This is a genomic window from Roseitalea porphyridii (assembly GCF_004331955.1).
Taxonomy (GTDB): domain Bacteria; phylum Pseudomonadota; class Alphaproteobacteria; order Rhizobiales; family Rhizobiaceae; genus Roseitalea; species Roseitalea porphyridii.
On sequence record NZ_CP036532.1, the window covers coordinates 3,408,891 to 3,520,925 of the forward strand.

Below are 112,035 nucleotides of genomic sequence, written 5' to 3' on the forward strand. Positions count from 1 at the left end.
GCCGAGAAAGTCGACTTCTCGGACAAATACATGACCAGCGAGATGTTCATGCTGGTGCGCGGCGACGAGGATCGCTTCAACGACGCCGAGAGCTTTGCCGCCGACGAGAACCTCCTTGTCGGCGCCCAGCCCGGCACGACGCCGTTCTATGTCGCGGTTTACGACGTGCTCGACGGCGACGAGGGCAATGCGCGCATCAAGCTGTTCGAGACCTTCGGCGCTGGCGTGCAGGCGCTGCGCACCGGCGATGTCGACATGGTGCTGACCGACGGCACTGCCGGCCAGGGCTATGTCGATGCTTCCGACGGCGCACTGAAACTCGTCGGCGAACCGCTCGGCACCGAGGATTTCGGCTTCATCTTCCCCAAGGGCTCCGACCTGGTCGAGCCGGTCAATGCCGCCATCGCCTCGATGGAAGCGGACGGCACGCTCGATGCGCTCAACCGGAAGTGGTTCCTCGAATACAAGCTGGGACAGTAGCGCCAAGGGGCCCTGTCGACGCGCATTTCATGCGAGCAGGCGCGCATTTTGTCCCCGCGCGCCTGCTTGCGAACCGGCAATCGGGGTTACCCGAAGACGGTGCGAGCATAGGTCACCAGCACGAACGCGATCACGAGCGCCAGTGTGATCGTGACCAGGGACGAAAATGTCGGCTCGTTGCGCGCCATGCGTTTGACCTGATCCAGATGCCATCGTGGCGAAAAGACCTTCGCGCCGTAGAACAAATAGAAAATGCCGAACGCGATGATCACCCAAACGATCTTGGACACGTCTTTTCCCTCCGCACGCCAACGGGCTCTATGAAATCGCGAAGCCGCTGGCAAATCCCATGACCATGCTGCCGCCCGAGCCGTCGCGACCGTCACCCGAACGCGACTTTCCCTGGTGGCTGGTGGCGATCGTCGTCATCGGCGTCGTTCTGGCCGTCGTCATCGCCACCAACGACCTCTACACGCAGGTCTTCCGCACGGTTTCGCGCGGCGTTCAGATCACCGTCTTCGTCACGCTGGTCGGCTTCGCCATGGCAAGCCTGGTCGGCCTCGTCTTCGCGCTGATGGCGCTTTCGAACTCGCTGATCCTGCGCCAGGTCTCGCGCTTCTACGTCGAGGTCATCCGCGGCGTGCCGATCATCGTTCTGCTGTTCTACATCGCCTTCGTCGGCGCGCCGGCGCTGGTCGTCGCCATCAACTGGCTGACCTGGCCGCTGCAGCAGATGGGGCTTTCCGAGCCCTGGCAGGTGCGCGACATCTCGCTTCTGTGGCGTGCGGTCCTGGCGCTGATGATCGGCTATTCGGCCTTCATCGCCGAAGTCTTCCGCGCGGGTATCCTCGCCGTCGACAAGGGCCAGATCGAGGCGGCCGAGGCGCTCGGCCTGTCGCGCTTCCAGCGCTTCCGCTTCATCGTCTTCCCGCAGGCGATCAAGACGATCCTGCCGCCGCTCGGCAACGATTTCGTCGCCATGGTCAAGGATTCCTCGCTCGTCTCGGTGCTCGGCGTCGCCGACATCACGCAGATGGGCAAGGTCTACGCGTCCGGTTCCTTCCGCTTCTTCGAGACCTATTCGATCGTCGCCTACATCTACCTGATCCTGACGATCTCGCTGTCGATCGGCCTGCGGCAACTCGAAAAGCGGCTCAGACGCAGCCAGAAGGGATAGCCGCCACCACCCCCTCATCCTGAGGTGCGAGCGCAGCGAGCCTCGAAGGACGAGGGTGGTGGCTGCGCGCACCTCAGTATGAGAAAAGGCGGCCGTCCGCCAACGCGCGATGACGTTGACCTATGTCAAGTTCAATTGACAGCGAGGGCATAGCCTGTCCGGGAACGATCCCGGGAGGCCCGCCATGCATGTCGTACTCGTCCACCCCAACTATCACTCGGGCGGGGCGGAGATCGCCGGCAACTGGCCGCCGGCCTGGGTCGCCTATCTGGCCGGCTCGCTGCGAAAGGCCGGTTTCGACAAGGTCACCTTCATCGACGCGATGACCAACGACATCGACGATGTCGACCTGGGCAAGCGCCTGGCCGACCTGCAGCCCGACATCGTCGGCACCACGGCGATCACCCCGTCGATCTACGTCGCCGAGAACGTGTTGAGGATTGCGCAGCAGGTCTGCCCGAACGCGGTGCGCGTGCTCGGCGGCATCCACGCCACCTTCATGTACAAGCAGGTGCTGTCCGAGGCGCCCTGGGTCGACGTGATCGTGCGCGGCGAGGGCGAGGAGATCTTCGCCGAACTGGTCACCTGCATCGCCGAAGGGCGCTGGCCGGCCGATCGCGAGGCGATCAGGGGCCTGGCCTTCATCGACGGCGACGAGATCATCGCGACGCCCGCCGCGCCCACCGTCAAGGATCTCGAGGCGATCGATCCGGACTGGTCGCTGCTCGAATGGGACAAGTACATCTACGTCCCGCTCGGCGTGAAGGTCGCGATCCCGAACATGGCGCGCGGTTGCCCCTTCACCTGTTCGTTCTGCTCGCAGTGGAAGTTCTGGCGCGATTACCGCGTGCGCGATCCCAATGCGGTGGTCGACGAGATCGAGAAGCTGGTCAACGATCACGGTGTCGGCTTCTTCATCCTCGCCGACGAGGAGCCGACCATCAACCGCAAGAAGTTCATCCAGTTCTGCGAGGAACTGATCGCGCGCGGCCTGCCCGACAAGATCAAGTGGGGCATCAACACGCGCGTCACCGACATTCTGCGCGACGAGGAGCTGCTGCCGCTCTACCGCAAGGCCGGCCTGGTGCACGTCTCGCTCGGCACCGAGGCGGCCGCCCAGCTCAAGCTCGACCAGTTCAACAAGGAGACCAAGGTCGAGGACAACAAGCGCGCGATCAAGCTGCTGCGCGATGCCGACATCTTCGTCGAGGCGCAGTTCATCGTCGGCCTCGACAACGAGACCGCCGAGACGCTCGAGGAAACCTACCGCATGGCTTGGGACTGGCAGCCCGACCTTGCCAACTGGGCCATGTACACGCCCTGGCCGTTCACGCCGCTGTTCCAGGAGCTGGGCGACAAGGTCGAGGTGTTCGACTTCTCCAAGTACAATTTCGTCACCCCGATCATGAAGCCGCAGGCGATGGACCGCGATGAGCTTCTCGACCGGGTAATGAACAACTACCGGCGTTTCTATTCGAAGAAGGCGCTGTTCCACTATCCCTGGCGCGGCACCGGCTTCAGGCGACGCTATCTTCTGGGCTGCCTGAAGGCGTTCCTGAAAGCCGGCTTCCAGCGCAAGTTCTATGACCTGGGCAAGCACAATTATTGGGGCCCGCAATCGAAGGGGAAGGTCGACTTCCATTTCGACGACACGCGCACCATCGCCAAGGCGCAGATGGACGACTGGGCCGCGATCCACGACAAGAAGATCGCATTGGCCGAAGCCCGCAAGCGCATCGAGACAAACGAGGACGGCGTGCCGATGGCCTGCGGCGGCGGCACCGAGCAGATGGAGGACTATTCCGGCCTGCCGACCTCCACCCGTCGGCCCAAGCGCCCGCCGAAGGTCAAGCTGCCGACCGACGAGTACCAGGAGCCGGCCCAATAGCCGCGCCTTCGTCGCGGGCTGGCAGGAGGAGTAACCGATGAGCGCCATGCCCGACGCCGGAACCCTCGATGCACGCCCCTTCGCGGGCACCGCCGGCGACGGCATGAGCGCCGGCCGCCACACGGTCGGGCCGAACGCGATCATCCAGACGCGGGCCGCGCTCGACGAGATCGTCGGCATCGGTCGCCGCCGGGCGATCTTCGGGACGTCCGGCCATGGCGCCTTTGCCGACCACGATCCGGACGGCATGGTCGAGGCGCGCATCGTCAACGCCCTCAATTACGAGATCGCCGCCCGGCTCGACCCGGAGACCGCCCACGCCGTGATAAAACGGGCGGGCGAGATGACCGGCGATTACATCCTCGCCAATCGCATCCCGAAACCGGCGCAATGGCTGCTCAGGCGCTTGCCGCGCGCGTTGGCGCAACGCCTGCTGATGGCTGCGATCGCCAGGAACGCCTGGACGTTTGCCGGCCATGCCCGGATCGAGACTGGCCCTGACTTCATCGCCATTCACGAAAACCCGATCTGTCTGGGCAAGGTCGGCTTTTCGTCCTGCGTCTGGCACGCGGCGGTGTTCCGCCGGCTCTTCACCACGCTGGTGGACCCGGCCATCACCGTCCACGAGACCGAATGCGTCGGCTGGGGCGGCGAGGCCTGCCGGTTCGAGATCGTGCGGCCCTAGGCGCTCCGCCCGTCCTTGACCCTCCCGCCCGCCATGTGCATATCGGCGTGACCGCATTCACCACATTCGAACGGGACACGCCGCCATGGCCGCGCCGCGCACGCTCTATGACAAGATCTGGGACGACCATCTGGTCCACGACGCCGAGGACGGCACGTCGCTGATCTACATCGACCGGCATCTGGTGCACGAGGTGACCAGCCCGCAGGCCTTCGAGGGTCTGCGCATGGCGGGCCGCGCCGTCCGGCAGCCCGAAAAGACGCTCGCCGTCGTCGACCACAACGTGCCCACTTCGCCCGACCGGCACGAGGGCATCAAGAACGAGGAAAGCCGCATCCAGGTCGAGGCGCTGGCCAGGAACGCCGCCGATTTCGGCATCGAGTACTATTCGGAAAGCGACCGCCGACAGGGCATCGTCCATATCGTCGGCCCCGAACAGGGCTTCACCCTGCCCGGCATGACGATCGTCTGCGGCGACAGTCATACCTCCACGCACGGCGCCTTCGGCGCGCTGGCGCACGGCATCGGCACGTCCGAGGTCGAACATGTCCTGGCGACGCAGACGCTGATCCAGTCCAAGGCGAAGAACATGCTGGTGGAGGTCAACGGCACCGCGCCCGAGGGCGTGACCGCCAAGGACATCATCCTCGCCATCATCGGTCAGATCGGCACCGCCGGCGGCACCGGCCATGTCATCGAATATGCGGGCGAGGCGATCCGCGCCCTGTCCATGGAAGGGCGCATGACGGTCTGCAACATGTCGATCGAGGGCGGCGCCCGCGCCGGCATGATCGCGCCCGACGAGACCACATTCGCCTACATCAAGGACCGGCCGCGCGCGCCCAAGGGCGCCGCCTGGGACATGGCGATGGAGTACTGGAAGACGCTCCACACCGACGAGGGCGCACGCTTCGACAAAATCGTCACACTCGACGCGGCCGATCTGCCGCCGATCGTCTCCTGGGGTTCGTCGCCCGAGGACGTCATCGCCGTCGATGGCGTCGTGCCCAACCCCGACGACATCGAGGACGCCAACAAGCGCGCCTCGAAATGGCGGGCGCTCGACTATATGGATCTCAGGCCCGGAACGAAGATCACCGACATCGAGATCGACCGCGCCTTCATCGGCTCGTGCACCAACGGCCGCATCGAGGATCTGCGCGCCGTCGCAAAGGTCGTCGAGGGCAAGCGCGTGCATGAGCGCGTCGACGCGATGATCGTGCCCGGCTCCGGGCTGGTCAAGGCGCAGGCCGAGGCCGAGGGGCTGGACGTCATCTTCAAGGCGGCCGGTTTCGACTGGCGCGAGCCGGGCTGCTCGATGTGCCTTGCCATGAACGATGACCGGCTCAAGCCCGGCGAGCGGTGCGCGTCGACCTCGAACCGGAACTTCGAGGGCCGGCAGGGCTACAAGGGCCGCACCCATCTGGTCTCGCCCGCCATGGCGGCGGCGGCGGCCATCGCCGGCCGCTTCGTCGACGTGCGCAAGCTCTGAGCGCGGCCCTCGAAATCCGCATTTTGCCGCGGTTCCGGGTCCGGGCTTTCACGCTCCCTTAAGCGCGCGCGGGTTATGCCCGCCGTGAACGGGGAATGAGCGTGGAACTGACAACCGCCGGCATTGTCGCGTCACTGGGTGTGCTGTTCGGCCTGAACTTCATCGGGCTGTTCGTGGCCGCCTACGCGCTCGACCGCACGTCGGGCCACATCGTCTGGTATCTGGCGGCGACGGTCGCCTTCATCGTCAGCGGCGTGGCGTTCCTGCTGTCGAGCCTGACGCCGTTGACCGCGCCCTTCCTGATCATCGACGATCTGTTCACGGGGGCCGGCTTCGCCCTGCTCGGCGTCGGTTTCGCACGCGCCTTCGCGCTCGATATACCGTGGCGCGCGATGGCGGCCTGGATGTCCGTCGGGCTCGTGCTCGTTCCCGCCCTCGCCCTGATCGGCGAGCTGGCGCTGACGCGCCTTATCCCGGTCAGCGTGTGGCATGCCGTCGCGCCGACCGTGATCGGCCTTGTCCTTTGGCGGGCGCCCGAGGGACGCACGATCATGCGGGTGCTCGGCGCCTTCGTGCTGGTCGCGGCGCTTGCGGTGCTGGTGCGGCCCGCCTTTTCGGTGCTGATCACGGCCAACCCCGCGCTCGACCACGCCCGCCAGGTCGAGATCTACGGCGCGCTCGTCTCGATACCCTTCCTGGTCGCCATGTTCGGCATCGCCGCCGGCGTGTTCTTCCACGTGATGAGCGATCTCGCGCACGGCTACCGGAACGCCTCGATCACCGACGCGCTCACCGGTCTGCTCAATCGGCGCGGCTTCCTCGATGCGGCCGCCGAGCAGATCGCCACGCCCGCGCACCTGATCATGGTCGACATCGACCGGTTCAAGACGATCAATGACGGCCACGGCCATGACGCCGGCGACCGGGTGCTCGTCGCCGTCGCCGCGATCATCGCCCGCGCCGCGCCGCGGCCGCACCTGAGCGGCCGGCTCGGCGGCGAGGAGTTCGCGATCATCGCCCAGCGCACCGAAACGGCGACGGCAAGGGCACTGGCGCAGTCTCTGCGCAGCGCGATCGCGATCGAACTGGACGGGGTGGTTGCCGAAGGGGTCTCCGTCACCGCCAGCCTGGGCGTCGCGCCGATCGTCGACCGCGATGTCGCATCGGCCCTGATCGACGCCGACCGGGCGCTCTATGCGGCCAAGCGCGCCGGCCGCAACGCCGTGCGCACGGCACCCGATCAGGTCGCCTCCCCCGAGCGCCGGCGTGGCAGCCGGGCCGGATGACCGCCGCCGGTCAAAGCGGCAGCAGCGTGTCCACCACGTAGAGCCAGATCGAGATCGTTACCACCGATAGCGCCGTGGCGAGCAGCAGCGTCGAGGCGGCCAGGTTCACCGCCCGGTCATAGAGCGTGGCGAAGATGTAGATGTTCACCCCCGGCGGCATGGCGGCGAGCGCCACGGCCGCATGCACGGCGACGCTCGAAAGGCCGAAGACGTAGTGCGAGAGCACGAAGGCGATCGCCGGATGGACGATCAGCGAAAAGGCCGACGCGGTCAGCGTCTCGGGCAGCGCGGCGGTCAGCCTGTAGCGGGTCAGCGCCGCGCCGATCCCGACCAGCGCGACCGGAATCGCCGCCGCCGCCAGCATGTCGACGCTCGCCTGAAGCGGTTCCGGCAGCACAAGGCCCGATGCGTTGACGGCAAGGCCGGCCAGAATGCCGGCCATCAGCGGATTGGCGATGATCGACCGGCCGGCCCTGCGCAGCGTTTCGCCCAGCGTCCGGCCGTCGCGGCGCATCAGTTCCATGGTGATCATGCCGACCGTGTAGATCAGCGGCGCGTGCAGGGCGATGATGCCGAACGCCATCGTCATCGTCGCTTCGCCATAGGCGCGCTCGACGATCGGCAGCCCGAGCAGGACCGAGTTCGAGAAGGTGCCGGCGAAACCGACGGCGACGGCTTCGCCGGGCCGACGCTTGAAGACCCTGCGTGCGACGATGATGCCGGCGGCGAAGCAGAAGAACACGCCCGTATAGAAGCTGATCAGCAGCGGCGGAAGAAAGGCCTGACCGAGATCGATCCCGGCCATCGCGCGGAACAGCAGCACCGGCACGGCGATCCGCACCGCGAACGTGTTCAGCGCATCGGCAAAATCATCCTTGAGATAGCCCGTGCGGATCGCGCCATAGCCGACCCCGATCAGGATGAAGACGGGCAGAATGGTCTGCAGAATGGCGAGCATAGGAAATCACGCAAGGCCGCGGAACGGGCACAGCGCTGCCATAAGCCAATGCTTGCGGGAATGCGAGGGCCGGCGCGACCTCAGCCGCGCGTCGCCTCGCCGTCGATGATCGGCGAGTCGTCCTCGCCGCCATCGCCGGTCCTGATGTCCTCTTCGGCAAGCGCTTTGCGGGCGGCCGCCCGATGCGCCTCGGTGATGTTGCCGCGCACGGCCGCGAACGCCGCCGTCAGCACGGCGATGTCGTCGCCGAAGCCGAAGCCGATAAGGAAGTCGGGAATGGAGTCGAGGGGCAGAATGAAATAGGCGAGCGCCGCCAGAAGGATGCCGCGAACACGCGGCGGCGTCTCCGGATCCATCGCGCAATAGTAGCCCGCGACGACCTCGTCGATGAACGGGATCATGCGCGCATAGCGCTTGACCTTCGGCCAGAACCGGTTGCGCACGCGCTTTTCGCGCCTGCCCTGCTCTTCCTCGCTGCCCGGCTCGAGTATCTCGCCGATCTTCACATCGTCCATCGTCTGCCTCCTCGACAGCAGATGGGGCGAGGATCGGCGCCTTTCAAGCAAGGCCGGTCAGCCGGCCGCCTTGTTCATCGCCCTGGCCAGCTTGATGTCGAGTTCGGTGACGCCGCCCGAATCGTGCGTGGTCAGGCGCACGTCAACGCTGTTGTAGACGTTCGACCATTCCGGATGATGGTCCATCTTCTCGGCGGTCGGCGCGCACGTCGCCATGAAGCCGAACGCGGCCGGAAAATCGGCGAACTTGAAGCCGGCCGTGATCGCCTTGCCGCCCTCTTCAAGCGTCCAGCCATCCAGATCGGCCAGCGCGGTTGTCAGTTCCTCGTCGGTCAGGCAGGGTTTGGGCATCGTCCGGCCTCCTTTACTCGCGTTGTCGGTTGCCGCGAACATAGCGAGGCGATCGGAGAGGAAAAGACGCCCATGCGCATTCTGTTCGTCTGCCTCGGCAACATCTGCCGGTCGCCGCTTGCCGAAGGTCTCTTCCGGCATGCCGCCGCGCAGGCCGGCCTCGGCGACCGCGTCGCGGTGGATTCCGCCGGAACCGGCGACTGGCATTGCGGCGAAGCGCCCGACCCGCGCGCGATCACGGTGGCCGCACGGTACGGCATCGACATCTCGGGCCAGCGTGCCCGGCAGATCCGGCGGGAGGACTTCCACGCCTTCGACCTGATCCTCGGCATGGACCACGCCAACGTAAACCATCTCACCCGCATGGCCGCCCATGACGGCACCGCCGAGATCGATCTGTTTCTCGCCCGCGCGACCGGCGAACGGCGCGACGTGGCCGATCCCTATTTCGGCGAGGCAGCCGGTTTCCAGACCGCCTATGACGACATAAAGGCCGGCGCCGAGGCGCTTGCCGCCGGTCTCGCCATGCCCGTCTCGCGCGACAGCGGATAGCTTTCCTCGACGAGGTAGGGCCCGCCGCCGACCGAATCGCGCGAACTCATCAGCACGAACCGGTCGACCCTGAACGGCGGAACATAGAAGCCGCCGCGCACCGACAGATAGTTGGCGACCGCGCCCGGCGAGGCGTTGCGCAGCCGCGCCAGCGTCACGTGCGGAGTGAACTTGCGCGGATCGGGCGCAAGACCGAGCCGCCGGCAGATGCCGGCGATCTCGGCCTGCAGGTCATAGAGGTCCGGGCAGCCGGTCGGCACCGCGAACACGCTGTGCGGTTTCTTGCCTCCGAAGGCGCCAAGCCCGGAAAAGCCCATCATGAACGGCCGGCGATGCACGCGTTCGAGCGCATGCGCGACCTCGTCGGCCATGTGATGTTCGATGTCACCGATGAACCGCAATGTGAGGTGGTAGTTCTCCATGTCGATCCAGCGGGCGCCCGACAGGCCTCCGCGCAGCATCGACAGGTGGGTTGCGGCATGGTGAGGGATTTCGAGAGCGGCAAACAGGCGCGGCATGACAGGTCCCCTCATGTTGAGCGGTGGGCACGGCCATCGCGCGGACAGCAAATCACCCCCGCCTTGATGTCAGCGAATCACGCAAGCGCGCGATGCGCAAGACCATTGTCGCTTGACCAACGGTTAACATTCGATCATCGCTCCATCCCCTTTCGGGACAGATAGTCGCGCATCAGCGGCATGAAGCGCTCGACCATCGCGGCGACCCCTTCGGCCGTCGGGTGGATGCCGTCGGCCATCATCTTCTCGCGCACCGCCTCGCCGTCGGCGTTGATCGTGATCGCGCCATCGAGGAAGAACGGGTACAGCGGAACATCGTGCTTGTCGGCCAGATCGGGGAAGATCGTGTCGAAGCGCGCGCGATAGTCGGCGCCCATGTTCGGTGGCGCGCGGATCCCGGCGAGCAGCACGTCGATCCCGCGCGCCTTCAGCCGCGTGATCATCCGGTCGAGATTGTCGCGCGTCACCTCCGGCGGAAGGCCGCGCAGCGCGTCGTTGCCGCCAAGTTCCAGGATGACGAAATCGGTACCGTCGGGCACCGACCAGTCGAGCCGCGACAGCCCGCCCGCCGTCGTGTCGCCGGAAAAGCCGGCATCGGCGATGGTCACGTCATAGCCCTCGTCGCGCAGGGCCTGCTCGAGCTGATCGGGAAAACCGGCCCCGGGCGGCAACTGGTAGCCCGCCATCAGGCTGTCCCCGAAGCCGACGCCGCGCACAGTTTCGGCCGCTGTCGGGCTCGCAAACGCAGCGGCAAGCAAACCGACCGCCGCAAAAACACGTACCAAGCCTTTGAACATTCGCTTCATCCTGCCCATCTAGCCGCAACTGCCACTCGCATATAGGTGCCGATCGCCGTGACTGAACCCGTCATCGAACTTGACAACGTCAATCTGGCGCTCGGCGCCGCCGCAAGCCGGGTGCAGGTGCTCAAGGGCGTCAGCCTGTCCGTGCCCGGCGGCGAGGCGGTCGGCGTGGTCGGCCCGTCCGGCTCGGGCAAGACGACGCTGCTGATGGTGCTGGCCGGGCTCGAACGGCCCGACTCGGGCGCGGTGTCCGTCGCCGGCGCCCGCCTCGACACGATGAGCGAGGACGCGATCGCGAAATTTCGCGGCAGCAATATCGGGTTCGTCTTCCAGTCCTTCCACCTGATCGCCAACATGACCGCGCTCGAAAACGTCGCCGTTCCGCTCGAACTGGCCGGTGCCGACGATGCCTTCGGCCGCGCCCGGGCCGAACTCGAAGCGGTCGGCCTCAGCGACCGGCTGACCCATTATCCGGGGCAACTGTCCGGCGGCGAACAGCAGCGCGTCGCCATCGCCCGCGCGCTGGCGCCAGAGCCGGCGATCCTGATCGCCGACGAGCCGACCGGCAATCTCGACCAGGAGACCGGCCGCCAGATCGCCGACCTGATCTTCGAAACGCAGAAGCGGCGCGGCACCACCTTCGTGCTCGTCACCCACGATGCAGGCCTTGCCGCCCGCTGTGACCGGCAGGTGCGCGTGCGCTCCGGCGAAGTGTTCGAAGGCGACGCGGCGGCGATGGCGGCCGAGTGATGGCGACGCTGTCCGACCAGATCGCGCTGGCCTTCCGGTTCGCCCTGCGCGAGGTGCGCGGCGGCCTTTCGGGCTTTTACGTCTTTCTGGCCTGCATCGCGCTCGGCACGGCCGCGATCGGCGGCGTCAACGCCGTCGCCCAGGCGATCACCCAGGGCATCCAGTCCGAGGGCCGCTCCATTCTCGGCGGCGATGTCCGGTTCGAACTGATCCACCGCACCACGACGCCCGAGGAACTGGCAACGCTCGAAGGCTTCGGCACGGTCGCCCAAAGCGCCAACACGCGCTCGATGGCCCGCCTCGCCGACCAGTCCGACCAGACGCTCGTCGAGATCAAGGCGGTCGACGATCTCTATCCGCTCTATGGCGAGTTCGTCACCGAGCCGCCGCTCGCGCGGGCCGATTATTCCGAGCGCGACGGCGCCTGGGGGATTGCGGTCCAGCCGATCCTGCTCGAACGGCTCGGCCTTGCGGTCGGCGACACCCTGCTGATCGGCGACTCGCGCTTTGCGATCCGCGCGATGATCCGCTCCGAGCCCGACGCGCTGTCGGACGGTATCGGCCTTGCCCCGCGCGTGATCATGTCGCTTGAGGCGCTTGAGGCCTCGGGGCTGATCCAGCCCGGCTCGCTGGTCGAGCGCGTCTACAAGATCCGCATGGCTCAAGGCGCCACCAACACCGAGATCGACGCGGCGATCGAGACCGCCAACCAAGCGCATCCGACCGCCGGCTGGTCGGTGCGCACCCGGTCGAACGCCGCGCCCGCGCTGGCCGCCAATGTGGAGCGCTTTGCGCAGTTCCTGACGCTGGTCGGGCTGACCGCGCTGGTTACCGGAGGGGTCGGCGTCGCCAACGCCGTGCGCGCCTTCCTCGACGCCAAGCGCGACGTGATCGCCACCTTCAAGTGCCTTGGCGCGCCCGGCCGTCTCGTCACGCTGATCTATCTGTTCCAGATCGTCATGGTCGGCGCGGTCGGCATCGCCGCCGGGCTGGTTCTGGCCGCGCTCGCCCCGTTCGCGGCCACCTGGGCGCTCGCCGGCATCGTGCCGCTGCCGCCCGCCGGCCTTTATCCCACAGCGCTCGGGCTTGCGGTGCTGTTCGCGCTGCTGACGATCCTCGTCTTCGCGCTGATCCCGCTCGGCCGCGCCCGCGACATTCCCGCCTCCAACCTGTTCCGCAACCAGACGATGGCCCATCGCGGCCTGCCGCGCGCGCCCTATGTGATCGCCGCCGCCGCCGCCGCGCTGCTGCTCGCCGGGCTTGCCGTCTGGTTCTCCGAGGAGCGCGCGCTCGCGAGCGGATTCCTCGCCGGCGTCGCCATCGCCTTCGTCATCCTGCGGCTGGTCGCCGGTGGCGTGCAGGCGCTGGCCCGCCGCGTGCGTGGCGTGCGCGGCACGTCGCTGCGCATGGCGATCGGCAACATCCACCGGCCCGGCGCGCTGACGCCCTCGGTCGTGCTCGCGCTCGGCCTCGGCCTGACCCTGCTCGTCGCGCTCGCCCTGATCGACACCAATCTGCGCCAGCAGATCGCCGGCAACCTGCCCGAACGGGCGCCGAACTTCTTCTTCGTCGACATCCAGTCGGACGTGGTCGAGGACTTCGCCACGCTCGTCGAGGGCGAGGCCGGCGACGCCGGCAAGCTGGTGCGCGTGCCGATGCTGCGCGGCCGCATCGTCGAACTGAACGGCCAGAACGTCGCCGAGATGGAACTGCCGCCCGAGGGCGCCTGGGTGCTGCGCGGCGATCGCGGCATCACCTATGCCGAAAACGTGCCCGAGAATTCGACCCTGAGCGCGGGTCAGTGGTGGCCCGCCGACCATGCGGGCGAACCGCTGGTGTCGTTTTCGGCCGAGGAAGCGGCCGAGATCGGCCTTGAGATCGGCGACACGGTCACGGTCAACGTTCTGGGCCGCAACGTCACCGCGACGATCGCCAATCTGCGCCAGGTCGAGTGGGAATCGCTGGCCATCAACTTCGTCATGGTCTTTTCGCCCAACACCTTCGCCGGCGCGCCCCATTCCTGGCTTGCCACATTGACCATGCCCGAGGCGACGTTCGAACAGGAGGCGCAGATCCTGTCCGCCGTCACGCGCGCCTTTCCCTCGGTCACGTCGGTGCGCGTCAAGGACGCCATCGATCTGGTCAACCGCGTCGTCGGCCAACTCGCCACAGCCGTGCGGGTGGCGGCCGCCGTGGCGCTGATCGCGTCGGTGCTGGTGCTCGCCGGCGCGCTCGCCGCCGGCAATCGCGCCCGCACCCATGACGCGGTCGTCCTGAAGACGCTTGGAGCGACCCGCAAGACCCTGATCCGCACCTTCGTGACCGAATATGCGATCCTGGGCTTCGCCACGGCGGTCTTCGCTCTCGTCGCCGGCGGGGTCGCGGCCTGGTTCGTGGTCAGCCAGATCATGACCCTGCCCTGGACTTTCCGGCCCGAGATCGCCGCCTTCACGGTGCTCGCCGCGCTCGTGTGCACGGTCGGGTTCGGCCTTCTGGGCACGTGGCGGGTGCTCGGCCAGAAGGCGGCGCCCGTGCTGCGCAATCTTTGAGCGGTTAGGCATCGGTTAACCGGGGCAAAGCGTTTTTGCGCGGGGCGAGCAAAAGCGGTCGGCTTTGCCCCCGTTCGGGACCGGAATTCCTTGTAAAACCTGCCTTGCCGCCTCATATTACGCGCAGGCATGCTGGAGGTCCCGCCAGCGGCGCCTCGGATGGTGCGCGAACTGCGCCGCCGGACACCCGACGGGACGGCAAGGTTCTTACGAGGACGAAATGGCTGAACTCCGCAACGTTCAATCACAGGCGGGCTATGGCGCCCGCACCTATGACGCGAGCATCGATCAGGGCCTGCGCGCCTACATGGTCCGCGTCTACAACCTGATGGCGCTGGCGCTGGGCATCACCGCCCTGTTCGCGGCCGGCACGGTGCTGCTGGCGACCACCAACAACCCGGCCGCCGCCGCCGCATCGCTGCCCAACGGCACGATGCTGACCGGTCTTGGCACGGTTATCTACGGCTCGCCGCTGCGCTGGGTGTTCTTCCTGGCTCCGCTGGCGATCGTGTTCTTCATGAGCTTCCGGATCGACCGCATCCAGCCCGGCACGGCGCAGATGGCGTTCTGGGCCTTCGCGGCGCTGCTCGGCATCTCGCTGTCGTCGATCTTCCTGGTCTACACCTCGGCCTCGATCGTGCAGACCTTCTTCATCACCGCCACGGCATTCGGTGCGCTGTCGCTTTACGGCTACACCACCAAGCGTGACCTGACGGCGATGGGATCGTTCCTGTTCATCGGACTGGTCGGCCTGATCCTGGTGATGATCGTCAACCTGTTCCTGGCATCGCCCGCGCTGCAGTTCGCCATCTCGGCGATCGGCGTGCTGATCTTCGCCGGTCTGACCGCCTACGACACGCAGAAGATCAAGGAAATGTACTATGAGGGCGACGGCACCGCCGTTGCCGAGAAGAAGGCCATCATGGGCGCGCTGGCGCTTTATCTGGACTTCATCAACATGTTCCAGTTCCTGCTGTACTTCCTCGGCCAGCGCGAGTGACGGCAGGCAGAACCGAGACAGGGAACAGGCGGCCTTCGGGCCGCCCTTTTCTTTTCCGCCGCGTTCTGCTTTGAGGCATCGTCCACCGCATGTTCGATGCCATGATCGAAACCCCCATCCTGCGCGATGCCACCCGCAACGACGTTCCGGCGATCACCACGATCTATGCCGACGCGGTGCGCAACGGCACGGCAAGCTTCGAACTCGATGCGCCCGACGAGGCCGAGATGGCCGCGCGCATGGCCGCGCTCGTCGACAAGGGCTATCCCTACATCGCCGCAACAGACGGCGCCGGCACGCTGCTCGGCTATGCCTATGCCGGCAGCTATCGCGCCCGGCCGGCCTATCGCTGGACGGTCGAGGATTCGGTCTACATCGCCCCCGACGCGATGGGACGCGGCGTCGGACGCATTCTGCTCACCGAGATCATCGCCCGCTGCGAGGCGCTCGGCTTCCGGCAGATGGTCGCGGTGATCGGCGGCGCCGACCACGCGGCCTCGATCCGCCTGCACGAAAGGCTCGGCTTTGCCCATGCCGGGCTGCTTCCGGCCACCGGCTTCAAGCACGGGCGCTGGCTCGATTCGGTCCTGATGCAACGCCCGCTCGGCGCCGGCAGCGGGACCGCGCCCGATCCGGGGACCTATCCCGGCACGCTCTACCCGGCGCGCTGAGAGCGGTTCAGTTCGACTGGACGAGCCGGATCTGCCGGTCGAACATCCTGAGCACCTGCGCCAGTTCGTGACCGCGCTTGAGCACGACGCCCGAGGCGTTGATCACCGCGTAGGCGCCCTGCTTGCGGGCAAGCTTGGGGGTCTTCTCGATCCGGTAGAGGGGCATCTCGGATGTCCGGCGGAACACCGAGAACACGGCCCGGTCCTTCAGGTGCGAAATGCCGTAGTCGCGCCATTCGCCGCCGGCCACCATGAAGCTGTAGACCCTCAGGATCTGGTCGAGTTCGCGCCGGTCGAACCGGACTTCCACGGGCGGCGCCTGACGGCGTACCTGCCCCAGCGCGATCACATTGCCGGACGACGCGCCGCCCGGCCTGTGCTGCGCGTTCTCATCATCGGAACCGGTGATGGTTCGCCTCCTCTGGTGCTGGTGTCGACCCGGCATCGTGGCGTGAATCGGTCGGCCATGCAAGCCGCGCGCGGACCGTTAACAGATCGTAAACGGCGCGCTCACACTGTCGAAAACAGGCGGGTCAAGCGTGATCGCGTGCCGCTTTTTCGCCGCATCTCCTCCACACCGCGGCCCGCATTGGTCTGACACTATCGGGGTGCGCGGCGGATGGCATCAAGCCCGGCCAGCCTGACCGCGCAAGCGGCCGGCCTGCCTACGCAGCCGGCCGCGTGGCCGGACCGGGGTGGTGATTGGACAATCTGTTGCCCCCAGCCCCGATGCCGCCCGGGTCCGGCCAAAACCCTCATAGTCAAGACATCCGCGTTCCCGAAGAGACGTCAGGCGCGTTCGAGGCCGGTCAGGTTGGCCGCGCCGAGCACCGGGCCGGGCGCTCCGTCGATCGCCATCTGCAGCAGCACCGCGCAGCCGTCGGCGGCATGCTCGGCAACCTTGCTCTTGGGAAGATCGATGCTCATCGGCCCGCCGTCCCACATGCCGAGCGTCCGCTGCGCCGTGACGGCGTTGGCATAAACGAGCGTCCTGCCGGCGTTCTCGCCCCGCTCGATCTCGACCGCGCTGCGCTGGCGGAAATAGGCGATCGTCAGGAGCGTGTCGGCACCCGCCGGCTTGCGTCCGTCGCCGACCGACACCGAAAGCCTGTCGTTCGTCACGTCGACCGAGACCGGCACGGACAGCCCGTCCCCCGACGCCCGGTGCGTCCTCAGGGCGCTGCGGATCGCGCGCCGGTCGCCACCGTTCATGTGCGCCCTTCCGTTGATGACGGCCTGCGGCGTGTAGACCGTGCGGCTGCCGAGGGTCTTGGCATAGGCGCGCTGGCGTGCCGTGTTCTCCGGGCTCGCAAGCGTGTCCTTCCAGCCCAGATAGTCCCAGTAGTCGACATGGTAGCCGAGCGCGAGAACGTCCGGATCGGCGGCGAAATCGACGAGCGCCGCGTCGGCCGGCGGGCACGAACTGCAGCCCTGGCTGGTGAACAGTTCGATCACGCCGGTGGGCCTGCTGGCCGCCGCACCGGCCGGCCATGCCGCCGCGGCGAAGCCGGCCGCCGTGCCGGCAAGAAAGGTCCGGCGTGCGATTGCCGGTGCTGCGGGGCGAACGTCCATGGCTCCAAACGTACAAACAACCGCCGTCACCGCAAACTCACTTTCGCTTGACACGGGCGGCACGCTGCCACGCCTCCGCTGAAGGCTGGCCAAGCCGCTCGTCAGCCAGTATGACCCGCCCCGGGCACGGCCGGGACCGGTTTGTCGCAATTGTCACATTCGGTCCTTAGGGCTTTGCCGGTACACTGATTCGGGACCACGACCATGAAAATTGCAGTTCTCGGCGGCGACGGCTTCGTCGGCTGGCCCACCTCGCTCCACCTGTCCGCGCGCGGCCACGACGTGCACGTGATCGACAATCTGTCGCGCCGCTGGATCGACACCGAACTGGGCGTGCAGTCGCTGACGCCGATGGATTCGATCCAGGAGCGCACCCGCATCTGGCATGCCGAGACCGGCCGGCGCATCCATTTCCACCTGATCGACCTGGCGCGGGACTATGATGTCCTCAAGAACTGGCTGGCCGAGCACCGACCCGACGCGATCGTCCATTTCGCCGAACAGCGCGCCGCGCCCTATTCGATGAAGACCGACCGGCACAAGAACTACACGGTCAACAACAACGTCAACGCCACGCACAACCTGCTCAACGCGATGGTGGAGATCGATCTGGACGCGCATCTCGTCCATCTGGGCACGATGGGCGTCTACGGCTATTCGACGGTCGGCGCGGCGATCCCGGAGGGCTATCTGCCCGTCGGCATCGAGACGATGGACGGCGAGACGGTCAGCCAGGACATCCTCTATCCGGCCAATCCCGGCTCGATCTACCACATGACCAAGTGTCTCGATCAGCTCCTGTTCCAGTTCTACGCCAAGAATGACGGCCTCAGGATCACCGACCTGCATCAGGGCATCGTCTGGGGGACGCACACCGCCGAGACCAGGCTGCATCCGCAACTCATCAACCGGTTCGACTATGACGGCGACTACGGCACGGTGCTCAACCGCTTCCTGATCCAGGCGGCGATCGGCTACCCGCTGACCGTGCATGGCACCGGCGGGCAGACGCGCGCCTTCATCCACATCCAGGATTCGGTGCGCTGCATCGAACTGGCGCTTTCCGATGCGCCCGCGCGCGGCGACAAGGTCAAGATCTTCAACCAGATGACCGAGACGCACCGGGTGCGCGATCTGGCCGAACTGATCGCCAGGATGACCGGGGCCGAGGTCGCCTACCTGCCCAATCCGCGCAAGGAAGCCGCCGAGAACGATCTCGTCGTCCGCAACGAACAGTTCCTGGCGCTGGGGCTCGAGCCGACGACGCTCGCCGAGGGCCTGCTCGAGGAGGTGGTCGAGGTGGCCAGGAAGTTCGCCTACCGCGTCGACCGCTCGCGCGTGCCGGCGGTGTCTGCCTGGACCAAGAACATTGCCAAGACGGTCGAGACCGATCCCGAAGGCAAGCGCCTCAAGAGCGTGTCCTAGGCGCTGAGGGCCAACATTCCCCGCCCGGACCGGCTGTGCTATGGTCCGGGCGCAAAGGGGTGAACCGTTATGGCCGACGAGCCCGACAACATGGTCCTGGAACTGCTGCGCCAGATCCGTGACGACCAGCAGGCGATGCGCCGGGAACAGCAGATCATGCGCGAGGAGATGGACGACATGCGCCTCGATCTGACCACGCGCATCGACGGCAACACACTGATCCTGAACTTCCTGGCCGGTCTCGTCAGCGATCACGAGGACCGGATCACCGCGCTTGAAGGCTCCGACACCGAGCCGGCCGAGTAGCGGCCGCCGACAGACCCCGCCCCAACCGCCCGCGTCCCCGCCATGGCCAGCAACGCCTATGTCACGCTCGTCACCAACGCCGACTATGCCGGCGCGGCGGTCGCGCTCGTGCGCTCGCTGAAGCTGACGGGCACGGGGGCCGACATCGTCGTCATGCACACCGGCGGCGTGGCCGAGGCCGATCTCGCCCCGCTCGCCGACATGGGCGCGCGCCTCGCCCCGGTCGACCTGCTCGACACATCGCCCGAATTCAACGAACGCCACGCCCGGGCGAAGCTGCATGCCGACGCACCCTTCACCAAGGGCAACAAGCCGGCATTCCACACACCGCTCGACAATTTCGCCAAGCTTCGTCTGTGGCAAATGGAGGAGTACGGGTCGGTCGTGTTTCTGGATGCCGACACGCTCGTCGTGCGCAACATCGACAAGCTGTTCGCCTATCCCGAATTCTGCGCCGCGCCGAACGTCTATGAGAGCCTTGCCGATTTCCACCGGCTCAACTCGGGCGTGTTCACCGCGCGCCCGTCGCAGGCGACGTTCGATGCGATGATGGCGCGGCTCGACGTGCCGGACGCGTTCTGGCGGCGCACCGACCAGACCTTCCTGGAGACCTTCTTCCCCGACTGGCACGGCCTGCCGGTGACCTTCAACATGCTGCAATATGTCTGGTTCAACCTGCCGGATCTGTGGGACTGGAAGAGCGTGCACGTCATCCACTACCAGTACGAAAAACCCTGGCAGACCGACCATCCCAGGCGCGCGCAGCTTCAGCCGCTGATCGACCTTTGGCGGGCGTACCGGACGGACGAGGGCATTGCCGATACCGACACGCTCGCCGGTCCGGCGAAGTGAGCGGCGATCGCGCTCAAGCCCCCACCCCTTACCCCTCCCCCGCAAGCGCGGGAGGGGAGCCGTCACGCGGAGCATCCTTGGCTCCGCCACCTGCGCCCGGCGCCACCAATGCATCATTGGTGACGGCGCCGAAGTCGCCCCTCCCACATTTATGCGGGAGGGGTGAGGGGTGGGGGGAATGCTGCAAGTGTCAGCCCGCATGACCACCATCCTCATCTCCGGGGCAACCGGTTACGCCGGGCGCTTCATCGCCGAAGCCTTTCTTGCTGACCGCCACGACGTCATCGCCCTGTCGCGCACGCCGCCGCCGTCCGGTTTCTTCTCGAGACCCGTCCGGTGGATGGCCGGATCGCTCGATCCCGATGCCGATCATGACACGGTCTTCGCGGGGGCGGACATCTTCGTGCACTGCGCCTTCGCCCACCTGCCGGGCAGATATCGTGGCGGAGAGGGCGACGATCCGGCCGCCTTCGTGCGCGCCAATGTCGACGGCACGCTGGCGCTGATGGCGGCGGCCAGGCACGTGGGCGTATCGCGCGCGATCTTCCTGTCCTCACGCGCGGTGTACGGGCCGAAACCGCCGGGAACGGTGCTGGTCGAGGACACGCCCTGCGCGCCCGATACGCTCTATGGCGAAACCAAGCTGGCGGTCGAAACGGCGCTCGCCGCCATGGCCGATGTGCGCTTCCTTCCCGTCTCGATCCGCGCCACGGGCATCTACGGGCCGGCCGGGCCGGGCCGGGCGCACAAATGGGCCCGCTTGTTCGAGGCCTTTTCGGGTGGCGAAGAGATCGCACCGCGCATCGGCACCGAGGTGCATGGCGACGATCTGGCGAACGCGGTGCGCCTGCTGGCGACGATCCCGGCCGAGCGGCTCGTCGCCCTCGGCGCGGCGCCGGTCTTCAACGTTTCCGATCTCCTGCTCGACCGGCGCGATCTTCTTTCCGCATACGCCGAAAGGGCCGGCATCGACCGGCCCCTGCCGCCGCGCGCCGACGCGGCCGCCTTCAACGCGATGGATTGCGCGCGCCTGACGGCGCTCGGCTGGCGGCCGCGCGGCCGGCTCGATCTGACCGGGCTGTGATCGGCCTCAGAGGTTTTCCGCCAGAAACGCCTCGAACGCGTCCCATGCGCCCCGGTCGGCGGCAAGGTCATAATCGCCCGAGCCGAACACGGTGAACGAATGGCGCGCGCCGCCGAAGACCTGTGCGGCGTGCGGCACGCCGGCGCCCTGCAACTGGTCGAGCAGCGATGCCAGATCGCTCATCCCCGAGACCGGATCGGCCGAACCGTGCAGCAGCAGCACCGGCGCGCTGGCGGCGCTGTAATCCTGGCCTTCCGGCGTGCCGAGCCCGCCATGGAAGCTGACGAAGCCGTCGACGTCGGCGCCGGCGCGGGCCATCTCCAGCACCGCCGCGCCGCCGAAGCAGTAGCCGGCGACGACCACATCGTCGGTCCATCCCTCGATGTTTTCGGCCGCCGCGTCGAGCGAGCCCTGAAGCAGGGTGCGGAAGCGCTCGCGATCGCCATAGAGCGCGCCGGACAGCGCCCGGTATTCGTCGACCGATTGCGGGTCGGTGTCGGCGCCATAGACGTCGAGCGCGAACGCGGTGTAGCCGAGCGCGGCCAGCATGTCGGCGCGGCGCATCTCGTAATCGGTCATGCCGTCCCAGTCATGCACCAGCATCACCGAACCGCGCGGCTCGGCATTGGTGTTGCGGGCGACGTAACCCTCGAACGTCTCGCCGCCGACCTCGTAGGTGAAGCTCTCGCCGACGATTTCCGCCGAGGCGGTGGTGGCGCAAAGGCTCGCGGCGGCGGCGAGCGACAGGGTCAGGCGTTTCATCATGTGTCCTCCGGTGGTTGGGTTCCGAGCGGTCAGCTAGCGCCCCCGCCCGCCGGTTCAACGGCCGGTCCATCACGATTGCGGCGGGCAGGGTCACGTTGGCACCCGTTTCCGCTTCCTCCGCCAAAGCCCGCAAGGCCGACCGCTTTCCCCGAGTTGGCTCTCTTCTACTCCGGGCGCAGCCCGCAAGGCCGATCTCCTCTGCCCCGCCCTTAAGCGTCGCGCTGCCGCGCTCGCTGGCGGGGACCCCGTCGCCGCCGACTTTTCGGCGCGCACGCGCAGCCGTCCCGCGCCAGCGGGACTGGCGTGAGCGCAAGAGAGACCAGAACAACGGGCGGTCTGGAGAGCCGCGATCCGAAGTTTTTTTGCTGCGGTCGCCAGACCGCCCGTCCGGTGGGCTTGCGGTGATCGCCATGCAATGCGCCGGCCGAAGCCGCTGTCCCGGAGCGTTGTGGCACCTTCATCTGCCGCGCGGCATGACCGCCGCGCCGAATCTCGGCCGCTCCGGATCGGCTTGCGATCCCGTGGCAGCGGCAGGACATTGCCGGTACCGGATCGCGCGCACGCACTCCACCTTCATTCCGCACCGGCTTGGGGGCTCATCGCCCGGGCGCGACACCTCTGCCGCGCCCAACCGGTCCACCGCCGCGCCCGCCGAAGGTAGGTGGCCATCCGACGTTCCGAAGGGCGCGGTGGCAGGAGTATGGGGGAGCGGAGAGGTTGGGGGATAAGTTTTTTGGACTCGCTTCCACCTCCCCCCTGAGGGGAGGTCGGCGACTGGCGCGCGCAGCGCGTCGGAGCCGGGTGGGGGGCGTGGCTCACCTCGAGTTTACTTGCCACCCCCACCCGCTCTGGCCCAGCGTCGCTGGACCAATCGCGTGCCTCCCCTCAAGGGGGAGGAGGGGCGTTTTATCCACGTCATTCCGGACATGCGCAGCATGATCCGGAATCCAGTTGCGTGATGGCCGACGCCTCGGCTCTGGATTCCGGGTTCGGCCGCGCCGCCCCGGAATGACGGAAAAAGCGTATGCTCGACGGAACGGAATGGATCCTCGGGTCAAGCTCGACGATGACGGAGGAGAGGCCGAAGTGCTTGATCCTGCGATCTCGCGCCAAGGGTCAAACCCCGCGCCGTCATCCCTGTGCTTGCCTGCAACCGCACGCGTTGCGGTTGCAGGCAAGCACAGGGATCCATTCCTGAGACCGTTGCGGGCATGCGCAAGGGCTACGTTTACATGCTTGCATCGAAAAAGGGCGGCACGCTCTATGTGGGCGTGACATCAAACCTTGCTCGGTCTGCTGAGCGGGTCACGATTGTTCGTCTGCTTCGTAAAGTATTCGATATCGCCAATTGCCGTCTCTATGTCACTGGCGGTCGGTGCATTTGGTCTCTCTGCAACAATAAGCACAGGCCACTTTCCTGGATGAACCGCCTCACTCTTTTGTCTTTCATAGTAACTGCGACCAAGCCGAAACCCGCCCCAAGGAATAGTGAAAACCGGCAGCGCATTTGAAAAACCTGACGCAACCATCTGACCAATCAGAACCGCCAAACTCGCTACCAAGACACCACTCGAAATGGTGGCGTCAATCCCGCGGCCGCTCGACTGATCGAAAAACGGCCTGCGAAGGTCGCTGTAGGCCCGGACTTGCCATCCAATCTCTTCGAGGACATCGGAGTCGGCTCTCGAAAAACAGCGCCAAATAGATTCCCTAAATGGTTTCATCATTTCTTTTCGATCAAGCAGCGAATCAATACTATTGATTTTATTGCGCTCTGAAAGAAATTGAATAAGCTCAACCAAGACGTCTAATCCTTCATTCCCTTCCTGCCCTGAATGTAAAATAGATCCATCTATGCTTGAAACAAATTGAAATGAGTTTGCATGTGTTCCGTGACCTAAATGTATTTCACAATTGAAATTATCCTTAACATTCCTATGCTCAAATGAAAGTCGGATCATCTGATAAATAATACTTGATTCTTCGCGTCGATCGAAATCTCCTATGTTTTCATTTATATTAGTATAAAAACGACGAATTGAATCATCGCTAATATCATTCTTGTCCATTTGAAGAAAAAACCTTCTATGTCTATCAAGCACAATATCAGGAATCAATGAATTTCCCGACTTGTGTTGATTCAGCAGAAATCGAGCTTTGTTGTAATGCTGCGAATCTTCGGCCTTCAAAAATTCATCGAGAGCTATCTTTGCGTGGCTATCATGTTCATGAATCACCAGAGAACCGTCTGAAACAAGAGAGTCGAACCGACGTGAAATGTAACGATCGAGTTTACTGTCACCCAGCGTGTAAAATTTTCTGTCGTCACCAACAAAATTTCCGAGGCGTCCTCCTATCCGAAATACGCCGAGCTTAAAGAGCTCGATTACTTCCTCCTCGGAGAAAGGAAACCTCCTTTTTTCGTGTGCCTCACGGAGGTGATCACCCGACGGGAGCCAGGTATCGACCCTGTCGGCCAGCAAGAGAGCCGGCAGGAAGGCGCCCCACCCGTCACTGCCAAATTCGCGCATCTGAACATAGCAGTTTTTATTCATCTGAGATCAAGAGCGTTGAGCTTACTGATCAGACCGTGGAACGATAAAGAATCTGTCTTACTTGTAGCGATTCAATTGAAGGATCCAGACAGAATGGTACCGCATCTGATGTCGGCAAAACCAATCGCTGCGATGGCCTTGAACAAATATATATATGGGATCGGTGAACAAGTCGATTCATTTCAAGAAACTCTTGAATCAAGCGGATAAGAACGCCTTCTCCAAAAAACCCGGCGATGACGCCGGGTTTTTTGAGAATCTCGGTAAACGGTAAGTCTGCGACTATTGCTACGCCGCCAGATCCCGCAGCACGTAGTGCAAAATCCCGCCATTGTTGACGTAATCGAGCTCGTCCGCCGTATCGATGCGGCAGATCAGCGGCACGTCCCTGGTCGTCCCGTCGGCATAGGTGACCCTGGCGATCACCTTGTCGCGCGGCTTGACGTCGGCAAGGCCCTCGATCGTCACGGTCTCGTCGCCCTTCAGGCCGAGCGAGGCCCATGAGACGCCCTCGTCGAAGGTGAACGGCACCACGCCCATGCCAACAAGGTTCGACCGGTGGATGCGCTCGAAGCTTTGCGCGATCACCGCCTTGACGCCGAGAAGATTGGTGCCCTTGGCCGCCCAGTCGCGCGAGGACCCGTTGCCATATTCGCCGCCGGCGAAGACGACCAGCGGCACGCCTTCCTCACGGTAGCGCATCGCCGCGTCGTAGATCGGCAGCTCTTCCTTGGACGGATAGTGGATCGTGTAGCCGCCCTCGCGGCCGTTCTCGCCCAGCATGTGGTTGCGGATGCGGATGTTGGCGAAGGTGCCGCGCATCATCACCTCATGATTGCCGCGCCGCGTGCCGTACTGGTTGAAGTCGGCGACGCCCACGCCGTGATCCATCAGGTAGGAGCCGGCCGGGGACTGCGCCTTGATCGAGCCTGCCGGCGAGATGTGGTCGGTGGTGATCTTGTCGCCGAACAGGCCCAGGATGCGCGCGCCCCTGATGTCCTCGATCGCCTCCGGCGAGGCGTCCATGCCGGTGAAGTAGGGCGGGTTCTGCACGTAGGTGGAGTTGTCATCCCACGCATAGGTCTTGCCCTCGGGCACCTCGACGGCGCGCCAGCGCTCATCACCCTTGAAGACGTCGGCATATTTGGTCGCGAACAGGTCGCGCGTGACATACTTGCCGATGAACTCCTGGATCTCCTGCGGCGAGGGCCAGATGTCCTTGAGGTAGACGTCGTTGCCGTCCCTGTCCTGGCCGATCGGCTCGCTTTCCAGATCAATCTTGACCGTGCCGGCCAGCGCATAGGCGACCACCAGCGGGGGCGAGGCGAGATAGTTGGCCTGCACGTCCGGCGAGATGCGGCCCTCGAAATTGCGGTTGCCGGACAGCACGCCCGCCGCGATCAGCCCCTTGTCGTTGATGGTCTTCGAGATCGGCTCGGGCAGCGGGCCGGAATTGCCGATGCAGGTGGTGCAGCCGAAGCCGACGAGGTTGAAGCCGATCTGGTCGAGCTCTTTTTGCAGGCCGGAGTTATCGAGATATTCGGCCACCACCTGCGAACCCGGCGCCAGCGAGGTCTTCACCCAGGGCTTCTGCCTGATGCCGAGACGATTGGCGTTGCGGGCGAGCAGGCCCGCGCCGATCAGCACCGACGGGTTGGAGGTGTTTGTGCACGAGGTGATCGCCGCGATCGCCACATCGCCATGGCCGAGATCGTAGTCCTCGCCCTCGACCGGATAGCGGCTGTCGATCTGGCCGGCATCCTTCTTGTACTCGGCGGTAAACGCCTCGGCGAACTTCTCGCCGATCCGGTTGAGCGCGACGCGGCCCTCGGGGCGCTTCGGGCCGGCCATCGAGGGCACGACGTCGCCGAGGTCCAGTTCCAGCGTGTCGGTGAACACCGGATGCTCCATGCCGGTCTGGCGGAACATGCCCTGGTCCTTCGCATAGGCCTCGACCAGCGCGATCCGGTCGGCGTCCCGGCCGGTCATGGTCAGGTAGTTCAGCGTCTCGGAATCGATCGGGAAGAAGCCGCAGGTCGCGCCATATTCGGGGCTCATGTTGCCGATCGTGGCGGCGTCCGCCAGCGTCATCGAATCGAGCCCGTCGCCGAAGAACTCGACGAACTTGCCGACAACGCCCTTCTGGCGCAGCATCTGCGTGACGGTCAGCACCAGGTCCGTGGCGGTGACGCCTTCCTTCAGCGCGCCGGTCAGCTTGAAGCCGATCACCTCGGGCAGCAGCATCGAGATCGGCTGGCCGAGCATGGCGGCCTCGGCCTCGATGCCGCCCACGCCCCAGCCGAGCACGCCAAGGCCGTTGATCATGGTGGTGTGCGAATCGGTGCCGACGCACGTGTCGGGATAGGCGATCGTCTCGCCGTCGGCGTCCCTGGTCCACACGCACTGGCCGAGATATTCGAGGTTCACCTGGTGGCAGATGCCGGTGCCCGGCGGCACGACGCGGAAATTGTCGAACGCGTTCTGACCCCATTTGAGGAAGCGGTAGCGCTCGCCGTTGCGTTCATACTCGAGCTCCACGTTCCGCTCGAAGGCCAGCGGCGTGCCGAACTCGTCGACGATCACCGAATGGTCGATGACCAGATCCACCGGCACCAGCGGATTGATCTTCTCGGGATCGCCGCCCAGATGGACCATGGCATCGCGCATCGCGGCGAGGTCGACGACCGCCGGCACGCCGGTGAAGTCCTGCATCAGCACGCGCGCGGGACGATAGGCGATCTCGTAGCCGGCCGTGCCCTTGTCGTTCAGCCAGTTGGCCACGGCCTGGATGTCGGCCTTGGTTACCGAGCGGCCGTCCTCGTTCCTGAGCAGGTTCTCCAGCAGCACCTTCATCGAGAAGGGCAGGCGGGAGATGCCGTCGAGCCCGTTCTTCTCGGCCTCGGCGAGGCTGAAATAGGTGTAGGACTTGCCATTGACCTCAAGCGTCTTGCGGCAATTGTAGCTGTCGATGCTGGACACGATATCGGACCTCCGGTTGGCCCGGCGCTCTGGGCCGGGCGCCGCCCCTTCCCGATCGGGCGGACGGAATCATTGGCGATTGCGCATTGCAGCAATCGCGGCTTGCGCGCCTGCAATAGATTTAAATGGGCGCTGTTTCCAGACCAACCAAGGTCAAATCGTCACCGCGATTGCGCCCGCCGCCCCATTCGTGCCATGGGCCTGCCGACAAAGGGGATGACCATGCAGCTTGTCGCCGACGGTCTGGCCGCCCGGCGCGGCAGCGAACTGGTGTTCGAGAACATCGGCTTCCGGCTCGGCTCGGGCCAGGCGATGGCCGTGACCGGCCCGAACGGGGCCGGCAAGTCGACCCTGCTGCGGGTCCTGGCGGGCTTCCTCAGGCCGCATGCGGGCCACGCCCGGATCGAGGGGATCGGCGACGGGCCGGCCGAGATCGCCGCCCATTGCCATTTCCTGTCGCCGCTCAACGCGATGAAACCGGCGCTGACCGTGCGCGAGAACCTCGCCTTCTGGCGCGGCTTCGGCGACACGCCGTCGCTGACGCCCGAACAGGCGCTCGAAAAAGTCGGCCTCGACCATGTGATCGACGTGCCCTTCTCCGATCTTTCGACCGGCCAGCGCCGCCGCGTCGCCATCGCCCGGCTGTTCGTGACGAAAAAGCCGGTCTGGCTGCTCGACGAGCCGACATCGGGCCTGGACGCGCGCGCCGAGACGGCCTTCGCCGGCCTGATCGCAGAGCATATCGCCGAAGGCGGCATCGCCATCGCCGCCACCCATCTGCCCATCGACGTGCCCGGCATGAAGCGGCTGCGCTTCACCGACGGAGCCGACACATGATCGCGCTGATCGTCCGGGATGTGCGGCTCGGCGTCCGCGCAGGGGGCGGCGCGCTGATCGGCATCCTGTTCTATCTCGCCGTGGTCACGGTCGCCCCGTTCGCCATGGGGCCGGATCTGAACCTTCTGGCGCGCATCGGCCCGGCGATCCTGTGGACCGGCGCCCTGCTCGCCTCGCTTCTGGGTCTCGAACGCCTGTTCCGCATCGACCATGAGGACGGTTCGCTCGATCTTCTCGTCATCGCCCGGCACGAGACGCCGCTGGCGCTGACCGTCTTCGCCAAATGCGTCGCCCACTGGCTGGTGACCGGCCTGCCGCTGGTGCTGGTCACGCCGCTGCTCGGCCTGCTCCTGAACATGAGCGCCGCGGCGATCGGCGCCACCGCGCTGACGCTCGCCATCGGCACGCCGGCGATCACCTTCATCGGCGCGGCCGGCGCGGCGATCGCCGTGTCGCTGCCGCGCGGCGGACTGCTCGTCTCGGTGATCGTGCTGCCGTTCACGATTCCGGTGCTGATCTTCGGCGTGATGGCGACGCTCGGCGCGGTCGAACCGTTCGCGCCCTTCGTCCAGCCGCTCGCCTTCCTGTCCGCCCTGACCCTGTTCTTCGCCGTGCTCGGCCCGTTCGCGGCCGCCGTCGCGCTGAAGGGATTGCAGGATTGAGGCGGACCGGCAGTTCTACTAGGCGAGCGCCCGCTCGACGGCTTCCGGATCGTTTTCGATGACCTTCAGCAGCACGCGGGCCGGCTGGTCGGGTTGCCGGCGGTTCTGTTCCCAGTCACGGACGGTGGCAACGTTCAGGCCATAGCGGGCGGCAAAGCCGGCCTGCGTCAGCCCGAGGCGCCGCCGCAACGCGGCCACGTCGGTCTTGGCGGGTACGACCATGCGGGATGGGGCCTTTTCGGCCTTGGCGATGGCCAATGCTTCCTCGGCGCTCTCGACCAGTTCCCGGCCAAACTTGCTCATCCATGCCTCCTTGCAGATCATCTTCTTCTGGCGCCCGACCCTGTCCGGTATGCCTCCGCGATCCTGGGCAAGGTCGCGGCAAGCGCGTCACGCTCGGCCTGGCTGATATCGGCTCTGTCGCCCTTCTTGACGAGCGCCAGCAGGAAAATCGGCACGTCATCGGCCGCGAAATAGTGGATCGTGCGGTAACCACCGCGCTTGCCCTTGCCGGCGCCCGCAAAGCGCACTTTCCGCGCACCGCCTGTCCCAGGAATCACCGATCCCGCTTTCGGGTTGTCGGCAAGATATGCAATGATGCCGCTCAACTCCTCTTCGGAAAGGCCAGCCGCCTTTGCGTGCCGCTCGAAGACCGACGTCGTGACAACCGTGTGCATTCCTGAAGAAAATACGGCATTGCCGTACCAATTTCAACAGACAAGTGCTGCCGGCCCCGCTCCAGCGCGCATCGACCAGCGATGACCACGGTCGAACTATCCACCCACCTGCCCGCCGATCCGGCCATGGTGCGCGAACAGATCATGCGCCCGGCGGTGCTGGTCCACGTCTCGCGCCCGCTGATCCGCTTCACGCCGATCGATCCGCCGGCCCTGCCCGAGGTCTGGAAGCAGGACCGCTACAAGGTCGCCATGCACCTTTTCGGCGTCGTGCCGATCGGCTGGCAGGTGGTCGGCATCGAGATGCGGCCCGCCGAAGGCGAGACTTGGTCGATCCGCGACAACGGCCATGGCGCGCTGATCCGCACCTGGGACCACGTCATCGAGGTCGCGCCCGAGGGCGAGGGCACGCGCTATACCGATCGCGTGACGATCGAGGCCGGCTGGCTGACGCCGGCCGTCGTCCTGTTCGCCCGCATCTTCTACGGCCACCGCCAGCGCCGCTGGCGCAAACTGGTCGCCAGCGGCTTCGACCGCGGCGGATAACGGTTCCGTGCGCATCGGCTTGTCCGAGATCAATTGCCCCGCCACATTTGCCGGACTATATCCGCGCTCATGAACGATGCCGCCGCCCGCAAGCCGGGGTTCTTCTCGCGCCTGGCCAATCCGACCCGCTTCATGGGCCTGTCGGCCGCCATGCTGCCGTGGCTGTGGGCGATCGCCGCGATCGTCACGCTCGGCGGACTGGTCTGGGCGTGGAACGCGCCGCAGGACTATCAGCAGGGCATCACCGTCCGGATCATGTATATCCATGTGCCCGCGGCCTGGCTTTCCATGTTCGCCTATGCGGTGATGACGGTCTCGGCGCTCGGCGTTCTGATCTGGCGCCATCCGCTGGCCGACGTGTCGATCCGCGCCGCCGCGCCAATCGGCGCCGCCTTCACGCTGATCTGCCTGATCACCGGCTCGCTGTGGGGCCGGCCCATGTGGGGCACCTGGTGGGTGTGGGACGCGCGGCTGACGTCGGTGTTCGTGCTGATGTTGATGTATCTGGGCATCATGGCGCTGCAGCGCGCGATGGACGATCCGGCAAGGGCGGCCCGCCCTGTCGCCGTCCTGGTTCTGGTCGGCTCGGTCAACATTCCCATCATCAAGTTCTCCGTCGACATCTGGAACACGCTGCACCAGCCCGCCTCGGTGATCCGGCTCGACGGGCCGACGATCCACGCCTCGATGCTGTGGCCGCTGCTGGTCACGGCGATCGGCTTCATGGTGCTGTTCTTCGCCATGCACTTGACCGCGATGCGCAACGAGATCCGCCGTCGCCGCGCCGCCGCGCTTCGCAGGGCCGGCGCGCGCGGGCCGGCCTCGGCGCCGGCAACCGCCGTTCTGGAGGGCTGACGCCATGCTCAGCCACACGGCCTTCGTCCTGCTCAGCTACGGCGCTGCCCTCGCCGTTCTCGCGGCGGTGATCGGCTGGCTGCTGGTCGACCGCGCGGCGACCAGGCGCGAACTCGAACGGCTCGAACAGGCCGGCTTCAGGCGGCGCTCCGAAAGCGCCGACGAGACCCTGCGATGAGCGCGTCCGACACCCGGCCGGCGCGACCGCGCCGCATCTCCTGGCCGATCATGATCTCGGCGCTGGTCGTGCTCGCCCTGTTCGGCGTGTTCGCCTACATGCTCGTGCTGCCCGACCGGGTCGCCTCCACCATCCCCTCGGCGCTGATCGGGCGGCAGGCCCCGCAGACCACGCTGCCGGCGGTCGACGGGATGACGACCGAGGAGGGCGCGCCGATGCCCGGCTTCGATCCGTCGGCCTTTCAGGGCAACGTCTCGCTGGTCAATGTCTGGGGCTCCTGGTGCGCGCCATGCCGCGAGGAGCATCCCTACCTGATGGAGCTCGCCGAAGACCCGCGCATCCGGATCGTCGGCATCAACTACAAGGACGAGCCGCAGAACGCGATCCGCTTCCTGCGCCAGCTCGGCAACCCGTTCGACGCGGTCGGCGCCGACGGAACCGGCCGCACCGCGATCGAGTGGGGCGTCTACGGCGTGCCCGAGACCTTCATCGTCGGCCCCGACGGGACGATCGAATACAAGCATGTCGGCCCGATCAGCGCCGACATCCTCGAACGCAAGCTGAGACCAGAAATCGACCGGGTCGCCGAAGGCGGCATCGCCCCTTCTTCCTGAGCCGGCGCGCGCTACGCCTACCGGTCGAGCCGCCTGACGTCGCGCAGTTGCGGGAACAGGAACGCCCAGCCGGCCGCGATCGCCATGGCGCTGGCGCCGCCGATCACCACCGCCGGCACCGCCCCGATCCAGGCGGCGACCAGCCCGGCCCGGAAGTCGCCCAGTTCGTTCGAAGCGCCAAGGAAGACCATGTTGACCGCGTTGACACGTCCGCGCACATGGTCGGGCGTCCACAGCTGCAGCACCGTCTCGCGGATATAGACGCTGATCATGTCGAACGCGCCGATCATGGCCAGCGCGATCACCGACAGCCAGGCAAGGCTCGACAGGCCGAAGACGACGGTGAACAGGCCGAACAGGCCCACCGAGACGAGCAGGATACGGCCGGCATGGTCGCGCACCGGCGAAGCGGCCAGGAACACCGCCATCAGCACCGCGCCGACGCCGGGCGCGGCGCGCAGCATGCCCAGCGCCCAGGGCCCGGCGTCCAGCACGTCGCGCGCAAAGACCGGCAGCAGCGCGACGGCCGAACCGAGGAACACGGCAAACAGATCGAGCGAGATCGCTCCGAGCACCACCTTCTGGTCGCGAATGTAGCGCAGCCCGTCAAACAGCGACGAAAAGGTCACCTTGGCCGTGTCGGCGCGCTCGGCCGGTTTCGGGATCATCATCACCAGCACCAGCGACGCCACGAACATCAGGGCGGCCGCGCCATAGGCGACCGAGGCGCCGAGCCCGTAGATCAGCCCGCCCGCGACCGGCCCGACGATCGAGGCGACCTGCCAGGCCGAGGAGTTCCAGGCGACCGCGTTCGGAAACACCTTCGCCGGCACCAGATTGACCACCAGCGACTGCGAGGCGGGACCGAAGAAGGCCCGCGCGATGCCGAACCCGAACAGCGCGGCGAAGACGGGCAGCGGCGATAGGAGCCCGCGCAGCGTGAAGGCGATGATCGCCAGCGTGAAGACGATCTCGGCGGCGACCGACCATGCCATCACCGTGCGCCGGCCGAACCGGTCGGCGACCGAGCCGGTCACGAGCATGAACAGGACCAGCGGAATGAACTGCACCAGCCCGGCAATGCCCAGATCGAGCGGATCGCGCGTCAGGTCGTAGAGCTGCCAGCCGACCGCGACGATCACCATGTTGCCGGCGAAGGTCGATGCGAAGCGCGCCGTCCAGTATTTGGCATAGGCCGGGTAGCGGAACGCCTCGAACCGGTCGTCGGCGGGACCGTCTTCGTCGTGCGGGGTCTGACTCATGGCGCCTGCGATAGGCTCTTTGCGACCGGCGCACAAAGCCTTTGTGCGCTCCGCGCGCCGCGCTCATGACACAAGCGTGGCGCGAACGGCTTGCCGAGCCGGGCGCGGCTGCCTATGTCAGGGCGGTTTCAGCCAATCGGAGCAGTCGCGTGGGCCTTGCGATCATCAACACCATCCTGTTTGCGCTCGACATCTACGTCTTCATCGTGATCGGCGCGGTCATCTTCTCCTGGCTCTACGCGTTCAACGTCGTCAACACGTCCAACCGTTTCGTCGGACTTCTGGGCGAGTTCTTCTACAAGGCGACCGAACCGCTGCTGCGGCCGATCCGGCGCGTGCTTCCCGACCTGGGCGGCATCGACATCTCGCCGATCGTCCTGTTCATCGGCATCTACTTCCTGCGCCAGGTGATCGTGAACGTGTTCGCCCCCGCCATCCTCTGAGACGGTCCATCGCGCGGGCCGCACACCGGCATCCAACGGGCGACGACGGGCGACCGATTGTCGCGCCGCCGGCAGCCGCGATCCGCTGCGGTCGCGGGCGCGCGACCTGCCGTGCCACGGGCCCGCGCCGCCTCCCGGGCCACCGATCGGCCGACAGGGGTTGACCTCAGCGTCCGGGCTGACATGCTTAAGGCATGGGCAACGGAGCGCGTATCACTCGCACGACCGAACAGAAGGTGTTGCGCCGGATTCGACCGGCGCGGCGTTTCCGGTCGAATCTCGCGCTTCCGGTGGAACGACCACCGGCACTCTAGCGTTTCCCCAGCGGCGCCCGCCGCGCAGACCTTCCGCACGACTGGCTGGTCGCGCTTGAGCGCAGGTGCCGGCACGTTTCAACCTCAACCGGAGATCAAAATGCGAAAACTCGCAGTTAGTACGTTTATCGGCGCGGCCATGCTGCCGGCCGCTGCCTTCGCCCAGGACGGCGAATGCGGCGAGGTGTCGATCACCGAGATGAACTGGGCATCGGCCGCCATCGTCACGCAGGTCGCCAACTTCATCATGGAACAGGGCTATGGATGCGACGTCACCATCGTTCCCTCCGACACCACCCCGGCGGTGACATCCGTCGCCGAGAACGGTGAGCCCGACATCCTGACCGAGCTGTGGCCCAACTCGACCGGCGAGGTCTACGAGACCATGATCGAGGACGGCAAGATCGAGGTCGTCGCCGACGTGCTCGATCCGGGCGGCCTCGAAGGCTGGTGGATCCCGACCTACCTCGCCGAGCAGAACCCCGAACTGACCACCCTCGAGGGCATTCTGAACAACCCCGAAGCCGTTGGCGGCACGTTCAACAACTGCCCGGACGGCTGGGGCTGCCGCATCGTCAACGACAATCTGATCCGCGCGATCGGCGTCGAGGACGAGGGCATCGAAGTGTTCAACCACGGTTCGGGCGAGACGCTCGCCACGTCGATGGCTTCGGCCGTCGAGAGCGAAGAACCCTGGTTCGGCTATTACTGGGGCCCGACCGTGCCGCTCGGCAAGTACGACATGACCCGGGTGGACCTCGGCGAAGTCAAGCCGGACGTGCATGCGGCCAACGGCAACCCCGACACGCCCGATCCGCAGGTCTCCGACTTCCCGGCCGCGCCGATCCTGACGGTCGTGACCAGCGACTTCCGCGAACGTGAGCCGGACGTGGTCGAGTTCCTGTCGAACATGACGTTCCAGACCGACACGATGAGCGCGCTTCTGGCCTGGCAGGACGAGAACAACGCTTCCGCCGAGGAAGCTGCGGTCTACTTCCTGCAGAACAACACCGAAGCATGGTCGGGCTGGATCAACGACGCAGCGCGCCAGAACCTCTCGGGTCTCCTGTAAGGGCGCACTTGCGCATCCCGACACCATGGACAGGGCCGGCTTCGGCCCTGTTCGCTTTTGTTTGAAACGGGGAGCGCCGGGCCGAAGCGGCCGGCGCCTGATTGATGGCAACATATGATTTCGTTTTCGACGCGCTTGGCTTGCGCGGGTGGTGCGACGCGGGCGCCTCACAGGCTCCAGCCTCGATGGCCGATCTGCTCGCACAGGCCCAGGGCGCCGATGCGCCGGCTCCCTCCTTGTGGGAGCTTCCCTTTCCCTCGCTCGACGCCCTTAACGAGGCGTGCGGGCGCGTTCCGCAGTCCCGCGACCTGACCCAGGGCCTCGAGCAGGGCTTTCTCGACGTCAAGGACGCGCTGTCGCTGGTTCTCGACCCGCTGACGCAGCCCCTGAGCTGGATGCTGAGCGGCGCGCTCTACACGATCCTCAACACGCCCTGGTGGATCGTCATTCCGTTCCTGCTGGCCGTCACCTTCTTCGTCGCCCGCTCCTGGAAGCTGGTCGTCTTCGTCGGCGTGTGCATCGGCTTTCTCGCCTTCATCGACCATTACGACTACGCCATGCAGACGCTGGCGATCATCTTCGTGTGCGCCTTCCTGTGCGTGCTCCTGGGTGTTCCCATCGGCATCGGCATGTCGCGCTCGGACGCGATGCAGCGCGGGGTCATCCCGATCCTCGACATGCTGCAGACGCTGCCGCCCTTTGTCTATCTCATTCCGCTTATCTTCCTGTTCAGCGTCACTGAACCCAAGCTCTACGGCATCGCCATCATCCTTTACGCCATCGTGCCGGTGATCCGCCTGACCGACCTCGGCATCCGGCTGGTCGATCCGGCCGTGATCGAGGCGGCCGACGCGTTCGGCATGACCGACCGGCAGAAGCTGTTCGGCGTGCAGATCCCGCTGGCGCTGCCCAACATCATGGCCGGCGTCAACCAGACGATCATGATGAGCCTCGCCATGGTCGTGATCGCCTCGCTGGTCTCGGCGCCGGGCCTTGGCGTGCTGGTGCTGCGCGGCATCCGCAACCTCGAACTGGGCGTCGGCCTTGTCGCCGGTCTGGGGATCGTGCTTCTGGCGATCATCCTCGATCGGGTCACCAAGGCGTCCCTTGCCCGCGTGAACGCGGCGCAGAAGGCGGGAGGCTGACCGATGAGCGACGACGTCAAGATCCGCATCCGCAACCTCTACAAGATCTTCGGCGAGGACCCGGCGACGGCCCTGGAGGCCGTCCGGGGCGGCATGGGCAAGCCCGAACTGCTGCGCGAGACCAACCACGTGCTCGGGCTTTCCGACATCAATGTCGACATCAAGGACGGTTTGACGACCGTCATCATGGGCCTTTCGGGCTCGGGAAAGTCGACGCTGATCCGGCACCTGAACCGGCTGATCGAACCGACCGCCGGCGAGGTTCTCGTCGACGGCGAGGACATTCTCGAATACGGGCCCTCGCAACTGCGCGACCTCAGGCGCCGGCGCATGTCGATGGTGTTCCAGAAGTTTGCGCTGCTGCCGCACCGCACCGTTCTGGAGAACGCCGCGATGGCGCTGGCCGTCAGCGGCGTCGATCGGGCCGACTATGAGAAGGAAGCCAACAAATGGCTCGACCGGGTCGGGCTGGAAGGCAACGCCAATCTCTATCCGCACCAGCTCTCGGGCGGCATGCAGCAGCGCGTCGGCATCGCGCGGGCGCTCGTCTCCAATTCCGAGGTCATGCTGATGGACGAGGCGTTTTCGGCGCTCGATCCGCTTATCCGCACCGACATGCAGGACCTGCTGGTCGAATTGCAGGCCGAACTGCAGAAGACGGTCGTGTTCATCACGCACGACCTCGACGAGGCGCTCAAGCTGGCCGACCATCTGGTCATCCTCAACGAGGGCGAAGTGGTCCAGCAGGGCGAGCCGCAGCACATCCTGCTGCATCCGGCCGATCCCTACATCGAGGACTTCGTCTCCGACATCAACCGCGCGCGCGTGCTCAAGGTGCGCTCGGTGATGACCCGCGACGGCGGCCCCTCGGGCAAGGACGTCGCCGGCGAGATCGACCAGGAGGCGACGCTCGAGGACGTGATCAGCATCTCCGAAGGCGACATCTCCAAGAACTACCGGGTCACCAAGGACGGCGAACCGGTCGGCACGCTGAAGATGAAGGACCTCGTCAAGGCGCTGGTGCCGACCAAGGCCTCGGAGAACGGCATCCGCATGAAGATGAGCGCGTAAGAGGGGCCGGGGCGCTTTTCATCGGTGAAAGGCGCCTTTCGTTCCCTCGCGTAGGCGGGGCGCGACGCGGCGGCTATGGTCATGCGCAATCGCGCATGAACAGGAGCCCCCGTGTCAGACAAACCCGATGAAACGACGATGCCGACGCGCCCGCTCGGCGCCAACGGCCCGCTGATCTCGCAGCTTGCCCTTGGAACGATGACGTTCGGCGCCGAGACCGACGAACCGGAGGCCTGCGCGCAGCTCGACCTGTTCGTCGAACGCGGCGGCACGCTGATCGACACCGCCGATGTCTACGCCGCGGGCGCATCCGAGGCGATCATCGGCCGCTGGGGCCGCGCACGCGGCGGCATGGACGATCTGGTCGTCGCCACCAAGGCGCGCTTCGGGCCGCCGCCGGGCAGTCGCGGCGCCTCGCGCCGGGCGATCAGGCGCTGTCTCGACGCCAGCCTGAACCGGCTGCAGGTCGAGGCGGTCGATCTGTATTTCATCCATGGCTGGGACCGACACACCGAGATCGAGGAGACCCTCTCGACGCTCGGCGATCTGGTCGCCGCCGGACGCATCCACAACATCGCCTGGTCGAACCTGACCGGTTGGCAGTTGCAGAAGATCGTCTCGACGGCGCGCGCCGGCGGCTATCCGGTGCCGGTCGCCGTGCAGCTGCAATACAATTTGCTCGAGCGCGGCGCGGAGATCGAACTGCTGCCCTGCTGTCTGGAGGCCGGAATCGCGCTGACGCCCTGGTCGCCGCTCGGCGGCGGCTGGCTGACCGGCAAATACGGCGCGGACGCGCGCCCCACCGGGGCGACACGTCTCGGCGAGGATCCCGACAGGGGCGTCGAGGCCTATGACCGCCGCAACACGGAGCGCACCCATGCGATCGTCGATGCCGTACGCACGGTCGCCGGGCGTCATGGCCGCCCGCCCGCGCACGTGGCGATCGCCTGGCTGCTCGCGCGTCCCGGCGTCGCCGCGGTTCTGCTCGGCGCACGCACGGCGGAGCAACTCGCCGACAATCTGGACGCGGTCGATCTTTCGCTCGATCCCGGGGACATGGAGACGCTGACCAGTGTCTCCGCGCAGGGCCTGCCGTCCTATCCCTACGGGTTCGTCCAGGACTGGTCGGGCCTCGACATCTGGCGGCGGCTCGGCACTTGAAGCCGGTCTGACGCGCGCAAGGCGATCGGTCGCCGGACGTTGGCGGGGCCTACCCCTTGGCGCGGTCGATCGCCTCCAGGATCAGCCGTTCGGCGGTCGCCTTGTCCTGCCAGCCGCCCAGCTTGACCCACTTGCCGGGCTCGAGATCCTTGTAGTGCTCGAAGAAATGCTCGATCTGCTGCAGGGTGATCTCGGGCAGGTCGGTGTAGTTCGTCACCGCGTCGTAGCGCTTGGTCAGCGCGTGCGAGGGCACGGCGATCACCTTTTCGTCCTGGCCCGAATTGTCCTCCATCAGCATCACGCCGATCGGCCGCACATTGATCACGCAGCCGGGCACGAGCGGGCGCGTGTTGCACACCAGAACGTCGATCGGATCGCCGTCCTCGGACAGGGTGTGGGGCACGAACCCGTAGTTTCCCGGATAGGACATGGGCGTATGGAGGAACCGGTCGACAACGAGCGTGCCGGCCTCCTTGTCCAGTTCGTACTTGATCGGCTGGCCGCCGAGCGGCACTTCGATGATGACGTTGACGTCCTCGGGCGGGTTCTCGCCGATGGAAATGGCGTCGATGCGCATGGGGCTCTCCGGGCTGGTGCTGGGCGGGTGATAGCGGCCATGGCGTTGCGCCGCAACACAGCCATTGGGCGGGGGCAGGCCAGTGGGTTCCTCCGGCACGCCCGCAAACGACGTCCCGACATGATTGGAATTATTCGCAGTATTTCCGGCACACCGTGATGAGAATCGCCTTTTCGTGAAATGCGTGCTTTTCATGATATTGATTCTGTGACACGCTTGCCGAGTATATCCTGACCTGAAATAGCCATGCATACCAATAGTTCCGGTTGCATGAGGTAGAAAAATTCCATTGCGTCCGCATCGCGGGCGGAAGACGGGAGGGTTTGCCGTGAAGATACTCGCAAGAGCCTGCGGGCTCGTCCTTGCACTGATCCTGTTCGCGGCGCCCCAGAAGGCGTTCGCCCAGGATTGCAGCACGATCTGCACCGATGGCGAGACGTGCATCGCCGCCGGGCTCTATCCCTACGTGCCCGACACCGAGGCGTTCGCCTCGGCGATCTGTTCGGCATGGACGGCGGCCGGCCAGACCGAAAAGCTCTACCTGATCGCCGACGAGAACGTCTGGGACGGCGGCTACTCGTCCGATCCCGTCTACACCAACGGCAGCGGCACGCAGGTGCCGATCGACGTGTTCGTCTACGATGCGATGTATCTGCAATACTGGCAGACGCAGACGACGCCGGTGCCGGCCAGCGCGATCTCCGATGCGTCCGATTTCGTCTCCTATGCGAGCAAGGCGCTGACGCAGAACGATGGCAGCATGCTGGCCCTGCCCATGCTCGGCTGCACCAACATCATGTTCTACCACGACGATGACAGCGGCATGGACGGCGTGACCAGCCTGTCCGACTTCCTGTCGGTCAACCCGGCCGGCGTCTATATCAGTCCGGTGCCGTTCGACCGGACCGGCGCGATGATGAACATGTCCGGCAAGACCACGATCGCCGTCGACTACATGGTCAAGGGTCTGCTCGACAACGGCTCATGGCCGTCGATGAACCCGCTCGACCAGTCCATCATCGACGCGATGGCGCAGATCGCCGAGCGGGCGAGCTGGTACAACGCGCTCACCGGCGCCATCCCCTCCCTGCCCGGCGTCGAGGACCAGTATGTGCGCGCCGGCTATTTCAGCGAGGGCTATGGCCGCACCTCGATCGGCTTCTCCGAGAGCATGTCGCAGATGTCCGATGCCACGCGCGCCGGGCTCAAGCTGAGGGCCTTCCCGTGGACCGACACGGCCAACGCGCCCAACATGTTCTATTCCGACGTCGTCGGCGTGAACAACGCCTCGACCTTCCTGAACGGCGGCGGCACGCTGCCCTTCACCCTGGCCAATCTGATGACCGAGCAGGCCGTCGTCCAGGACGCGATCGCGCCGCCCTCGGGCGAACTGTCCTACCTGTTCCCGGCCCGCAACAGCGTGCTCAACGCGCTCAGCGCACAGGACCCGCTCTATACGCAGATGGCGGCCGTGCTGAACGGGGCCGATTCTGTGCTCGTTACCATGCCGACCACCGACCGCGACGCCTTCCACAATTTCGGCGGTACGGTGGAGACGGCCGTGCGCGGAGCGTTCACCGGAAGCTGCGATCTGGAAAGCACGACCTTCCCCGGCTCGACCGCCGAGGCCCCGGCGATCTGCAGGCCGCTGTGCGCCAACAGCGGTGGCTGGGTCGGGTCATGGACCAACGAGGCGCCGCCCGCCTGGCCGGGCTATTCGGCCTGCGGCTGCGCGCAGTGCACGGCCGAGTCGCCGCTGCCGACGACCGTCCAGGAACCCTCGGCGATGATCATGTCGGGCCCGGCGCTCAGGCGCTACAACCGCAACTGACCTGGCCCGCACGGCCCCGAGCGGGGCTTGCGACTGTCTCGCTTCACCGTTCCGGACCAATGGTGCCGGAACGGTTCATCTTCCATCCGGAGATGGACCGTTCTAGAGCGTGGGGCGATGCGTCGGGTCATGGCTGTAAAGCCGTCGGACGCCGGGTGCCAGCTCAACGAGGACCAACATGCACTTTCGGACAAATGCACTGGCGGCGATCGCCGCTGCCATCACCATGCTGTTCGCGTTCCCGGCGACCGCCGGGGATCAGGCGGCCGGCGTGGCGCGGATCGCGGCCCCCGCGCCCGAGCGTGGCACCGATCTCGACGTGACCGTCTGGTATCCGGCTTCGTCCGGCGGCGAGACCCTCACGATCGGCGAGACCTTGTTCTTCAAGGGAACGCCGGCGATACGCGATGCGCCGGTCGCGGCAGGCCGGTTCCCGCTCGTCGTGCTGTCTCACGGCGCCGGCCTTGGCGGGCGGGCCGAGGCGGCGAGTTGGCTCGCCGCGCCATTGGCCGAAGCGGGGTTCATCGTCGTCGCCCCCACCCATCCCGGCAACACGGGCCCGGACCGGTCGGCGGAAGAAACGATGAAGCTCTGGCTGAGGCCGGCCGATCTTTCGGCGGCCATCGACGCCATCGTACAGGACACCACGTTCGCGGATCACATCGATGCCGGTTCCATTGGCGCTCTGGGTCTTTCGATGGGCGGCGGCAGCGCCCTGTCCGTCGTCGGGGCGCGTCTTCATCCGGAGCGTTTCGCGGCCTATTGCGACAGCGCCGACCGGAATGCCTCGCTTTGCGACTGGGTCCGCATGAGTGGCGTCGATCTGCACGCGTTCGATAAATCCCTCGTCGGCCGGGATAATCGCGACGACCGGGTCCGGTTCGCGATGGCGATCGACCCGGTTCCCGCCGACATCTTCGCCCCGGAGACGTTTTCCGGGATTTCGGTTCCCGTCGCGCTCGTGAACCTCGGCACGAAGAGCGGCATTCCCGAGACCGCGCGCGCATCGGCCATGGCGGACGCCATCGCCGGCGCCCGCTACACGGTCATCGAGGACGCCGGCCACTTTTCCATGTTCGGTGAGTGCAAGCCCGTCGCCGCAGGAACAGCTCTGGAGATGGGTATCGAGGACCCGATCTGTGACGATGGCGGGGGGCGTTCGCGTGCCGCGATCCATGCCGAACTGATCGACATGATCACCGCCGCATTCGAACGAGCACTCGCTCGGGAAGGCTGAGCCCCGCGCCGTGATGGGTCCTTGCGGCACGGCAGGGACCGACAGCAGGACACGCGGGTCCGAAGGGCGTGAGTGGTTTCCGCCGGGATCAGTCCCAGACGAAGGCGATCTTGGCCAGTTTGCGGCCGTCGAAATTCTCGGCGCCCTCGGCGACGGCGCGGCCGCCCTGGCCGCGATAGAAGTCGACGGCGCCGTCATTGTCGGCCAGCGCCCAGACGACCAGCCCCTTGCAGCCATGGCTCGTCAGCCGCCCGCGCGCGGCCGCGAACAGGCGGGTGCCGAAGCCGACGCCCTGATATTCGGGCCGCAGGTAGATCTCGTAGACCTCGCCGTCCTGCGGCAAGGCGCGGGCCCGATTGAGCCCGTAGGTGACGTAGCCGGCGATCAGCCCGCCAAGGTCGAGAACCATCACCGAGGTGCCGCGCCGGATCGCGCGTTGCCACCAGCGATGGTCGCGCCGACCGATCATCGTGCGCAATGCCTTGTAGGGAATGATCCCGGCATAGGCGTTCTGCCAGGCCGCCTCGTGCACCTCTGCGATCCCGGGCGCATCGCGCGGGTCTGCGGGGCGTATGTCGATCGTCAGGGCGGTCATGATTTGTTAACCATCGCCCAGCGACGCCGCGCGGGCAAGCCCGTTTTCGGCCGGCCCGGGTCAATTTCACATTCTGTTGAGAGCGGCCCCGCCCCGGCGCGATCAGGCGCTGGCGCGGGCCTTTTCGAAGCGCTTGCGCTCGTGCGGGTCCAGATGCAGCTTGCGCAGGCGGATCGATTTGGGCGTCACCTCGACCAGCTCGTCGTCCTGGATCCACGAAAGCGCGCGCTCGAGCGTCATCCGCACCGGCGGGGTCAGCTTGACCGCATCGTCCTTGCCTGCGGCGCGCACGTTGGTCAGCTTTTTGCCCTTGAGCACGTTGACTTCCAGATCGTTGTCGCGGCTGTGGATGCCGATGATCATGCCCTGATAGACCTTGGCGCCCGGGTCGATCACCATCGGCCCGCGATCCTCGAGGTTGAACAGCGCATAGGCGACCGCCTCGCCGGGCTCGTTGGCGATCAGCACGCCGTTCGTGCGGCCGGCGATCGGGCCCTTGTAGGGTGCATAGCCGTGGAACAGCCGGTTCATGATCGCCGTGCCGCGCGTGTCGGTGAGCAGTTCGGACTGGTAGCCGATCAGCCCGCGCGTGGGCGCATGGAAGACGAGCCGAACCCGGTCGCCGCCGGACGGCTTGAGTTCGGCCATTTCGCCCTTGCGCTCGCTCATCTTCTGGACGACGGCGCCCGAATGCTCCTCGTCGACGTCGATGACCACTTCCTCGATCGGCTCGAGCAGCGTGCCGTCCTCGTCCTTCTGCATGACCACGCGCGGCCGCGAGACGGCCAGTTCGAACCCTTCGCGGCGCATCGTCTCGATCAGCACAGCAAGCTGGAGTTCGCCCCGGCCCGAGACGTGGAAGGCGTCCTTCTGGTCGGAATCCTCGATTTTTAGCGCCACATTGCCCTCGGCCTCCTTCATCAGGCGGTCGCGGATGACGCGGCTGGTCACCTTGTCGCCCTCGGTGCCGGCGAGCGGGGAATCGTTGACGATGAAGCTCATCGTCACCGTCGGCGGGTCGATCGGCTGGGCAGCGAGCGGCTCGTCGACCTGCGGATCGCAGAACGTGTCGGCGACCGTGCCCTTGGAAAGGCCCGCAATGGCGACGATGTCGCCGGCCGCGCCCTCCTCGATCGGCTGGCGTTCGAGGCCGCGGAAGGCGAGGATCTTGGAGACGCGCCCGGTCTCCAGCGTCTTGCCGTCGCGGTCCATCACCTTGACGGTCTGGTTCGGCCGGACCGTGCCCGAATGGATACGGCCGGTGATGATGCGGCCCAGGAACGGGTCGGCCTCGAGGATCGTGCCGATCATGCGGAACGGGCCGTCGGCGACGGCGGGCGCGGGCACATGGTCGAGCACCAGATCGAACAGGGGCGCGAGCGACGCCTCGTCGGGCCGGTCGGGTTCGGGCGCCATCCAGCCGTCACGGCCGGACCCGTACAGGATCGGAAAGTCGAGCTGGTCCTCGTCGGCGTCGAGCGCGGCGAACAGGTCGAACACCTCGTTGACGACCTCGTCGGCGCGCGCGTCCGGCCGGTCGATCTTGTTGACGGCGACGATCGGGCGGAGCCCGACCTTGAGCGCCTTGCCGACGACGAACTTGGTCTGCGGCATCGGACCTTCGGCGGCATCGACCAGCAGCACCGCGCCGTCGACCATGTTCAGGATGCGCTCGACCTCGCCGCCGAAATCGGCGTGGCCGGGCGTGTCGACGATGTTGATGCGCGTGTCGCCCCAGGTGACCGAGGTCGCCTTGGCGAGGATGGTGATGCCGCGCTCCTTTTCGATGTCGCCGGAATCGAGGGCGCGTTCGGCGACGCGCTCGTTCTCCCGGTAGACGCCGGATTGTTTGAGGAGTTCGTCGACGAGCGTGGTCTTGCCGTGGTCGACATGCGCGATGATCGCGATGTTGCGAAGGGACATGGATTGTCTCGGAGGTCAGGGGTGTTGCGGCGCATATAGGCGGCAAGCGGGACGATGGCCAGCATTATCGTCACGGCGCCGCCGGCACGGCCCGCGCCGACGATCAGCCGCCGGCCACCGCCTCGCGCTCGAACACGATGTCGAGGAAATCGGCGAGCCACTGGCGGACCCGGTCGTCATAGTGAAGCCGGCCTTGAAGATGCTCGCGTCCCTTCTGCGCGCCGGGCAGATCGAACCGGTGCGCGCCGCGCACCACCCAGCGCTGCATCATCACCTGTGTCAGTTCGGCGTGGAACTGCACCCCCCAAGCGTTCTCGCCATAGCGGAACGCCTGGTTGGGATAGATGTCGGCGGTCGCAAGATGCGTGGCGCCCGTGGGCAGCGTGAATCCTTCGCGGTGGAACTGGTAGATCATCTCCGGCCAGTCCATCAGCGCGGCGCCCTCCTCGGTCGGCCGCAGCGGGTACCAGCCGACCTCGACCTGCCCTTCCTCGTGGCTTTCGACCGACCCGCCCAGATGATTGACCAGCATCTGCGCGCCCAGGCAAATGCCGAAGAACGGCTTGTTCTCCCTGAGCGGCACGGCCAGCCAGTCGGTCTCGCGCTTGACGAATTCGTCCGGATCGTTGGCGCTCATCGGCCCGCCGAACATCACCGCGCCGGCATGGTGCTCGAGCGTTTCGGGCAGAGGGTCGCCGAGCGGCGGCCGGCGAATGTCGAGCGCATGGCCGCGCGCCTCGAGCATCTGGCCCACGCGTCCGGGCGACGAGGTCGCCTGATGCAGGATGACCAGCACCGGCTTCTTCGCCGCATCCCGCGGCGCGCGCATGCCGGCCATCGTCGTCACTGCGGTGTCTGCCTTCATGCCTCCCCGCCGCCGTCGATGCCCAGCCGTTCCTGCACGCGCTGACGCATGTGCACGCGGTCCCGTCCGCTCACGCCAAGAAGCTCGGAGATGCGCCAGACCACATTGTCCTCCAGCTCGTGCCGGATGCCGTCCGCATAGACCATCTCCCAGAGGATCTCGATGAAGCCGATCCGTTCGGCCTCGCTCATCGAATCCATCAGCACCGAGGTGAACCGGTAGAGATCGACCGCCTCGCCGTCAGCCAGTCGCGCCTGCTCGATCAGCGCCTGCAGTTCGCCCTTGCCGAGCGCATACTCCTCCGCGAGCACCTGGGCGAAGCGCTCGCGCTCGACCGGCCGCAGCACGCCGTCGGCCTGGATCACATGGTACATGAGCGCGGCGGCGGCCAGTTGCGGGCTGTCCGGCGCCTGGCCGGACGGGGCGCCCGCCTCGCCGGCAAGCTCCCTGACGAACGACCGGAAACGGTCAAGCATGCTGCCACCCCCATCCTGGCCGCCTGCGGCGCGGCGCGTTGATCACGCAAATCAATCTATGCCGCCACGCCGTCAAAACAACCGGAAGCGCCGGGGCTTGTCGGGCTCGGTCTCCGCATCCGGGTCAATGCCCGGATCGTCGGGGATCGGCGGCCGGTCGCTCCGTTCATCGTCCCTGGCGCCGTCCGACCCGCGCCCCGAGCCGTTCCGCGCGGCCTCGTCTCCGACCGTCGTCGCCCCGGCGGCGTCCGGCTTCGGGGCTTCGGACGGCTTTTCGGGCGCGTCGCCGCCGGTTTCGCCATTGCCCGCCGGCGGGTCTGCGGCAGGCGCGGGCGGCGCAGGCGGCTTCGGCTCGGATGCGGACGGTCTTTCTTCGGCGTCGGGGGCCTCTGCCGTGTTGGCCGTCCCGGTCGGCGCCGGTTCGGAAGCGTCGGCGGACGCCGGTGTCGCATCCTCCGCGTCGGCGGCGACCGCTTCGGCGGCCATCTCGATATCGGGATCGGCGCCCGACCGTTCGGCCTCCCGCGCGCGCCGGGAGGCCTCGACCCGGGCCTTCAGATCGACCGGCTCGCCCTTCGGCTTGACCGGTTCGGCCTGCGCGTCGACCACGTCGTCCTTGGCGCGCATCACCGCATCGGCCGCCGGAAGCGCCGGCACGACGCTGTCGTCCCCGTCATCGTCCGGCCGTGCGTCGCGGCGGGGCCGGCCCGGCTCCATCGGATCGAGATCGTTCTCGATCAGCGCGCCGGTGCGCTCGACGGGCACCTTCCATTCGAACGCGTCGATCCGCCCCGTCACCGGCGAGAAGGGCGCCCATTTCTCGGCGACGATGCCGTCCGCCGTCCAGGCCGGGTCGCGCGCCGCGCGCACCGCCCGCGACAGCCACTCGCGCACCTTGCCCTGATCGCCGGTCTCGGCGTCCTCGATGTCGGCCATCAGCATGAAGGCGCTCTCGCGGGGCTCGTTGCGCAGCAGCGCGCCGGCGGTCTTGCGCGCCTTTTCGAACTCGCCCGCCTCGAGCGCCATGCGGGCCACGATCAGCCAGCTCTCGGCCGTGTTGGGCTTGATCGATTCGAGCCGCTGCGCGCGCTTGAGCCGGTCGAGCGCCGAATCGCCCGGCCGCGCATTGACGTAGGCCAGGGCGACGTCCGGGTGCGGCTGCTTGCGCCAGCAGGTCTCCAGCACCTTGACGCCACGCCGCATCTCGTTGAGCCGGAAGCACGCCTCGGCCGCCGTCACCGCCGCCGGCGCGAAGCCCGGCGCCAGCTTGTGGGCCTCGAGCGCGGCCTGCCTGGTCTTCTGCGGATCGCTTTCGGCATTGTCCATGGCGAGCGCGGTCAGCAGCACCGCCCGCTTGCGGTCGGCGTCCTCCTTGGCGATCTGCTTGGCCTGCTTCTGCTTGTCGACGAGCTTGATCGCGCCGTCCCAGTCGCCCGAGGCGGTCTTCAGATCGATCGCCGCCTTGCCGGCCCAGACGAGCTGCGGCCCCAGTTCGGCGGCCTTTTCGGCATAGTGCTTCTGTGCCTCGCGATCGCCGAGCCGCTGCGCCTCCATGTAGAGCCCGCGCAGGCCGAGCATGCGCAGTTCGGGATCGTCGAGCATCGCCTCGAACTTGCCGCGCGCCTCGGCGTGCTTGCCTTCCAGCAGCGTCGTCTGCGCGTCCAGAAGCTGGATCAGCGGTTCGGTCGTCTCATTGAGCAGCCCGCCGGCCTGCTTGAGCATCTTGCGCGAGGTGGTGCTGTCGCCGGCGCCGGCCGCGATGATGCCCGTCGACAGCGACTGGTAGCCCCGATCGCGCTTGCGGGCGCGGAAATAGCGATTGACCCGCTCGGGCGATGTGAAGACGACGCGGATCAGCCACCAGGTGAACATGATCAGCGCGACGATCGAGACGATCGCGACGGCGGCGACCATCAGCGAGACGTTGATGAGCTGGTCGCCCACCGTGATCGCGACGTCGCCGGGCATGTCGGCCAGCCATGCGAAACCGAAGCCGAGCGCGAAGACGAGCGCGATGAAGATCAGGATCTTGATCATGTCCGGTCTCCCTTACTGGCCGGCTTCTTCGGGACCGGCGGCCGCCATCGCCGACGACAGCGCGTCGGCGACGAGCTGGTCGACCGTCCGGCGGGCGCGCACCTGGTCGATGAAGTCCTCGGACGCCGCGCGCGCCGCTTCGGGCAGCGTCTCCCACTCGGCCAGCGTCGCGTCGAGATCGCCTTCCTTCAGCCGCGCCTCCATGCGCGCGGCGATCGCGCCGGGCGTGTCGCCCTCGACCTCGCCGACCGGACGCACCTGCACCAGGCCGCGCGCGCTCGCCATCAGCCGGTCGGCGATCGAGGCGTTCTCATCCAGCCCCTGACCGGTGGCGACGATGCGGTTGGCGACCGGGCCGAACGAATCGGCAAGCTGCGGCACCGTCGGCACGCCCGAGGCGGCATAGTCGCGCAGCGCGGCAACGGTCTCGTCCTCGCCGGCGACGGAGGCATAGGCTTCAAGTTCGGTGGCGAACGCGCTGCCCCGGTCGATCGCCGACTTCAGGCCGGCCGCCGCGACCGCGCGGGCGACCGAGGCCGAGTCCGCGCCGCCCTCGGCGATCGTCTCCTCGGCGCTCGCAACCCGGTCGCGCAGCGCCGCCAGTTCCTCGTCGAGCCGCGCCCGCAACGCCTCGACGGACTGGCCGAGCGGCGCGATCTCGCCGGCAATGGCCTCCACCTCCTCGCCGAGCGCGCCCAGATCGTTCCGGATCCCCTCCAGCGCGGCGGGCACGTCGCCGAGCGCCTGGCCGCCATCGTCGCCAAGGTCGGTCTCGATCGCGGCGAGGCGGTCCTGCAGCGCGGCGATGCTGTCCTCGCCGCCGAGCGCGTCGGCGATCTCGCCCTCGAGCGCCTCGAGCCGTTCCGACAGGGCCTGCGCGGCGGCGCCATCGCCCGCTTCGCCCGATGAGACGGCCGATTGCAGCGATTGAAGCTCGGCGGAAACCGATTCGATCGCGTCCATCGCCTCGGCGCCCTGCTGGCGGGCCGCCTCGACGGCCGCATCGATCTCCGCGCGCGCCTCGGCGGACAGACCCGCTTCGCCGGTACCCGTCTGCTGCTGTTCGCCCAATTCGGCGATCCGTGCTTCCAGATCGGCGATGTTCTGTTCGATCGGCGTGGAGTCGAATGGTTCGGCTCCCTGGCCGACCGAAGGCAACGCACCGAACCATTGCAGGGCGGCGGCGGCAAACAGCGCGATCAGCGCGCCGATGATGCCGCCAAGCAGCGGCCCGATGCCGCCGCGGCGCGCAGGTGGCGGCGGCGTGGCCGACCGGTCGGCACCCCCATCGCGCACGCCTCCGGCGGCCGACGATCGCGTCGCGTCTTTTGCCGCGCCGCCCGCCGCGCTCGCGCTTGCGGCGGACTTCTCGGAGGTCGCGGGCGACGCCGCATCCGGACGCGCGGCCGCGTCCTTGCCGGCCTCACCGGCCGCCGCATCCTTCCCGCCGGACGTCTTCGCCTGGTCCATGGCGACCGGCTCGGCCGGGCTGACAGCGGGATCCGGCGCGCCTTCGGCCTTGTCGGGCGCCGGCTTGCCGGTATCCTTTGCGGCCTTGTTGGCCTCCAGATCGATGGTGACCGGCTTGCGGGTTCCGCCGCGTCCCGCGCCTTGCGACGGTCGTGCGCGTTTTGCCATGAACGCTCTCCATTGTGTGCGTCGGACCAGTTCTGATCCGCTTCTAGCACGGCCTTCGGGAATCGAAAGCCGTCAGCGCGGCAAGAGCGTCTATCGGCCGGCCATCGCCCGGCGCACGCACGCCACAAGAGCATCGTCGCGCGGTTCCGGCGATGCCGTCACGCTGCGCGACGGCATCGTTTCGAGTCGTCTGGCGACGCGCTCGGAAATGACGAAAAAATCAATTTTATCAAGCACTTCATTAAGGTCCTGATCCGCCACCGCCTCAAGGAACAGGCCGGCCGATACGCCCGAGTGGAACATGATGGCGTCGGGTGGCGCCTCACGCAGACACTCGATCAGCGTATCAGTCAGATGACTGACTTTTTCGACATCATAGGTCTCGATCAGCACCGGCGCGTATCCGGCATCGGACAGGGCGTCTTCGAGCGTGCCGGTGCGCACGCGGCCGCACAGGTAAAGGACGGACCGCCCCTTCGGCAGTTCGCTCGCGACCAGATCGGCAAGCGCAAGCGCGTCGCCATCCGCCGACATGACCGTCCCGGCATCGTCGGGCACGGCCGCTGCGGTCGCATCGCCCACCGTGAAGACCGGCTTGCCGGCAAGGGCGGCACGCAGCGCCGCGGGCGCGTGAGTGAGCGCCTTGGCACTGGTGACGACGACCGCGTCGCATGCCCCGGCGGCGGCGATCCGGTCTGCCGGCACGGACAGTCCGACCGTCCGCGTGAACGGCATGACGACGGGATCGAGCCCGGCCCCGGCGAGCGCGGCGGCCGTGCGCGAAGCACCGGGCTCGGGCCGCGTCACCAGAACCCGTGGCCGTCGCGTCACGATCAGACCCAGCTTTCGAAGAACGCCGATCCGGCCCGCGCGCGCAGCGTGTCGCCGGCGGCGCGGCCGAGCGCGGCGGGGTCGGATGCCGCACCGCTCGTCTCGATGTCGTGCGCCTCGGTGCCGTCGGGCGTCAGGATCGTCCCGGCAAAGGCGATCGTGTCCCCATCGATGCGCGCATGGCCGGCGATCGGCGTGCGGCAAGAGCCGTCAAGCGCGGCGAGAAAGGCCCGCTCGCAGGCGAGCGCGACATGGGTGTCGGCATCGTCGAGCGGTTCGACGAGCGCATCGGTGCGTTCGTCGCCCTTGCGGCCCTCGATGCAGATCGCGCCCTGCCCCGGCGCCGGCGGGAACACGTCCATTTCCATCAGATCGGTGATGATCTCGGCCATGCCCAGCCGCCGCAGGCCCGCATTGGCGAGCAGCGTGGCGTGCGCGACGCCCTCGTCGAGTTTTCTGAGCCGCGTCTGCACATTGCCGCGAAAGCCGACCACCGTCAGGTCGGGCCGCGCGCGGCGCACCAGCGCCTGCCGCCGCAGCGAGGACGTGCCGACGATGGCCCCCACCGGCAGCGCGGCAAGAGACGGCGCCGCCCGGCCGATGAACGCATCGCGCGGGTCCTCGCGTTCGAGGAACGCGTTCAGCGCCAGCCCTTCAGGGAGTTTGGTCGGCATGTCCTTGGACGAATGGACGGCCAGGTCGATCTCGCCCGAGGCAAGCTGCGCCTCGATCTCCTCGGTGAACAGGCCCTTGCCGCCGATTTCCTTGAGCTCGCGGTCCTGCACCCGGTCGCCCTTGGTCGAGATGACGACGATCTCGATCGTCTCGGCCGCCATGCCATGAGCGGCGACCAGCCGGTCGCGCACCTCGTGCGCCTGCGCCAGCGCCAGCGGGCTGCCGCGCGTTCCGATCCTGACCGTGCCGAACGTCCGTGCCACCGTTTGCTTCCCCCTCGATCCGTGATAGGCGGACAAATCCCTAACGCGAACCGCCACGAGCGGCAATCGACCCTTCGCCGGGTCCGCAGGATTACCCATGCCGACAGTCCTGGGCATCGAGACGAGCTGCGACGAGACCGCCGCCGCGCTGGTGCGCAGCGACGGCGATGCGGCGCGCGGCCGCATCCTCTCCAACGTGATCCACAGCCAGTTCGACGATCATGCGGCCTATGGCGGCGTGGTGCCCGAGATCGCCGCGCGCGCCCATGTCGACAAGCTCGATCAGGTGGTTCGCCGCGCGCTGGACGAAGCCGGAGCCGGCTGGGACAATGTCGACGCCATCGCCGCCACCACCGGCCCGGGGCTGATCGGCGGGCTGATCGTCGGGACCATGACAGCCAAGGCGATCGCTTTGGCCAGGGGCAAGCCGTTCCTGGCCGTCAATCACCTTGAAGGGCACGCGCTGACGCCGCGCCTGACCGACGGGCTCGCCTTTCCCTACCTGCTTCTGCTCGTCTCGGGCGGCCACACCCAGATCGTGCTGGCGCGCGGGCTCGGCGACTATGCCCGCTGGGCGACGACCATCGACGACGCGCTCGGCGAGGCCTTCGACAAGACCGCCAAGCTCTTGGGCCTCGGCTATCCGGGCGGACCGGCGGTCGAAGAGGCGGCGACGGCGGGCGATCCGGGCCGTTTCGCCCTGCCCAGGCCGCTGAAGGGCGAGGACCGGCCCGATTTCTCCTTTTCCGGCCTGAAGACGGCGCTACGCCAGCAGGCCACCGCGCTCGGCGACCTCGACGACCGGGACGTGGCCGACCTTTGCGCCTCCTTCCAGAAGGCCGTGACCGACACGCTGGAGGATCGCGTCAGGCGCAGCCTTGTCCGCTACCGCGCCGAGATCGCCGATCCGTCGCCGACGCTCGTCGTCGCCGGCGGCGTCGCCGCCAACCGGGCGATCCGGTCCATGCTCGAGACGCTGTGCGAAAGGCACGGCTTTGCCTTTCTCGCCCCGCCGACAGAGCTTTGTTCGGACAATGCGGCGATGATCGCCTGGGCGGGGCTCGAACATCTACGGCTGGGGCACGCCGACCCGCTCGATATGGCGCCGCGCCCGCGCTGGCCGCTCGATCCGTCAAGCGAGCCGCTGATCGGCTCGGGCCGCAAGGGCGCCAAGGCATGAGCGGCCGCGTCGCGGTGATCGGCGCGGGCGCCTGGGGCACCGCGCTTGCCTGCGCGATGGCGCGCGGCGCACCGGTCACGCTGTGGGGGCGCGATGCCGGCGTGGTGCGCCAGATCAACGCCGAACGGACCAACCGCTTCTATCTGGGCGCCGCCGAACTGCCGGGCGCGATCGCCGCGACCACCGATCTGGCCGAGGCGCTCGATGGCGCGCGTTTCGTGCTGCTGGCCGTGCCCGCCCAGACCATGCGCGCCATGCTAACCGCCATGGTGCCGCACCTTCACGCCAACATGGTGCTCGTCTCCTGCGCCAAGGGGATCGAGCGCGATTCGGGCGACCTGATGAGCGAGGTCATCGCAGAAACCGCGCCGGCCAACCGCGCCGCCGTACTGTCCGGTCCCAGCTTCGCCGCCGATGTCGCGCGCGGCCTGCCGACCGCCGTCACGCTCGCCATGGCCGACGAAAAGGCCGCGCTCGCCGCCGCCGAGGCGCTCTCCCGGCCCGGCTTGCGGCTTTACGCGGGCGGCGATCCGACCGGCGTCGAATATGGCGGCGCGCTCAAGAACGTGCTCGCCATCGCCGCCGGCATCGTCGCCGGACGCGGGCTCGGCGCCAGCGCGCAGGCCGCGCTGACCGCGCGCGGCTTCGCCGAAATGACGCGCGTGGCCGAGGCGCTTGGCGCGCGCGTCGAAACGCTCGCCGGCCTGTCCGGCCTCGGCGACCTGATCCTGACCTGCAGTTCGGCGCAGTCGCGCAACTTTGCCTATGGCCTGGCGCTGGGGCGCGGCGAGGACACGTCCGGGCTCAAGCTGGCCGAAGGCGTCGCCACCGCGCACATTGCCGCGCGCATCGCCGGCGACCACGGCATCGAGGCGCCGATCATCGCCGCCGTCGCCGACATCCTCGACGGGCGCCTCGGCGTGGACGCGGCCGTCTCCGCGCTGATGGCGCGTCCGATCAGGGTGGAAGGGCAATAGCGCGTTGTGAGAGACGGTCCGGCCTGATGACAAGCGGCCACGGCTTGCTCTATTCACCGTGCACCGTTCACCGATTTCCGAGGCCCCGATGTCGAATTACTGGCTCTTCAAGTCCGAACCGTTCAAATGGTCCTGGGAGCAGCAGAAGGCCAGGGGCGATGCCGGCGAGGAATGGGACGGCATCCGCAACTACCAGGCGCGCAACAACATGCGGGCCATGAAGCTGGGCGACAAGGCGTTCTTCTACCATTCCAACGAGGGCCTCGAGATCGTCGGCATCGTCGAGGTCTCAAAGGAAATCCATCCCGATTCGACCACCGACGATCCGCGCTGGGAATGCGTCGACGTCCGCGCCGTGTGCGACATGCCCGAGCCGGTCAGCCTGAAGGCGGTCAAGGCCAACCCGAGACTGGCCGACATGGCGCTCGTCACCTCGATGCGCCTTTCGGTGCAGCCGGTAACCAAAGAGGAGTGGCTCGAAGTGTGCCGCATGGGCGGCCTCGACGATCCGCCGCTGTGAGGCCGGGCCGCCCGATGCGTCTCAAAAAAGCCCCGATCCACGGCGAAATCCGGGAAAAAAGACGGATGGTGTCGTGACGGGACGATCGTTCAAGCGATGGCTGGCGCGCGTGCGCCAGGGCCGGGCGGGCATCACCGGCCTGTTCTGGCTGTCGGCCGGCGAGACCACCATCCTGCCGATGCCCGTCGAACTGGTGCTGCTGCCGCTGATGCAGTACGCGCGCGACCATGTCTGGCGCATGGCGACCAGCGTGACGCTCGGCGCGCTGGCCGGCGCGGTGGTCGGCTACTTCATCGCCTATTTCTTCATGGAGGCGGCGGGCAACAGCTTCGTCGCGCTGGCCGGCTGGCAGGACGAGCAGGCGCGTTTTGCCGAAATGTTCGACCGCTACGGCTTTCTGGCGATCGTGCTTGTCGGCATGCTGCCACCGATCCCGTTCCAGCTCGCCATCGTTTCGGCCGGCGCGACGGGCTATCCGTTCGCGCTGTTCGTCGCCGCCACGCTGATCGCGCGCGGCACGCGCTATTTCTTCCTGGCCCTGATGGTGCACCTGTTCGGCGACCATGTCGCCGCCGCCTACGCCAACAATCGCGCCCTTGCGGTCGGCGTGCTGATCGCGCTGTTCTTCGGCGCGGTCGGCCTGATCGTCTATTTCGAGCGCGGCTTCGCCTGACGCCCGCAGGGAGCGTCAGGCGCCGGCCGGTCAGTGCTTGTTCTGCCGGTTCTCGATCAGATCGTTGACAACCGACGGATCGGCCAGCGTCGAGGTGTCGCCCAGCGACGAGTAGTCGTCCTCGGCGATCTTGCGCAGGATGCGTCGCATGATCTTGCCCGAACGGGTCTTGGGCAGGCCCGGCGCGAACTGGATCTTGTCGGGCGAGGCGATCGGCCCGATCTCGCGGCGCACATGCTGGACCAGTTCCTTGCGCAGCGCGTCGTCGGCATCATAGCCGCTCATCAGCGTCACGTAGCAGTAGATGCCCTGGCCCTTGATGTCGTGCGGGTAGCCGACCACGGCGGCCTCGGCCACCGCGTCGTGGCTGACCAGCGCCGATTCCACCTCGGCCGTGCCCATCCTGTGGCCCGACACGTTGATGACGTCGTCGACCCGGCCGGTGATCCAGTAATAGCCGTCCGCATCGCGCTTGCAGCCGTCGCCGGTGAAGTACTTGCCCTTGTAGTTGGAGAAGTAGGTCTGGATGAAGCGCTCGTGGTCGCCGAACACGGTGCGCATCTGGCCGGGCCAGGAATCGATGATGCACAGATTGCCCTCGGCGACGGTTTCGGTGTGCACCTGCCCCTCATTGTCGACCAGTTGCGGCTGGATGCCGAAGAAGGGCCGCGTTGCAGAGCCCGGCTTGAGCTTGGTCGCGCCGGGCAGCGGCGTGATCATGATGCCGCCGGTCTCGGTCTGCCACCAGGTGTCGACGATCGGGCATTTCTTCTCGCCGACGACGTTGTGGTACCATTCCCAGGCCTCCGGATTGATCGGCTCGCCGACCGAACCCAGCAGCCGCAGCGATTTGCGCGAGGTGCGGTTGACGTAGGAGACGCCCGCTCCCATCAGCGCGCGGATCGCGGTCGGCGCGGTGTAGAAGATCGTCACCTGATGCTTGTCGACCACCTGCCAGAAGCGCGAGGCGTCCGGATAGGAGGGCACGCCCTCGAACATCAGCGTCGTCGCGCCGTTGGCGAGCGGGCCGTAGACGATGTAGGAGTGGCCGGTCACCCAGCCCACATCGGCCGAGCACCAGTAGATGTCGCCGTCCTGGCAGTCGAACACGTACTGGTGCGTCATCGAGGCGTAGACCAGATAGCCGCCCGTCGTGTGCAGCACGCCCTTGGGCTTGCCGGTCGAGCCGGACGTATAGAGGATGAACAGAGGGTCCTCGGCCTTCATCCTGGCCGGCGGGCAGTCGGCCTTTTCGGCCTTGACCGCATCGTGATACCAGACGTCGCGCTCGGAGTACCAGTCGATCTTGCCGGCCGTGCGCTGGACGACCAGTACCGTGTCGACGCTGACGCCCTCGCGTTCGGCCTCCTCGATCGCCAGGTCGACATTCTTCTTGAGCGGAATGACCCGGCCGCCGCGCAGCCCCTCGTCGGCGGTGATCACGAAATGGCTCTGGCAGTCGACGATGCGGTCGGCGAGCGCGTCCGGCGAGAAGCCGCCGAAGACGATCGAGTGGATCGCCCCGATCCGCGCACAGGCCAGCATCGCGTAGGCGGCCTCGGGGATCATCGGCATGTAGATCGTCACCCGGTCGCCCTTCTTGACGCCGCGTCGCTTGAGCACGTTGGCGAGCCGGCACACATGCTCGTAAAGCTCGCGATAGGTGATCTTCTTGTCGTCGTAGGGATTGTCGCCTTCCCAGATGATGGCGACCTGATCGCCCCGCCGTTCCAGATGCCGGTCGACGCAGTTGTAGGCGACGTTGGTGACGCCGTCCTCGTACCATTTGATCGAGACCTTGCCGGTGAACGAGGTGTTCTTGACCTTGGTGTAGGGCTTGAACCAGTCGATCCGCTGGCCGTGCTTCATCCAGAACCCTTCGGGATCGTCGATCGACTGCTTGTACCAGGTCTTGTAGGTGGCCTCGTCGATCAACGCCTTCTTCTTGACCGCCGCCGGTACCGGATACACATCAGCTGACATCGGATTCCTCCACTGGGTTCGGGCGCGCGGCCCCTCATGCTCGGTCCGCCCGGCCTCTCCCGTGACCCGGCGCGTGGGCCCCGTCTAACGCGAAGCCTCTCTGCGCGTAAATTAGACCATGGACAACCAGCGCGACCGGATCGATCCTAGCGGCGCTCCCCGTCCAGCTTCAAGTCGGCGACCGCCTGCCGCAGCGCGTCGTCGAGCGGCGTGTGCGGCTCGGTGCCGATCAGCGCGGCGAGCTTCGATCCGTCCAGCGAATGCGGCACGTCCCACAGGTAGCGCATCTTGATCACCTCGCGCAGGACCGGGTTAAAGAGGCCCACGATCCGCAGCAGCCGCCACGGCACCGACCCGGGCTTGAGCGAACGGCCCACCGCCGCCTCCATGGCAGTGTGAAACTGCGCGCCGGTCACCGTGTGACCCGACAGGTGGAACCGCTCGAACCGGCCCAGTTCCCCGCGCTTTTCGGCGACCGCCACGAAGGCCGCGCCGAAATCGGGCAGGTAGGCGAACGCGTGCGGCACGTCCAGGCGCCCCGGCCAGACGAACCGGTTCTTGCGAAGATCCTTGGCGATGACCAGATCGAGCCAGCTTCCGTCGACCGGCCCGCCGAAGAAGTCGCCCGCGCGCAGCACGATGGTCTGCACGCCCTCGGCCGCGGCGGCGCGGAACTTCTCCTCGATGTCGACGCGCAGGCGCCCCTTTTCCGTATCCGCCGGCATGGGTGCGTCCTCGGACGTATCCATCCCGATGCCGGTGCCGAAATTGTAGACATTGCCCGGCAGCATCAGCGTCGCGCCGGCCGCCTTCGCCGCCGCAAGGACGTTCTCGGCCATCGGCACGACGTGCGTGGCCCATTTGTCGTAGGTCGGGTTGAGCGCATGCAGGACCACGTCCGCCCCGGCGCAGGCGTCGATCATGGCCTGGCGATCGAACGCGTCGGCCTCGACCGGCTCGACGCCCTGTGGCAGACGCTTCAGCTTTTCGCCGCGCGCGATGCCGCGCACGGTCCAGCCGGCGGCGACGAAGGCGCGTGCGGCGTTGAAGCCGATGCGACCGGCCGCGCCGGCAATGACGATGGTGCTCATATTGGTTCTCCTTCTCGGATCGTGTTGTCGGAACCGGTATGAGCCCTTCCCTTACGTATCGATAGACCAGATTGCGGATGTTTGGTATTCATTGGTGGATGGAACATCTTCGCTTCGACTGGAACCTGGTTCGCAGCTTCCTCGCCGTGATCGAGGCGGGTACGCTGAGCGGCGCGGCGCGCGCGACCGGCGTGTCGCAACCCACGCTCGGCCGCCACGTCGCCGAACTCGAGGCGCAGACGGGCCTCGTCCTGTTCGGACGGGGCCGGGCCGGCATGGTCCCGACCCAGGCCGCGCTGCGGCTGGCCGAGGAGGCGACCGCGATGCGCGACAGCGCCGCCGCCTTCGCCATGGCGGCCGCCGACCAGGAGACCCGGGTCGAGGGCGTCATCCGGATCACCGCCAGCCGCGTCATGTCGACCTACGTTCTGCCGCCGCTGCTGACCGATCTGCACCGCGCCGAGCCGGCGCTCGAGATCGAACTGGCGCCGAGCGACGCGATCGCCAACCTGCTCGCGCGCGATGCCGACATCGCCGTGCGCATGGCCCGGCCGACCCAGAACGACCTGATCGCACGCAAGGTGGGCGATTTCGCCATGGGCGCGTGGGCGCATCCGGACTATCTGTCGCGCGCCGGCACGCCCGCCGATCTGGACGCCCTGTTCCGGCACACGCTGATCGGCTACGACCGGTCGGACCTGATCGAACGGGGCATGCGGCGCCTGATCGGCTACTATGACCGTTCGGCGTTCCACATCCGCACCGACGACCAGATCGCCTACTGGGAGCTGGTCAGGGCGGGCGCCGGCATCGGCTTCGGTCCGATCCACGTGGCGCGGCGCTCGGGTGAACTGGTTCGCGTCCTGCCCGAACTGGCCATCGACCCGCTGCCGGTCTGGCTCGCCTCGCACCGCGAACTGCGCCACAGCGCAAAGGTGCGGCGGGTCTACGACTTTCTTGCCGAGGCGCTGTCGGCCCTGCCGCTCGATCGCGACGGCAGTCCGGGAACGACCAGTCCGGCGAGAGCGACCGCGACGACGACCACGCCCCACGCCGCGAACACGACCGCGAGCGAGAACGCGTCGGCGACCGCACCGACGAAGGCGGGCACGAACAGAAGGCCGGCATAGCCGAAGGTGGTGATCACGCCGATCGAGACGGCCGGCGGCAGGCCTTGATAGGCGCCGGCGGCCGAGAACATGATCGGCGCCAGATTGGCCATGCCGATCCCCGCGACCAGAAAGGCGAGGCAGGCGAAGACGAAGCCCGGCGCCATGCCGGCGGCGACGAGCCCGGTCGCAGCCAGCAGCGCGCTCGCCACGAACATCGGCCGGTCGCCGAAACGGCCACGCAGGCTGTCCCCGGTAAGCCGCATCGTCGCCATGGTGGCCGAGAAGGCGGCATAGGCATAGCCGCTGACCACCAAAGGCGCGCCCAGTTCCTCGCGCAGATACAGCGCGCTCCAGTCGATGACCGTGCCCTCGGGCGCATAGGCCAGCAGCGTGACCAGGCCGAGCACGTAGATGCCCGGCGACCGGGGCAAGCCCCGCCATCCGCCAGAACCGGTGCTCTGGCGCATCGCCGCGTCGTCGGGCCGGTAGTGACCGAAGGCCCAGACCGCCAGCACCAGGACGATCGCGCCGACGATCAGCGCGTGGCCCATCTCGCCGAAGGCGGCGATCATCGCGCCGCCGGTGAGGCCGCCGGCCACCCCGCCCAGCGACCAGAAGCCATGGAACGAGGACATCACCGGCCGACCGAGCGCGCGCTCGACGCCGATGCCGTTGGCGTTCATCGCATTGTCCATCGCGCCCAGGAACACGCCGAGCCAGAGCAGCGCCAGCGCCGCCGCGGGCAGCGAAGGCGCCAGCGTCAGCAGCACCAGCGACGGCGCCAGCAGGACCGAGGTCCAGCGCACCACGGCGACCGAGCCGATGCGGGTGACCATCCATGCCCCGCCGATCAGCGCGAACACCGCGCCGATGCCGAACAGCACGATCAGACGCCCCAGCACGGCCTCGGAGATGCCGAGCCGCTCGACCAGCACCGGGATCTTCGTCGCCCAGTGGCCGACCATGAAGCCGTTGACGAAGAACGCCGCGTACACCGCCAGCCGCGCCAGGTGCAGGCGCCGGGCATCGCGCGGTGCGCCGGCTTCGGTGTGTTGAACGGTCGACATGACGGGCTCCGGGCAAGCGGCTCTTGGTAGTCCAGATCGCGCGCGGTTCAAAGCTTTGACGCGCTGGCGGCAAACAATTTTCGCGGCTCAGAAGTCGTAAAGCCGAGCCGGATTGTCGACGAGGATGCGCCGGCGCGTCGCCGTGTCTGTGACCACCCGCAGGAACGCGTTCAAGAGCGCACCCGCATCGGGCATCTTCGCATCGGCCAGCATCAGATGCGGCCAGTCGCTGCCCCAAAGGCATCGCTCCGGGTTGGCCCGGACCAGCGCGGTGACGAGCGCATCGGTCGCCTCGTAGGGCGCGTCGGCGAGCCGGTAGAGCCCCGAGAGCTTCACGAAGGCCTTGCCGTCGGCAAGGAGCGCGCACAGACGCCGGAAACCGGGCTCGTCGGGACCCGCCGCGACGTCGGGCCAGCCGATATGGTCGAAGACGACAGGCACCGGCATGGCGCGCACGCCGTCCTCGAGTTCGGCCATGTGCCGGTGCGCGTTCATCAGCATCTGCACATGCATGCCGCGCGCCTTCAGCCGGTCGGCCATGGCGGTCACCCCGCCCCAGCTCAGCACGCCGCCATGAACGTAGTTGAGCCGCACGCCGCAAAGGCCGGCTTCGGCGAGCGCGTCGAGTTCGGCGTCCCCGGCTCGGTCGTCGACCAGTCCGATGCCGCGCGCCCGGTCGCGGCCGAGCCGCGCGACCGCGGCCTTGGTCACCGCGTTGTCGGCCCCGTAGAGGATCGAGTGGACCACGACCACGCGGTCGATGCCGAGCACTGCCATGTGCCGCTCGTAAAGACCGATCCAGTCCTCGAACCGCGGACCGGGAGCGGGGTCCTCGACGCGGCCGTCCCAGAGCGGAAATTCCCCCGGGCCCGCCACCATGTGGATGTGGGCGTCGCACGCCCCGGCCGGCAGCGCCCGGTCCGGCGCGGCCGGTTCCGCGACCGGCATCTGCGCCTTCGGCTTGTCGGTCATGTCAGCTCCGTTCGTCTGCGCAGACGCAACCCATCCGTGTTTGCGCCGCACAATGCGAACCGCTAAACAGGCCCGGTTGCTTTTCTGCATTTCATAATCGGGGACATCGATCGTGGCCATCAAGAAACTGCTCGTCGCCAACCGGTCCGAGATCGCAATCCGCGTTTTGCGCGCCGCCAACGAACTGGGCATGACGACGGTCGCCATCTGGGCCGAGGAAGACAAGCTGTCCCTGCACCGGTTCAAGGCCGACGAGAGCTATCAGGTCGGCCGGGGCGGGCACCTCGACAAGGACCTCGGCCCGATCGAGAGCTACCTGTCCATCGACGAGGTGATCCGCGTCGCCAAGCAGTCCGGCGCCGACGCGATCCATCCCGGCTACGGGCTTCTTTCGGAAAGCCCCGAATTCGTCGACGCCTGCGACGAGGCCGGCATCATCTTCATCGGCCCCACCGCCGGGACGATGCGCGCGCTCGGCAACAAGGTCTCGGCCCGCAACATTGCCGTCGATGCCGGCGTGCCGGTCGTGCCGGCGACCGGACCGCTTCCCGACGACATGGACGAGGTCAGAAAGCTCGCCGCCGAGATCGGCTTTCCGGTGATGCTGAAGGCCTCCTGGGGCGGCGGCGGGCGCGGCATGCGCGCCATCCGCGCCGCAGAGGATGTCGAGCGCGAGGTGACCGAGGCCAAGCGCGAGGCCAAGGCGGCCTTCGGCAAGGACGAGGTCTATTTCGAAAAGCTGATCGAGCGCGCCCGCCACGTCGAGGTGCAGGTGCTGGGCGACACGCACGGCAACATCGTCCATCTGTTCGAGCGGGACTGCTCGATCCAGCGGCGCAACCAGAAGGTGGTCGAGCGCGCGCCCGCCCCCTATCTCGACGACGCCCAGCGCAACGAGCTGGCCGAATACGCCATGAAGATCGCCCGGGCGACCGACTATCGCGGCGCCGGCACGGTCGAATTCCTGATGGATGCCGACAGCGGCAATTTCTACTTCATCGAGGTCAATCCGCGCATCCAGGTCGAGCACACCGTGACCGAGGAGGTCACCGGCATCGACATCGTCAAGGCGCAGATCAGGATCCTGGAAGGCGAGACGATCGGCCAGCCCGGCTCCGGCGTTCCGGCGCAGCACGACATCACGCTGCACGGCCATGCCCTGCAGTGCCGGATCACCACCGAGGACCCCGAGCAGAACTTCATTCCCGATTATGGCCGGATCACCGCCTACCGGGGCGCGACCGGCTTCGGCATCAGGCTCGACGGCGGCACCGCCTATTCGGGCGCGGTGATCACCCGCTTCTACGATCCGCTTCTGGAAAAGGTCACCGCCTGGGCGCCGACGCCCCAGGAGGCCATCGACCGGATGGACCGGGCCCTGCGCGAATTCCGCATCCGGGGCGTGGCCACCAATCTGACCTTTCTCGAGGCGATCATCGGCCATCCCGATTTCCGGTCCAACAGCTATACGACCCGCTTCATCGACACGACGCCGGAACTGTTCACCGCCGTCAAGCGGCAGGACCGGGCGACCAAGCTTCTGACCTATCTGGCCGACGTCACCGTCAACGGCCATCCGGAAACCAAGGGCCGGCCGAAGCCGCCCGCGCACGCCGCCCCGCCCGAACCGCCCTTCCATGGCGGCCCGGTGCCCGAGCGCGGCACCAAGCAGATGCTCGACGAGATGGGCCCGGCGAAGTTCGGCCAGTGGCTGCGCGAGCACGATCCGGTGATGATCACCGACACCACCATGCGCGACGGCCATCAGAGCCTGCTCGCAACGCGCATGCGCACCTATGACATGGCGCAGATCGCCGGCACCTATGCGCGTGCGCTGCCGAACCTTCTGTCGCTGGAATGCTGGGGCGGAGCGACCTTCGACGTCTCCATGCGGTTCCTGACCGAAGACCCGTGGGAACGGCTGGCGCTGATCCGCGAGGCGGCGCCCAACATCCTTTTGCAGATGCTGCTGCGCGGCGCCAACGGCGTCGGCTACACCAACTATCCCGACAATGTCGTCAGGCACTTCGTGCGCCAGGCAGCGGCCGGCGGCATCGACCTGTTTCGCGTGTTCGACTGCCTGAACTGGGTGCCGAACATGCGCGTCGCCATGGACGCGGTCGCCGAAGAGGACAGGATCTGCGAGGCGGCGATCTGCTACACCGGCGACATCCTCAATTCGGCGCGGCCCAAATACGACCTGAAATATTATGTCGCCATGCTCAAGGAGTTGGAGGCGGCCGGCGCGCACATGATCGCCATCAAGGACATGGCCGGCCTGCTCAAGCCGGCCGCCGCCTCGGTCCTGTTCAAGGCGCTGCGCGAGGAAACCGACCTGGCGCTGCATTTCCACACGCACGACACGTCGGGCATCGCCGCTGCCACCATCCTTGCCGCGATCGATGCGGGCGTCGATGCGGTCGATGCGTCGATGGACGCGCTGTCCGGCCTGACGGCGCAGCCCTGCCTTGGTTCGATCGCCGAGGCGCTGACCGGGACGAGGCGCGATCCCGGCCTCGATCCGGAATGGATCCGGCGCATCTCGTTCTACTGGGAGGCGGTGCGGCACCAGTACGCGGCGTTCGAGAGCGACCTGAAGGGCCCGGCCTCGGAGGTCTACCTGCACGAGATGCCCGGCGGCCAGTTCACGAACCTGAAGGAACAGGCGCGCTCGCTGGGTCTGGACACGCGCTGGCACGAGGTGGCGCGCGCCTATCACGACGTCAACATGATGTTCGGCGACATCGTCAAGGTGACGCCGTCCTCCAAGGTGGTCGGCGACATGGCGCTGATGATGGTCAGCCAGGACCTGACCGTCGCGGACGTCAAGAACCCGCAAAAGGACATCGCCTTCCCCGATTCGGTCGTCTCGATGATGCGCGGCGATCTCGGCCAGCCGCCGGGCGGATGGCCCACCGACATCCAGACCAAGGTGCTCAAGGGCGAACAACCCTATACCGACGTGCCCGGCTCGCTGCTGGCGCCCGAGGACATGGAGGCGCGCCGCGCCGAGATCGAGGAGAAGATCGGCCGGCAGGTGAACGAGTACGAGTTCGCCGCCTATCTGATGTATCCCAAGGTGTTCACCGATTTCGCGCTCGCCCAGGACAAGTACGGCCCGGTCAGCAATCTGCCGACGCCGAACTATTTCTACGGCCTGCCGGCCGGCGAGGAGATCCTGGTCGACATCGAACGCGGCAAGACGCTGGTGATCCGGTGCCTTGCGATCGGCGAGCCGGACGACAAGGGCATGGTCACCGTGTTCTTCGAACTCAACGGCCAGCCGCGCCGCGTCAAGGTGCCCGACCGGGTGCATGGCGCCGAAAGCTCGGTCGCCCGCCGCAAGGCCGAGGACGGCAACGCCGCCCATGTCGGCGCGCCGATGCCCGGCGTGATCTCGACCGTCTCGGTCGCCTCCGGACAGGAGGTCAGGAAGGGCGACGTGCTGGTCTCGATCGAGGCGATGAAGATGGAGACCGCGCTGCACGCCGAGCGCGACGGCACCGTCTCCGACGTGCTGGTCAAGGCCGGCGACCAGATCGACGCCAAGGACCTTCTGGTGATCTATGCGGGGTAGCTTGTTGCCCGACAGGTCGCCCCCTATGATGGGGTGAGACCCGTTGGCGATGGAGGTGCCAGTGGCAGACATCGTGATCCGCGACGTTCCGGAGCATATGCGTGCCGATCTCGAGGCGCGCGCCCGCCAGAGTGGGCGGAGCCTGTCCGACGAGGCCAAGGCTCTGCTGGATGATGTCATCGAGGCGGGCCGCGCTCGGCAGGCCGGGCAGCACAACGCATTCGACGCGCTGCGTGAAGCCTTTGAAGGTGCATTCATGACCGACGAGGAACATGCCGACTTCATGCAGGCGGTCCAGGAGATGCGCCGCGAGGTCCGCTGAGATCATTGACAGATGATATCAGCGATATCATCATGTCGCGATGAGCGATTTGTTGATCAGAAACATCTCCGAGCCGTTGCGGATGGAGCTGAAGGCGCGGGCTGCGCGCAGTGGCCGCAGTCTGTCCGACGAAGCCAAGGACTTGCTGCGCAAGGGACTGCGGGAGCCGGAGAGAGCACCGCAAGAGGCGGATTTGGATACATTCGATCTCTTACGCCTGCCCTTCCTGGATGCACTTCTGACAGAGGACGAGCATCGGAAGTTGATGGAGGCAACGTCGGAAAGCCGTCGGCACGCAAGTCGTGACGTTCCCGATTTCGAATGATTGTCCTCGATACCAACATCATCTCCGAGACCCAGAATACGAAATTCGATCAGAATGTTGGACAGTGGATCAGGCGGCAGGACATCGGATCCCTTTATCTGTGTGCCCCCGTTGTCGCGGAACTGGCTTATGGCGCTCAGCGCGTCCTGCTCCGCGATCGATCAGATCGATATTTGAGGGCGCTCGATGAGCAGGTGGAGACCAGATTTGGCGGCCGCGTGTTGGCCTTCGATCTGATGGCCGCCCGGCAATATGGCGTGATCCGGGCGCGCGCCGAACGAGATGGAAGGCCACGAACCGATATAGACCTCATGATCGCCGCCATCTGCCTGACCCATGGTGCGACGCTCGCCACCCGCAACGTGCGCGATTTCGCCGATTTCGGGCTCGACCTGGTCAACCCGTTCGACCCGGCCGGCTGACATCGTTCAATGAAAATCCCGGCTTTTCGGGATCACGCGCACATTGCGCGGATGCCGTCCGGCATGGCCCATCACCGGCCGTTTGACCTCGTCGGCGCGGGAGATTTCCGGCTCGAGCAGGTCTTCGGACAGCGCGGTCAGCCGGCCGGTCTCGTCGACGAGGTGCGTGGCGACGACATGGATGACGCCCTCGCTCGCCTGCACCGTGCCGTGCACCGCCATCAGCCGGGCGCCCATCACCACCTTGCGATATTGCTTCAGCACCTTCGGCCAGACCACCAGATTGGCCGATCCGGTCTCGTCCTCGATGGTGACGAACACCACGCCCTTGGCGCTGCCCGGCCGCTGGCGGATCAGCACGATGCCGGCGACCGCGACGCGCGCGCCGAAGCGCTTGTCCCTGAGGTCGGCCGTGCGGATGAAGCCGCGCGCGGCGAGCGTCGCGCGCAGGAAGGACAGCGGATGCGCCTTCAGCGACAGCCGCACCGTCTGATAGTCGGCGACCACATGTTCGCTCAGCGGCATGGCCGGCAGCAGCGCCGGCGTGTCGGCGCCCTCGTCGGCCGCCTCGGCATGGGTGAAAAGCGGCAGGTCGGGCGCCGGCTTGATCGCGCGCGCGTCCCACAGCGCCGCGCGCCGGTCGCGGCCGACAGAGCCGAACGCGTCGGCTGCGGCGAGCAACTGGATGCCCCGCGCCGACACCCTGCCGCGTGACCTCAGTTCCTCGACGCTCTCATAGGGCCGGTCGCGACGGGCGATCAGCTTCGCCGCGTCTTCGGTGGCGAACCCGTCGATCTGCCGGAAGCCGAGCCGCACCGCGCAGACCCCCGGCGCGAGCGGTTCGAGCAGATTGTCCCACTCGGAGAAGTTGACGTCCGGCGGCAGCACGGTCACGCCGTGCTCGCGCGCATCGCGCACGATCTGCGCGGGCGCGTAGAACCCCATCGGCTGCGAGTTCAGCAGCGCCGCGCAGAAGGCCGCCGGATAGTGGCACTTCATCCAGCTGGACACATAGACCAGATGCGCGAAACTTGCCGCGTGGCTTTCGGGAAAACCATATTCGCCGAACCCCTCGATCTGCGAGAAGCAGCGCGCGGCGAATTCGGGATCGTAGCCGCGCTCGACCATGCGGCCGACCATCTTCTCCTTGTGCGCGGTCACCTGCCCGCGCGAGCGGAAGGTCGCCATCGCCTTGCGCAACTGGTTGGCCTCGACCGGCGAGAAACGCGCCGCGACCATGGCGATCTTCATCGCCTGTTCCTGGAAGATCGGCACGCCGAGCGTGCGGCCCAGAATGTTCTTCAGTTCGTCCGGATCGTGTTCCGGCCCGGGCGAGGGATAGATCACCGGTTCCTTCTTCGACCGGCGGCGCAGATAGGGATGGACCATGTCGCCCTGGATCGGGCCGGGCCGGACGATCGCCACCTCGATGACAAGGTCATAGAAGGTGCGCGGCTTCAGGCGCGGCAGCATGTTCATCTGCGCCCGGCTTTCCACCTGGAACACGCCGACCGAATCGGCCCGGCACAGCATGTCGTAGACGACCGGATCTTCCTTCGGCACCGAGGCCAGCGTCAGCGGCCGGTCGTAATGCACCGCGATCAGTTCGAAACATTTGCGGATGCAGGTCAGCATGCCCAGCGCCAGCACGTCGACCTTGAAGATGCCGAGCGCGTCGATGTCGTCCTTGTCCCATTCGATGAAGCTGCGGTCGGCCATCGCGCCATTGCCGATCGGCACCGTCTCGACGAGCGGCTTCTCGGTCAGGATGAACCCGCCCACATGCTGGCTGAGGTGACGCGGCATGCCGATCAGCTCGTCGGCGAGCGCGATGGTGCGCTTCAGATGCGGATCGTTCAGGTCGAGCCCGGCCTCGTTGACATTGTCGCCATCGACCGTCGAGCCCCACGACCCCCAGACCGTACGCGCCAGCGCCGAGGTCACGTCCTCGGACAGGCCCATCACCTTGCCCACCTCGCGCACCGCCATGCGCGGCCGGTAGTGGATCACCGTGGCGCACAGGCCGGCGCGGTCGCGGCCATATTTGTCGTAGATGTGCTGGATCACCTCCTCGCGCCGCTCGTGCTCGAAATCGACGTCGATGTCGGGCGGCTCCTTGCGCTCCTCGGAGATGAAGCGCTCGAACAGCACATCGTGCTGGGCCGGGTCGACCGCGGTGATCTCGAGGCAATAGCAGACCGCCGAATTGGCCGCCGAGCCGCGCCCCTGGCACAGGATGTCACGGCTGCGCGCAAAGCGGATGATCTCGTGGATGGTCAGGAAATAGCGGGCGATGTCGAGCTTGCCGATCAGCGCCAGTTCCCTTTCGACCGTCGCGCGCACATGGCCGGGCACCCCGTCCGGATAGCGCCGCGCCGCGCCCTGCCAGGTCAGTTCGGCCAGATAGCCGTCGACGGTCTTGCCCTCGGGCACGGTCTCGCGCGGATAGTCGTAGCGAAGCTCGTCGAGCGAAAACGTGCAGGCGTCCGCGATGACCCGGCTCTCGGCGATCGCCTCGGGCCAGTCGGCGAAAAGGCGGGCCATCTCGGCCGGGCTCTTCAGGTGCCGCTCGGCATTGGCGTCCAGAAGCCGGCCGGCGGTGAAGATCGTCACCTTCTCGCGGATGCAGGTCATCACGTCCTGCAGCGGCCGCCGCGCCGGCGTGTGATAGTGCACGTCGTTTGTGGCGACGAGCTTCAGCCCGAAGGTCCTTGCCAGTTCGGAAAGCCGGTTGATCCGCGCCCGGTCGTCGCCGCGATAAAGATGCGCGGCGGCGATGTGGCTGACCGGCAGCGCCTCGCGCAGACGCGGCAGGGAAGCGGCGAACGCGTCGAGCCGCGCGCCCGGCACGGCGATCAGCACCACATCGTCGACACCGCCCAGCGTTTCGGTGGCCATCGCCAGCGTGATGTCGCAGGCGCCCTTGTCCTGCCAGGCGCCGTCGACCGTGCGCATCTTGCCCGCCGACAACAGCCGGCACAGGCGCCCGTAGCCGGCGCGCCTCTTCGGATAGGCGAGCAGCGAGGACGCATCGACCAGATCGAGCCGGCAGCCGATGACCGGCCGCATCCGCGCGGTCCTCGCCTCGCCATGCAGGCGGACGACGCCGGCCATCGTGTTGCGGTCGGCGATGCCGAGCGCGTCATAGCCGAGCGCGTGCGCGGTCAGCACCAGATCGACCGCGTCGGACGCCCCGCGCAGAAAAGAGAAATTGCTGGTCACGCCCAGTTCGACGAACGGGGCGGGCGCGTTGGGCGCAAATGTCCCCTCTTCGCCCAGGGTACGCTTGGCCGGGGTGAGCGGGGCTTCGGGCATGGTTCACGCGTCGAGCCCATGCACGAACCAGCGCGGCGGACCGTCGCGCCCGTCGCCGGGCAGCCCCTCGCGGAAGATCCAGTAGCGCCGCCCTTCGGCATCCTCGACGCGGTAATAGTCGCGCAGCCGCGCGGTCGATTTCTCGCGCCACCATTCCGGCGCGATCCGCTCGGGCCCCTGGCTCCTGACGATGCGATGGGTCTGCCGCCGCCAGACGAGCTGCGCGGGCGGGCCGTCGGGCACCGCGTACAGCACCTGCGCCTCCTCGGGCCGGACCAGGAGACGCAACGGGCGCGGCACCCCGTCCGCCGTCTCACCGGTGGGCACGATCACGCATTGCGTGCCCGCCGGCGCCAGCCCCTCGGCGCGCTCGGGCACATGGCTGTCGCGGGCGACGGGCCTGAGCACCGCGCCGGGACCGAGCCGGGCGACCAGCCGATCGATCAGCCGCGCCAGATCGATGCTCTCGTCGGCCGCGCCCACGAGCGCCTGCTGCGCCGCGCCGAGCGCTTCGTGGACGACCGCGTCGAGCGTCATCGCATCGAGCCCGAAGCCGGTGTCGATCCGTTCGAGCCGGTCGCGGAACAGACGGCGCAGATGGGCCGGGTCGCGGCTCGGACGGCTGGTCGCGGCCTCCACGGACGAAGACCCGCCATCGGCGCGGTAGCCGGTCAGAAGCAGCCGCCGCGCGCCGAGCTGGCGCGTGTCCATCTGGCCGGTCAGATCATCGAGAAGGCGATCCAGCACCGGGCCGATCGCCTCGACCTCGGTGACCGGCTCGGCAAAGCGGGCAAGCGCGCGCACCGGCGCGGGCACGTCGTCGGGCATCAGCGGCTCGGCCAGCCGGCCGAACGCCTGATCGAGCCTGAGCGGCGGATTTGAGGGCAGGTCGTTCCTGTGCCGGAAGCGGCGGGCGAGCGCGGTGCGCGGCACGCCGGCGACCGCGCCGACCGTTTTCAGGCCGAGGCGCTTAAGAAGCAGCACCGTGTCCGCGTCCAGCCGCAGCGCCGCGACCGGCAGCGGGCCGAGCCTTTCGGCAAGAGCGTCGGCTCCGCAAAGTTCGCGCGGGGCGGCGCCGAAGCGCGCCAGCGCCCAGGCCGCGCCGAGCGTCGGCGCGACGGCGACGCGCGCGGTCAGGTCGAGCCCGGCGAAGGCGCGGCGCATCTGCGCCAGCATCGCCGCCTCGCCGCCCCACAGATGATCGGACCCGGTCGTCTCCAGCATCAGCCCGTCGGCGCCGTCCACCCGCGTCCACGGACACCAGCGCTGCGCCCAGCGCGCGAGCGCGGAAAGCCGCGCCGCATCGGCCGCCATATCGGCGTCAGCGACATGCAGCGACGGCACCAGCGCCTTCATGTCGGTCAGCCGCGCGCCGCGCGTGATCCCGGCGCGGGCGGCCGCGCCGTTGACGTCGTGGACGAGACGGCCATGGGCGCCCTCGCGCGCCAGCACGAGCGGGGTCTGTTCAACCGGCGCGCCGGGGCCGCGCGTCCGGCGGCGCCAGCTCTGGATCGGAAAGTGCGGCAGATAGATCGAGACGATGCGTCTTTGCGTCATAGCCTGCTTCCCAGAGGCCCGGTTGAAGGTCGCGCGCGCGGAACAGTTCGGCCCGCCAGCGCGGCGGCCCGGGCGCGCGCGGATCGTAAGGATGGGCGAACGAAGGCCGGGCCGCGATGCGCCAGCGCCGCCGCGCCGCCGACAGGTTCGCCCGCGCCGAGAACCGGATCAGCACCGCGGCGGTGCCGGATCGCGCCGCGCGCATGGCCAGCCGCCGCGTGGCGGTGAAATCGAGCGCGGCCGGATCGCCCCAGACCTCGCCGATCACCGCGCCCATGCTGGCGCAGCCAAGGCCTTCCTCCATCGCCCAGAGCACGTCGCGCGCATCGCGCGCGCAGACCATGACGAGCCGGTCGGGATCGACCCCGAAGCGATGCAGGGCGCGGCCGTGCGGCCGGCCCGTCTCGAGCGCCGCCATGCGGTCCTGCACCCACAGGACCGGCCGGCCCGCCGGCAAGTGCGCCAGCGCGAAGCCGGTCGCCGCGCCGTCGCGCGGGGCGGCGAAGATCTCATCGAGATGCGCGACGGCCGGAAGGCCGTCCCGTTCCACCACCCGCTCCGTACGGGCTGGCGAACCCGCCGGCTCAGGCGCTTGCCCTGTCTCAAGCGCCTGCCCTGTCTTCGGCGGCCGATGCGCGCGCTCCGCCGCACCGCCGGAGACGGCGCGCAAACGCGTCAAAAGCGCCTTGGCCGGCGCGGATGTGCGGAACCGTCCGTTCATCGCCTGAGGGGCTCTTGTTCATGATATGTTCCATTGTGCGTAGCACGCGAAAAGAGTCAATCCCGGAATCGGAGCGTGTAGGAATTTATGTTTGATTATATGCGTGACAAAAGTAACGCCCGATTACATATTGGAATCAAAGGGTTACGATCATGACCGCGTCCAGCGATCCCATCTTTCTCAGGACTTGAGGGAGCCCGGCCCAACGCATCGAAGCGTTTCTTCTCAACAGCTTTGCTGTCGCGCTCGCCATTCATGCTAACACCGTGGCTCCGACGATATATGGAGAAAGGCCTCCCTCCCTATATTGCATCAACCTAGGAAGATTTGCCACGACCGTTTCATCATCCTGATTGGCTTCAAACCACCGATAGACTGCATCAGTGAAGACACGACAGAAATCCACCACGCTATAAACGTAGGCATCATTCATTCGAGAATTGGTGAACGTAAAGCCGCTGTCTGGCAACGTGAAAATTACTCTTGCAACGCTGTGTTTCATGTCACCAAAGCGACCATTGTGAAGTACACCGCACCTCATTGACCAAAGATCGTCTGGTGTGACAAAACTCAATCTGTCCCAAGGCAAATTATTTTGGCACCAAGCTTTGTAACGCTCGCCATTCGTGCGCCCATCTTCAGAGTCAAGGGAAGCACAGATGTCAGGCAATGCCACAGTCATTGCCACTGCTAGAAACGGTAGCCCATTCTCTGCTGCGGTGTTTATTTCATTTAAAAGCGGGTAAAGCGGGGAAGACGATTTTTCCATTATCCAGCAATGCCCCATCCGCTGAACCAATTTATACCCAGTCAATGACATCGCACAAGTGAACGTCGGTATAGTTATTCCCGCACTCATTCAATGATCGTATCACAATTCGTCAGTGCGAATTAAGCCAGAGTTCAACGCTTCGCCTTCGACAAACTCACGTACTCCGTTCATTCTCGCAATTTCCATTTCCGTCACGCGAAAAATCTCCCCGCGACTTCGGTGGCCGGCAAGTCGGTGCCTAGATAGCAAAATCAGCCACTCTTGCCACATATACAGCTAGGAATTTATGCCGGATTGGGCGGTATCGCCGCAATCGCAGGTCCGCAGAGACAGACCCGCCGAAATCGGCCCCGGCCGGGCTTGACGCCGCCGGCCGCCGTTCCGACCATGGCGCCGCGCACCATGTCCCGAAAGACCGCCATGCTCCATCCCGACAGGCTTCTTCCCGCCGACCCGGCCGTCCGGGCGACCGCGCGGGCCCTCTACGAACGGGTCGCCGACGCGCCGATCGTCTCCCCGCACGGCCATTGCGAGGCGTCCTGGTTCGCCGAGGACGCGCCGTTTCCGAACGCCGCCGACCTGCTGATCACGCCCGATCACTACGTGCTGCGCATGCTGGCCAGCCAGGGCGTGTCCTACGAGGCGCTGGGCGTGCCGCGCGCCGACGGAAGCCGCGCCGATGTCGACCCGCGCGAGGCGTTCCGGCTGTTCGCCGCGCACTATCATCTGTTCGCCGGCACGCCCTCGCGCGTCTGGCTCGATCACGCCCTTCATGTCGTGCTCGGCGTGCCCGAGCGGCTCGGCCCGGCGACCGCCGACGCGGTCTTCGATCATGTCGCCGCGCAACTCGCTTCGCCCGCCTTCCGGCCGCGCGCGCTCTACGAGCGGTTCGGCATCGAAGTCCTGGCGACCACCGACAATGCGACCGACACGCTCGATGCGCATCGGGCGCTGAAGGCGCTAGCCTTCGGCCGGATCGTGCCGACCTTCCGGCCGGACGCGCTCACCGACCCGCTGCGCGAGGATTTCGCCGCATCGATGCAAAGGCTCGAAGAGCAGACCGGCGAAAATGTCACCGACTGGTCCGGCTTGCTCAAGGCGCTGCGGGCGCGGCGCGCGGACTTCGCGCGGCTCGGCGCGACGGCGACCGACCATGGCGTTCTGGCGCCCGTCACCGCCGACCTGCCGGGGCCGGCCTGCCAGGCGCTGCTCGACAAGGCGAGGGCCGGCACGATCACCGCCGACGAGGCGGCGCTGTTTCAGGCGCAGATGCTCACCGAGATGGCCGCGATGAGCGTCGAGGACGGTCTGGTGATGCAGATCCATGCCGGCTCGCGCCGCAACTATGCGCCCTCGGTCTTCGCCCGCTACGGCCGCGACAAGGGCTACGACATTCCGGCCACGGTCGCCTGGGCGGACGGGCTCAAGCCGCTGCTCGACCGGTTCGGCTTCGAGCCGAACCTTCGGATGGTGCTCTATACGCTCGACGAGACCGCCTACGGACGCGAACTGGCGCCGCTCGCCGGCGCGTTTCCGACCGTGCTGCTGGGCGCGCCCTGGTGGTTCTTCGACAGTCCCGAGGGGATGCGCCGCTACCGGTCGCAGGTGATCGAGACGGCCGGGTTCCACAACACGGCCGGCTTCGTCGACGACACCCGCGCCTTCCTGTCGATCCCGGCGCGGCACGACATGGCCCGGCGCATGGACGCGGGCTTTCTCGCCGGGCTCGTCGCCGAACACCAGATCGGCACGGACGAGGCATTCGCGCTGATCGGGGAGCTTGCGGGCGGGCTTGCGCGCCGCGCCTATCGGACCGGCACGGGTCAGGCCGCGCCCGGCAGCGACCGGGCTACGGCATGAGCGGACCGCGCGGCGGCGGGCACGCTCAGATCCGCGCGCGGCCCTCTTCCACCGCCTCTTCGATGAAGCGCGGCAGGGCGAAGGCGGCGCGGTGCACCGCCGGCGTGTAATAGCGCGTCGAAAGACCCGCCTCGGCGAACCGTGCCTTGAGCGTTTCGAGCGGCACGTCGGCCTTGCCCGCATCGTCGGTGGCAAAGCCCATCGCCATGTGTCCGCCGACATAGGTCGGGATCGCCGCCACATAGGCCGCCGACAGCGCGAACGAACGGCCCAGATCGCGCATCGAGCCGACCAGTTCGTCCTTCTGGAAGAAGGGCACGCCGTTCTGGGTGACGGCAACGCCGCCCGGGTTCAGCACCCGGTGCAGGCCGGCATAGAACGCGGCCGTGAACAGCACCGCCCCCGGCCCGACCGGATCGGTCGAATCGACGATCGCGACGTCGAACCGGTCTTCGGTCGTCGCGACATAGTCGGCCCCGTCGGCGATCACCAGGTCGAACCGGTCGTCGTCGAACACCGGTGCGTTGAAATCGCCGAAATGGGTGCGCGAGAACTCGACCACCGATGCGTCGATCTCGACCTGCGTCAGCCCCTCGACCGACCGGTGCTTGAGCACCTCCTCGGCCAGGCCGCAATCGCCGCCGCCGATGATCAGCACGCGTTTCGCCGCCCCGTGCGCCAGGATCGGCACATGGCTCATCATCTCGTGATAGATGAACTCGTCGCCGGTGGTCACCTGGGTGATGCCGTCGAGCATCAGCACCTTGCCGAACGCCGCGTTCTCGATCAGCGCCAGTTCGAAATGGCCGGTGTCCTCGTGATGCAGCACCCGCTCCGCCCGAAAGGCGAAGCGGACGCTGGGATAGAGACTCTCGGCGAACCAGTCGCTGTCCTTGCCGGCCATGACGTCAGACGCCCTTGCCGCGCAGCAGTTCCGACACGGCGATGCGGGCGGGGTTGAAGGCCCGGCGCAGCACCTCGACGCACTTTTCCGGCTGCGCGTCGCCGCACATGAACACGTCGAGCGCCGCATAGCCGTTCTCGGGCCACGAATGGATCGAGATATGGCTCTCGGCCAGCACCGCCACGCCGGACACGCCGGCCACCTCGCAGCCCATGGGCTCGAAGCTGTGCAGGTGTATGTGCAGCAGCGTCGCGCCGGCTTCCTCGACGCATTTGACCATGGCCTTTTCGATATGGTCGATGTCGTCGAGCCGTTCGGCTTCGTACAAGTCGATGATCAGATGCGCCCCGGCGCACTTGGTGCCGTTGCGTTCGATGAAATGATCCTTCGGCAGCGCGTCAGCGGCCGCAAAAGGGGCGTTCAGATCTTCCGTTTGGGAGGTGCTTTGGTCCGCAAAGTCCATCCCCAATTGGAAGAGGGCGTCGTGAGTCATGGCGCTCTCCCCAACCAGCAGATGTCCCGGCTCATGCCGGAGCCGCGCACATATTGGCTTTGCGCGTCACAATCAATCGGCAAATCGAGAAAACTTCGTCCGCAGCCGAAGTTTTTTGATGCGCGTGCCGCGGCGCGGCCGTCGTCAGCGAAGGCGCAGCTTCATGTGCCGGTTGACGTCCTTGTAGAGCAGGTAGCGGAACCGGCCCGGTCCGCCCGCATAGCAGGCCTGCGGACAAAACGCGCGCAGCCACATGAAGTCGCCCGCCTCCACCTCGACCCAGTCCCGGTTGAGCCGGTAGACCGCCTTGCCTTCGAGCACGTAGAGGCCGTGCTCCATCACATGGGTCTCGGCGAAGGGAATGACCGCGCCGGGCTCGAACGTGACGATGTTGACGTGCATGTCGTGCGCCATGTCGGCCGGATCGACGAACCGGGTGGTCGCCCAGCGACCGTCGGTGCCCGGCATGGCGACGGGCTCGACCTCTGCGTCGCTTGTCACGAAGGCTTTCGGCGCCGCGATCTGGTCGACCGGCTCGTAGGCCTTGCGGATCCAGTGGAACGTCGCGGCCCCATCGCTCCGGTTGCGGATCGTCCAGTCGGTAGCCGGTGGAATGAAGGCATAGCCGCCGGGCCGCATCGCGTGCGCCTCGCCGGCAAGGATCACTTCGACCGCGCCGGCGGTGACGAACAGAACCGCCTCGGCGGTCTCGTCCGGTTCGGGCCGGTCCGACCCGCCGCCCGGCGCCACCTCGACGATCATCTGCGAAAAGGTCTCGGCGAAGCCCGACAGCGGGCGCGCCAGCACCCAGGCCAGCGTTCCGTCCCAGTGCGGCAGGTTCGAGGTGACGATGTCGCGCATCACGCCGCGCGGGATCACCGCATAGGCCTCGGTGAAGACGGCGCGGCCGGTCAGAAGATCGCTCTGGTCCGGATGACCGCCGGCCGGCGAGTGATAGGCGTGTTCGCGCATGGACGTTCCGCTGTTCGTTCCGGCCTGTCTTCGGGCCTGCGGCCGATGCCGTCAAGCCCGGCTCATCCACACCCGGCTCGCCCGACGAAGTTAACGGTCGGTCAACGGTATCGATGGCTTTGTGCCCATGCGGGAAACCGCATCTTCGAACCGATCGGGTACGGTCTCCGGCCAGGCAGGGGAAGACGATGATGCGATTCATCAAGGACAGGGCGGGAGGATTCTCGACGAGCTTCGCGCTGGTCGGGCTGTTCCTTGCCGCTTCCGTAGGCGTGGCTGTCGACTATTCGATCTACGCCAACCAGCGCGCGGCGATGAAGCAATCCCTCGAAACCGGGGTCCTGGCGGCGGTGCGCGAGGCGCCGGTGCAGGGCTGGGACGAGGACACGATCGCGGCGGTCGTCGACAGCTATGTCGATGCCAATCTGCGCAAGGCGTCCTTCGGCGGCGCCGAATATGTGCTCGATGTCGAGCCGCTTCCCGAAAGGGGCCGCGTTCGCGCCACGCTGTGGCAGAACGATCACGGCTACTTCGTGCTGGGCCATTTCCGCAAGAACCCGCAGATCGTGGTCCAGGCCGAGGCGGCGATCGTCTCGTCTGCCAACATCTGCGTTCTGGCGCTCGACGGCTCGGCCCCCGCGGCGCTTTCGCTCGGCAAGGCCCGGACCTCGCTGACCGCCCGGAACTGCGGCGTGTTCGTCAACTCCACCGACCGGCACGCGATCCATGTCGAGCAGCAGTCGACCCTGTCGGCGAGCCAGATTTGCACCGCGGGCGGCTACGATGCGCGCCTCGTCGACATGCGTCCGCAGCCGCAGGTCGACTGCCCCGTCATTCCCGACCCGCTGGCCGGCCGCACGCCGCCGAGCTTCGGCGCATGCGACTACCGCGACGTCGCCGTCGACCGCGACGCCACCCTTCATCCGGGCGTCTATTGCGGCGGACTGGACATCAACGGCACGATCGAGGTGAAGCTGACGCCCGGCATCTACGTCATCAAGGACGGTCCGTGGACAATCGGCGGCAATGCGACGCTGAGCGGCGACAATGTCGGCTTCTATCTGACCGGCAGCGGATCGACCATGTCGTTCGAGAATTCCTCCAACATCGCGCTGACCGCACCCAGGGACGGTCCGATGGCCGGCATGCTGATCTTCGAGGACCGGGCCTCGCCGCCCGATCGCGTCTTCGAGATTTCCTCCAAGGACGCCGAGATGCTGCTGGGCACGATCTATCTTCCCAAGGGCAAGCTCCATGTGCGCGGCAAGAACCGCTTCGCAGGGGCGGCCGCCTGGACCGCGATCATCGCCCGCGAGATCGTCGCCGACGACGGTCCGGCGATCGAGCTGAACTCGGACTATGCGGCCACCGACATTCCGGTGCCCGAAGGCGTCGGCGCCGTCGATGGTCAGGTGCGTCTGACGCAGTAAGGCTGCGTCGGGCGCGGCCTGCGTCTCATCGCTATCAGGGAAAATCTGATTGCTGGTTTCGTTCCCGCCTTGACCGGGCGGTCGCCCGTCAGCGTGCCGCGTAGGCGAGGAACCGGTCGAGCGGAACCGGCCTGGAGAACAGGAAGCCCTGGGCCTCGTCCACCTCCAGATTGCGGACGAAATCGTGGGCCCACTGCGTCTCGATGCCTTCGGCCACGGTCTTCAGGCCGACCGACTTGGCGAGCTTGACGGCCGCCTCGACGCAACTCGCCGCGAAACGGTCGGTCTGCGCGCCGATCACGAACTGCTTGTCGATCTTCAGTTCAGTGAACGGATAGGCGCCGAGCTGTTCGACATTGGCGTGTCCGGTGCCGAAATCGTCGAGCGCGACGCCGATATCCTTGATCCGCAGCCGCGTCAGATTCTCGAGCGCCGTCATCGCGTCGGTCGCAAGGCGCGTCTCGGTCAGTTCGATCGTGAAGTCCGATGGTTCGAGCCCGGTGATCGCCACCCGCTCGCACAGCATGTCGACGAACCCGTCCTTGGATATGGTCTCGGCCGACACGTTGATCGACAGGTGCATCGGCGCAGGCAGGCGCGTTTGCATGCGCACCGCGTCGGCGAGCACCTGGTCGATGATCTGCCAGGTCAACGCATCGATCGTGCCCGCGCTTTCCGCGTGCGCGATCGCGGCCTCCGGATTGATGTCGCGGCCGTGCCCGTCGACGAAGCGCGACAGCGCCTCCGCGCCGACGCACTGGCCGGTCCACACATCGACGCGGGGCTGATAGAGCACGGCGTCGAGCACGACCGTCCGGTCGCCGGGGACCTTCGCCGGCCTTGCCGGCTCGGCGAGCCGATCGGCGCCGGCCAGAAGATTGATCAGATCGGCCGGATTGAACGGCTTGGCGAGCGTTCCGGGGCAGTTCAGCCCGTAAAGATGGGCCAGCCGCTCGGCGCCCCTGATCACGTCGGCCTGTTCGCCCGAGGCCAGCACGAGCGTGCCGGCATAGCCCAGTTCCTTGGCCTTGCGCAGGAACGAGACCCCGTCCTCGTTGGGCATGCGCAGGTCGAGCACCAGCGCGTCGATCCGCTCGCCATGGGCGGCGAGCTGCGCCCGCGCCTCGACCCCGTCGCCAGCGAGCAGCACCTCGTCGGCCCCCGATGCGGTGAAGACCATCTGAAGCGTCTGCGCCAGGATCGGATCGTCGTCGCAGACCAGGACGACACGGCCCTTCAACGCCGAACTGTCGAACGGGCTGGCGCCGGGAGCATCGTCCCGCGCGCGGGCTGCCATGTCGTGCTTCATACCCTCAACCCGTTATTCCCTCGGGTGTTTTGCAGAACCTAAACGCAATTTACTACCAGTGCGTGAAGATGGCGGCCGAACCTTCCGGCGTTGAGGCTTGTTAACCATTGCCGCCCTAGGCTGGGCGCCGGCAACCGTGCGGCTAAAGGGACGGCCCAAGGACGATGACGACCCCATTCACCCGACCGGCGATGGCGACCCTCGACGCAAGGCGGATCCGCTGGCACAAGTCCGTGCGCACGCGGCTCGCCCTGACGGCCGCCGCCATGGTGCTGCTCGGCCTTCTGATCGTCGGCGGCACGATCGGCTGGAACGCCTACGACCGGGCGGTCACCGGCGCCCGCGAGCGGCTCGAGGCGACCGCCGCCGTGCTCGCGGTGGCCGCGTCCGAACCGCTCGTCCTTTCGCAGCAGGGGCGTATCACGCGGGCCCTGACCGTCATCCGCGAAGTCGACGAGATCCGCTTCGCCACCGTGACCGATGCGGCCGGCACGCCGGTCGCGAGCATCGGAACCGGCGTGTTCCTGTCCGATGAGACCGAGCAGATGGGCGCGATCACGCCGCGCGCCCTGATCGGACAGGAACGGTTCTGGCTGGAAACGCCGATCGTCCACGCCGGCGACAATGTCGGCCGGCTCTACGTGCTCGCCGACCTGTCGCGGCTGCGCGCCGGGTTCTTCGCCACGCTCGTGTCCAGTCTCGTCATGGCGCTCGCGGTCTCGGCGATCGTCGGGCTGCTCGTGCTGATCGTCATCCGGCGGATGACCGCGCCGCTCGCCGGGCTCGCCGCTCTGATGACACGGCTTGCCGCCGACGGTCGCTACGACCGGCGCGCCAGCGTCGACCGGCAGGACGAGGTCGGCGCGCTGGCATCCTCGTTCAACGCCATGCTCACCCAGATCCAGCGGCGCGACCGCGACCTCAACGACTATCGCCTCCACCTCGAGGACAAGGTCGAAAGCCGCACCACCGAACTCAGGCAGGCGATGGTCGCCGCCGAGGCCGCCAACCGCGCCAAGTCCGACTTCCTGGCCACGATGAGCCACGAGATCCGCACGCCGATGAACGGCATGCTGGTGATGGCCGAGATGCTCGCCGCCGCGCCCCTTTCGGCGCGGCATCAGCGCTATGCGCAGATCATCCACCGGTCCGGGCGTGGCCTGCTGGCGATCATCAACGACATTCTCGACCTGTCCAAGATCGAGGCCGGCAGCATCGAACTGGAGGCGATTGCGTTCTCCATCGACACGCTGATCGACGACGCGGTCAGCCTGTTCGCCGAGCGAGCGCGCGAAAAGAGGCTCGACCTGAGCGTCCGCGTGGCGCCCGACGTCGCCGGCAAGCTGGAGGGCGATCCGACGCGCCTCGGCCAGATCATCAACAATCTGGTCAACAATGCGCTCAAGTTCACGAGGGATGGCGGCGTCGCGATCCACGTGGACACGCTTGATGCGTCCGAAGGCCGTCAGATGCTGGCGATCTCGATCGTCGACACCGGCATCGGCATCGCCGAGGACAAGCTGGCCACCATCTTCGAGGCGTTCAGCCAGGCCGAGCAGTCGACCACGCGCGAATATGGCGGCACCGGTCTGGGCCTTGCCATCTGCCGCAAGCTTGCCCAGGCGATGGGCGGCGAACTGAGCGTCGCCAGCCGGCCCGGCGAGGGTTCTCGCTTCACGCTGACCGTCGCGCTTCCGGCCATCGAGGCGATCGCCGATGCCGAACCGCTCGCCGGCCTGACCTTCGGCCTGCTGGCGCCGCCGTCGATGGCGGGCGACGACATCATCACCCTTCTGACCGGCCATGGCGCCGCGGTCGAGACGCTCGCGACGCTCGCCGACGCACCGCCTTCGGGCCCCGCAGCCCTGCTGATCGACGAAGCGTTCGATCCGGAACCAGGCGAAACTGCGCGCGTCGCGCGCACGGGAATTCCGATCTTGCGGCTCGTGCGGACCAACGTTTCGACGCCCGCGCCGCTGCCTCACGGCATCGCCGCAGCCGGCACCCTGACACTGCCCCTGTCACGGGGGGCGCTTCGCCGGCTCGGGACCGCGCTCGCAACCGGTGACTGGGCGATGCTCGAGGCAACCCCGGCCGGCGCCGGCGACACCGCCGCGCTGCCGAGCTTCGAAAGCGCGCGCGTGCTCGCCGTCGACGACAACACCGTCAATCGCGAGGTGCTCAACGAGGCGCTTCTTGCGCTCGGCGTGACGGCCGACTTCGCCGAAAGCGGGCCGCAGGCGATCGAACTGGCGGCGCGGACCCACTACGATCTGATCTTCATGGACTGCTCGATGCCCGGCATGGACGGCTTCGAGGCAACGTCCCGCATCCGCTCGAACGAGCGCGAGGCGGGACGGCCACGCGCGCGGATCGCAGCCCTGACCGCCCATGTCAGCGGCACCGATCCCGACCAGTTCGCGCGCGCCGGCATGGACGCGCACGTCACCAAGCCGTTCGCCATCGCCGACATCGCCGAGGCGTTGAGGGCGGCGTGCGGCGGCGAAACCCACGAATGGACAGAAGCGCCGACCGAAACTGACTTGCCGGCCGATGACGCTCCGCTTCTGGCGGGCCAGACGATCGACATGTTCGAAATGCTCGGCGCCGCCAATGGCGGACAGATGGCGCAGAAGGTGTTCGGCCTGTTCGCCAGTCACGCGCCGCAAGGTCTCGCCGATCTGAGGGACGCGGCGAAGAACGCCCCGGGCGAACGCGCCCACCTGGTCGATCTCGCCCACGCGCTGAAATCGATGTGCGCCAGCGCAGGCGCCGAGCGCGCCCGCCTTCGGTGCCAGGCGATCGAGGACGCCGCCCATGCCGGCGAAACAATCGACGCGCAAATGCTCGACGGGCTTGAACGAACCATCAACGAGACGCTCGCCGCGATGGACGGGTTCGGCGCCGGGACGAGCGAGGCCGCGGCAGCCGGGCGCTGACGGCCGTCAGATCGCCTCGCCGCGCAAAAGGCGCGGGGCCGGGCCCGCCAGACCCGCCGCCTGCCGGATGAAGAAGGACTTCATCTGCGGCATCCGGTCGACGAGACCGAGCCCGAGGTCGCGCACCGCGCGCAGCGGCGCGAAATCGTTCGAGAACATCCGGTTCAGCACGTCCGTCGTCACGCCCATCTGCACCGTGTCGAACCGGCGCCAGCGCTGGTAGCGTTCGAGCACGTCGAGCGCGCCGATGTCCTGTCCGAGCCGGTGCGCCTCGACCACGGTCTCGGCCAGCGCGGCGGCATCCTTGAAGCCCAGGTTCAGCCCCTGGCCGGCGATCGGATGGATGCCGTGGGCGGCATCGCCCGCCAGCGCGAACCGGTCGATGACGAAGTCGCGCGCCAGCGTCAGCCCGAGCGGATAGGCGCGCGGACCGTCCTCGACGCTCAGCGCGCCAAGATGCAGCCCGAACCGCTGTTCGAGTTCCATCTCGAAGGTCAGTTCGTCCACCTTCAGGAGGCGCTCGGCGTTGGCGGTCGTCTCGGTCCAGACGATCGAGGAGCGATTGCCGGTCAGCGGCAGGATGGCGAACGGCCCGGCCGGCAGGAAGTGCTCCTCGGCCCGCCCGCCATGCGACCGTTCGTGGGCGATCGTCGCGACGATGCCCGACTGGCCGTAGTCCCAGTGCACGGTCCTGATGCCGGCCATCTCGCGAAGTCGGGACTTCACCCCGTCACAGGCGATCAGCAGGCGCGCCTCCACCGCGGTCTCTGCCGTTTCGATGCGCACGCCGGCGCCATGATTTTCGAAGCCCGTCACGGCCGCGCCCTGCACCACGGCAATGCCCGCTTCGGCGCAGCGCTGGCGCAGGATCCGGTTCATCTCGACATTGGGCAGCATGTGCGCGAACGGCTCGCCCTCATCGACATCGCCGTCGAAGGTCAGGAACACCGGCCGCACCGGATCGCCCGTGCGACTGTCGGTGACGATCATCTCGGTCATCGGCTGGGCGTGCGGCGTCAGCGCGTCCCAGCAATCGAGCGCACCGAGCATGCGGCACGCCGCGGCGGCGATCGCCGAAGCCCTTTTGTCGTTCTCCCACACGCCTTCGGGCGCCGCATCGGCGACCACGACCGACAGGTCCGGCGCGCCGCGCGCGATCGACAGCGCGGTGGCAAGGCCCACATAGCCCGCCCCCGCCACGGACACGTCGCACCGTTCGGGCAGCGCTGCCGCGCCCCTGCCGCGACCGGCCCTTGCTGGTTTCGCCTTTGCCATGCCTGTTCCCTTTCGCCGACGGTGCGCTCACTTGACTAGCCGCGCGCCCTTGTAGCAAGGCGGCAAGGCGTCGCAAACAGCGTCGTTCCCGCCCGCCACTCCGGGCCCCGGCCCGCACAGGTTCCGCCATGTCCGAAGCGATGCAGAAGGTGCTGTCGATCCTCGATCTGGAGGCCGTCGGCGACAATCATTTCCAGGGCCGCAGCCCGCAATCGGGCTGGCAGCGCGTGTTCGGCGGCCAGGTGATCGGCCAGGCGCTGGTCGCCGCCCAGCGGACCGTGCCGTCCGATCGGCATGTCCATTCGCTGCACTGCTATTTCGTGCGCCCCGGCGACCCGGCGGTGCCGATCGACTACACGGTCGACCGGATCCGCGACGGCGGCAGCTTCGCCACGCGCCGCGTGCTGGCCGAACAGGACGGCAAGGCGATCTTCGCCATGTCCGCCTCCTTCCAGGTCGACGAGCCCGGGCTCGACCACCACATGCCGATGCCGCCCGAAGTGCCGCAGCCCGAGGCGCTGATGGGCGAGAAGCAGTTGATCGACACGTTCATCGACCAGGTGCCGGAGAACATCCGCCGCTACTGGATGCGGGAGCGGCCGATCGAACTCAGGCCGGTCTCGCTCACCCACTATATCAGCCGCGAGAAGCTGCCGCCCGTCCAGCATGTCTGGGTCCGCGCCAACGGCCCGGTGCCAGACGACCGCGCCGTGCAGGCCGCCGTGCTCGCCTATCTGTCCGACATGACCCTCCTCGACACGTCGCTGTTCGCCCACGGAAGGGCGATCTTCGACGCCGATCTTCAGGTCGCCAGCCTCGATCACGCCATGTGGTTCCACCGTCCCGACCGGCTCGATGACTGGCTGCTCTATGCCCAGGACAGCCCGAACGCGTCGGGCGCGCGCGGCTTCACGCGCGGCGGCCTCTATACGCGCGATGGCGTGCTGGTCGCCTCGGTCGCCCAGGAAGGCCTGATCCGCCTGCGCAAGCGCTGATTTCCTGTGCAGATCGCGATTTTCGCCTAATTTTTGGGCACACCCGCTGCGCTCCGATGCCCTCTTTCCGGGCACCCTCGAAAAATAGCTCTCATATTCAATAACTTGCGAGTTTGGCACGCAGCGTGAATCTCGTTTGTGCGATGCAGCGCGCCCATTGGGGCCGGTGCGCTGTGCGAAACCGCCGGCGGCATGGTGCCGCTGCGGCAAGCAAACGGGGAAGAAAAGCGCATGAAAATAGTCATGGCTATCATCAAGCCCTTCAAACTCGACGAGGTGCGTGAAGCCCTCACCGGGCTGGGGGTCCAGGGCCTGACCGTGACTGAGGTCAAGGGTTACGGACGCCAGAAGGGTCACACGGAAATCTATCGCGGCGCCGAATACGCGATCAGCTTTCTGCCCAAGCTGAAGATCGAATTGGCCGTCGAGACCGACATGGTCGACAAGGTCGTCGAAGCCATCTCCGGCGCCGCCAAGACCGGCCAGATCGGCGACGGCAAGATCTTCGTCTTTTCCATCGATCAGGCGGTGCGCATCCGCACCGGCGAAACCGATTCCGAAGCGCTGTGAGCCGCTTCGCCATCCAGGGAGTCTTCAACCCATGACCAAGACCAAACTTGCAACACTGGCCGTCAGCGGCCTTGCGGCGGCGGCGCTGTTCGCCGAGCCGGGCCTGGCGCAGGAGGCAGCCGAAGCCGCAGAGACGGCCGAAGCGGCAGCCGGCGCCGCGCCCTCGCCCGACGTCCAGTACATCTTCAACACGCTGCTGTTCCTGATCGGCGGTTTCCTGGTGATGTTCATGGCCGCGGGCTTCTGCATGCTCGAGGCCGGGCTCGTGCGCTCCAAGAACGTCTCCATGCAGTCGCTCAAGAACGTCGCGCTCTACTCGATCGCCGGCCTGATGTACTGGATCGTGGGCTACAACCTGATGTACACCGGCGTCGACGGCGGCTACATCGGCTCGTTCGGCCCCTACGCCTTCGATCCGGTCGGCGGTGACGCGCTCGACACGGGCTATTCGACCGCTTCGGACTGGTTCTTCCAGATGGCATTCGTGGCCGCCACCGCCTCGATCGTTTCGGGCACGGTCGCCGAGCGCATCAAGCTGTGGCCGTTCCTGATCTTCGTCGCCGTGCTGACCGGCTTCATGTACCCGATCACCGGTGCCTGGCAGTGGGGCGGCGGCTGGCTCAGCGAGATGGGCTTTTCGGACTTCGCCGGATCGACCGTGGTCCACTCGGTCGGTGGCTGGGCGGCGCTCGCCGGCGCGATCGTGCTGGGCGCCCGGACCGGAAAGTACGGCGCGGACGGCTCGGTCCATCCGCTGCCCGGCTCGTCGATCCCGCTGGCGACGCTCGGCATGTTCATCCTGTGGCTGGGCTGGTTCGGCTTCAACGGCGCCTCGCAGCTTGCGATGGGCACGATCGGCGATGTGACCGACGTCAGCCGCATCTTCGCCAACACCAACCTCGCCGCCGCATCGGGCGTCGTGACCACCATCGTGCTGCTGCAGATCCTCTACAAGAAGATCGACACCACCATGGTGCTGAACGGCGCGCTGGCCGGCCTTGTCTCGATCACCGCCGAGCCGCTCGCTCCGGCCGTGTGGCAGACGATCATCATCGGCGGTGTCGGTGGCGCGATCGTCGTCTTCACCGTGCCGCTGCTCGACAAGCTGAAGATCGACGACGTCGTCGGCGCCATTCCGGTGCACCTGTTCGCCGGCATCTGGGGCACGCTGATCGTTCCGTTCTCCAACGGTGACGCCAGCTACGGCGTGCAGCTCGTCGGCATCCTCGCCTACGGCGTGTTCACGCTGGTCGCCTCCTTCGTGGTGTGGTTCATCTTGAAGGCCGCGATGGGCATCCGCGCCAGCGAGGAAGAGGAAATGCGGGGCCTCGACATGTCCGAGACGGGCGTGGAGGGCTATCCCGAGTTCACCCGGGCCTGACGGCCCGGCTGGCGGGGCCGACCTCCTCCCGGCCCCGCCGCCACCGTTTCACGCTCCGAAGGGAGCGACAACGATCCCGTCGTGATGGCTTCCATCACACCAACTGGCCCGGTCCCTGCGACCGGGCCTTTTTTCGCGCAGGCGCCGAGCCGGTCGGGCGGGGATGGTTAATGTGCGCTTAACCAGTCCCGCCTAGGCTTGCGCGCGAAGAACGACCGCCAGCACGATAACGGGACCGACCATGCCGGCACAGCGCCACGACCGGGAACCGGGCCGCGACCACGGCCACGACGGAACGCTCGCCATGACCGGCGCGCCCGCACCGGGCACGATCGCCGAATGGCTCGCCCGGAAGACCCGGTTCGCCGTCGGCTGCGCGCTGTTCGCCTTCGGCGCGTTCCTGGTGCTGTCGCTTCTGAGCTGGGACGCCAACGATCCGAGCTTCAGCCACGCAACGGACGCCCCGGTGACCAACTGGATGGGCGCGCCGGGCGCCGCCGCCGCCGACCTCGCCATGCAGTTCTTCGGCCTTGCCACGCTCGCCGCGCTCGTCCCGCTCGGCTTCTGGGCGCTCGCGCTCGTCGGCGGGGAACTGCCCTCCCGGCCGGCCCGGCGCGCGGGCCAGTGGTTCGCCGGAGCGCTTGCCGCCGCCGCCGCGATCGGATGCCTGCAACCCACGGCCGGCTGGCCATTGCCCTCCGGGCTCGGCGGAGCGCTCGGCGACATGGTGCTGCGCATACCGGGCACGTTCACCGGCGGCTATCCGACCGGCTGGTTCGCGCTGCTGCTGGGAGTGCTTTTCGCCGCCGCCGCGGTCTGGCTGCTGGCGCTTGCGAGTGGCCTGCGCCAGCCCGGCGAAATCGAGGACGAGGCAGTCGGCTTCGACGGCGAGGCCGACGAGGACGGACACGAATCCTACGTCACCATCGGCGCGGTCCTGCACGGCCTCTACGCACTGCGGGCCTCGATGCGCCGCTGGCTGCCTGCGGGCCTGCAGCGGCGGCGCGCCCCACGCCGCGAGCCCGCCGATCCGTTCGGCGAACCGAGGCTGGAGCCAGCCCTTGACGCATCGAACGACGATGGTGCGCTGGACGATGTGGCGCCTGACACCTGGCAGGGCGCCGAGGACTGGGCGCCCCGTCCCGCGCCCGAACAGCCGGACGCCGCAACGGCAATGCCCGTCGAGACGGACGCGGCCGGCCGCGTCGCCCAGCCCGCCCCGCCGCCGAAGCCGAGCGTGCGCGTCCAGCGCGAGGCGCAGCCCTCGCTGATCAAGGACGGCGCGTTCGAACTGCCGCAGATCCACTATCTGGACGAACCCCGGAACGTCGTCCGGGACGAGACCCTGTCCGACGAGGCGCTCGAACAGAACGCGCGCCTGCTCGAAGGCGTGCTCGAGGATTTCGGCGTGCGCGGCGAGATCATCCAGGTCCGGCCCGGCCCGGTCGTCACCCTCTATGAGCTCGAGCCGGCGCCCGGCATCAAGTCCTCGCGCGTGATCGGCCTTGCCGAGGACATCGCCCGCTCGATGAGCGCCATCGCCGCGCGCGTCGCCGTCGTGCCGGGCCGCAACGCGATCGGCATCGAACTGCCCAACGCCCGGCGCGAGACGGTCTATCTGCGCGAGCTGATCTCCTCGCAAAGCTACGACAAGTCCAAGGCCAAGCTCGCCCTGACGCTGGGCAAGACGATCAATGGCGAGGCGGTGATCGCCGATCTTGCCAAGATGCCGCACCTTCTGGTCGCCGGCACGACCGGCTCGGGCAAGTCGGTGGCCATCAACACGATGATCCTGTCGCTGCTCTACAAGATGACGCCCGACCAGTGCCGGCTGATCATGATCGATCCCAAGATGCTCGAACTGTCGGTCTATGACGGCATTCCGCACCTGCTCACGCCGGTGGTCACCGATCCCAAGAAGGCGGTCGTCGCGCTCAAATGGACGGTGCGCGAGATGGAGCAGCGCTACAAGAACATGTCCAAGCTGGGCGTGCGCAACATCGACGGCTTCAACACGCGCATCCGCGAGGCGCAACGAAAGGGCGAGGAACTCAGCCGCACCGTGCAGACCGGCTTCGACCGGGAGACCGGCGAGGCGATCTACGAGACCGAGGCGCTCGACCTACACCCGATGCCCTACATCGTCGTCATCATCGACGAGATGGCCGACCTGATGATGGTCGCCGGCAAGGACATCGAGGGCGCCGTGCAGCGCCTGGCGCAGATGGCCCGCGCCGCCGGCATCCACGTCATCATGGCAACACAGCGCCCCTCGGTCGACGTCATCACCGGCACGATCAAGGCGAACTTCCCCACGCGCATCTCCTTCCAGGTCACCTCGAAGATCGACAGCCGCACGATCCTGGGCGAGCAGGGCGCCGAGCAGCTTCTGGGCATGGGCGACATGCTCTACATGGCCGGCGGCGGCCGCATCCAGCGCGTGCACGGGCCGTTCGTCTCCGACGAGGAGGTCGAGACGATCGTCAACCACCTCAAGGCGCAGGGCGTGCCCGAATATCTCGACGCGGTCACCGAGGACGAGGACGAGGCCGACATGGGCGCGGACGGCGGCGGCGGATCCGGTTCGGGCGCAGACGATGACGGCGCCGATCCCTACGATCAGGCCGTGGCGATCGTCATCCGCGACCGCAAGGCCTCGACAAGCTACATCCAGCGCCGGCTCGGCATCGGCTACAACCGCGCCGCCACGCTGATCGAGCGGATGGAGGACGAGGGCGTCATCGGGCCGGCCAACCATGCCGGCAAGCGCGAGATTCTCGTGCCCTCGGAAGAGGAACGGCTGGCCGGCGCGTAGCGTTTGCCGGGCAGCACTTCGTGTTTGCGTACACAGTCCGGCGTGCCCGCGCGCCATAGTCAAGCCAAACTGTGCATCTAGCAGCACCGCAATCGAACGCATCGAGCAGACCGTGAACCGACCATGACCCAGACCAATCGCACCGCAAGGCTCCTGCCGACCCGCCGCACCGCGCTGGCCCTGTCCGCCGGCAGCCTCTTCGCCATGGCCCTGCCCGGCACCGGCATCGCCCAGGCCTCGGGCGCCGCCCAGCAGATCGCCGACCATTTCACCCGTGTCCGCACCATGATGGGCGAGTTCGTCCAGTTCGGCCCGAACGGCGAGCAGACGGGCGGCAAGTTCTTCATCGAGCGACCGGGGCGGGTCCTGTTCCTCTATGAGGAGCCGTCCAACATCCGCGTCGTCGCAGACGGCCGGTCGGTCGTCGTCAACAACAAGAAGCTCGACACCTGGGACGCCTATTCGCTCGGCCAGACCCCGCTCAAGCTCGTGCTCGCCGACCGGATCGACCTGAGCGACGGCAAGGTCAAGCAGGTCATCGAGGACGACGATCTGACCACGATCGTCCTGCAGGACCGGCAGGTCTTCGGCGATTCGACGATCACCATGATGTTCGACCCGCAGAGCTACGATCTGCGCCAGTGGACCATCCGTGACGCGCAGGGGAAGGACACCACGGTGATGATCTACAATGTGCGCGAGGGCGTGACCTTCGGCGACGGCACGTTCGACATCGACTATGGCCGGATCCGCAGAAGCCGGAACAATAACAACAACAACTGAATTGGCGCCGGCGGCGCCATCAATCTGTGCGTAGCGGCGGGCCGGGCCGGTCCGCCGCTTGTCATCTGCGGCCATGACGGCGACAAGGCGGCCAGACGCTCCGATCATCCGGCCAGGCCATGTCCCGCTCCGACAGCTTCACCATCGCCACCTGGAACATCAACTCGGTCCGGCTGCGCCGGGGCCTTGTCGAATCCTTCCTGACCACGCACGCGCCGGACGTTCTGTGCCTTCAGGAGACCAAGTGCCTGAACGACCAGTTCCCGGCCAAGGCGTTCGCCAGGCTCGGCTACGAGCATGTCGCGCTGAACGGCCAGAAGGCCTATCACGGCGTCGCGACGCTCTCACGCATCCCCTTTGCCACGGTCGATCGGCGCGATTTCTGCCAGATGGGTGATTCGCGCCATGTGGAGACCACGGTCGACGTCGCCGGGACGCGGCTGCGCATTCACAATTTCTACGTCCCGGCCGGCGGCGACGAGCCCGACCCCGCGATCAATCCCAAATTCGCCCACAAGCTGCAGTTCCTCGACGAAATGCGCCAGATCACCACCGGCACCGGCGAGCACGATGCGGCGCTGCTCGTCGGCGACCTCAACGTCGCCCCGCTCGAGAACGATGTCTGGTCGCACCGGCAACTGCTCCGGGTGGTCAGCCATACGCCGGTCGAGACCGGGACGCTCGAGGACATGCGAACCGGAGCGGGTTGGTCAGACCTGATGCGCCTGCGCGTGCCGCCCAGCGAGAAGCTGTTCACCTGGTGGAGCTACCGCGCGCGCGACTGGGCCGCATCGAACCGCGGCCGCCGCCTCGATCACATCTGGGGCTCGCACGCGCTCGAGGGCGCATTGGCCGACATGAGCGTGCTCACCGAGGCGCGCGGCTGGGAGAAGCCGTCCGATCACGTGCCGGTCGTGGCGCGCTTCGCCCTTTGAGTGCCTGCGACCGGACGCTCACAGGCCGGGCGCATCCCGGAAGCCGCGCTCGACCCGCTCGATGTCCTTCAAGAGCCGCTTGAGATCACCGGCAAGCTGGGCGTGGATCGCCATCGCCGTCTGCGGATACTCGGCCAACATCCGCCGGAACAGCGAGCGGCTGATCCGCAACACCTCGCTGTCCGTCTCGGTGCGTGCCGAGGTCATCCAGTTCGTTTCGGTGATCAGCGCCAGCTGGCCGAGAACCATGCCCGGCCCCGCCGTCATCACGCGCTGCTCGCCGCGATCGGTGTGACGGATCAGGGCGATCGCGCCCACATCGACGATGAAACCGCAGTCGGCGCGTTCGTCCTGCCGGAACAGCGTGCGGCCCGCCGCAAAGCGCAGCCGCTCGGCGCCAAAGGCCAGAAGGCGCAGCTGCTCGGTGCTGAGATCCTCGAAGAGCCGCGCCGCCGACAGGGCGGCAATATCGTCGTTGAGCGTCACCGATCCGCCTGCGCCTCGCCATGCGTGGTCGCGTTGCTGTTACATGACGGGTAATCGATTGGAAAGCTTGCCGGTTCCGCCACGCCAATTCGCGTGTGGACAGCCGCCGGACCCCCGACGGCGTGCGTCCGTTTCCGAACAGCGCGTCAGGGGACCAGCTTGTAGCCGCCGCTCTCGGTGACCAGGATCGCCGCGTTGGACGGATCGGCCTCGATCTTCTGGCGCAACCGGTAGACATGGGTCTCCAGCGTGTGCGTGGTCACCCCGGAATTGTAGCCCCAGACCTCCTCGAGCAGCGTGTCGCGGGTGACCACCTGCGCACCGCTGCGATAGAGGTACTTGATGATCGAGGCTTCCTTCTCGGTCAGCCGGATCTTGCGGCCGTTGCCGTCGACCAGCATTTTCTGGCTCGGCGTGAAGGTGTAGGGGCCGACCGCGAAGGTCGCGTCCTCGCTCTGCTCGTGCTGGCGAAGCTGCGCGCGGATGCGGGCCAGCAGGACGGCGAACTTGAACGGCTTGGTGACATAGTCGTTGGCGCCGGCCTCCAGACCCAGGATCGTGTCCGAATCGGTGTCATGGCCGGTCAGCATGATGATCGGCGCCTTGAAGCCGCCCTTGCGCAGGATCTTGACCGCCTCGCGCCCGTCCATGTCGGGCAGGCCGACATCCATGACGACCAGATCGATCATCGCGCCGCGCGCCGCCTCGATCCCCTTGGCCGCGGCCGCCGCCTGCAGGACCTCGAACTCCTCGTAGAGCGACAATTGCTCGACCAGCACTTCGCGCAGATCGTCATCGTCGTCGACCAGCAGCAGCGTTCGCTTCGTCATGAATCACCTCTGGCTACGCCCCGGCACGGCCGCGGCTCTGCGCGTGTCTTTTGACATCTTAATGGCATTCGTGATCTCAACAAATGCTCAACTTTGCGTGTCCGGCGCGTCAGCGCGCCGCCGTTTTCGAGGCAGCCGGGTCCATGATCGCCACCGTCACCCTCCATCGTGCGCCCGGCCATCGCCAGCGTGGGGTGCTCAAGGCGGGCCCGCGCGTGCTGCCCTGTGCCCTGGGGCGTGGCGGCCCGGGCGTGCTCAAGCGCGAGGGCGACGGCGTCACTCCGGCCGGCGGTCCATTGCGTCCGCTCTGGGGCTACTGGCGCGCCGACCGTGGACCCCGTCCGACCACCGCGCTTCGGATGATCCCGACCCGCGCCGACGACGGCTGGTGCGATGCGCCGGCCCACCCGGCCTACAACCGCCCCGTCCGGCTGCCGTTCGCCGCCTCGCACGAGACCATGTGGCGGACCGATGCCCTCTACGACATCTGCATCGTGCTCGACTGGAACATGGAGCCGGGAAGAGCGCGCGATCGCGGCTCGGCCATCTTCGCCCATCTTGCGAAGGACGGCTATCCGCCGACCGAGGGCTGCATCGCGCTCGCGCGGCGGGACATGGTCTGGTTGCTCGCCCGCATCGACCGGCGCACGCAGGTGAGCGTCAGCGCGTGATCACACGCCGATCAGCCCGATCACCGCGCCCATCACCACCGCGACGAGCAGCCAGTGCAGCCCGTCGATCAGCGTCAGGTCCCAACCATCGTTCTGGTAGCGGTGATTGATCGTCATCGTCGTCGCCATGAAGCCGGCCCAGACGAAGAGGCCCGAAATGACGCCGTTGCGCAGCGTTACCTGCCCGTCGCCGAGATGTCCGATCAGCCCGGCCAGCACGAACGCCATCACCAGCAGGCAGACGAACGTCATCGCGAAAAGGGCGGGACCGAACGCGGCGTCCTCCACGGCGATGCCCGCCGCGCGCATCCAGGGCTTGGAAAGCGTACCGTAATAGACCGCGCCGACGATGAATGCCGCCACGGTCGCCGCCAGCACGGCCCAGAGGTTGATTCCGCCAAAATCCATCGCACCCTCCCGGACACACAAGGCACAAAAGCACCGGCCCCGGCCCCGCGCAAGACGCGCCGGCGCACCGCCGCCAGTTTTCGCTTGCCCAACAGCCGCGAACCAGTCACCGTGGGCGCGTGTTCAACGCTATGAAAGGAGGTGATCCGATGTCGAGTGGTTCCATGGGTCCGGTTCGGTCTTTGCGGGTCATCATCCGTTGGAGCAGCCTCTGACGGCGTGACAGTCCCGTGCAGCCGGTGCGGGCGCCCGATGCGCCCTCGGCCTGACGGCCGGCCGGAGACATGAATTGCGGAAAGGGCCGTCCGGTTGCCGGATGGCCCTTTTTCGTGCGGACCGATCGCTCAGTTGATCAGCGTCAGGCCGGTGATGTCCTCGGCGATCGCCGCGAACGCGTCCTCCAGCTGGTCACTGTCGGTGGCATTGAAGAAGAAGGTCGATTCGGCGGTGTCCGGATTGGCGCAGTCCTTCATGAGGGCCGCCGCCTTCGCCGGCGCGGCGAACGCGATCGTGTAGACCTTTATGCCGTCATCCTTCATCGAATCGCACAGCTTGCGCGCATAAAGGTTCGACTGCGCCTGTCCCGGCGTGTTGCACCACTTTCCGCTCGACGGATGCGTGTTGAAGATGCCGTCGGTCATGATGATGGCGTACTTGCGCGTGCCGGGCGCGAACGGGCCCGCGTCCGAGCCTGCCGGCCAAGCCGAATTCCATTCCGGCGCCAGCATGTAGTAGGACCAGGCGATTGCGATATGGCCGGCCGTGCAGCCACCGGTGCCGAACGCGTTGATGCGGCTCTTGAGCAGCGCGGCGTTGTCGGTCATCGGCAGGATCTCGGCGCCGGGACAATCCTTGGTGCCGCCGACCGGATGCAGCGGGCTCGCGAAGTCACGCTCGTAGCGCTTCGGTCCGGTGCGTTCGTAGACGCAGCCGTTCGAAGAACCGGTATAGTTGATCTCGTCGATGACCGGGCTTGCGTCGACGGTCGCGGCATAGGGCACGAGCCCGATACGCACGCGCTCATCGGCGCCCGGCGCCGCGAACATCATGTCGATGGCCTTGGTCGCCGCCTTCTTTAGCCCCTGCATGCGCGTCTCGCCGGAGGCGGGTATCCATGTCGCCATCGACCCGGTGATGTCGAGCGCCATCGCCACTTCGATCTGCGTGTTCGAGAACTGCGCCTTGGCATCGGTGGAGACGACTCGCTCGCTGGCCGAGATCAGCTTGGTCAGCGTCATCGGAACGCGGATCGAGGCCTCGACCAGAAGCGTCTTGGCCGCCGGGTCGACGACCACCTTGTCGATTTGGACGGGCTCGCCGGCCAGTTCGCCCTCGTCGATATTGGCCAGTACGTACGCGGTGACGACCTCTTCGGCCTCGTCCTCGGTGATCGTGCCGAGTGTGATGTTGCGCGTGGTCGACAGAACCGCCGCATCGACGGCCTGGTTCAGCCGGACCTTGGCGGACGAAAGACGCGAATAGTCGAGCGCCATGCCCGCCGCCGAGATCAGCACCAGGCTGCTCAATCCGAACAGGGCCGCGAAATTGCCGCCACGGTCCGCCGCGAAGGCGCGGCCGGCGGCGACGAGCGGCGAGAGACGGCGTGCAACGATCGTGCGCATGGATAGCCTCCGTTTGGCTGCGCACGATGGAGGCGGGCGATTACCAATTTGCTGCCTGAAGGCGGCGCATCCGCCCGCGATCGGGCAAATCGGGGCGTTTCGGGCACTTATGTGTCGCAATGGTTGCGGCGGCACTGCCGGCGCGCCGGCAATTTGCGTCCGCCCGTTAACCGATCGTCAGGATCTGCAGCGGCGCGCCGGGATCAGAAATCGATGGCGATGCCCTTGATCTCCCAGTCGCCGAACCGGGCGGGATCCTTGCCGCCGCGCCCGCCATATTCCTTCTGCGCCTCGGCCTGCTGCCGGTCGAATTCGGTCCGACGGGCTTCGGCTTCCCTGAGCGCACGCTGCGCGGCGGGCGGCAGGTCCTCGAAACGGCGCGCGGGCGGCTCGGGCGCCTCGGCCGGTTCCGCCGCGCCGGGTTCTCCTGCCTGCCTGTCGGTCTGTGTCATCGTCGCTTCTCCGGCCTGTCCTCATTGAAAACGGGGGCTGCCTCGTCCATCTATATGGCGGTCGCCGGACCTGCGTCCAGCGGCCCTCTGGTCCATTTTCGACATGCGGAGCTGACACGATGAACATGGTCAAGACCGCCATGCTGATCGCCTTCATGACGGCCCTGTTCATGGGCGTCGGCTATCTGATCGGCGGCACGGGCGGCATGATGATCGCCTTCGTCATCGCGCTTGCGATGAATGCCTTTTCCTACTGGAACGCCGACAAGATGGTGCTGCGCATGAACGGCGCGGTCGAGGTCGACGAGAACAGCGCCCCCGAATATTACCGGATGGTCCGCGATCTGGCCGCCAATGCCGGCCTGCCGATGCCGAAGGTCTACATCATCAAGCAGGACCAGCCCAATGCGTTCGCCACCGGGCGCAATCCCGACAACGCCGCCGTCGCCGCGACGACGGGCCTGCTCGAGACGCTGACCCCCGAAGAGGTGGCCGGCGTGATGGCCCACGAACTGGCCCACGTGCAGAACCGCGACACGCTGATCATGACGATCACCGCGACGCTGGCGGGCGCGATCTCCATTCTGGGCAACTTCGCCCTGTTCTTCGGCTCCGGACGCAACAACCACCCGCTCGGCCTGATCGGCGTCCTTATCGCCATGATCGTCGCGCCGTTCGCCGCGATGATCGTGCAGATGGCGATCAGCCGCACGCGCGAATACTCGGCCGACCGGCGCGGCGCTGAAATCTGCGGCCGGCCCGACTTGTTGGCGAGCGCGCTCGCCAAGATCGCCCGGGCCGCCGGCCGGCACGTCAACGAGCCGGCCGAGCGCAATCCGGCGACGGCCCACATGTTCATCATCAATCCGCTCAACGGCCAGCGCGCCGACGGTCTGTTCTCCACCCATCCCGATACGCAGAACCGCATCGATGCGCTGATGGCGATGACCGACATCGGCGGCCAGCCGCCGGCGCGCGAAGCCCGTCCCTCGCCGGCGCCCGAACCGCGCCGCACCTCCGGCGTGCCCGGCACCGGACGGCGCTGGGGCCGTTCCGACGGTGGCGGCAGCGGGCCCTGGGGTTGAGTTCGGCCCGCCGGCGACCGCGCCGCGAAGGACCCTCGCACTCGCCCGCCGGCAAGCCCGGCCTTGCCGCGCGCCAGGCCGCCCAGCGCCTTCTGAGCGCCATCGTCGACGCCCGCACGCCGATGGACGCGCTCACCGACGACACCCACGGCCATCCGCACTATCTGGCGCTCGATGCGCGCGACCGGTCGCTGGTCCGCGCGATCCTGATGGCGGCGCTGCGCCACCGGGGCGATCTGGAAGCGCTGGTGACGCGCTTCACCGAGCGTCCGCTGCCCGACGGCGCCGCCTCCCTGCGCGCCATCATTCACGTGGCGCTCGCGCAGATCCTCTTCCTCGACGTGCCGAACCATTCGGCGACCGATCTCGCCGTCGCCGCCGCGCAGGCCGATCCGCGCAACCGCCGGTTCGCCGGGCTGGTCAACGCCCTGTGCCGCCGCGCGATCCGCGAATGCGAGGCGATCCGCGCGGAAATCGAGACGCAGCCGGTGCGCGCGCCGCAATGGTTCGCCGATCGCCTCGAGGCGGTCTACGGCGCCGACCGGGCGCGCGCGATCGAGGCGGTCCACCGGCGCGAGGCGCCGATCGACCTGACGCTGAAGGACCGATCGCCGGCCAACATCGCCGCCCGGGCACAGACACTCGATGCCTGGGCGCTGCCGACCGGCTCGCTGCGGCTTCGGCACGGCACCGAGATCGCCGCCCTGCCCGGCTTCGACGAGGGCGCGTTCTGGGTGCAGGACGCCGCCGCGGCGATCCCCGCGCGCCTGTTCGGCGAAGTGTCCGGCCGCCACGTCGCCGATCTGTGCGCGGCGCCCGGTGGCAAGACCGCGCAGCTCGCCGCCCTCGGAGCGAAGGTGACGGCCGTCGACCAGTCCGCCAACCGCCTCAAGCGCCTGCGCGCGAACCTCGACCGGCTGGACCTTTCCCAGGCGTGCGAAACCGTTGCCGCCTCCCTGTTCGACTTCACACCCGACAGACCGTTCGATGCCGTGCTGCTCGACGCGCCCTGCTCGTCGACGGGCACCGTGCGCCGCCATCCCGACGTGCCCTGGACCAAGTCGGACGCCGATATCGTCAAGCTGGCGGACCTGCAGGCGCGCATGCTCGCGAGGGCCGCCACCCTCGTCGCGCCCGGCGGCCTGCTCGTCTTCGCCAATTGCTCGCTCGATCCGCGCGAGGGCGAGGACGTCGCCCGCGCCTTTGCCGCCGACCAGGACAGCTTCACCATCGATGCGGTGTCCGCGGCCGAATTGCCGGGCCTTGAAGACTGCCTGACGGCCGAGGGCTTCGTGCGCACCACGCCCGCCGACCTGCCGGCGCCCGCCGGCGAGATCGCGGCCGGCGGCGTGGACGGCTTCTTTGCCGCGCGGTTCAGAAGAACTGTCTGATTTGCAACGAAAAGCACCCGTTTGGCTTTACTTGACATTGAAGCTATTGTTTCGCTTCGACGGGGAAACAGGGCAGGTGCCGTGGCAGGGTCTCGCTGGAGCGCGCAGCCGGGATATTTGGGCGTCAGCCTGGGGCTGTACTGGCAGCGTTTTCGATACTGGTTGCAGGCGGGCTCGGTCAGCAACTGGCGCCTTGTCGGTCCCGTTCCGGCGCGCCTGCTGCTTTCACCCTCCTGCCTGAGACCGTCCGACCCCCTGCTTGCCCGCGACTTCTACCAGGGCCGCTTCACTTTCGCCGGCCGGACCGTCGAGGCGGGCAGCCGGTCGCCGTTCCTCGCCGAGCCGCCCTCGGCCGCCTGGCACGGCGAACTGCACGGCTTTCGCTGGATACGTCATCTCGCCCACGCCGGCACCGACCTTTCGGCCAGCCAGGCGCGCGCGCTGATCGACGACTGGATCTTAGAGCATGGCAAGCGGCTGCGCGATCCGGCCTACGATCTGCCGATCACGGCCAGCCGCATCGTCTCCTGGCTGCAGCACGCCCGCTTCGTTCTGCGCAACTCCGACCACGCCTTCTACCGCCGGTTCATGATGTCGCTGGCCCGACAGGTGCGCTATCTGCGCAAGGCGGTGCGTGCCCAGCCCGAGAGCATCGACACGCTTCACGCCGTGATCGCACTGGCGATCGCCTCTCTGGCCCTGCCGACTCGCGAACGGCGCCGGCAGCGCACCGCCCGGCTGCTCGAGACGATGCTCAAGCGGCAGATCCTGCCCGATGGCGGACACGTCACCCGCAACCCGGCCCATCTTCCCGAACTGCTCGCAGACCTGCTGCCGCTGGCCCAGTGCTACCTGGCGGCCTCGCGCGCGGTGCCGCCCGAACTGGTGCGTGCGATCGACCGCATGTTTCCCCGCCTCAGGGCGATGCGGCATGTCGACGGCCATCTCGCCCTGTTCCACGGCGCCGGCTTCTCCAAGACCGACCTGATCGCGGCCGTGCTGCGCCTCGACCAGACCGAGGGCGGCAGCGGCGCGCGGGCCGTCCAGAGCGGCTACTACCGCCTTGAGGCGGGCGAGACCGTGGTGATCGCCGACACCGGCACGATCCCGACCGGCATCGACGGCACCGACTGCCACGCCAGCGCGCTCGCCTTCGAGATGTCGTCGCGCCGCAGCCGGATCGTCGTCAATCTGGGCACCGACCGGTTGCAGCGCAGCGAATACGGGCCGATCGCGCGCGCCACCGCCGCCCATTCGACGCTGTCGATCGGCGATGCCTCCTCGGCCCGGTTCCGGCGCTTTTCGGGCGCCCCGCGCCGCTCGCGCTGGCGGCCGACCGCGCGACCCGGTCCGATCGGGGTCGATGACTGGCGCAACGGCGAGATGACCGGCTTCACGGCCAGCCATGACGGCTATCTGCGGCCCTTCGGCCTGATCCACGAGCGCGGCATCGCCGTCGCTCCCGACGGTCGCCGCGTCGACGGCTTCGACCAGTTGCGCCCGCCGAGCCGCCGGCGCCGGGCGCCGGTCGAGGCGCTGCTGCGGTTTCACCTGCATCCGGCCGTGCGCGTCGAGCCGACGCGGGTCGAGAACACCTTCGTTCTGCATGTCGACGGCGACCGCTGGGCGTTCCGCGCCGTCGGCGCGCCCGCATCGGTCGAGCAGAGCCTTTATCTCGCCGCCGTCGCGGGCCCGGCCCCCACCGCCCAGATCGTCGTGACCATGGCCTGGCCCGATGTCGAACGGGTGAGCTGGCGTTTCGAACGGCTCGGCGACTGACGCGCCGGTTTTTTGCTGTGGTTTGACGCGTCCGGCCGCGCCTAGCCGGTGGGAGTGGCGGCCGAAACCCATTAAGGCCGAAACGATCAGACCCGCCGGAAACCCGCCATGGCCATCGCATCGAAATCCATCGCCCCGCCCGACGCCGTCCCGGTGCGTCGGGCGCTTCTGTCGGTCTCCGACAAGAGCGGCCTCGTGCCGTTCGCAGCCGCGCTCGCCGAGCGGAACATCGCGCTGGTCTCGACCGGCGGCACGCGCCGGGCGCTCGCCGAGGCCGGTCTGGCCGTCACCGACATCTCCGAGGTGACCGGCTTTCCCGAGATCATGGACGGACGGGTGAAGACGCTGCACCCGAAGGTTCATGGCGGGCTGCTCGCCGTGCGCAACGATCCCGACCACAGGGCGGCGATGGAAGAGCACGCGATCGAGGGGTTCGACCTCGTCGTCGTCAATCTCTACCCGTTCGAGGAGGTCGCTGCCGGCGACGCCGATCCGCTGACCGTCATCGAGAACATCGACATTGGCGGGCCCGCCATGGTGCGCGCGGCGGCCAAGAACCACGGCCATGTGGCGATCGTCACCGATCCGGCCGAATACGAGGCGGTTCTGGGGCAACTTGACGCCAATGACGGCGCCACCGGTCTCGACCTGCGGCGCCGGCTCGCCGCCAAGGCCTTCAAGCGCACCGCGAGCTACGACGCGGCGATCGCCCGCTGGATGGAGGGCGCGCTTGAGGCCGAACCGTTCGAGGTGCACGACGCGCTCGGCGGGACCCTTGCGGCGACGTTGCGCTACGGCGAGAACCCGCACCAGGCCGCCGCCCTCTACCTGACCGGCGCGGCGCGGCCGGGCGCCGCGACCGCCACGATCCTGCAGGGCAAGGCGCTGTCCTACAACAACATCAACGACACCGACGCGGCCTTCGAGCTGGTCAGCGAGTTCGGCACCGAACGGCCGGCGGTGGCGATCATCAAGCATGCCAACCCGTGCGGCGTGGCGCTCGGCGAGACGCTGCTCGACGCCTATCGCGCCGCGTTCGACTGCGACAGGACCTCGGCCTTCGGCGGGATCGTCGCCGTCAACCAAACGCTCGACGAGGAAACCGCCCGGGCGATGGTCGACATCTTCACCGAAGTGGTCATCGCGCCCGAAGTCAGCGAGGGCGCCCGCGCGGTGTTCGCCGCAAAGCCGAACCTGCGCCTTCTGGAGACCGGCGGCCTCGCCGACCCGCGCGCGGGGGGCCACATGATCCGGCCCGTCGCCGGCGGCTATCTCAAGCAGGATCGCGACGCGGCGACGGTGGAGGCGATGGACCTGCGCGTCGTCACGGCGCGCGCGCCCGGGCCCGACGAGATGGCCGACCTGCACTTCGCCTTCCGGGTCGCCAAGCACGTCAAGTCAAACGCGATCGTCTACGCCCGCGAGGGCGCGACCGTGGGCATCGGGGCGGGCCAGATGAGTCGGGTCGATTCAAGCCGGATCGCCGCGCGCAAGGCGCTCGACGCCGCCGAGGCGCTCGGCCTCGCCGAGCCGCGCACCAAGGGCTCGGTGGTCGCTTCCGACGCCTTCTTCCCGTTTGCAGACGGGCTCGTTTCGGCGATCGAGGCGGGCGCCCGCGCCGTCATCCAGCCCGGCGGCTCGATCCGGGACGAGGAGGTGATCGCGGCCGCCGACGCGGCCGGCGTCGCCATGGTCTTCACCGGCGTCCGCCATTTTCGCCATTGAGGCGCGGTACAGACCCGGATCACGCGTGCCGGGACACGGTTTCGCCATCGCTTTGCCGCATTCGCGCCTATGATCCGGCACGCTGTCGGCGAACGCCGCTGACAACAATGTGATGGTCGCCGCGCAACCTTGCGGTAACCATTTGTCAACGATAATGGATTGACGGAAACCGAAGTTCGGGGACACCCATAGATGCGATTGCGTACGGCTCTCACCGCTCTTGCGCTGTCGGCGGCCGTGGTTCTGAGCGCCTGTCAGGGCAGCGACGTGCTCAACATGGCGGCGGAAGCACCCCTGCCGCGCGATGTCGTCAACATCATGCAGGCCAAGGGCATGACGAAGTCATCGCCCATCATGATGCGCATCTTCAAGGAAGAGGAAATGCTGGAGGTCTGGAAGCAGACCGACACCGGCGTCTACGACCTCGTCAAGACCTACGAGATCTGCGCCTTCTCCGGCGACAAGGGGCCGAAGTTCGCCGAAGGCGACCGGCAATCGCCCGAGGGATTCTATTTCGTCAACCGGCGGCTGCTCAATCCCAACTCGAGCTACCATCTGGCCTTCAATCTCGGCTTTCCCAACGCGTTCGACCGCGCCCATGGGCGCACCGGCTCGTTCCTGATGGTTCATGGCGACTGCTCGTCGCGCGGCTGTTACGCGATGACCGACCAGGGCGTCACCGAGATCTATGCTTTCGCGCGCGACGCGCTGCGTGGCGGTCAGCAGAACGAGTTCCAGGTGCAGGCCTTCCCGTTCCGCATGACGCCGGAGAACATGGCCAAGCACCGCGACAGCCCCCACTTCGAATACTGGCAGATGCTCAAGTCGGGATACGACCATTTCGAGCTGACCCGGACCCCGCCCAAGGTCGACGTCTGCGACCGGCGCTACGTCTTCAACCAGATCCCCGAGGACGGCGATTTCAACCCGCAGGCGCAATGTCCGGATATGTCGATGCCCGAGCCGCTCGCGCTCGCCTACACCACGCTCAAGCAGCAGCATGCGCTTCAGTTCGAACGCGCCGTCGCAGATCTCGAGGGCCGGTCGATCAATCTGCAGGAAGGCATGATCGACATGCTGACGCCGCGCGGATCGGTCGAACCGCTGACGCATGAGGAGATCATGCGCCGGGCGCGCGCCGCCTACCGGGCTTCGGCGCCCGCGACAACGGTACCCGCGCCGATCGCCACGGCGCCCGAGACCGCCGTTGCAGCCGCGCCGGCAGCGGCACCTGCCGCAGCGCCCGCGTCGCCGGCCCCCGCGGGATCGACACCGCTCACCGCGATCGTGCCCGGCACGGGCGGAGCGATCGTCGCCACCTCGAGCGCGTCCGGCCTGACCGCAAGGCCCGTGACGACGACCGGGGCCGGCACGCCGCTGCCCGACCAGCGCCCGGTCCAATAGCCGTCATGGCCACCGGCTCCGGTTCCGCCGGCGAATATGATCTGCGCGGGCTGAACTGCCCGCTTCCCGTCCTCAAGACGCAGAAGCGCCTGCGCGACCTGGCCACCGGCGACCGGCTCTGGGTCCGCACGTCCGACCCGCTGGCGGTCATCGACATTCCCAATTTCTGCCGGGAGAAGGGCCATGGCCTGGTCGAGACCGAGACGGTCGAGGACGGTCATCGCTTCCTGATCGAGCGCGGCTGACCGCCAGCCGTGCGGCGGCGGCGTTCCTGTCAGCCGCTTTCCGGGCGCGGTTCGGGGACCGGCGCTTCGAAGCCCGGCCGCAGTCGGTACTCGTCCATCTCGGCGTCGCTCGCCAGCGAGGGACGCTCGGGGCGCGGCAGCGGCACGGGGAAGGGCTCGAACACCTCGTCGCCGACGACGATCGCCGTGCGGCTTTCCCCCTCGGCGCCGCCAAGACCGACGCGCACGGCGCGCGGCTCCCGCTCCATCGTGCCGATCAGGCCGCTGTCGAAAACGATGTTCCCGTCGACGTCGCGCCCGTCCCAGCGCGCCGCGCGCGCCTCCTCGGTGCACACGACCGGCCGCAGGTCGGCCGGCACGCCATCGGCATCGGCCGGACCCGGGACGGCATCGAGCGTCGGCGCCGTGTCGGTCGCCGGCCCCTTGGTGAAGCCATCCTCGAGCAGCACCGCGCTCTCCTCGGCCCGCGCCTTCTGGCTGGCCGTTCCCATGACGATGGACGCGAGCGTTCGCCCCTCGCGCGTCGCCGTCGCGGCGAGGTTGAAGCCCGACGCGCACACGAAGCCGGTCTTCATGCCGTCGGCGCCGGCGAACCGGCCGAGCAGCAGATTGTAGGAGGGGATGAGCTGGTCCTCGCCGAACGCGATCGCCTCGGTGCTGAAATAGCCGGCATACTGGCCGAAGTCGCGGCGCAGCGCCCGCACCAGCACCGCCATGTCGCGCGCGGTCGTATATTGCGCTTCGTCGTGCAGCCCGTGCGGATTGACGAAATTGGTGTTCGTCATGCCGAGCCGGGCCGCCTCCTGGTTCATCCGGTCGACGAACGCGGTCTCGCTGCCGGCGACCGCCTCGCCGAGCGCCACCGCGATGTCGTTGGCCGAGCGCACCACGACCATCTTCAGCGCATTGTCGACGGTCATCACCGAGCCGGCCGGATAGCCCATCTTCGAGGGCGGCGTGGAAACCGCGTTGCCGGTCACGCGCACCGGCGACTTCAATGTCAGCTCGCCCGCCTCGATCGCCCGGAAGGTGACGAGCGCGGTCATCATCTTGGTCAGCGAGGCCGGGCTCCAAAGTTCGTGCGCCTGTTCGGCATGCAGGACCCGGCCGGTTTCGATCTCGAAGACCAGCTCGGGGCCGGCCAGCGCGGGCCGCGCCATGCCGGCCATCACCAGCGCGATCGCAAGGCCTGCTGCGCAGCGGGCCAGTGCATGGCCGGCAATCTTCATGACGGTTTCGGACAAGCCCCATCTCCCGCAAAGGACGACCCCTGTCATCAAACAGAATGGGTCGGCCCTGACAACCGTCCATTGATGACATGGCCGTGACGGGCAGGCTATAGAGGGATGAAACCCGACCCCGATCGAGCGAGGCGCAGCGACCCATGGCCCTATTGAACCGAGCCGCCGAACTGCAGGGCGAAGCCAGCGAGTGGCGTCGCCATCTGCACGCCCACCCCGAACTGTTGTTCGACGTGCACGAGACCGCCGCCTTCGTCGCCGACAAGCTGCGTTCTTTCGGCTGCGACGAGGTGGTCACGGGCCTTGGCCGCACGGGCGTGGTCGGCGTCATCAGGGGCAATCGCGGCGAAGGCGAGACGATCGGCATGCGCGCCGACATGGACGCGCTGCCCATCACCGAGGCGACCGACGTGCCTTACAAATCCTCCGTCGCCGGCAAGATGCATGCCTGCGGCCATGACGGCCACACCGCCATGCTGCTGGGCGCGGCCAAATATCTCGCCGAGACGCGCAATTTCGCCGGCACCGTGATCGTCATCTTCCAGCCCGCCGAAGAGGGCGGCGGCGGCGGCGACGAGATGGTCAAGGACGGCCTGATGGAGCGGTTCGGCATCGACCGGGTCTACGGCATGCACAACATGCCCGGCGTCGAGGCCGGCGCGTTCGCCATCAAGCCCGGTCCGCTGTGCGCGGCGACCGACGAATTCACCATCACCATCACCGGCAAGGGCGGCCACGCGGCGATGCCGCACCGGTCGATCGATCCGATCGTCACCGGCGCGCACCTCGTCACCGCGCTGCAGTCGATCGCCTCGCGCAACGCCGATCCGCTCGGCTCGATCGTCGTGTCGGTGACCAAGTTCCAGTCCGGCACCGCCTACAACGTCATCCCCGAAAAGGCGCTGATCGCCGGTACGGTGCGCACGCTGGACGAGGACATCCGCAAGCTCGCCGAAGAACGCATGCACGCCATCGCCCACGCCACCTGCGAGGCGCACGGCGCCGAAGCGCATCTGGTCTGGAAGCGCGGCTATCCGGTCACCGTCAACCACGAGGCGGAAACCGCGGTCGCGACGGCCGCGGCCGAGGCGATCACCGGCGCGGGCACGGTTCCGACAGACATCAAGGCGATGATGGGCGGGGAGGACTTTTCCTACATGCTCAACGCGCGGCCGGGCGCGATGATCCTGATCGGCAATGGCGACAGCGCCGGCCTGCACCATCCGGCCTATGACTTCAACGACCAGATCATCTCGGCCGGCATCAGCTACTGGGCGAAACTGGCCGAAACCAACCCGGCGCGCTGAGCGCGGAACCCGTCGCGGCGACATGCGGCCCGACGGCGTCGCCACCGGGCGGCGTGCCTCAGCCCGCCGTCTCGGTTGCCGTGGACGCGGCCTGATCGTCAGCCGCCGCCTCGATGCCGTGCGGGCAGTATAGATCGTGCAGCACCGCGAGCACCTCGGTCACTTCCCGGCCGTTCAGCGAATAGTAGATGGTCTGCGCGTCGCGCTCGGTCTTCACGAGGCCCGCCTCGCGCAGCTTGCGCAGATGGTGCGACATGGCCGGCTGCGACAGGTTCACCGCCTCGGCCAGCTTGACCACGCTCCATTGCTTCTCGGACAGTGCGCACAGGATGCGCAACCGCACCGGCTGCGACAGCATCTCCATCAGCCTCGCCGCCTCGGCGATGTGCGGTTCGAGTTCGTCGATATTCATTATATAAGGCCTCTTGAATATTCGATGCATGGAATATAGCTAGGGGATCGCACCGGCGCAAGCCGGCGCTCTACAATCGGGCACGACGCCCGCAGAACACGTTGGGAGTACGAGACACGATGGCGACCGAATTCACGCCTTTCCTGTCGCTCGCGGGCGGCATCCTGATCGGCCTTGCTGCCACCTTGCTGATGGCCCTGCATGGCCGCATCGCCGGCATGACGGGCATTCTCGGCGGCGTGCTGCCGCCCTTTGCCGATGACTGGCAGTGGCGCGCGGCCTTCCTTGCCGGCGCGATCGCCGCCCCTGCGGCCTTTCTGGTCGCAGGCGGCACCATTCCGTTCGCCGTGCCGGTGCCCGTCTGGGCTATGGTCGTCGGCGGCCTGATCGTCGGCATCGGCGTTCATTTCGGTGCGGGCTGCACCTCCGGCCACGGCGTGTGCGGCATGGCCCGCCTGTCGCCGCGCTCGATCGTCGCCACGATCACCTTCATGATCACGACGGGCATCACCGTCTATGTCGCCCGCCACCTGCTTTCGATCGGAGTTGCCTGACATGCGCATCGTTTCAGCCCTCATCATCGGCGCCATCTTCGGCTTGGGCATCGCCATCTCCGGCATGGCCAACCCGGCCAAGGTGATCAACTTCTTCGACGTCGCCGGCACCTGGGACCCGAGCCTGATCTTCGTGATGGGCGGCGCCCTCGTGACCACCGCCATCGGCTACCGGGTGGTGTTCGGCACGCGCGCGCAGCCGCTTTTTGCGGCGAGCTATTCGCTCCCCACCCGCACCGATCTTGACGCACGCCTGATCGGAGGCTCGGCCCTGTTCGGCGTCGGCTGGGGCATCTCGGGCTTCTGCCCGGGCGGCGCCATTCCCGCGCTCGGCCTCGGCGAACCGGCCGTGCCGATCTTCATTGTGTCCATGGCGACCGGCATCGTGCTGGCCCGCACCGTGCTGACCAGAACCCTCACCAGGACGGCCTCCGCCTGAGGCGGCCGAAAAGGAGAAAGAAATGACCCTTCCCTTCACACCCCAGACCGACGTCAAGCCCGAGATCGAAGCCTTCTTCGATCCGCAGACCAACACGATCTCCTATGTCGTCAAGGATCCCGGCTCCAACGCCTGCGCCATCGTCGATTCGGTGCTCGACATCGACTACGCCGCCGGCCGGCTGTCCTACGAGAGCGCCGACGCGATCATCGATTACGTCAAGCGCAACGAACTTGTCGTCGAATGGATCATCGAGACCCACGTCCACGCCGACCATCTGTCCGCCGCCCCCTATCTTCAGGAAAAGCTCGGCGGAAAGACCGGCATCGGCGAGAAGATCACCATCGTGCAGGACACGTTCGGCAAGGTGTTCAACGAGGGCACCGAGTTCCAGCGCGACGGCAGCCAGTTCGACCGTCTGTTCAAGGACGGCGACAGCTACACGGTCGGCGCGATGACCGCCCATGTGATCGCCACGCCCGGCCACACCCCGGCCTGCCAGACCCATGTGATCGGCGATGCCGCCTTCGTCGGCGACACGCTGTTCATGCCCGACGGCGGCTCGGCCCGGGCCGACTTCCCCGGCGGCGATGCCGGCACGCTGTACGATTCGATCCAGCGCGTGCTGTCGCTGCCCGACGAGACGCGCCTGTTCATGTGCCACGACTACGGCCCGAACGGACGCGACATCAAATGGGAGACCACGGTCGGCGACGAGAAGACCCACAACATCCATGTGGGCGGCGGCAAGGGCAAGGACGAGTTCGTCAAGATGCGCACCGAGCGCGATGCGACGCTCGACATGCCCAAGCTGATCATCCCCTCGCTTCAGGTGAACATGCGCGCCGGCGAGGTGCCGTGCGACCAGGACGGCAACCCCACCCTCAAGGTCCCGCTCAACAAGCTCTGAGCGCGACGGCGGTCCGGAGACCCCTCCGGACCGCCGCTCCCTCCACCGCGACAACAGGAAAGCGACACACGATGGCCGGGCCGTCCCTTTCGGTGAAGCGCTATTTCCCCGTGCTCGATTGGGGTCGCGGCTATAATGGCGAGACACTGACCGGCGACCTAGTCGCCGCGGTAATCGTCACGATCATGCTGATCCCGCAGTCGCTCGCCTATGCGCTGCTCGCCGGCCTGCCGCCCGAGGCGGGCCTTTACGCCTCGATCGCGCCGATCGTCCTTTACGCGCTGTTCGGCACATCCCGCGCGCTCGCCGTCGGACCGGTCGCCGTGGTCTCGCTGATGACGGCGGCGGCCATCGGCAAGGTCGCCGAACCGGGCAGTTCGGACTACATCATCGCCGCGCTGACGCTGGCCCTGATGTCGGGCGCGCTTCTCGTCGCGATGGGCCTGTTCCGGCTCGGCTTCGTCGCCAACTTCCTGTCGCACCCGGTGATCGCCGGCTTCATCACCGCCTCGGGCATCCTGATCGCGGCGAGCCAGCTCAAGCACATTCTCGGTGTCGACGCGCACGGCCACACCCTGCCGGTGATCCTGGGCAGCCTGGTGTCGGACCTCGGCGCCATCAACTGGCTGACCGTGCTGATCGGTATCAGTGCCACCGCCTTCCTGTTCTGGGTGCGCGGCGGTCTGAAACCGCTTCTTGTCCGCATCGGCATCCTCGACCGGCTGGCCGGCCATCTGGCGCGCACCGGCCCCGTCTTCGCCGTCGCGGTGACGACGCTCGCAGCCTGGTGGTACGATCTCGGCGAGGCGGGCGTGAAGCTGGTCGGCGACGTGCCGCGCGGCCTGCCGCCGCTGACCCAGCCGTCCTTCTCGCCGGATTTGTGGCTGGCGCTCGCCGGCCCGGCGGTGCTGATCTCGATCATCGGTTTTGTCGAATCGGTCTCGGTCGCCCAGACGCTGGCCGCCAAGCGGCGCCAGCGCATCGATCCCGACCAGGAACTGATCGGCCTGGGCATGGCCAATATCGGCGCCGGCTTCACCGGCGGCTATCCGGTCACCGGCGGCTTCGCGCGCTCGGTCGTCAATTTCGACGCCGGCGCGCAGACCCCGGCCGCCGGCGCCTTCACCGCGATCGGCCTTGCCGCCGCCTCGCTGACCATCACCCCGCTCATCGCATTCCTGCCGCAGGCGACGCTGGCCGCGACCATCATCGTCGCCGTGCTGAGCCTTGTGAACTTTTCGATCTTCCGGGACGCCTGGACCTATTCGAAGGCCGACTTCGTCGCCGTCACCGCCACGGTCGCTGTCACGCTGATCGTCGGCGTCGAGGCGGGCGTGACCGCCGGCGTGCTGCTGTCGGTGCTGATCCACCTCTACAAGACGTCAAAGCCGCACATGGCGGTGATCGGCCAGGTGCCGGGCACCGAGCACTATCGCAACGTTCTGCGCCACGAGGTGATCACCGACCCGCACGTGCTGCAGTTGCGCGTCGACGAGAGCCTTTACTTCGCCAACGCCCGCTATCTGGAAGATCGCATCTACGCGATGGTCGCCGACCATCCCGAACTCGAGCACGTCGTGCTCGCCTGTCCGGCCGTCAACGCCATCGACATGAGCGCCCTCGAATCGCTCGAGGCGATCAACGCCCGGCTCGAGGCGCTGGGGGTCAAGTTCCACCTCACCGAGGTCAAGGGCCCGGTGATGGACCGGCTCAAGCGCAGCCATTTCCTCGACGATCTGACCGGTCAGGTGTTCCTCAGCCAGCATCAGGCGATGCGCACGCTCGGCGGCGCGCAGCAGGGCGCCCGCGCCGCCGAATAAACGCTCAGCGCGTCGGCCGCGCCGCCATGAAGTCCTCGGGGATGTCCGCCGTCTTGCGCGCCACCAGCGCGAAATAGAACAGCGGCTCGCCCTCCATCGAGAGGCGATGCCGGTAGCGCTCGAGGTGATGCAGGTCGAGATATTCCGAGAAGATCAGTTCGCGAATGAAGCGCGAAAAGCCCGACCGGTCGCTGTCGTCCAGGAACGTCTCCTTGATGTTGAAGGCGATCCATCCATCGTCCTGCACGAAATTGATCGCTTCACGAAAAGCCTCGACCGGAATGTCGGCGAAGCCGAGCGCGGCAACGAGCGTCAGGCAGTTGAACGACCAGCTTTCCAGTTCGGCCTTCATGCCCGCGTCCAGCGCGGTGAAGTCGGCCACATAATATTCGTCATAGGCGCCCGGCCGGTCCCGATGCGCCGCCTCGCGCGCCTCCTCGATGATGTCCGCGCCGACCATGCGCGACACGCCGTGGGCGCGCAGCGCCTCGCCCATCATGCCGTTTCCGGCGCCCAGATCGAGCACCCGCAGCTCCAGCGTCGACTGCTCGCCCGCATCGAGCGTCCGCTTGAGGATCTCGGCCACCTTGGTCGGCGAGGAGCACTGCAGCCGCTCATAGAAAAGTTGCTCGTACAGGCCGTTCCTCTTGTAGATTTCATCATAGTCGTGAAACCTTATCCTTCGCTCGTCGCCGTCTTCGACGACATAGAAATAGGCTTCGTCCTGCGCGAGGTCTCTTTCTTCTTTTCTGTCGAACTTGATTCTATGTCGTTTACTCATCGTAGAAATTGACATGACATTTCCCTGGCGGCCTGAAGCGCCGCAAACCTCTCCATTTCGATGTTTATAGTAAGACCCTCGCTATGACACAAAGCGCCCGGCAAGGCAAACCGGCCACGCGCCATTGTCACGCGTTTGCCACCAATTCCGCTGGGGGCGACGCGCCCTGCCGGTCCAGCAGCGTGCAAATCGCCCTTGGCCTGCCCGGTGCCCTTGGGCTATCAGGGCTCGGCGTGGTCCCGTAGCTCAGCAGGATAGAGCATCAGATTCCTAATCTGAGGGTCGCAGGTTCGAATCCTGCCGGGATCACCATTTCCAGACGCGTGCCGCCGCCGGCCAATCCGGCGCGCAGGTTACGGTTCGAGGTTTCTCCTCTCACCTCCACCGAGCCACCCGGGTCCGGTGTCGCGAACCGCCCCGTCCCCTCAGCCCTGCGCGATATGGCGCTCCATGCGCATGAACGCTTCGGCCAGAACCGGCGCTTCGCCGAGCGCATGGCCGAGCGCAATGCCGCCCTGCCATTCGCATACGAACGCCCGGGCGCGCGCCAGCGCCAGTGACGGGCGAAGACCGGTGCGGCCGAGTTCGGCGGCGACGAAGCCGGTCAGGACGGTGAAGCTGTCCGCCGCGCGCCGTGCCGCCTGCGGCGCTTCGGCGCGGAAGTCGCGGCTCGCACCGGCGATCGGGCAACCATGGGCGAGCCGGGACGCCTGCGAGGCCTTGAGGCGGCCGACCAGCGCCTTGAGGCGGCCCCGCGGGTCGGCCGTTTCGGCGGCCACGTCCTCGACCAGCGCTTCGGTCTGGCCGACGAAAAGGTCGGCCACCGCCATGGCGAGATCGGCCTTGGTCTTGTGGTAGTAGTAGACATTGCCGAGCGGCACGCCCGCCGCCGCGGCCACCTGCGCCAGCGAGGTGCCGGCATAGCCGTTCTTCCAGAAGCATTCGGCGGCCGCCTGCGCGAGCGCCTCGCGCCGGCCGTCGCCGCGCTTGCGCGGTGCGGACCGCGTGTCGGGCGCCGCGCTCACCGGCCGGCCCCCGGCACCGGCTCGTCGCGCAGCGGGCGCGCCTCCGACGGCAGAAGGATCGGCACGCCGCCGCGAACCGGATAGGCGAGCCCGGCGGCGTCGGAGACCAGTTCGTTGGCCTCGGCATCGTAGTGCAGCGGTTTCTTGGTCAGCGGGCAGACCAGAAGATCGAGCATGGCCGTATCCATGCCGCCCGGCCCGTTCCTCGCCTCGGCTCCGGCATCGTCGTCATCCGGCGAGCCCGCCATCGGCGTGGCCCCGGATGTCGCGGCTTCTTCCTCGGATTTGTCATCGGCCATGATGGTGCGCGCGAATCGACCCGTTGCACCCGATCCTACTGCAGCGTGCGGGCGTAATCATCATTGTCGCGGGCCAGCGACATCTCGGTGATCGCCACCAGCGTCTCGGCGCGGCTCTTCAGGTCCGGCGCCTCGAGCAGCGCCTGCTTTTCGGCCGGGCCGTACGGCGACATGACCGACAGCGCATTGACGAGCGAGGCGTTGTTGGCCTTGTTGACGCTCGACCAGTCGGCCTCGAGCTGGTTGGCCTCCAGATAGGCGCGGAAGGCTTCCAGCAGCTCCTCGCGATTGACGTCGCCGCCCTCGTCCTCATCGGCGAGGTCGGAAACGAACGGGGCGATCCGCGCCTGCCGGAAGGGCGTGGTCACGTCCAGTTCCTCGATGATCCGGAAGCGGCAGATGCCCTCGAGCGTGATCAGGTAGCGCCCGTCGCCGGTCTCGCTGTGCGCGGTGATCCGGCCAAGGCACCCGATCTTGCAAAGGTTGGGCTTGTCGGGACGGCCGACATCGCCGCTGAAGGCGGGCTGCACCATGCCGATCACCCGGCTCGCCTTAAGGGCCGTGTCGAACATCGCCAGATAGCGTGGCTCGAAAAGGTTGAGCGGAAGCTGGCTGCCCGGCAGCAGCAGCGCACCCGACAGCGGAAAGACCGGCACCACCGCCGGCACATCGTCGAGATCGCGATATATGGCGTTTCCAGCCTGCATCTGCGCTTACCAGTGATGGGCCTCAATTCTACGGTCTAGATGGGGCGCCGCCTTCCGACAACAACCCCTGCCCGGTCCGCGTGGCGCCAGCGCGCGCACGGCCGGTCAGCGAAACAGCATCGTCGACAGCTTGCGGCGCGCCCGAACCGTCGCAGGATCGGTCTGGCCCCAGGCCTCGAAGAACTTCAGAAGTTCGA

Annotated in this window: 105 protein-coding genes, 1 tRNA gene and 1 pseudogene (2 of these 107 running past the window's edge); 59 read left to right on the top strand and 48 right to left on the bottom strand. The window is 67.2% G+C overall.

Annotated elements, in window-relative coordinates; all coding sequences use genetic code 11:
* On the top strand, positions 1-480 hold the 3' portion of the coding sequence (locus E0E05_RS16680) for a transporter substrate-binding domain-containing protein (RefSeq protein ID WP_131617718.1). 321 nt of this gene lie to the left of the window's left edge; only the last 480 of its 801 coding nucleotides appear in the window; its start codon lies off the left edge, out of view; its stop codon occupies positions 478-480.
* A gap of 86 nt (positions 481-566) precedes the next feature.
* Here E0E05_RS16680 and E0E05_RS16685 read toward each other — a convergent pair whose 3' ends face one another.
* Positions 567-770 carry a hypothetical protein gene (locus E0E05_RS16685; protein WP_131617719.1) on the bottom strand — a complete coding sequence of 68 codons (204 nt, stop codon included), beginning with the start codon at positions 768-770 and terminating at the stop codon, positions 567-569.
* Between the two features lie 65 nt (positions 771-835).
* Between E0E05_RS16685 and E0E05_RS16690 the strand changes: the two genes are divergently transcribed.
* The 5 genes from E0E05_RS16690 to E0E05_RS16710 all read left to right on the top strand — a co-directional run bounded on the left by E0E05_RS16690 (position 836) and on the right by E0E05_RS16710 (position 7,008).
* On the top strand, positions 836-1,657 hold the full coding sequence (locus tag E0E05_RS16690; RefSeq protein WP_131618109.1) for an amino acid ABC transporter permease: 822 nt from the start codon (positions 836-838) through the stop codon (positions 1,655-1,657).
* Positions 1,658-1,841: 184 nt separating this feature from the next.
* Complete coding sequence (gene bchE, locus E0E05_RS16695; protein WP_131617720.1) at positions 1,842-3,545, top strand: magnesium-protoporphyrin IX monomethyl ester anaerobic oxidative cyclase; 1,704 nt, start codon at positions 1,842-1,844, stop codon at positions 3,543-3,545.
* Positions 3,546-3,582: 37 nt separating this feature from the next.
* On the top strand, positions 3,583-4,230 hold the full coding sequence (gene bchJ / locus E0E05_RS16700; protein ID WP_131617721.1) for a bacteriochlorophyll 4-vinyl reductase: 648 nt from the start codon (positions 3,583-3,585) through the stop codon (positions 4,228-4,230).
* 85 nt (positions 4,231-4,315) lie between these two features.
* Positions 4,316-5,722, top strand: a complete 1,407-nt coding sequence (leuC, locus tag E0E05_RS16705) for a 3-isopropylmalate dehydratase large subunit (RefSeq protein ID WP_131617722.1) — start codon at positions 4,316-4,318, stop codon at positions 5,720-5,722.
* 101 nt (positions 5,723-5,823) lie between these two features.
* Positions 5,824-7,008: a GGDEF domain-containing protein gene (locus E0E05_RS16710; RefSeq protein ID WP_158629403.1), complete on the top strand. Its 1,185-nt coding sequence runs from the start codon at positions 5,824-5,826 to the stop codon at positions 7,006-7,008.
* Between the two features lie 10 nt (positions 7,009-7,018).
* On the opposite strand, the gene E0E05_RS16715 is transcribed toward E0E05_RS16710, so the two are convergent.
* From E0E05_RS16715 to E0E05_RS16725, 3 genes are all read right to left on the bottom strand, one after another.
* Complete coding sequence (locus E0E05_RS16715; protein WP_131617724.1) at positions 7,019-7,966, bottom strand: AEC family transporter; 948 nt, start codon at positions 7,964-7,966, stop codon at positions 7,019-7,021.
* A gap of 80 nt (positions 7,967-8,046) precedes the next feature.
* Positions 8,047-8,481 (bottom strand): YkvA family protein, encoded by a 435-nt coding sequence (locus E0E05_RS16720; RefSeq protein WP_131617725.1) that lies wholly within the window; start codon positions 8,479-8,481, stop codon positions 8,047-8,049.
* 57 nt (positions 8,482-8,538) lie between these two features.
* The gene (locus E0E05_RS16725) at positions 8,539-8,832 is read right to left on the bottom strand and encodes a 4a-hydroxytetrahydrobiopterin dehydratase (RefSeq protein ID WP_131617726.1); all 294 of its coding nucleotides are present in this window, start codon (positions 8,830-8,832) and stop codon (positions 8,539-8,541) included.
* A 72-nt stretch (positions 8,833-8,904) separates the two neighbouring features.
* On the opposite strand from E0E05_RS16725, the gene E0E05_RS16730 reads away from it, so the two are divergent.
* Complete coding sequence (locus E0E05_RS16730) at positions 8,905-9,384, top strand: low molecular weight protein-tyrosine-phosphatase (RefSeq protein WP_131617727.1); 480 nt, start codon at positions 8,905-8,907, stop codon at positions 9,382-9,384.
* Here the strand turns inward: E0E05_RS16730 and thpR are convergent.
* Together thpR and E0E05_RS16740 are read right to left on the bottom strand one after the other, a co-directional pair.
* Entirely contained in the window at positions 9,309-9,902 is a 594-nt protein-coding gene (thpR, locus tag E0E05_RS16735; protein ID WP_131617728.1) for an RNA 2',3'-cyclic phosphodiesterase, read from the bottom strand. The genes E0E05_RS16730 and thpR overlap by 76 nt on opposite strands.
* Before the next feature lie 134 nt (positions 9,903-10,036).
* Positions 10,037-10,699 carry an arylesterase gene (locus E0E05_RS16740; RefSeq protein ID WP_131617729.1) on the bottom strand — a complete coding sequence of 221 codons (663 nt, stop codon included), beginning with the start codon at positions 10,697-10,699 and terminating at the stop codon, positions 10,037-10,039.
* 57 nt (positions 10,700-10,756) lie between these two features.
* Here E0E05_RS16740 and E0E05_RS16745 point away from each other — a divergent pair, with 57 nt between their 5' ends.
* From E0E05_RS16745 to E0E05_RS16760, 4 genes are all read left to right on the top strand, one after another.
* Positions 10,757-11,455 (top strand): ABC transporter ATP-binding protein, encoded by a 699-nt coding sequence (locus E0E05_RS16745; RefSeq protein ID WP_131617730.1) that lies wholly within the window; start codon positions 10,757-10,759, stop codon positions 11,453-11,455.
* Positions 11,455-14,004: an ABC transporter permease gene (locus E0E05_RS16750; RefSeq protein WP_131617731.1), complete on the top strand. Its 2,550-nt coding sequence runs from the start codon at positions 11,455-11,457 to the stop codon at positions 14,002-14,004. The genes E0E05_RS16745 and E0E05_RS16750 overlap by 1 nt, the downstream gene beginning before the upstream one ends.
* 220 nt (positions 14,005-14,224) lie before the next feature.
* Positions 14,225-15,004, top strand: coding sequence for a Bax inhibitor-1/YccA family protein (locus tag E0E05_RS16755; RefSeq protein WP_131617732.1), 780 nt, complete (start codon positions 14,225-14,227; stop codon positions 15,002-15,004).
* A gap of 101 nt (positions 15,005-15,105) precedes the next feature.
* On the top strand, positions 15,106-15,675 hold the full coding sequence (locus E0E05_RS16760) for a GNAT family N-acetyltransferase (RefSeq protein WP_131617733.1): 570 nt from the start codon (positions 15,106-15,108) through the stop codon (positions 15,673-15,675).
* A gap of 7 nt (positions 15,676-15,682) precedes the next feature.
* Here the strand turns inward: E0E05_RS16760 and E0E05_RS16765 are convergent, their stop codons facing one another.
* Together E0E05_RS16765 and E0E05_RS16770 are read right to left on the bottom strand one after the other, a co-directional pair.
* Positions 15,683-16,120: a DUF2794 domain-containing protein gene (locus E0E05_RS16765; protein WP_131617734.1), complete on the bottom strand. Its 438-nt coding sequence runs from the start codon at positions 16,118-16,120 to the stop codon at positions 15,683-15,685.
* Positions 16,121-16,464: 344 nt separating this feature from the next.
* Positions 16,465-17,247, bottom strand: a complete 783-nt coding sequence (locus E0E05_RS16770; protein WP_131617735.1) for a DUF1223 domain-containing protein — start codon at positions 17,245-17,247, stop codon at positions 16,465-16,467.
* A 204-nt stretch (positions 17,248-17,451) separates the two neighbouring features.
* Between E0E05_RS16770 and E0E05_RS16775 the strand changes: the two genes are divergently transcribed.
* The 4 genes from E0E05_RS16775 to E0E05_RS16790 all read left to right on the top strand — a co-directional run bounded on the left by E0E05_RS16775 (position 17,452) and on the right by E0E05_RS16790 (position 20,914).
* A complete protein-coding gene (locus E0E05_RS16775; protein WP_131617736.1) occupies positions 17,452-18,672 on the top strand; it encodes an NAD-dependent epimerase/dehydratase family protein in 1,221 nt (406 codons plus the stop codon).
* 69 nt (positions 18,673-18,741) lie between these two features.
* The gene (locus E0E05_RS16780) at positions 18,742-18,978 is read left to right on the top strand and encodes a hypothetical protein (protein WP_131617737.1); all 237 of its coding nucleotides are present in this window, start codon (positions 18,742-18,744) and stop codon (positions 18,976-18,978) included.
* 42 nt (positions 18,979-19,020) lie between these two features.
* On the top strand, positions 19,021-19,830 hold the full coding sequence (locus E0E05_RS16785; RefSeq protein ID WP_131617738.1) for a glycosyltransferase: 810 nt from the start codon (positions 19,021-19,023) through the stop codon (positions 19,828-19,830).
* Positions 19,831-20,008: 178 nt separating this feature from the next.
* Complete coding sequence (locus E0E05_RS16790) at positions 20,009-20,914, top strand: NAD-dependent epimerase/dehydratase family protein (RefSeq protein ID WP_244597829.1); 906 nt, start codon at positions 20,009-20,011, stop codon at positions 20,912-20,914.
* Between the two features lie 6 nt (positions 20,915-20,920).
* Here the strand turns inward: E0E05_RS16790 and E0E05_RS16795 are convergent, their stop codons facing one another.
* From E0E05_RS16795 to acnA, 3 genes are all read right to left on the bottom strand, one after another.
* On the bottom strand, positions 20,921-21,676 hold the full coding sequence (locus E0E05_RS16795) for a dienelactone hydrolase family protein (protein ID WP_131618111.1): 756 nt from the start codon (positions 21,674-21,676) through the stop codon (positions 20,921-20,923).
* 1,280 nt (positions 21,677-22,956) lie between these two features.
* Complete coding sequence (locus E0E05_RS17435) at positions 22,957-24,234, bottom strand: hypothetical protein (protein WP_158629404.1); 1,278 nt, start codon at positions 24,232-24,234, stop codon at positions 22,957-22,959.
* Between the two features lie 288 nt (positions 24,235-24,522).
* On the bottom strand, positions 24,523-27,216 hold the full coding sequence (gene acnA / locus E0E05_RS16805; protein WP_131617739.1) for an aconitate hydratase AcnA: 2,694 nt from the start codon (positions 27,214-27,216) through the stop codon (positions 24,523-24,525).
* 219 nt (positions 27,217-27,435) lie between these two features.
* Between acnA and ccmA the strand changes: the two genes are divergently transcribed.
* Together ccmA and ccmB are read left to right on the top strand one after the other, a co-directional pair.
* Positions 27,436-28,050 (top strand): heme ABC exporter ATP-binding protein CcmA, encoded by a 615-nt coding sequence (ccmA, locus tag E0E05_RS16810; protein WP_131617740.1) that lies wholly within the window; start codon positions 27,436-27,438, stop codon positions 28,048-28,050.
* Positions 28,047-28,712 (top strand): heme exporter protein CcmB, encoded by a 666-nt coding sequence (ccmB, locus tag E0E05_RS16815; protein WP_131617741.1) that lies wholly within the window; start codon positions 28,047-28,049, stop codon positions 28,710-28,712. Before ccmA ends, ccmB begins: the two co-directional genes overlap by 4 nt.
* 18 nt (positions 28,713-28,730) lie before the next feature.
* On the opposite strand, the gene E0E05_RS16820 is transcribed toward ccmB, so the two are convergent.
* Both E0E05_RS16820 and E0E05_RS16825 read right to left on the bottom strand, forming a co-directional pair.
* A complete protein-coding gene (locus tag E0E05_RS16820) occupies positions 28,731-29,015 on the bottom strand; it encodes a helix-turn-helix domain-containing protein (protein ID WP_131617742.1) in 285 nt (94 codons plus the stop codon).
* A gap of 17 nt (positions 29,016-29,032) precedes the next feature.
* Positions 29,033-29,389 (bottom strand): type II toxin-antitoxin system RelE/ParE family toxin, encoded by a 357-nt coding sequence (locus E0E05_RS16825; protein WP_131617743.1) that lies wholly within the window; start codon positions 29,387-29,389, stop codon positions 29,033-29,035.
* A gap of 81 nt (positions 29,390-29,470) precedes the next feature.
* Between E0E05_RS16825 and E0E05_RS16830 the strand changes: the two genes are divergently transcribed.
* From E0E05_RS16830 to E0E05_RS16845, 4 genes are all read left to right on the top strand, one after another.
* The gene (locus E0E05_RS16830; RefSeq protein WP_131617744.1) at positions 29,471-29,935 is read left to right on the top strand and encodes a hypothetical protein; all 465 of its coding nucleotides are present in this window, start codon (positions 29,471-29,473) and stop codon (positions 29,933-29,935) included.
* A gap of 69 nt (positions 29,936-30,004) precedes the next feature.
* Complete coding sequence (locus tag E0E05_RS16835; RefSeq protein ID WP_131617745.1) at positions 30,005-30,790, top strand: heme ABC transporter permease; 786 nt, start codon at positions 30,005-30,007, stop codon at positions 30,788-30,790.
* Positions 30,791-30,794: 4 nt separating this feature from the next.
* A complete protein-coding gene (ccmD, locus tag E0E05_RS16840; protein WP_131617746.1) occupies positions 30,795-30,968 on the top strand; it encodes a heme exporter protein CcmD in 174 nt (57 codons plus the stop codon).
* Positions 30,965-31,582, top strand: coding sequence for a DsbE family thiol:disulfide interchange protein (locus E0E05_RS16845; RefSeq protein WP_131617747.1), 618 nt, complete (start codon positions 30,965-30,967; stop codon positions 31,580-31,582). The genes ccmD and E0E05_RS16845 overlap by 4 nt, the downstream gene beginning before the upstream one ends.
* A gap of 17 nt (positions 31,583-31,599) precedes the next feature.
* Here the strand turns inward: E0E05_RS16845 and E0E05_RS16850 are convergent, their stop codons facing one another.
* On the bottom strand, positions 31,600-32,844 hold the full coding sequence (locus tag E0E05_RS16850) for an MFS transporter (RefSeq protein WP_131617748.1): 1,245 nt from the start codon (positions 32,842-32,844) through the stop codon (positions 31,600-31,602).
* A gap of 65 nt (positions 32,845-32,909) precedes the next feature.
* Between E0E05_RS16850 and E0E05_RS16855 the strand changes: the two genes are divergently transcribed.
* The 5 genes from E0E05_RS16855 to E0E05_RS16875 all read left to right on the top strand — a co-directional run bounded on the left by E0E05_RS16855 (position 32,910) and on the right by E0E05_RS16875 (position 38,050).
* Positions 32,910-33,287: a YggT family protein gene (locus E0E05_RS16855; protein ID WP_131617749.1), complete on the top strand. Its 378-nt coding sequence runs from the start codon at positions 32,910-32,912 to the stop codon at positions 33,285-33,287.
* 453 nt (positions 33,288-33,740) lie between these two features.
* Positions 33,741-34,673 carry an ABC transporter substrate-binding protein gene (locus E0E05_RS16860; protein WP_244597830.1) on the top strand — a complete coding sequence of 311 codons (933 nt, stop codon included), beginning with the start codon at positions 33,741-33,743 and terminating at the stop codon, positions 34,671-34,673.
* Between the two features lie 185 nt (positions 34,674-34,858).
* Positions 34,859-35,818 (top strand): ABC transporter permease, encoded by a 960-nt coding sequence (locus E0E05_RS16865; protein ID WP_244597831.1) that lies wholly within the window; start codon positions 34,859-34,861, stop codon positions 35,816-35,818.
* Positions 35,819-35,821: 3 nt separating this feature from the next.
* The gene (locus E0E05_RS16870; protein WP_131617752.1) at positions 35,822-36,889 is read left to right on the top strand and encodes a quaternary amine ABC transporter ATP-binding protein; all 1,068 of its coding nucleotides are present in this window, start codon (positions 35,822-35,824) and stop codon (positions 36,887-36,889) included.
* A 138-nt stretch (positions 36,890-37,027) separates the two neighbouring features.
* Entirely contained in the window at positions 37,028-38,050 is a 1,023-nt protein-coding gene (locus E0E05_RS16875; RefSeq protein WP_131618112.1) for an aldo/keto reductase, read from the top strand.
* Positions 38,051-38,099: 49 nt separating this feature from the next.
* Here the strand turns inward: E0E05_RS16875 and ppa are convergent, their stop codons facing one another.
* Entirely contained in the window at positions 38,100-38,627 is a 528-nt protein-coding gene (gene ppa / locus E0E05_RS16880) for an inorganic diphosphatase (protein ID WP_131617753.1), read from the bottom strand.
* A gap of 328 nt (positions 38,628-38,955) precedes the next feature.
* Here ppa and bcmE point away from each other — a divergent pair, with 328 nt between their 5' ends.
* Positions 38,956-40,458: a thiamine pyridinylase gene (bcmE, locus tag E0E05_RS16885; protein WP_158629405.1), complete on the top strand. Its 1,503-nt coding sequence runs from the start codon at positions 38,956-38,958 to the stop codon at positions 40,456-40,458.
* Positions 40,459-40,636: 178 nt separating this feature from the next.
* On the top strand, positions 40,637-41,695 hold the full coding sequence (locus tag E0E05_RS16890) for an alpha/beta hydrolase family protein (protein ID WP_131617755.1): 1,059 nt from the start codon (positions 40,637-40,639) through the stop codon (positions 41,693-41,695).
* An 88-nt stretch (positions 41,696-41,783) separates the two neighbouring features.
* Here E0E05_RS16890 and E0E05_RS16895 read toward each other — a convergent pair whose 3' ends face one another.
* The 8 genes from E0E05_RS16895 to hemC all read right to left on the bottom strand — a co-directional run bounded on the left by E0E05_RS16895 (position 41,784) and on the right by hemC (position 51,097).
* Positions 41,784-42,290, bottom strand: a complete 507-nt coding sequence (locus E0E05_RS16895; RefSeq protein WP_131617756.1) for a GNAT family N-acetyltransferase — start codon at positions 42,288-42,290, stop codon at positions 41,784-41,786.
* A gap of 102 nt (positions 42,291-42,392) precedes the next feature.
* Positions 42,393-44,213: a translational GTPase TypA gene (gene typA / locus E0E05_RS16900; protein WP_131617757.1), complete on the bottom strand. Its 1,821-nt coding sequence runs from the start codon at positions 44,211-44,213 to the stop codon at positions 42,393-42,395.
* A 103-nt stretch (positions 44,214-44,316) separates the two neighbouring features.
* The gene (locus E0E05_RS16905; protein ID WP_131618113.1) at positions 44,317-45,042 is read right to left on the bottom strand and encodes a glutamine amidotransferase; all 726 of its coding nucleotides are present in this window, start codon (positions 45,040-45,042) and stop codon (positions 44,317-44,319) included.
* A 32-nt stretch (positions 45,043-45,074) separates the two neighbouring features.
* Positions 45,075-45,554 carry a tellurite resistance TerB family protein gene (locus E0E05_RS16910; protein WP_131617758.1) on the bottom strand — a complete coding sequence of 160 codons (480 nt, stop codon included), beginning with the start codon at positions 45,552-45,554 and terminating at the stop codon, positions 45,075-45,077.
* 72 nt (positions 45,555-45,626) lie between these two features.
* Positions 45,627-47,591: a heme biosynthesis protein HemY gene (locus E0E05_RS16915; protein ID WP_131617759.1), complete on the bottom strand. Its 1,965-nt coding sequence runs from the start codon at positions 47,589-47,591 to the stop codon at positions 45,627-45,629.
* Between the two features lie 12 nt (positions 47,592-47,603).
* The gene (locus E0E05_RS16920) at positions 47,604-49,229 is read right to left on the bottom strand and encodes a COG4223 family protein (protein WP_131617760.1); all 1,626 of its coding nucleotides are present in this window, start codon (positions 49,227-49,229) and stop codon (positions 47,604-47,606) included.
* A 90-nt stretch (positions 49,230-49,319) separates the two neighbouring features.
* Positions 49,320-50,060 (bottom strand): uroporphyrinogen-III synthase, encoded by a 741-nt coding sequence (locus E0E05_RS16925; protein ID WP_131617761.1) that lies wholly within the window; start codon positions 50,058-50,060, stop codon positions 49,320-49,322.
* 2 nt (positions 50,061-50,062) lie between these two features.
* On the bottom strand, positions 50,063-51,097 hold the full coding sequence (hemC, locus tag E0E05_RS16930) for a hydroxymethylbilane synthase (protein WP_131617762.1): 1,035 nt from the start codon (positions 51,095-51,097) through the stop codon (positions 50,063-50,065).
* On the opposite strand from hemC, the gene tsaD reads away from it, so the two are divergent.
* The 4 genes from tsaD (at position 51,096) to E0E05_RS16950 (ending at position 54,348) form a co-directional block, all read left to right on the top strand.
* Entirely contained in the window at positions 51,096-52,178 is a 1,083-nt protein-coding gene (gene tsaD / locus E0E05_RS16935) for a tRNA (adenosine(37)-N6)-threonylcarbamoyltransferase complex transferase subunit TsaD (protein ID WP_131617763.1), read from the top strand. The two genes, hemC and tsaD, sit on opposite strands and share 2 nt — an antisense overlap.
* Positions 52,175-53,155 (top strand): NAD(P)H-dependent glycerol-3-phosphate dehydrogenase, encoded by a 981-nt coding sequence (locus E0E05_RS16940; RefSeq protein WP_131617764.1) that lies wholly within the window; start codon positions 52,175-52,177, stop codon positions 53,153-53,155. Before tsaD ends, E0E05_RS16940 begins: the two co-directional genes overlap by 4 nt.
* An 88-nt stretch (positions 53,156-53,243) precedes the next feature.
* Positions 53,244-53,675, top strand: coding sequence for an EVE domain-containing protein (locus tag E0E05_RS16945; RefSeq protein WP_131617765.1), 432 nt, complete (start codon positions 53,244-53,246; stop codon positions 53,673-53,675).
* 73 nt (positions 53,676-53,748) lie between these two features.
* Positions 53,749-54,348, top strand: a complete 600-nt coding sequence (locus E0E05_RS16950) for a YqaA family protein (RefSeq protein ID WP_131617766.1) — start codon at positions 53,749-53,751, stop codon at positions 54,346-54,348.
* A gap of 30 nt (positions 54,349-54,378) precedes the next feature.
* Here E0E05_RS16950 and acs read toward each other — a convergent pair whose 3' ends face one another.
* Entirely contained in the window at positions 54,379-56,331 is a 1,953-nt protein-coding gene (acs, locus tag E0E05_RS16955) for an acetate--CoA ligase (RefSeq protein WP_131617767.1), read from the bottom strand.
* 146 nt (positions 56,332-56,477) lie between these two features.
* A complete protein-coding gene (locus E0E05_RS16960) occupies positions 56,478-57,422 on the bottom strand; it encodes an NmrA family NAD(P)-binding protein (RefSeq protein WP_131617768.1) in 945 nt (314 codons plus the stop codon).
* Positions 57,423-57,520: 98 nt separating this feature from the next.
* On the opposite strand from E0E05_RS16960, the gene E0E05_RS16965 reads away from it, so the two are divergent.
* Complete coding sequence (locus E0E05_RS16965; RefSeq protein WP_131617769.1) at positions 57,521-58,552, top strand: LysR family transcriptional regulator; 1,032 nt, start codon at positions 57,521-57,523, stop codon at positions 58,550-58,552.
* A gap of 116 nt (positions 58,553-58,668) precedes the next feature.
* Here E0E05_RS16965 and E0E05_RS17765 read toward each other — a convergent pair.
* Positions 58,669-59,601 (bottom strand): annotated as a pseudogene (locus E0E05_RS17765) (MFS transporter); the annotation flags it as partial.
* An 87-nt stretch (positions 59,602-59,688) separates the two neighbouring features.
* Positions 59,689-60,573: an amidohydrolase family protein gene (locus E0E05_RS16975; protein ID WP_131617771.1), complete on the bottom strand. Its 885-nt coding sequence runs from the start codon at positions 60,571-60,573 to the stop codon at positions 59,689-59,691.
* A 112-nt stretch (positions 60,574-60,685) separates the two neighbouring features.
* Here E0E05_RS16975 and pyc point away from each other — a divergent pair, with 112 nt between their 5' ends.
* From pyc to E0E05_RS16995, 4 genes are all read left to right on the top strand, one after another.
* Positions 60,686-64,150, top strand: coding sequence for a pyruvate carboxylase (gene pyc / locus E0E05_RS16980; RefSeq protein ID WP_131617772.1), 3,465 nt, complete (start codon positions 60,686-60,688; stop codon positions 64,148-64,150).
* Positions 64,151-64,211: 61 nt separating this feature from the next.
* The gene (locus E0E05_RS16985; protein ID WP_131617773.1) at positions 64,212-64,472 is read left to right on the top strand and encodes a FitA-like ribbon-helix-helix domain-containing protein; all 261 of its coding nucleotides are present in this window, start codon (positions 64,212-64,214) and stop codon (positions 64,470-64,472) included.
* 40 nt (positions 64,473-64,512) lie between these two features.
* Entirely contained in the window at positions 64,513-64,797 is a 285-nt protein-coding gene (locus tag E0E05_RS17515; RefSeq protein ID WP_192900423.1) for a FitA-like ribbon-helix-helix domain-containing protein, read from the top strand.
* A complete protein-coding gene (locus E0E05_RS16995) occupies positions 64,794-65,219 on the top strand; it encodes a type II toxin-antitoxin system VapC family toxin (RefSeq protein ID WP_131617774.1) in 426 nt (141 codons plus the stop codon). Before E0E05_RS17515 ends, E0E05_RS16995 begins: the two co-directional genes overlap by 4 nt.
* 6 nt (positions 65,220-65,225) lie before the next feature.
* On the opposite strand, the gene E0E05_RS17000 is transcribed toward E0E05_RS16995, so the two are convergent.
* The 4 genes from E0E05_RS17000 to E0E05_RS17015 all read right to left on the bottom strand — a co-directional run bounded on the left by E0E05_RS17000 (position 65,226) and on the right by E0E05_RS17015 (position 71,671).
* On the bottom strand, positions 65,226-68,534 hold the full coding sequence (locus tag E0E05_RS17000; protein WP_131617775.1) for an error-prone DNA polymerase: 3,309 nt from the start codon (positions 68,532-68,534) through the stop codon (positions 65,226-65,228).
* A 3-nt stretch (positions 68,535-68,537) separates the two neighbouring features.
* Positions 68,538-70,091 (bottom strand): Y-family DNA polymerase, encoded by a 1,554-nt coding sequence (locus tag E0E05_RS17005; RefSeq protein ID WP_131617776.1) that lies wholly within the window; start codon positions 70,089-70,091, stop codon positions 68,538-68,540.
* Positions 70,000-70,641, bottom strand: a complete 642-nt coding sequence (locus tag E0E05_RS17010) for an ImuA family protein (RefSeq protein ID WP_131617777.1) — start codon at positions 70,639-70,641, stop codon at positions 70,000-70,002. The genes E0E05_RS17005 and E0E05_RS17010 overlap by 92 nt, the downstream gene beginning before the upstream one ends.
* 424 nt (positions 70,642-71,065) lie before the next feature.
* Complete coding sequence (locus E0E05_RS17015) at positions 71,066-71,671, bottom strand: hypothetical protein (RefSeq protein ID WP_131617778.1); 606 nt, start codon at positions 71,669-71,671, stop codon at positions 71,066-71,068.
* A gap of 315 nt (positions 71,672-71,986) precedes the next feature.
* Between E0E05_RS17015 and uxaC the strand changes: the two genes are divergently transcribed.
* Positions 71,987-73,444 carry a glucuronate isomerase gene (uxaC, locus tag E0E05_RS17020; protein ID WP_131617779.1) on the top strand — a complete coding sequence of 486 codons (1,458 nt, stop codon included), beginning with the start codon at positions 71,987-71,989 and terminating at the stop codon, positions 73,442-73,444.
* 25 nt (positions 73,445-73,469) lie between these two features.
* On the opposite strand, the gene speE is transcribed toward uxaC, so the two are convergent.
* The 3 genes from speE to E0E05_RS17035 form a co-directional block, all read right to left on the bottom strand.
* Entirely contained in the window at positions 73,470-74,348 is an 879-nt protein-coding gene (gene speE, locus E0E05_RS17025) for a polyamine aminopropyltransferase (RefSeq protein ID WP_131617780.1), read from the bottom strand.
* A 4-nt stretch (positions 74,349-74,352) separates the two neighbouring features.
* Positions 74,353-74,841 carry an adenosylmethionine decarboxylase gene (gene speD / locus E0E05_RS17030; RefSeq protein ID WP_131617781.1) on the bottom strand — a complete coding sequence of 163 codons (489 nt, stop codon included), beginning with the start codon at positions 74,839-74,841 and terminating at the stop codon, positions 74,353-74,355.
* Positions 74,842-74,985: 144 nt separating this feature from the next.
* Positions 74,986-75,813, bottom strand: coding sequence for a bifunctional allantoicase/(S)-ureidoglycine aminohydrolase (locus E0E05_RS17035; protein WP_131617782.1), 828 nt, complete (start codon positions 75,811-75,813; stop codon positions 74,986-74,988).
* A 188-nt stretch (positions 75,814-76,001) separates the two neighbouring features.
* Between E0E05_RS17035 and E0E05_RS17040 the strand changes: the two genes are divergently transcribed.
* Positions 76,002-77,243, top strand: a complete 1,242-nt coding sequence (locus E0E05_RS17040) for a TadE/TadG family type IV pilus assembly protein (protein ID WP_131617783.1) — start codon at positions 76,002-76,004, stop codon at positions 77,241-77,243.
* A gap of 88 nt (positions 77,244-77,331) precedes the next feature.
* On the opposite strand, the gene E0E05_RS17045 is transcribed toward E0E05_RS17040, so the two are convergent.
* Positions 77,332-78,540: an EAL domain-containing response regulator gene (locus E0E05_RS17045; RefSeq protein ID WP_158629406.1), complete on the bottom strand. Its 1,209-nt coding sequence runs from the start codon at positions 78,538-78,540 to the stop codon at positions 77,332-77,334.
* A gap of 176 nt (positions 78,541-78,716) precedes the next feature.
* On the opposite strand from E0E05_RS17045, the gene E0E05_RS17050 reads away from it, so the two are divergent.
* Complete coding sequence (locus tag E0E05_RS17050; protein ID WP_131617785.1) at positions 78,717-81,491, top strand: HAMP domain-containing sensor histidine kinase; 2,775 nt, start codon at positions 78,717-78,719, stop codon at positions 81,489-81,491.
* Positions 81,492-81,497: 6 nt separating this feature from the next.
* Here the strand turns inward: E0E05_RS17050 and E0E05_RS17055 are convergent, their stop codons facing one another.
* Positions 81,498-82,766 (bottom strand): ubiquinone biosynthesis hydroxylase, encoded by a 1,269-nt coding sequence (locus E0E05_RS17055; RefSeq protein ID WP_131617786.1) that lies wholly within the window; start codon positions 82,764-82,766, stop codon positions 81,498-81,500.
* Positions 82,767-82,894: 128 nt separating this feature from the next.
* Here E0E05_RS17055 and tesB point away from each other — a divergent pair, with 128 nt between their 5' ends.
* The 6 genes from tesB (at position 82,895) to E0E05_RS17085 (ending at position 90,245) form a co-directional block, all read left to right on the top strand.
* A complete protein-coding gene (tesB, locus tag E0E05_RS17060; RefSeq protein WP_131617787.1) occupies positions 82,895-83,761 on the top strand; it encodes an acyl-CoA thioesterase II in 867 nt (288 codons plus the stop codon).
* Positions 83,762-83,992: 231 nt separating this feature from the next.
* The gene (locus tag E0E05_RS17065) at positions 83,993-84,331 is read left to right on the top strand and encodes a P-II family nitrogen regulator (protein WP_131618114.1); all 339 of its coding nucleotides are present in this window, start codon (positions 83,993-83,995) and stop codon (positions 84,329-84,331) included.
* Positions 84,332-84,362: 31 nt separating this feature from the next.
* On the top strand, positions 84,363-85,712 hold the full coding sequence (locus E0E05_RS17070; RefSeq protein WP_131617788.1) for an ammonium transporter: 1,350 nt from the start codon (positions 84,363-84,365) through the stop codon (positions 85,710-85,712).
* A 241-nt stretch (positions 85,713-85,953) separates the two neighbouring features.
* Entirely contained in the window at positions 85,954-88,527 is a 2,574-nt protein-coding gene (locus tag E0E05_RS17075; protein WP_244597837.1) for an FtsK/SpoIIIE family DNA translocase, read from the top strand.
* 123 nt (positions 88,528-88,650) lie between these two features.
* Entirely contained in the window at positions 88,651-89,310 is a 660-nt protein-coding gene (locus E0E05_RS17080) for an outer-membrane lipoprotein carrier protein LolA (RefSeq protein ID WP_131617789.1), read from the top strand.
* Between the two features lie 119 nt (positions 89,311-89,429).
* Complete coding sequence (locus E0E05_RS17085; RefSeq protein WP_131617790.1) at positions 89,430-90,245, top strand: exodeoxyribonuclease III; 816 nt, start codon at positions 89,430-89,432, stop codon at positions 90,243-90,245.
* Between the two features lie 18 nt (positions 90,246-90,263).
* On the opposite strand, the gene E0E05_RS17090 is transcribed toward E0E05_RS17085, so the two are convergent.
* Positions 90,264-90,731 carry a cyclic nucleotide-binding domain-containing protein gene (locus tag E0E05_RS17090; protein WP_131617791.1) on the bottom strand — a complete coding sequence of 156 codons (468 nt, stop codon included), beginning with the start codon at positions 90,729-90,731 and terminating at the stop codon, positions 90,264-90,266.
* Between the two features lie 146 nt (positions 90,732-90,877).
* Positions 90,878-91,561, bottom strand: coding sequence for a response regulator transcription factor (locus E0E05_RS17095; RefSeq protein ID WP_039722481.1), 684 nt, complete (start codon positions 91,559-91,561; stop codon positions 90,878-90,880).
* 143 nt (positions 91,562-91,704) lie between these two features.
* Here E0E05_RS17095 and E0E05_RS17100 point away from each other — a divergent pair, with 143 nt between their 5' ends.
* Positions 91,705-92,232, top strand: coding sequence for a L,D-transpeptidase family protein (locus tag E0E05_RS17100; protein WP_131617792.1), 528 nt, complete (start codon positions 91,705-91,707; stop codon positions 92,230-92,232).
* On the opposite strand, the gene E0E05_RS17105 is transcribed toward E0E05_RS17100, so the two are convergent.
* The 3 genes from E0E05_RS17105 to E0E05_RS17115 form a co-directional block, all read right to left on the bottom strand.
* Positions 92,233-92,640 carry a DUF1761 domain-containing protein gene (locus tag E0E05_RS17105; RefSeq protein WP_131617793.1) on the bottom strand — a complete coding sequence of 136 codons (408 nt, stop codon included), beginning with the start codon at positions 92,638-92,640 and terminating at the stop codon, positions 92,233-92,235. It abuts the gene before it with no gap.
* Between the two features lie 344 nt (positions 92,641-92,984).
* A complete protein-coding gene (locus E0E05_RS17110; protein ID WP_131617794.1) occupies positions 92,985-94,262 on the bottom strand; it encodes a TadE/TadG family type IV pilus assembly protein in 1,278 nt (425 codons plus the stop codon).
* A 203-nt stretch (positions 94,263-94,465) separates the two neighbouring features.
* Positions 94,466-94,714: a DUF1674 domain-containing protein gene (locus E0E05_RS17115; RefSeq protein WP_131617795.1), complete on the bottom strand. Its 249-nt coding sequence runs from the start codon at positions 94,712-94,714 to the stop codon at positions 94,466-94,468.
* A 119-nt stretch (positions 94,715-94,833) separates the two neighbouring features.
* Between E0E05_RS17115 and htpX the strand changes: the two genes are divergently transcribed.
* The 6 genes from htpX to E0E05_RS17145 all read left to right on the top strand — a co-directional run bounded on the left by htpX (position 94,834) and on the right by E0E05_RS17145 (position 102,343).
* Positions 94,834-95,799 carry a zinc metalloprotease HtpX gene (htpX, locus tag E0E05_RS17120; RefSeq protein WP_131617796.1) on the top strand — a complete coding sequence of 322 codons (966 nt, stop codon included), beginning with the start codon at positions 94,834-94,836 and terminating at the stop codon, positions 95,797-95,799.
* On the top strand, positions 95,796-97,190 hold the full coding sequence (locus E0E05_RS17125; protein ID WP_244597839.1) for an RsmB/NOP family class I SAM-dependent RNA methyltransferase: 1,395 nt from the start codon (positions 95,796-95,798) through the stop codon (positions 97,188-97,190). Before htpX ends, E0E05_RS17125 begins: the two co-directional genes overlap by 4 nt.
* A gap of 117 nt (positions 97,191-97,307) precedes the next feature.
* On the top strand, positions 97,308-98,969 hold the full coding sequence (locus E0E05_RS17130; RefSeq protein ID WP_131617798.1) for a heparinase II/III family protein: 1,662 nt from the start codon (positions 97,308-97,310) through the stop codon (positions 98,967-98,969).
* Between the two features lie 108 nt (positions 98,970-99,077).
* Positions 99,078-100,694 carry a bifunctional phosphoribosylaminoimidazolecarboxamide formyltransferase/IMP cyclohydrolase gene (gene purH / locus E0E05_RS17135; RefSeq protein ID WP_131617799.1) on the top strand — a complete coding sequence of 539 codons (1,617 nt, stop codon included), beginning with the start codon at positions 99,078-99,080 and terminating at the stop codon, positions 100,692-100,694.
* A gap of 192 nt (positions 100,695-100,886) precedes the next feature.
* Positions 100,887-102,098 carry a L,D-transpeptidase family protein gene (locus tag E0E05_RS17140; protein WP_192900424.1) on the top strand — a complete coding sequence of 404 codons (1,212 nt, stop codon included), beginning with the start codon at positions 100,887-100,889 and terminating at the stop codon, positions 102,096-102,098.
* A gap of 5 nt (positions 102,099-102,103) precedes the next feature.
* A complete protein-coding gene (locus tag E0E05_RS17145) occupies positions 102,104-102,343 on the top strand; it encodes a sulfurtransferase TusA family protein (protein WP_131617800.1) in 240 nt (79 codons plus the stop codon).
* A 29-nt stretch (positions 102,344-102,372) separates the two neighbouring features.
* On the opposite strand, the gene E0E05_RS17150 is transcribed toward E0E05_RS17145, so the two are convergent.
* Positions 102,373-103,572 (bottom strand): D-alanyl-D-alanine carboxypeptidase family protein, encoded by a 1,200-nt coding sequence (locus E0E05_RS17150; RefSeq protein ID WP_131618116.1) that lies wholly within the window; start codon positions 103,570-103,572, stop codon positions 102,373-102,375.
* A 155-nt stretch (positions 103,573-103,727) separates the two neighbouring features.
* Here E0E05_RS17150 and E0E05_RS17155 point away from each other — a divergent pair, with 155 nt between their 5' ends.
* Positions 103,728-104,891 (top strand): M20 aminoacylase family protein, encoded by a 1,164-nt coding sequence (locus tag E0E05_RS17155; protein WP_131617801.1) that lies wholly within the window; start codon positions 103,728-103,730, stop codon positions 104,889-104,891.
* 58 nt (positions 104,892-104,949) lie between these two features.
* On the opposite strand, the gene E0E05_RS17160 is transcribed toward E0E05_RS17155, so the two are convergent.
* The gene (locus tag E0E05_RS17160) at positions 104,950-105,303 is read right to left on the bottom strand and encodes an ArsR/SmtB family transcription factor (protein WP_131617802.1); all 354 of its coding nucleotides are present in this window, start codon (positions 105,301-105,303) and stop codon (positions 104,950-104,952) included.
* Positions 105,304-105,422: 119 nt separating this feature from the next.
* Here E0E05_RS17160 and E0E05_RS17165 point away from each other — a divergent pair, with 119 nt between their 5' ends.
* The 4 genes from E0E05_RS17165 to E0E05_RS17180 all read left to right on the top strand — a co-directional run bounded on the left by E0E05_RS17165 (position 105,423) and on the right by E0E05_RS17180 (position 109,026).
* Positions 105,423-105,857 carry a YeeE/YedE family protein gene (locus E0E05_RS17165; protein WP_131617803.1) on the top strand — a complete coding sequence of 145 codons (435 nt, stop codon included), beginning with the start codon at positions 105,423-105,425 and terminating at the stop codon, positions 105,855-105,857.
* Between the two features lies 1 nt (position 105,858).
* Positions 105,859-106,296 (top strand): DUF6691 family protein, encoded by a 438-nt coding sequence (locus E0E05_RS17170; protein WP_131617804.1) that lies wholly within the window; start codon positions 105,859-105,861, stop codon positions 106,294-106,296.
* A 22-nt stretch (positions 106,297-106,318) separates the two neighbouring features.
* On the top strand, positions 106,319-107,206 hold the full coding sequence (locus tag E0E05_RS17175; RefSeq protein WP_131617805.1) for an MBL fold metallo-hydrolase: 888 nt from the start codon (positions 106,319-106,321) through the stop codon (positions 107,204-107,206).
* A gap of 71 nt (positions 107,207-107,277) precedes the next feature.
* Positions 107,278-109,026: a SulP family inorganic anion transporter gene (locus E0E05_RS17180; RefSeq protein WP_131617806.1), complete on the top strand. Its 1,749-nt coding sequence runs from the start codon at positions 107,278-107,280 to the stop codon at positions 109,024-109,026.
* Between the two features lie 4 nt (positions 109,027-109,030).
* On the opposite strand, the gene E0E05_RS17185 is transcribed toward E0E05_RS17180, so the two are convergent.
* Positions 109,031-109,807 carry a class I SAM-dependent DNA methyltransferase gene (locus E0E05_RS17185; protein WP_131617807.1) on the bottom strand — a complete coding sequence of 259 codons (777 nt, stop codon included), beginning with the start codon at positions 109,805-109,807 and terminating at the stop codon, positions 109,031-109,033.
* A 235-nt stretch (positions 109,808-110,042) separates the two neighbouring features.
* On the opposite strand from E0E05_RS17185, the gene E0E05_RS17190 reads away from it, so the two are divergent.
* A tRNA-Arg gene (locus E0E05_RS17190) sits at positions 110,043-110,119 on the top strand.
* A gap of 113 nt (positions 110,120-110,232) precedes the next feature.
* Here the strand turns inward: E0E05_RS17190 and E0E05_RS17195 are convergent.
* From E0E05_RS17195 to trxA, 4 genes are all read right to left on the bottom strand, one after another.
* On the bottom strand, positions 110,233-110,832 hold the full coding sequence (locus E0E05_RS17195) for a TetR/AcrR family transcriptional regulator (protein ID WP_131617808.1): 600 nt from the start codon (positions 110,830-110,832) through the stop codon (positions 110,233-110,235).
* Entirely contained in the window at positions 110,829-111,020 is a 192-nt protein-coding gene (locus tag E0E05_RS17200; protein ID WP_210215823.1) for a Trm112 family protein, read from the bottom strand. Before E0E05_RS17200 ends, E0E05_RS17195 begins: the two co-directional genes overlap by 4 nt.
* Before the next feature lie 146 nt (positions 111,021-111,166).
* Entirely contained in the window at positions 111,167-111,838 is a 672-nt protein-coding gene (locus E0E05_RS17205) for an LON peptidase substrate-binding domain-containing protein (RefSeq protein ID WP_039724104.1), read from the bottom strand.
* Positions 111,839-111,943: 105 nt separating this feature from the next.
* Positions 111,944-112,035 carry the end of a thioredoxin gene (gene trxA, locus E0E05_RS17210; RefSeq protein ID WP_131617809.1) on the bottom strand. The gene runs 916 nt beyond the window's last position, so 92 of the gene's 1,008 nt are visible here — the last part of the coding sequence; its start codon lies off the right edge, out of view; its stop codon occupies positions 111,944-111,946.

What these genes read in the sequence shown, in the direction of transcription:
- E0E05_RS17050 (WP_131617785.1), top strand. Translation starts at nt 78,717, where the DNA reads ATGACGACCCCATTCACCCGACCGGCGATGGCGACCCTCGACGCAAGG.
- E0E05_RS16785 (WP_131617738.1), top strand. Translation starts at nt 19,021, where the DNA reads ATGGCCAGCAACGCCTATGTCACGCTCGTCACCAACGCCGACTATGCC.
- E0E05_RS16965 (WP_131617769.1), top strand. Translation starts at nt 57,521, where the DNA reads ATGGAACATCTTCGCTTCGACTGGAACCTGGTTCGCAGCTTCCTCGCC.
- E0E05_RS16820 (WP_131617742.1), bottom strand. Translation starts at nt 29,015, where the DNA reads ATGAGCAAGTTTGGCCGGGAACTGGTCGAGAGCGCCGAGGAAGCATTG.
- E0E05_RS16865 (WP_244597831.1), top strand. Translation starts at nt 34,859, where the DNA reads ATGGCCGATCTGCTCGCACAGGCCCAGGGCGCCGATGCGCCGGCTCCC.
- E0E05_RS17005 (WP_131617776.1), bottom strand. Translation starts at nt 70,091, where the DNA reads ATGACGCAAAGACGCATCGTCTCGATCTATCTGCCGCACTTTCCGATC.
- E0E05_RS16855 (WP_131617749.1), top strand. Translation starts at nt 32,910, where the DNA reads ATGACACAAGCGTGGCGCGAACGGCTTGCCGAGCCGGGCGCGGCTGCC.
- E0E05_RS17015 (WP_131617778.1), bottom strand. Translation starts at nt 71,671, where the DNA reads ATGAGTGCGGGAATAACTATACCGACGTTCACTTGTGCGATGTCATTG.
- E0E05_RS17165 (WP_131617803.1), top strand. Translation starts at nt 105,423, where the DNA reads ATGGCGACCGAATTCACGCCTTTCCTGTCGCTCGCGGGCGGCATCCTG.
- E0E05_RS17180 (WP_131617806.1), top strand. Translation starts at nt 107,278, where the DNA reads ATGGCCGGGCCGTCCCTTTCGGTGAAGCGCTATTTCCCCGTGCTCGAT.
- E0E05_RS16730 (WP_131617727.1), top strand. Translation starts at nt 8,905, where the DNA reads ATGCGCATTCTGTTCGTCTGCCTCGGCAACATCTGCCGGTCGCCGCTT.
- typA (WP_131617757.1), bottom strand. Translation starts at nt 44,213, where the DNA reads ATGTCCCTTCGCAACATCGCGATCATCGCGCATGTCGACCACGGCAAG.
- E0E05_RS16945 (WP_131617765.1), top strand. Translation starts at nt 53,244, where the DNA reads ATGTCGAATTACTGGCTCTTCAAGTCCGAACCGTTCAAATGGTCCTGG.
- ppa (WP_131617753.1), bottom strand. Translation starts at nt 38,627, where the DNA reads ATGCGCATCGACGCCATTTCCATCGGCGAGAACCCGCCCGAGGACGTC.
- E0E05_RS16770 (WP_131617735.1), bottom strand. Translation starts at nt 17,247, where the DNA reads ATGGACGTTCGCCCCGCAGCACCGGCAATCGCACGCCGGACCTTTCTT.
- E0E05_RS17515 (WP_192900423.1), top strand. Translation starts at nt 64,513, where the DNA reads ATGAGCGATTTGTTGATCAGAAACATCTCCGAGCCGTTGCGGATGGAG.
- E0E05_RS17170 (WP_131617804.1), top strand. Translation starts at nt 105,859, where the DNA reads ATGCGCATCGTTTCAGCCCTCATCATCGGCGCCATCTTCGGCTTGGGC.
- E0E05_RS17205 (WP_039724104.1), bottom strand. Translation starts at nt 111,838, where the DNA reads ATGCAGGCTGGAAACGCCATATATCGCGATCTCGACGATGTGCCGGCG.
- E0E05_RS16875 (WP_131618112.1), top strand. Translation starts at nt 37,028, where the DNA reads ATGCCGACGCGCCCGCTCGGCGCCAACGGCCCGCTGATCTCGCAGCTT.
- tsaD (WP_131617763.1), top strand. Translation starts at nt 51,096, where the DNA reads ATGCCGACAGTCCTGGGCATCGAGACGAGCTGCGACGAGACCGCCGCC.
- E0E05_RS16975 (WP_131617771.1), bottom strand. Translation starts at nt 60,573, where the DNA reads ATGACCGACAAGCCGAAGGCGCAGATGCCGGTCGCGGAACCGGCCGCG.
- E0E05_RS17075 (WP_244597837.1), top strand. Translation starts at nt 85,954, where the DNA reads ATGCCGGCACAGCGCCACGACCGGGAACCGGGCCGCGACCACGGCCAC.
- E0E05_RS16870 (WP_131617752.1), top strand. Translation starts at nt 35,822, where the DNA reads ATGAGCGACGACGTCAAGATCCGCATCCGCAACCTCTACAAGATCTTC.
- thpR (WP_131617728.1), bottom strand. Translation starts at nt 9,902, where the DNA reads ATGCCGCGCCTGTTTGCCGCTCTCGAAATCCCTCACCATGCCGCAACC.
- speE (WP_131617780.1), bottom strand. Translation starts at nt 74,348, where the DNA reads ATGGCCGGCAAGGACAGCGACTGGTTCGCCGAGAGTCTCTATCCCAGC.
- E0E05_RS16890 (WP_131617755.1), top strand. Translation starts at nt 40,637, where the DNA reads ATGCACTTTCGGACAAATGCACTGGCGGCGATCGCCGCTGCCATCACC.
- E0E05_RS16835 (WP_131617745.1), top strand. Translation starts at nt 30,005, where the DNA reads ATGAACGATGCCGCCGCCCGCAAGCCGGGGTTCTTCTCGCGCCTGGCC.
- E0E05_RS17070 (WP_131617788.1), top strand. Translation starts at nt 84,363, where the DNA reads ATGACCAAGACCAAACTTGCAACACTGGCCGTCAGCGGCCTTGCGGCG.
- ccmA (WP_131617740.1), top strand. Translation starts at nt 27,436, where the DNA reads ATGCAGCTTGTCGCCGACGGTCTGGCCGCCCGGCGCGGCAGCGAACTG.
- E0E05_RS17000 (WP_131617775.1), bottom strand. Translation starts at nt 68,534, where the DNA reads ATGCCCGAAGCCCCGCTCACCCCGGCCAAGCGTACCCTGGGCGAAGAG.
- E0E05_RS16760 (WP_131617733.1), top strand. Translation starts at nt 15,106, where the DNA reads ATGATCGAAACCCCCATCCTGCGCGATGCCACCCGCAACGACGTTCCG.
- E0E05_RS16845 (WP_131617747.1), top strand. Translation starts at nt 30,965, where the DNA reads ATGAGCGCGTCCGACACCCGGCCGGCGCGACCGCGCCGCATCTCCTGG.
- E0E05_RS16715 (WP_131617724.1), bottom strand. Translation starts at nt 7,966, where the DNA reads ATGCTCGCCATTCTGCAGACCATTCTGCCCGTCTTCATCCTGATCGGG.
- E0E05_RS17160 (WP_131617802.1), bottom strand. Translation starts at nt 105,303, where the DNA reads ATGAATATCGACGAACTCGAACCGCACATCGCCGAGGCGGCGAGGCTG.
- uxaC (WP_131617779.1), top strand. Translation starts at nt 71,987, where the DNA reads ATGTCCCGAAAGACCGCCATGCTCCATCCCGACAGGCTTCTTCCCGCC.
- E0E05_RS16750 (WP_131617731.1), top strand. Translation starts at nt 11,455, where the DNA reads ATGGCGACGCTGTCCGACCAGATCGCGCTGGCCTTCCGGTTCGCCCTG.
- E0E05_RS16790 (WP_244597829.1), top strand. Translation starts at nt 20,009, where the DNA reads ATGCTGCAAGTGTCAGCCCGCATGACCACCATCCTCATCTCCGGGGCA.
- E0E05_RS17155 (WP_131617801.1), top strand. Translation starts at nt 103,728, where the DNA reads ATGGCCCTATTGAACCGAGCCGCCGAACTGCAGGGCGAAGCCAGCGAG.
- E0E05_RS17065 (WP_131618114.1), top strand. Translation starts at nt 83,993, where the DNA reads ATGAAAATAGTCATGGCTATCATCAAGCCCTTCAAACTCGACGAGGTG.
- leuC (WP_131617722.1), top strand. Translation starts at nt 4,316, where the DNA reads ATGGCCGCGCCGCGCACGCTCTATGACAAGATCTGGGACGACCATCTG.
- E0E05_RS16860 (WP_244597830.1), top strand. Translation starts at nt 33,741, where the DNA reads ATGCTGCCGGCCGCTGCCTTCGCCCAGGACGGCGAATGCGGCGAGGTG.
- tesB (WP_131617787.1), top strand. Translation starts at nt 82,895, where the DNA reads ATGTCCGAAGCGATGCAGAAGGTGCTGTCGATCCTCGATCTGGAGGCC.
- E0E05_RS16720 (WP_131617725.1), bottom strand. Translation starts at nt 8,481, where the DNA reads ATGGACGATGTGAAGATCGGCGAGATACTCGAGCCGGGCAGCGAGGAA.
- E0E05_RS17085 (WP_131617790.1), top strand. Translation starts at nt 89,430, where the DNA reads ATGTCCCGCTCCGACAGCTTCACCATCGCCACCTGGAACATCAACTCG.
- E0E05_RS16755 (WP_131617732.1), top strand. Translation starts at nt 14,225, where the DNA reads ATGGCTGAACTCCGCAACGTTCAATCACAGGCGGGCTATGGCGCCCGC.
- E0E05_RS16825 (WP_131617743.1), bottom strand. Translation starts at nt 29,389, where the DNA reads ATGCACACGGTTGTCACGACGTCGGTCTTCGAGCGGCACGCAAAGGCG.
- ccmB (WP_131617741.1), top strand. Translation starts at nt 28,047, where the DNA reads ATGATCGCGCTGATCGTCCGGGATGTGCGGCTCGGCGTCCGCGCAGGG.
- E0E05_RS16850 (WP_131617748.1), bottom strand. Translation starts at nt 32,844, where the DNA reads ATGAGTCAGACCCCGCACGACGAAGACGGTCCCGCCGACGACCGGTTC.
- E0E05_RS17055 (WP_131617786.1), bottom strand. Translation starts at nt 82,766, where the DNA reads ATGGCAAAGGCGAAACCAGCAAGGGCCGGTCGCGGCAGGGGCGCGGCA.
- E0E05_RS16940 (WP_131617764.1), top strand. Translation starts at nt 52,175, where the DNA reads ATGAGCGGCCGCGTCGCGGTGATCGGCGCGGGCGCCTGGGGCACCGCG.
- E0E05_RS17100 (WP_131617792.1), top strand. Translation starts at nt 91,705, where the DNA reads ATGATCGCCACCGTCACCCTCCATCGTGCGCCCGGCCATCGCCAGCGT.
- E0E05_RS16765 (WP_131617734.1), bottom strand. Translation starts at nt 16,120, where the DNA reads ATGCCGGGTCGACACCAGCACCAGAGGAGGCGAACCATCACCGGTTCC.
- htpX (WP_131617796.1), top strand. Translation starts at nt 94,834, where the DNA reads ATGAACATGGTCAAGACCGCCATGCTGATCGCCTTCATGACGGCCCTG.
- E0E05_RS16920 (WP_131617760.1), bottom strand. Translation starts at nt 49,229, where the DNA reads ATGGCAAAACGCGCACGACCGTCGCAAGGCGCGGGACGCGGCGGAACC.
- E0E05_RS16895 (WP_131617756.1), bottom strand. Translation starts at nt 42,290, where the DNA reads ATGACCGCCCTGACGATCGACATACGCCCCGCAGACCCGCGCGATGCG.
- E0E05_RS17035 (WP_131617782.1), bottom strand. Translation starts at nt 75,813, where the DNA reads ATGCGCGAACACGCCTATCACTCGCCGGCCGGCGGTCATCCGGACCAG.
- ccmD (WP_131617746.1), top strand. Translation starts at nt 30,795, where the DNA reads ATGCTCAGCCACACGGCCTTCGTCCTGCTCAGCTACGGCGCTGCCCTC.
- E0E05_RS16830 (WP_131617744.1), top strand. Translation starts at nt 29,471, where the DNA reads ATGACCACGGTCGAACTATCCACCCACCTGCCCGCCGATCCGGCCATG.
- purH (WP_131617799.1), top strand. Translation starts at nt 99,078, where the DNA reads ATGGCCATCGCATCGAAATCCATCGCCCCGCCCGACGCCGTCCCGGTG.
- E0E05_RS17115 (WP_131617795.1), bottom strand. Translation starts at nt 94,714, where the DNA reads ATGACACAGACCGACAGGCAGGCAGGAGAACCCGGCGCGGCGGAACCG.
- E0E05_RS17140 (WP_192900424.1), top strand. Translation starts at nt 100,887, where the DNA reads ATGCGATTGCGTACGGCTCTCACCGCTCTTGCGCTGTCGGCGGCCGTG.
- E0E05_RS16775 (WP_131617736.1), top strand. Translation starts at nt 17,452, where the DNA reads ATGAAAATTGCAGTTCTCGGCGGCGACGGCTTCGTCGGCTGGCCCACC.
- E0E05_RS17175 (WP_131617805.1), top strand. Translation starts at nt 106,319, where the DNA reads ATGACCCTTCCCTTCACACCCCAGACCGACGTCAAGCCCGAGATCGAA.
- E0E05_RS17435 (WP_158629404.1), bottom strand. Translation starts at nt 24,234, where the DNA reads ATGAATAAAAACTGCTATGTTCAGATGCGCGAATTTGGCAGTGACGGG.
- E0E05_RS16915 (WP_131617759.1), bottom strand. Translation starts at nt 47,591, where the DNA reads ATGATCAAGATCCTGATCTTCATCGCGCTCGTCTTCGCGCTCGGCTTC.
- E0E05_RS17095 (WP_039722481.1), bottom strand. Translation starts at nt 91,561, where the DNA reads ATGACGAAGCGAACGCTGCTGCTGGTCGACGACGATGACGATCTGCGC.
- E0E05_RS16960 (WP_131617768.1), bottom strand. Translation starts at nt 57,422, where the DNA reads ATGAGCACCATCGTCATTGCCGGCGCGGCCGGTCGCATCGGCTTCAAC.
- E0E05_RS17040 (WP_131617783.1), top strand. Translation starts at nt 76,002, where the DNA reads ATGATGCGATTCATCAAGGACAGGGCGGGAGGATTCTCGACGAGCTTC.
- E0E05_RS17105 (WP_131617793.1), bottom strand. Translation starts at nt 92,640, where the DNA reads ATGGATTTTGGCGGAATCAACCTCTGGGCCGTGCTGGCGGCGACCGTG.
- E0E05_RS16780 (WP_131617737.1), top strand. Translation starts at nt 18,742, where the DNA reads ATGGCCGACGAGCCCGACAACATGGTCCTGGAACTGCTGCGCCAGATC.
- E0E05_RS16690 (WP_131618109.1), top strand. Translation starts at nt 836, where the DNA reads ATGCTGCCGCCCGAGCCGTCGCGACCGTCACCCGAACGCGACTTTCCC.
- E0E05_RS17080 (WP_131617789.1), top strand. Translation starts at nt 88,651, where the DNA reads ATGACCCAGACCAATCGCACCGCAAGGCTCCTGCCGACCCGCCGCACC.
- E0E05_RS16740 (WP_131617729.1), bottom strand. Translation starts at nt 10,699, where the DNA reads ATGTTCAAAGGCTTGGTACGTGTTTTTGCGGCGGTCGGTTTGCTTGCC.
- E0E05_RS17110 (WP_131617794.1), bottom strand. Translation starts at nt 94,262, where the DNA reads ATGCGCACGATCGTTGCACGCCGTCTCTCGCCGCTCGTCGCCGCCGGC.
- speD (WP_131617781.1), bottom strand. Translation starts at nt 74,841, where the DNA reads ATGACTCACGACGCCCTCTTCCAATTGGGGATGGACTTTGCGGACCAA.
- hemC (WP_131617762.1), bottom strand. Translation starts at nt 51,097, where the DNA reads ATGGGTAATCCTGCGGACCCGGCGAAGGGTCGATTGCCGCTCGTGGCG.
- E0E05_RS17185 (WP_131617807.1), bottom strand. Translation starts at nt 109,807, where the DNA reads ATGAGTAAACGACATAGAATCAAGTTCGACAGAAAAGAAGAAAGAGAC.
- bchE (WP_131617720.1), top strand. Translation starts at nt 1,842, where the DNA reads ATGCATGTCGTACTCGTCCACCCCAACTATCACTCGGGCGGGGCGGAG.
- E0E05_RS17200 (WP_210215823.1), bottom strand. Translation starts at nt 111,020, where the DNA reads ATGGATACGGCCATGCTCGATCTTCTGGTCTGCCCGCTGACCAAGAAA.
- E0E05_RS17150 (WP_131618116.1), bottom strand. Translation starts at nt 103,572, where the DNA reads ATGAAGATTGCCGGCCATGCACTGGCCCGCTGCGCAGCAGGCCTTGCG.
- E0E05_RS17045 (WP_158629406.1), bottom strand. Translation starts at nt 78,540, where the DNA reads ATGGCAGCCCGCGCGCGGGACGATGCTCCCGGCGCCAGCCCGTTCGAC.
- E0E05_RS16795 (WP_131618111.1), bottom strand. Translation starts at nt 21,676, where the DNA reads ATGAAACGCCTGACCCTGTCGCTCGCCGCCGCCGCGAGCCTTTGCGCC.
- bchJ (WP_131617721.1), top strand. Translation starts at nt 3,583, where the DNA reads ATGAGCGCCATGCCCGACGCCGGAACCCTCGATGCACGCCCCTTCGCG.
- E0E05_RS17145 (WP_131617800.1), top strand. Translation starts at nt 102,104, where the DNA reads ATGGCCACCGGCTCCGGTTCCGCCGGCGAATATGATCTGCGCGGGCTG.
- acs (WP_131617767.1), bottom strand. Translation starts at nt 56,331, where the DNA reads ATGTCAGCTGATGTGTATCCGGTACCGGCGGCGGTCAAGAAGAAGGCG.
- E0E05_RS16995 (WP_131617774.1), top strand. Translation starts at nt 64,794, where the DNA reads ATGATTGTCCTCGATACCAACATCATCTCCGAGACCCAGAATACGAAA.
- E0E05_RS16910 (WP_131617758.1), bottom strand. Translation starts at nt 45,554, where the DNA reads ATGCTTGACCGTTTCCGGTCGTTCGTCAGGGAGCTTGCCGGCGAGGCG.
- E0E05_RS16725 (WP_131617726.1), bottom strand. Translation starts at nt 8,832, where the DNA reads ATGCCCAAACCCTGCCTGACCGACGAGGAACTGACAACCGCGCTGGCC.
- E0E05_RS16905 (WP_131618113.1), bottom strand. Translation starts at nt 45,042, where the DNA reads ATGCGCGCGCCGCGGGATGCGGCGAAGAAGCCGGTGCTGGTCATCCTG.